This window comes from Bradyrhizobium sp. AC87j1 (assembly GCF_002936975.1).
In the GTDB taxonomy this organism is placed as follows: domain Bacteria; phylum Pseudomonadota; class Alphaproteobacteria; order Rhizobiales; family Xanthobacteraceae; genus Bradyrhizobium; species Bradyrhizobium shewense.
The window spans coordinates 1-106,191 of the sequence record NZ_PTFE01000013.1; the positions used below are offsets into that span (position 1 = coordinate 1).

108 protein-coding genes, 1 tRNA gene and 1 pseudogene are annotated in these 106,191 nt (G+C 65.2%); 53 read left to right on the forward strand and 57 right to left on the reverse strand.

Features of this window, described 5'->3' with window-relative positions; genetic code table 11:
* Positions 1-247 precede the first annotated feature (247 nt).
* Positions 248-514 (forward strand): hypothetical protein, encoded by a 267-nt coding sequence (locus CV770_RS09745; RefSeq protein ID WP_091957198.1) that lies wholly within the window; start codon positions 248-250, stop codon positions 512-514.
* A gap of 31 nt (positions 515-545) precedes the next feature.
* Here CV770_RS09745 and CV770_RS09750 read toward each other — a convergent pair whose 3' ends face one another.
* From CV770_RS09750 to CV770_RS09765, 4 genes are read right to left on the reverse strand one after another with little or no spacing between them, the layout of a single operon-like run.
* Complete coding sequence (locus CV770_RS09750) at positions 546-1,766, reverse strand: ABC transporter substrate-binding protein (RefSeq protein WP_104462166.1); 1,221 nt, start codon at positions 1,764-1,766, stop codon at positions 546-548.
* A 19-nt stretch (positions 1,767-1,785) separates the two neighbouring features.
* Positions 1,786-2,772 carry a Bug family tripartite tricarboxylate transporter substrate binding protein gene (locus CV770_RS09755; protein ID WP_104462167.1) on the reverse strand — a complete coding sequence of 329 codons (987 nt, stop codon included), beginning with the start codon at positions 2,770-2,772 and terminating at the stop codon, positions 1,786-1,788.
* Between the two features lie 42 nt (positions 2,773-2,814).
* Positions 2,815-4,011 (reverse strand): CaiB/BaiF CoA transferase family protein, encoded by a 1,197-nt coding sequence (locus tag CV770_RS09760; protein WP_104462168.1) that lies wholly within the window; start codon positions 4,009-4,011, stop codon positions 2,815-2,817.
* A 1-nt stretch (position 4,012) separates the two neighbouring features.
* On the reverse strand, positions 4,013-4,897 hold the full coding sequence (locus tag CV770_RS09765; protein WP_104462169.1) for an IclR family transcriptional regulator: 885 nt from the start codon (positions 4,895-4,897) through the stop codon (positions 4,013-4,015).
* Between the two features lie 213 nt (positions 4,898-5,110).
* Between CV770_RS09765 and CV770_RS09770 the strand changes: the two genes are divergently transcribed.
* Positions 5,111-5,953 carry a hypothetical protein gene (locus CV770_RS09770; protein ID WP_091957185.1) on the forward strand — a complete coding sequence of 281 codons (843 nt, stop codon included), beginning with the start codon at positions 5,111-5,113 and terminating at the stop codon, positions 5,951-5,953.
* A gap of 4 nt (positions 5,954-5,957) precedes the next feature.
* Here the strand turns inward: CV770_RS09770 and CV770_RS09775 are convergent, their stop codons facing one another.
* Both CV770_RS09775 and CV770_RS09780 read right to left on the reverse strand, forming a co-directional pair.
* The gene (locus CV770_RS09775) at positions 5,958-6,620 is read right to left on the reverse strand and encodes a response regulator (RefSeq protein ID WP_028140919.1); all 663 of its coding nucleotides are present in this window, start codon (positions 6,618-6,620) and stop codon (positions 5,958-5,960) included.
* Entirely contained in the window at positions 6,617-7,999 is a 1,383-nt protein-coding gene (locus tag CV770_RS09780; protein WP_104462170.1) for a sensor histidine kinase, read from the reverse strand. The genes CV770_RS09775 and CV770_RS09780 overlap by 4 nt, the downstream gene beginning before the upstream one ends.
* A 191-nt stretch (positions 8,000-8,190) precedes the next feature.
* Here CV770_RS09780 and CV770_RS09785 point away from each other — a divergent pair, with 191 nt between their 5' ends.
* Positions 8,191-9,105, forward strand: coding sequence for a DUF3280 domain-containing protein (locus CV770_RS09785; RefSeq protein ID WP_201759782.1), 915 nt, complete (start codon positions 8,191-8,193; stop codon positions 9,103-9,105).
* Here the strand turns inward: CV770_RS09785 and CV770_RS09790 are convergent.
* The 3 genes from CV770_RS09790 to CV770_RS09800 are packed head-to-tail and all read right to left on the reverse strand — an operon-like array spanning position 9,095 to position 12,132.
* Positions 9,095-10,126: an L-idonate 5-dehydrogenase gene (locus CV770_RS09790; protein ID WP_104462236.1), complete on the reverse strand. Its 1,032-nt coding sequence runs from the start codon at positions 10,124-10,126 to the stop codon at positions 9,095-9,097. The genes CV770_RS09785 and CV770_RS09790 overlap by 11 nt on opposite strands.
* 26 nt (positions 10,127-10,152) lie before the next feature.
* A complete protein-coding gene (locus CV770_RS09795) occupies positions 10,153-10,920 on the reverse strand; it encodes a glucose 1-dehydrogenase (RefSeq protein ID WP_104462172.1) in 768 nt (255 codons plus the stop codon).
* Between the two features lie 12 nt (positions 10,921-10,932).
* Positions 10,933-12,132: a mandelate racemase/muconate lactonizing enzyme family protein gene (locus tag CV770_RS09800; RefSeq protein ID WP_104462173.1), complete on the reverse strand. Its 1,200-nt coding sequence runs from the start codon at positions 12,130-12,132 to the stop codon at positions 10,933-10,935.
* A 182-nt stretch (positions 12,133-12,314) separates the two neighbouring features.
* Here CV770_RS09800 and CV770_RS09805 point away from each other — a divergent pair, with 182 nt between their 5' ends.
* Both CV770_RS09805 and CV770_RS09810 read left to right on the forward strand, forming a co-directional pair.
* The gene (locus tag CV770_RS09805) at positions 12,315-13,082 is read left to right on the forward strand and encodes a GntR family transcriptional regulator (RefSeq protein ID WP_018320647.1); all 768 of its coding nucleotides are present in this window, start codon (positions 12,315-12,317) and stop codon (positions 13,080-13,082) included.
* A gap of 24 nt (positions 13,083-13,106) precedes the next feature.
* Complete coding sequence (locus tag CV770_RS09810; RefSeq protein ID WP_091957171.1) at positions 13,107-14,471, forward strand: MFS transporter; 1,365 nt, start codon at positions 13,107-13,109, stop codon at positions 14,469-14,471.
* 68 nt (positions 14,472-14,539) lie between these two features.
* On the opposite strand, the gene CV770_RS09815 is transcribed toward CV770_RS09810, so the two are convergent.
* The 3 genes from CV770_RS09815 to CV770_RS09825 form a co-directional block, all read right to left on the reverse strand.
* A complete protein-coding gene (locus CV770_RS09815) occupies positions 14,540-14,776 on the reverse strand; it encodes a hypothetical protein (protein ID WP_104462174.1) in 237 nt (78 codons plus the stop codon).
* Between the two features lie 114 nt (positions 14,777-14,890).
* Complete coding sequence (locus CV770_RS09820; RefSeq protein WP_104462237.1) at positions 14,891-16,141, reverse strand: arsenic transporter; 1,251 nt, start codon at positions 16,139-16,141, stop codon at positions 14,891-14,893.
* A gap of 81 nt (positions 16,142-16,222) precedes the next feature.
* Positions 16,223-18,700 carry a hybrid sensor histidine kinase/response regulator gene (locus tag CV770_RS09825; protein WP_104462175.1) on the reverse strand — a complete coding sequence of 826 codons (2,478 nt, stop codon included), beginning with the start codon at positions 18,698-18,700 and terminating at the stop codon, positions 16,223-16,225.
* Between the two features lie 214 nt (positions 18,701-18,914).
* Here CV770_RS09825 and CV770_RS09830 point away from each other — a divergent pair, with 214 nt between their 5' ends.
* The 4 genes from CV770_RS09830 (at position 18,915) to CV770_RS09845 (ending at position 23,508) form a co-directional block, all read left to right on the forward strand.
* On the forward strand, positions 18,915-19,997 hold the full coding sequence (locus CV770_RS09830; protein ID WP_091957165.1) for a zinc-binding metallopeptidase family protein: 1,083 nt from the start codon (positions 18,915-18,917) through the stop codon (positions 19,995-19,997).
* Between the two features lie 175 nt (positions 19,998-20,172).
* Complete coding sequence (locus CV770_RS09835) at positions 20,173-22,188, forward strand: acetyl-CoA carboxylase biotin carboxylase subunit (RefSeq protein WP_104462176.1); 2,016 nt, start codon at positions 20,173-20,175, stop codon at positions 22,186-22,188.
* Positions 22,189-22,345: 157 nt separating this feature from the next.
* On the forward strand, positions 22,346-23,212 hold the full coding sequence (locus CV770_RS09840) for an isocitrate lyase/PEP mutase family protein (RefSeq protein ID WP_104462177.1): 867 nt from the start codon (positions 22,346-22,348) through the stop codon (positions 23,210-23,212).
* Complete coding sequence (locus CV770_RS09845) at positions 23,209-23,508, forward strand: acylphosphatase (protein ID WP_018320639.1); 300 nt, start codon at positions 23,209-23,211, stop codon at positions 23,506-23,508. The genes CV770_RS09840 and CV770_RS09845 overlap by 4 nt, the downstream gene beginning before the upstream one ends.
* Positions 23,509-23,576: 68 nt before the next feature.
* On the opposite strand, the gene CV770_RS09850 is transcribed toward CV770_RS09845, so the two are convergent.
* Positions 23,577-25,097, reverse strand: a complete 1,521-nt coding sequence (locus tag CV770_RS09850) for a PAS domain-containing hybrid sensor histidine kinase/response regulator family protein (protein WP_091957155.1) — start codon at positions 25,095-25,097, stop codon at positions 23,577-23,579.
* Positions 25,098-25,241: 144 nt separating this feature from the next.
* Between CV770_RS09850 and CV770_RS09855 the strand changes: the two genes are divergently transcribed.
* The 3 genes from CV770_RS09855 to CV770_RS09865 are packed head-to-tail and all read left to right on the forward strand — an operon-like array spanning position 25,242 to position 27,914.
* Complete coding sequence (locus tag CV770_RS09855; RefSeq protein WP_104462178.1) at positions 25,242-25,799, forward strand: GbsR/MarR family transcriptional regulator; 558 nt, start codon at positions 25,242-25,244, stop codon at positions 25,797-25,799.
* 16 nt (positions 25,800-25,815) lie between these two features.
* A complete protein-coding gene (locus CV770_RS09860) occupies positions 25,816-26,481 on the forward strand; it encodes a DUF4166 domain-containing protein (protein ID WP_104462179.1) in 666 nt (221 codons plus the stop codon).
* Positions 26,478-27,914: a TIGR01777 family oxidoreductase gene (locus tag CV770_RS09865; protein ID WP_104462180.1), complete on the forward strand. Its 1,437-nt coding sequence runs from the start codon at positions 26,478-26,480 to the stop codon at positions 27,912-27,914. The genes CV770_RS09860 and CV770_RS09865 overlap by 4 nt, the downstream gene beginning before the upstream one ends.
* Positions 27,915-27,918: 4 nt before the next feature.
* On the opposite strand, the gene CV770_RS09870 is transcribed toward CV770_RS09865, so the two are convergent.
* Positions 27,919-28,773, reverse strand: a complete 855-nt coding sequence (locus CV770_RS09870) for a LysR family transcriptional regulator (protein ID WP_104462181.1) — start codon at positions 28,771-28,773, stop codon at positions 27,919-27,921.
* Positions 28,774-28,886: 113 nt separating this feature from the next.
* On the opposite strand from CV770_RS09870, the gene CV770_RS09875 reads away from it, so the two are divergent.
* On the forward strand, positions 28,887-29,309 hold the full coding sequence (locus CV770_RS09875) for a tautomerase family protein (RefSeq protein WP_104462182.1): 423 nt from the start codon (positions 28,887-28,889) through the stop codon (positions 29,307-29,309).
* A gap of 43 nt (positions 29,310-29,352) precedes the next feature.
* On the opposite strand, the gene CV770_RS09880 is transcribed toward CV770_RS09875, so the two are convergent.
* Positions 29,353-30,066, reverse strand: a complete 714-nt coding sequence (locus CV770_RS09880; protein ID WP_146101264.1) for a DNA helicase — start codon at positions 30,064-30,066, stop codon at positions 29,353-29,355.
* A 197-nt stretch (positions 30,067-30,263) separates the two neighbouring features.
* Positions 30,264-31,001, reverse strand: a complete 738-nt coding sequence (gene lipB / locus CV770_RS09885) for a lipoyl(octanoyl) transferase LipB (protein WP_104462183.1) — start codon at positions 30,999-31,001, stop codon at positions 30,264-30,266.
* A 95-nt stretch (positions 31,002-31,096) separates the two neighbouring features.
* Between lipB and CV770_RS09890 the strand changes: the two genes are divergently transcribed.
* A complete protein-coding gene (locus CV770_RS09890) occupies positions 31,097-31,339 on the forward strand; it encodes a FliM/FliN family flagellar motor switch protein (protein WP_011088012.1) in 243 nt (80 codons plus the stop codon).
* 216 nt (positions 31,340-31,555) lie between these two features.
* Positions 31,556-31,640, forward strand: a tRNA-Leu gene (locus tag CV770_RS09895).
* Between the two features lie 3 nt (positions 31,641-31,643).
* Here CV770_RS09895 and CV770_RS09900 read toward each other — a convergent pair.
* From CV770_RS09900 to CV770_RS09975, 16 genes are all read right to left on the reverse strand, one after another.
* The gene (locus CV770_RS09900) at positions 31,644-31,832 is read right to left on the reverse strand and encodes a hypothetical protein (protein ID WP_104462184.1); all 189 of its coding nucleotides are present in this window, start codon (positions 31,830-31,832) and stop codon (positions 31,644-31,646) included.
* Entirely contained in the window at positions 31,829-33,043 is a 1,215-nt protein-coding gene (gene zigA / locus CV770_RS09905; protein WP_104462185.1) for a zinc metallochaperone GTPase ZigA, read from the reverse strand. Before zigA ends, CV770_RS09900 begins: the two co-directional genes overlap by 4 nt.
* Before the next feature lie 238 nt (positions 33,044-33,281).
* A complete protein-coding gene (locus CV770_RS09910; RefSeq protein ID WP_104462186.1) occupies positions 33,282-34,103 on the reverse strand; it encodes a DUF2182 domain-containing protein in 822 nt (273 codons plus the stop codon).
* Between the two features lie 51 nt (positions 34,104-34,154).
* On the reverse strand, positions 34,155-34,784 hold the full coding sequence (locus CV770_RS09915; RefSeq protein WP_091957125.1) for a DUF1326 domain-containing protein: 630 nt from the start codon (positions 34,782-34,784) through the stop codon (positions 34,155-34,157).
* Positions 34,785-35,018: 234 nt separating this feature from the next.
* A complete protein-coding gene (locus CV770_RS09920) occupies positions 35,019-35,993 on the reverse strand; it encodes a tripartite tricarboxylate transporter substrate-binding protein (protein WP_104462187.1) in 975 nt (324 codons plus the stop codon).
* A 24-nt stretch (positions 35,994-36,017) separates the two neighbouring features.
* Positions 36,018-36,734: a GntR family transcriptional regulator gene (locus CV770_RS09925; protein ID WP_091957119.1), complete on the reverse strand. Its 717-nt coding sequence runs from the start codon at positions 36,732-36,734 to the stop codon at positions 36,018-36,020.
* A 23-nt stretch (positions 36,735-36,757) separates the two neighbouring features.
* The gene (locus CV770_RS09930; protein ID WP_104462188.1) at positions 36,758-37,498 is read right to left on the reverse strand and encodes an SDR family oxidoreductase; all 741 of its coding nucleotides are present in this window, start codon (positions 37,496-37,498) and stop codon (positions 36,758-36,760) included.
* Between the two features lie 22 nt (positions 37,499-37,520).
* Positions 37,521-38,291: an SDR family oxidoreductase gene (locus CV770_RS09935; protein WP_104462189.1), complete on the reverse strand. Its 771-nt coding sequence runs from the start codon at positions 38,289-38,291 to the stop codon at positions 37,521-37,523.
* 15 nt (positions 38,292-38,306) lie between these two features.
* The gene (locus CV770_RS09940) at positions 38,307-38,687 is read right to left on the reverse strand and encodes a carboxymuconolactone decarboxylase family protein (RefSeq protein WP_104462190.1); all 381 of its coding nucleotides are present in this window, start codon (positions 38,685-38,687) and stop codon (positions 38,307-38,309) included.
* A 29-nt stretch (positions 38,688-38,716) separates the two neighbouring features.
* Positions 38,717-39,955: an ABC transporter substrate-binding protein gene (locus tag CV770_RS09945; protein WP_104462191.1), complete on the reverse strand. Its 1,239-nt coding sequence runs from the start codon at positions 39,953-39,955 to the stop codon at positions 38,717-38,719.
* 34 nt (positions 39,956-39,989) lie between these two features.
* On the reverse strand, positions 39,990-41,225 hold the full coding sequence (locus CV770_RS09950; protein WP_104462192.1) for an ABC transporter substrate-binding protein: 1,236 nt from the start codon (positions 41,223-41,225) through the stop codon (positions 39,990-39,992).
* A 34-nt stretch (positions 41,226-41,259) separates the two neighbouring features.
* The gene (locus CV770_RS09955) at positions 41,260-41,967 is read right to left on the reverse strand and encodes an ABC transporter ATP-binding protein (RefSeq protein WP_028140567.1); all 708 of its coding nucleotides are present in this window, start codon (positions 41,965-41,967) and stop codon (positions 41,260-41,262) included.
* A complete protein-coding gene (locus tag CV770_RS09960) occupies positions 41,954-43,726 on the reverse strand; it encodes a branched-chain amino acid ABC transporter ATP-binding protein/permease (RefSeq protein ID WP_201759784.1) in 1,773 nt (590 codons plus the stop codon). Before CV770_RS09960 ends, CV770_RS09955 begins: the two co-directional genes overlap by 14 nt.
* Before the next feature lie 2 nt (positions 43,727-43,728).
* Positions 43,729-44,664, reverse strand: coding sequence for a branched-chain amino acid ABC transporter permease (locus CV770_RS09965; RefSeq protein WP_028140565.1), 936 nt, complete (start codon positions 44,662-44,664; stop codon positions 43,729-43,731).
* A 79-nt stretch (positions 44,665-44,743) separates the two neighbouring features.
* Positions 44,744-46,138, reverse strand: coding sequence for an MmgE/PrpD family protein (locus CV770_RS09970; RefSeq protein WP_104462194.1), 1,395 nt, complete (start codon positions 46,136-46,138; stop codon positions 44,744-44,746).
* Positions 46,139-46,167: 29 nt separating this feature from the next.
* Positions 46,168-47,181, reverse strand: coding sequence for an NAD(P)-dependent oxidoreductase (locus CV770_RS09975; RefSeq protein WP_283811292.1), 1,014 nt, complete (start codon positions 47,179-47,181; stop codon positions 46,168-46,170).
* A gap of 108 nt (positions 47,182-47,289) precedes the next feature.
* Here CV770_RS09975 and CV770_RS09980 point away from each other — a divergent pair, with 108 nt between their 5' ends.
* From CV770_RS09980 to CV770_RS09995, 4 genes are all read left to right on the forward strand, one after another.
* On the forward strand, positions 47,290-48,645 hold the full coding sequence (locus CV770_RS09980) for an MmgE/PrpD family protein (protein WP_104462196.1): 1,356 nt from the start codon (positions 47,290-47,292) through the stop codon (positions 48,643-48,645).
* Positions 48,646-48,688: 43 nt separating this feature from the next.
* Positions 48,689-49,078, forward strand: coding sequence for a carboxymuconolactone decarboxylase family protein (locus tag CV770_RS09985; protein ID WP_091957089.1), 390 nt, complete (start codon positions 48,689-48,691; stop codon positions 49,076-49,078).
* 9 nt (positions 49,079-49,087) lie between these two features.
* Positions 49,088-49,894 carry an N-acyl homoserine lactonase family protein gene (locus tag CV770_RS09990; RefSeq protein ID WP_091957086.1) on the forward strand — a complete coding sequence of 269 codons (807 nt, stop codon included), beginning with the start codon at positions 49,088-49,090 and terminating at the stop codon, positions 49,892-49,894.
* 107 nt (positions 49,895-50,001) lie between these two features.
* The gene (locus CV770_RS09995) at positions 50,002-50,610 is read left to right on the forward strand and encodes a cysteine hydrolase family protein (protein ID WP_091957084.1); all 609 of its coding nucleotides are present in this window, start codon (positions 50,002-50,004) and stop codon (positions 50,608-50,610) included.
* Between the two features lie 7 nt (positions 50,611-50,617).
* On the opposite strand, the gene CV770_RS10000 is transcribed toward CV770_RS09995, so the two are convergent.
* The 5 genes from CV770_RS10000 to CV770_RS10020 form a co-directional block, all read right to left on the reverse strand.
* Complete coding sequence (locus CV770_RS10000; RefSeq protein WP_104462197.1) at positions 50,618-51,793, reverse strand: DUF305 domain-containing protein; 1,176 nt, start codon at positions 51,791-51,793, stop codon at positions 50,618-50,620.
* Positions 51,790-51,969: a CsbD family protein gene (locus CV770_RS10005; protein ID WP_091957079.1), complete on the reverse strand. Its 180-nt coding sequence runs from the start codon at positions 51,967-51,969 to the stop codon at positions 51,790-51,792. The genes CV770_RS10000 and CV770_RS10005 overlap by 4 nt, the downstream gene beginning before the upstream one ends.
* 179 nt (positions 51,970-52,148) lie before the next feature.
* Entirely contained in the window at positions 52,149-53,753 is a 1,605-nt protein-coding gene (locus CV770_RS10010; protein WP_104462198.1) for an alpha-amylase family glycosyl hydrolase, read from the reverse strand.
* Positions 53,734-54,300, reverse strand: coding sequence for a hypothetical protein (locus CV770_RS10015; RefSeq protein ID WP_104462199.1), 567 nt, complete (start codon positions 54,298-54,300; stop codon positions 53,734-53,736). The genes CV770_RS10010 and CV770_RS10015 overlap by 20 nt, the downstream gene beginning before the upstream one ends.
* Before the next feature lie 11 nt (positions 54,301-54,311).
* Positions 54,312-55,487 carry a zinc-dependent alcohol dehydrogenase gene (locus tag CV770_RS10020; RefSeq protein WP_028140556.1) on the reverse strand — a complete coding sequence of 392 codons (1,176 nt, stop codon included), beginning with the start codon at positions 55,485-55,487 and terminating at the stop codon, positions 54,312-54,314.
* Between the two features lie 174 nt (positions 55,488-55,661).
* Here CV770_RS10020 and CV770_RS10025 point away from each other — a divergent pair, with 174 nt between their 5' ends.
* Entirely contained in the window at positions 55,662-56,444 is a 783-nt protein-coding gene (locus CV770_RS10025; RefSeq protein ID WP_104462200.1) for an SDR family NAD(P)-dependent oxidoreductase, read from the forward strand.
* A 353-nt stretch (positions 56,445-56,797) separates the two neighbouring features.
* On the opposite strand, the gene CV770_RS10030 is transcribed toward CV770_RS10025, so the two are convergent.
* Positions 56,798-57,244, reverse strand: coding sequence for a response regulator (locus CV770_RS10030; protein WP_104462201.1), 447 nt, complete (start codon positions 57,242-57,244; stop codon positions 56,798-56,800).
* Between the two features lie 162 nt (positions 57,245-57,406).
* On the opposite strand from CV770_RS10030, the pseudogene CV770_RS10035 reads away from it, so the two are divergent.
* The 3 genes and pseudogenes from CV770_RS10035 to CV770_RS10045 all read left to right on the forward strand — a co-directional run.
* Positions 57,407-58,647 (forward strand): annotated as a pseudogene (locus CV770_RS10035) (sensor histidine kinase); the annotation flags it as partial.
* Positions 58,647-59,393: a Crp/Fnr family transcriptional regulator gene (locus CV770_RS10040; protein WP_091957066.1), complete on the forward strand. Its 747-nt coding sequence runs from the start codon at positions 58,647-58,649 to the stop codon at positions 59,391-59,393. The pseudogene CV770_RS10035 and the gene CV770_RS10040, both read left to right, overlap by 1 nt.
* 432 nt (positions 59,394-59,825) lie before the next feature.
* Complete coding sequence (locus tag CV770_RS10045) at positions 59,826-60,023, forward strand: hypothetical protein (protein WP_104462202.1); 198 nt, start codon at positions 59,826-59,828, stop codon at positions 60,021-60,023.
* 183 nt (positions 60,024-60,206) lie between these two features.
* Here CV770_RS10045 and CV770_RS10050 read toward each other — a convergent pair whose 3' ends face one another.
* A complete protein-coding gene (locus tag CV770_RS10050; RefSeq protein WP_091957065.1) occupies positions 60,207-60,491 on the reverse strand; it encodes a hypothetical protein in 285 nt (94 codons plus the stop codon).
* 254 nt (positions 60,492-60,745) lie between these two features.
* Between CV770_RS10050 and CV770_RS10055 the strand changes: the two genes are divergently transcribed.
* From CV770_RS10055 to CV770_RS10075, 5 genes are all read left to right on the forward strand, one after another.
* A complete protein-coding gene (locus CV770_RS10055) occupies positions 60,746-60,952 on the forward strand; it encodes a hypothetical protein (protein WP_091957062.1) in 207 nt (68 codons plus the stop codon).
* Between the two features lie 2 nt (positions 60,953-60,954).
* Positions 60,955-61,155 (forward strand): hypothetical protein, encoded by a 201-nt coding sequence (locus tag CV770_RS10060; protein ID WP_091957771.1) that lies wholly within the window; start codon positions 60,955-60,957, stop codon positions 61,153-61,155.
* Positions 61,156-61,219: 64 nt separating this feature from the next.
* Entirely contained in the window at positions 61,220-62,296 is a 1,077-nt protein-coding gene (locus CV770_RS10065) for a flavodoxin family protein (protein WP_104462203.1), read from the forward strand.
* Positions 62,293-63,192 carry an NAD(P)/FAD-dependent oxidoreductase gene (locus CV770_RS10070; RefSeq protein ID WP_104462204.1) on the forward strand — a complete coding sequence of 300 codons (900 nt, stop codon included), beginning with the start codon at positions 62,293-62,295 and terminating at the stop codon, positions 63,190-63,192. The genes CV770_RS10065 and CV770_RS10070 overlap by 4 nt, the downstream gene beginning before the upstream one ends.
* A gap of 83 nt (positions 63,193-63,275) precedes the next feature.
* Complete coding sequence (locus CV770_RS10075) at positions 63,276-63,464, forward strand: hypothetical protein (protein ID WP_104462205.1); 189 nt, start codon at positions 63,276-63,278, stop codon at positions 63,462-63,464.
* A 17-nt stretch (positions 63,465-63,481) separates the two neighbouring features.
* On the opposite strand, the gene CV770_RS10080 is transcribed toward CV770_RS10075, so the two are convergent.
* Positions 63,482-64,420, reverse strand: a complete 939-nt coding sequence (locus CV770_RS10080; protein ID WP_104462206.1) for a GlxA family transcriptional regulator — start codon at positions 64,418-64,420, stop codon at positions 63,482-63,484.
* A 91-nt stretch (positions 64,421-64,511) separates the two neighbouring features.
* Here CV770_RS10080 and CV770_RS10085 point away from each other — a divergent pair, with 91 nt between their 5' ends.
* Positions 64,512-65,198 carry a DJ-1/PfpI family protein gene (locus CV770_RS10085; protein WP_104462207.1) on the forward strand — a complete coding sequence of 229 codons (687 nt, stop codon included), beginning with the start codon at positions 64,512-64,514 and terminating at the stop codon, positions 65,196-65,198.
* A 116-nt stretch (positions 65,199-65,314) separates the two neighbouring features.
* A complete protein-coding gene (locus CV770_RS10090) occupies positions 65,315-66,583 on the forward strand; it encodes an ABC transporter substrate-binding protein (RefSeq protein WP_245323349.1) in 1,269 nt (422 codons plus the stop codon).
* Between the two features lie 30 nt (positions 66,584-66,613).
* On the opposite strand, the gene CV770_RS42525 is transcribed toward CV770_RS10090, so the two are convergent.
* Positions 66,614-66,871: a hypothetical protein gene (locus CV770_RS42525; RefSeq protein WP_028140543.1), complete on the reverse strand. Its 258-nt coding sequence runs from the start codon at positions 66,869-66,871 to the stop codon at positions 66,614-66,616.
* A gap of 273 nt (positions 66,872-67,144) precedes the next feature.
* Between CV770_RS42525 and CV770_RS10100 the strand changes: the two genes are divergently transcribed.
* Positions 67,145-67,519: a hypothetical protein gene (locus CV770_RS10100; protein WP_091957046.1), complete on the forward strand. Its 375-nt coding sequence runs from the start codon at positions 67,145-67,147 to the stop codon at positions 67,517-67,519.
* A gap of 7 nt (positions 67,520-67,526) precedes the next feature.
* On the opposite strand, the gene CV770_RS10105 is transcribed toward CV770_RS10100, so the two are convergent.
* Together CV770_RS10105 and CV770_RS10110 are read right to left on the reverse strand one after the other, a co-directional pair.
* Entirely contained in the window at positions 67,527-68,804 is a 1,278-nt protein-coding gene (locus CV770_RS10105; RefSeq protein WP_104462208.1) for a polysaccharide deacetylase family protein, read from the reverse strand.
* A 179-nt stretch (positions 68,805-68,983) separates the two neighbouring features.
* Positions 68,984-69,790, reverse strand: coding sequence for a polysaccharide deacetylase family protein (locus CV770_RS10110; RefSeq protein ID WP_091957043.1), 807 nt, complete (start codon positions 69,788-69,790; stop codon positions 68,984-68,986).
* 82 nt (positions 69,791-69,872) lie between these two features.
* Between CV770_RS10110 and mgtE the strand changes: the two genes are divergently transcribed.
* The 4 genes from mgtE (at position 69,873) to tolA (ending at position 73,857) form a co-directional block, all read left to right on the forward strand.
* The gene (mgtE, locus tag CV770_RS10115; protein ID WP_104462209.1) at positions 69,873-71,294 is read left to right on the forward strand and encodes a magnesium transporter; all 1,422 of its coding nucleotides are present in this window, start codon (positions 69,873-69,875) and stop codon (positions 71,292-71,294) included.
* Positions 71,295-71,519: 225 nt separating this feature from the next.
* On the forward strand, positions 71,520-71,837 hold the full coding sequence (locus tag CV770_RS10120) for a helix-turn-helix domain-containing protein (protein WP_104462210.1): 318 nt from the start codon (positions 71,520-71,522) through the stop codon (positions 71,835-71,837).
* Positions 71,838-72,017: 180 nt separating this feature from the next.
* Positions 72,018-72,836 (forward strand): aldo/keto reductase, encoded by an 819-nt coding sequence (locus tag CV770_RS10125; protein ID WP_104462211.1) that lies wholly within the window; start codon positions 72,018-72,020, stop codon positions 72,834-72,836.
* Between the two features lie 49 nt (positions 72,837-72,885).
* On the forward strand, positions 72,886-73,857 hold the full coding sequence (gene tolA, locus CV770_RS10130) for a cell envelope integrity protein TolA (RefSeq protein WP_104462212.1): 972 nt from the start codon (positions 72,886-72,888) through the stop codon (positions 73,855-73,857).
* Positions 73,858-73,928: 71 nt separating this feature from the next.
* Here tolA and CV770_RS10135 read toward each other — a convergent pair whose 3' ends face one another.
* Both CV770_RS10135 and CV770_RS10140 read right to left on the reverse strand, forming a co-directional pair.
* Entirely contained in the window at positions 73,929-74,222 is a 294-nt protein-coding gene (locus tag CV770_RS10135; protein ID WP_104462213.1) for a DUF1330 domain-containing protein, read from the reverse strand.
* A 72-nt stretch (positions 74,223-74,294) separates the two neighbouring features.
* The gene (locus tag CV770_RS10140) at positions 74,295-75,293 is read right to left on the reverse strand and encodes a zinc-dependent alcohol dehydrogenase family protein (RefSeq protein ID WP_091957037.1); all 999 of its coding nucleotides are present in this window, start codon (positions 75,291-75,293) and stop codon (positions 74,295-74,297) included.
* Between the two features lie 46 nt (positions 75,294-75,339).
* Between CV770_RS10140 and CV770_RS10145 the strand changes: the two genes are divergently transcribed.
* Positions 75,340-76,359, forward strand: coding sequence for an AraC family transcriptional regulator (locus CV770_RS10145; RefSeq protein WP_245453714.1), 1,020 nt, complete (start codon positions 75,340-75,342; stop codon positions 76,357-76,359).
* 1,110 nt (positions 76,360-77,469) lie between these two features.
* Here the strand turns inward: CV770_RS10145 and CV770_RS10160 are convergent.
* Complete coding sequence (locus tag CV770_RS10160; protein WP_104462215.1) at positions 77,470-78,186, reverse strand: DUF599 domain-containing protein; 717 nt, start codon at positions 78,184-78,186, stop codon at positions 77,470-77,472.
* A 135-nt stretch (positions 78,187-78,321) separates the two neighbouring features.
* Between CV770_RS10160 and CV770_RS10165 the strand changes: the two genes are divergently transcribed.
* The 4 genes from CV770_RS10165 to CV770_RS10180 all read left to right on the forward strand — a co-directional run bounded on the left by CV770_RS10165 (position 78,322) and on the right by CV770_RS10180 (position 81,123).
* Positions 78,322-78,984: a glutathione S-transferase family protein gene (locus CV770_RS10165; protein WP_104462216.1), complete on the forward strand. Its 663-nt coding sequence runs from the start codon at positions 78,322-78,324 to the stop codon at positions 78,982-78,984.
* A 305-nt stretch (positions 78,985-79,289) separates the two neighbouring features.
* A complete protein-coding gene (locus tag CV770_RS10170) occupies positions 79,290-79,493 on the forward strand; it encodes a hypothetical protein (protein WP_018321158.1) in 204 nt (67 codons plus the stop codon).
* A gap of 157 nt (positions 79,494-79,650) precedes the next feature.
* Positions 79,651-80,640 carry a hypothetical protein gene (locus CV770_RS10175; protein ID WP_104462217.1) on the forward strand — a complete coding sequence of 330 codons (990 nt, stop codon included), beginning with the start codon at positions 79,651-79,653 and terminating at the stop codon, positions 80,638-80,640.
* A gap of 42 nt (positions 80,641-80,682) precedes the next feature.
* Positions 80,683-81,123: a DUF1489 family protein gene (locus CV770_RS10180; protein ID WP_104462218.1), complete on the forward strand. Its 441-nt coding sequence runs from the start codon at positions 80,683-80,685 to the stop codon at positions 81,121-81,123.
* Here the strand turns inward: CV770_RS10180 and panC are convergent.
* The gene (panC, locus tag CV770_RS10185; RefSeq protein WP_104462219.1) at positions 81,120-81,971 is read right to left on the reverse strand and encodes a pantoate--beta-alanine ligase; all 852 of its coding nucleotides are present in this window, start codon (positions 81,969-81,971) and stop codon (positions 81,120-81,122) included. The two genes, CV770_RS10180 and panC, sit on opposite strands and share 4 nt — an antisense overlap.
* A gap of 283 nt (positions 81,972-82,254) precedes the next feature.
* On the opposite strand from panC, the gene CV770_RS10190 reads away from it, so the two are divergent.
* The 4 genes from CV770_RS10190 (at position 82,255) to CV770_RS10205 (ending at position 86,066) form a co-directional block, all read left to right on the forward strand.
* Positions 82,255-83,178: a division plane positioning ATPase MipZ gene (locus CV770_RS10190; RefSeq protein WP_091957019.1), complete on the forward strand. Its 924-nt coding sequence runs from the start codon at positions 82,255-82,257 to the stop codon at positions 83,176-83,178.
* A 350-nt stretch (positions 83,179-83,528) separates the two neighbouring features.
* The gene (locus CV770_RS10195) at positions 83,529-84,389 is read left to right on the forward strand and encodes an alpha/beta fold hydrolase (RefSeq protein WP_091957017.1); all 861 of its coding nucleotides are present in this window, start codon (positions 83,529-83,531) and stop codon (positions 84,387-84,389) included.
* 134 nt (positions 84,390-84,523) lie between these two features.
* A complete protein-coding gene (locus tag CV770_RS10200) occupies positions 84,524-85,273 on the forward strand; it encodes a vWA domain-containing protein (RefSeq protein ID WP_104462220.1) in 750 nt (249 codons plus the stop codon).
* Positions 85,274-85,337: 64 nt separating this feature from the next.
* Complete coding sequence (locus CV770_RS10205; RefSeq protein WP_104462221.1) at positions 85,338-86,066, forward strand: DnaJ domain-containing protein; 729 nt, start codon at positions 85,338-85,340, stop codon at positions 86,064-86,066.
* 219 nt (positions 86,067-86,285) lie between these two features.
* Here CV770_RS10205 and CV770_RS10210 read toward each other — a convergent pair whose 3' ends face one another.
* Entirely contained in the window at positions 86,286-88,124 is a 1,839-nt protein-coding gene (locus CV770_RS10210) for a D-alanyl-D-alanine carboxypeptidase (protein ID WP_091957014.1), read from the reverse strand.
* A 389-nt stretch (positions 88,125-88,513) separates the two neighbouring features.
* Here CV770_RS10210 and CV770_RS10215 point away from each other — a divergent pair, with 389 nt between their 5' ends.
* Positions 88,514-88,852 carry a phasin family protein gene (locus CV770_RS10215; RefSeq protein WP_091957013.1) on the forward strand — a complete coding sequence of 113 codons (339 nt, stop codon included), beginning with the start codon at positions 88,514-88,516 and terminating at the stop codon, positions 88,850-88,852.
* A gap of 74 nt (positions 88,853-88,926) precedes the next feature.
* On the opposite strand, the gene CV770_RS10220 is transcribed toward CV770_RS10215, so the two are convergent.
* Complete coding sequence (locus CV770_RS10220; RefSeq protein ID WP_104462222.1) at positions 88,927-90,279, reverse strand: TadE/TadG family type IV pilus assembly protein; 1,353 nt, start codon at positions 90,277-90,279, stop codon at positions 88,927-88,929.
* Between the two features lie 482 nt (positions 90,280-90,761).
* Between CV770_RS10220 and clpS the strand changes: the two genes are divergently transcribed.
* Together clpS and clpA are read left to right on the forward strand one after the other, a co-directional pair.
* Positions 90,762-91,094 (forward strand): ATP-dependent Clp protease adapter ClpS, encoded by a 333-nt coding sequence (gene clpS, locus CV770_RS10225; RefSeq protein WP_026202494.1) that lies wholly within the window; start codon positions 90,762-90,764, stop codon positions 91,092-91,094.
* Positions 91,095-91,376: 282 nt separating this feature from the next.
* Complete coding sequence (gene clpA, locus CV770_RS10230) at positions 91,377-93,785, forward strand: ATP-dependent Clp protease ATP-binding subunit ClpA (protein WP_104462224.1); 2,409 nt, start codon at positions 91,377-91,379, stop codon at positions 93,783-93,785.
* Positions 93,786-93,856: 71 nt separating this feature from the next.
* Here clpA and CV770_RS10235 read toward each other — a convergent pair whose 3' ends face one another.
* The 5 genes from CV770_RS10235 to CV770_RS10255 all read right to left on the reverse strand — a co-directional run bounded on the left by CV770_RS10235 (position 93,857) and on the right by CV770_RS10255 (position 98,426).
* On the reverse strand, positions 93,857-94,312 hold the full coding sequence (locus CV770_RS10235; protein ID WP_104462225.1) for a PEGA domain-containing protein: 456 nt from the start codon (positions 94,310-94,312) through the stop codon (positions 93,857-93,859).
* Positions 94,313-94,441: 129 nt separating this feature from the next.
* Positions 94,442-95,863, reverse strand: coding sequence for an MFS transporter (locus tag CV770_RS10240; RefSeq protein ID WP_104462226.1), 1,422 nt, complete (start codon positions 95,861-95,863; stop codon positions 94,442-94,444).
* Positions 95,864-96,001: 138 nt separating this feature from the next.
* A complete protein-coding gene (locus CV770_RS10245) occupies positions 96,002-97,027 on the reverse strand; it encodes an aldo/keto reductase (RefSeq protein WP_201759783.1) in 1,026 nt (341 codons plus the stop codon).
* 113 nt (positions 97,028-97,140) lie between these two features.
* Positions 97,141-97,341 carry a hypothetical protein gene (locus CV770_RS10250; RefSeq protein ID WP_245453715.1) on the reverse strand — a complete coding sequence of 67 codons (201 nt, stop codon included), beginning with the start codon at positions 97,339-97,341 and terminating at the stop codon, positions 97,141-97,143.
* 128 nt (positions 97,342-97,469) lie between these two features.
* Entirely contained in the window at positions 97,470-98,426 is a 957-nt protein-coding gene (locus CV770_RS10255; protein ID WP_104462229.1) for an AraC-like ligand-binding domain-containing protein, read from the reverse strand.
* A gap of 196 nt (positions 98,427-98,622) precedes the next feature.
* On the opposite strand from CV770_RS10255, the gene CV770_RS10260 reads away from it, so the two are divergent.
* Positions 98,623-99,639, forward strand: a complete 1,017-nt coding sequence (locus CV770_RS10260) for a carbon-nitrogen hydrolase family protein (RefSeq protein WP_104462238.1) — start codon at positions 98,623-98,625, stop codon at positions 99,637-99,639.
* 28 nt (positions 99,640-99,667) lie between these two features.
* Positions 99,668-100,708 (forward strand): phenylacetaldoxime dehydratase family protein, encoded by a 1,041-nt coding sequence (locus CV770_RS10265; protein WP_104462230.1) that lies wholly within the window; start codon positions 99,668-99,670, stop codon positions 100,706-100,708.
* Here CV770_RS10265 and CV770_RS10270 read toward each other — a convergent pair.
* Positions 100,705-101,343: an HAD family hydrolase gene (locus CV770_RS10270; protein ID WP_104462231.1), complete on the reverse strand. Its 639-nt coding sequence runs from the start codon at positions 101,341-101,343 to the stop codon at positions 100,705-100,707. The two genes, CV770_RS10265 and CV770_RS10270, sit on opposite strands and share 4 nt — an antisense overlap.
* Before the next feature lie 76 nt (positions 101,344-101,419).
* Between CV770_RS10270 and CV770_RS10275 the strand changes: the two genes are divergently transcribed.
* The 4 genes from CV770_RS10275 to tsaA all read left to right on the forward strand — a co-directional run bounded on the left by CV770_RS10275 (position 101,420) and on the right by tsaA (position 104,099).
* Positions 101,420-102,385 (forward strand): lytic transglycosylase domain-containing protein, encoded by a 966-nt coding sequence (locus tag CV770_RS10275; protein WP_104462232.1) that lies wholly within the window; start codon positions 101,420-101,422, stop codon positions 102,383-102,385.
* 104 nt (positions 102,386-102,489) lie between these two features.
* Positions 102,490-103,230 (forward strand): AzlC family ABC transporter permease, encoded by a 741-nt coding sequence (locus tag CV770_RS10280; protein ID WP_104462233.1) that lies wholly within the window; start codon positions 102,490-102,492, stop codon positions 103,228-103,230.
* Entirely contained in the window at positions 103,227-103,577 is a 351-nt protein-coding gene (locus tag CV770_RS10285; RefSeq protein WP_104462234.1) for an AzlD domain-containing protein, read from the forward strand. The genes CV770_RS10280 and CV770_RS10285 overlap by 4 nt, the downstream gene beginning before the upstream one ends.
* Before the next feature lie 30 nt (positions 103,578-103,607).
* Positions 103,608-104,099, forward strand: a complete 492-nt coding sequence (tsaA, locus tag CV770_RS10290; protein ID WP_091957000.1) for a tRNA (N6-threonylcarbamoyladenosine(37)-N6)-methyltransferase TrmO — start codon at positions 103,608-103,610, stop codon at positions 104,097-104,099.
* A 112-nt stretch (positions 104,100-104,211) separates the two neighbouring features.
* On the opposite strand, the gene CV770_RS10295 is transcribed toward tsaA, so the two are convergent.
* Positions 104,212-104,637, reverse strand: coding sequence for an HIT domain-containing protein (locus CV770_RS10295; RefSeq protein WP_091956999.1), 426 nt, complete (start codon positions 104,635-104,637; stop codon positions 104,212-104,214).
* Positions 104,638-104,687: 50 nt separating this feature from the next.
* Positions 104,688-105,926: a GNAT family N-acetyltransferase gene (locus tag CV770_RS10300; RefSeq protein WP_104462235.1), complete on the reverse strand. Its 1,239-nt coding sequence runs from the start codon at positions 105,924-105,926 to the stop codon at positions 104,688-104,690.
* Between the last annotated feature and the right edge of the window lie 265 nt (positions 105,927-106,191).

Below are 106,191 nucleotides of genomic sequence, written 5' to 3' on the forward strand. Positions count from 1 at the left end.
GTCTTACGCATGTTGCGTCTCCTGTTGCACATGACGGACCAATCACGCGCGACAGCAACCGTTCCTGCGCACGACGTTCCGGGTGCATCGAACTGGAGGCCTACGACCCAGCGTCGGAACGTGTCTGCCAGCGCAAGTGCATTTCGTTCCAGAGACCGGACATCCATCGGGGACTCATGCAGCCCGTGATAAGGGGGAGGTAGGAAGGGACCACAGGAACGATCGCCCGCCTGCGGCTTTGCCGGTGATGACGCACATTATCTTCAGCGACTACCGCAACCCCGCCGCCGAGCAGGCCTATGAGATCGCCTGGAACTTTCTCACGCGGACGGGCGCCATCGGCGACGAGTTCGAGGCCTGCGTGTTCCTGGCACAGCGCATCACCATGATGGTCGAGGAGGGGCAGACGAACCGGATCCGGATGGCCAACCGCGCGATCTCCGAATATCAGCGCCATGTCGGCCAACGCGACGATGTCATCCGCAGCGGCAGCCGCCTTGCTGGAGGGCAATGAGCGCCGCAACGGCATTACGCTTCTCGCCGCCTCACTCCTTCGCTTCGTCCGTCACGATGTCGCCGAGCTTCTGCCAGCGCTGGCCGTCGAACTGCACCATCTGGAACTGCTTGTTGACGCGATAGTCGGTCGGCGTGGTCGTGACCGAGATCCCCGGCAGCGTCAGGTCGAGCTCGACGTTCTTGAGACTGGCGGCCTGCCGCATCACGTTGTCGCGAGTGAGGTCGTCGCCGCATTGCTTCAGCACCTGAACCAGCAGCTGGGCCGTGATGTACCCATAGACGTTCAGGTTCGAATCCTTGTCGCCGTCGGGATAGTATTTTGCCATGAAGGCGAGGTAGCGCTTCATGCCGGGATCGTCCTTCCATTCGGGATCGGCGGCATCCTTGACGTAACCGACGCTGACGACGCCCTTGGAATTATCCAGACCCGCCGGCTTCAGCACGGCGCTGAGCGAGGAGGCGTTGATGTCGATGATGTGCAGCGGCTTCCAACCGATCTCGGCGACCTTCTTGATCGCCTGCGCCGCCTGTTTCGGCGTCGTGGCGCTGAACAGCACGTCGGCGCCGGCATCCTTCAGCCGCAGGATCTGCGAGTCGATCGTCGGCTCGGTGATCTCGTAGGATGTCTCGGCCACGATCATCTTCGCCTGGTCGCCGAGGCCGGCTTTGAGGCCGGCGAGATAATCCTTGCCGAGGTCGTCGTTCTGGTAGAGCACGCCGATCTTCGCGTTCGGGTGGTTCTTCAGCAAATATTGCGCGTAGATGCGGCCTTCGACCAGGTAGGAGGGGTTGAATCCCATGGTCCAGGGAAAGTTCTTGGGATCGGTGAAGCGCGCAGCGCCGGTCGCGGCAAACAGCTGAGGGATTTTCTTGGCGTTGAGATATTTCTGCACGGCGACGTTCGGCGCGGTGCCGATGATCTGGAACGTCAGCAGCACCTCGTCGCTTTCGACCAGCCTGCGGGTCTGCTCCACGGTTTTCGGCGGCGAATAGGCATCGTCATACTGGATCAACTCGACCTTGCGGCCGTTCACGCCGCCCTGGTCGTTGATCATCCTCATATAGGCGGCCTGGGTCTTGCCGATCACGGCATAGGCCGAGGCCGGGCCGCTGAGCGGCACGGTCTGGCCGACCCTGATCGCCGTGTCGGACGCGCCGGAATCGTATTTCTTCTGCGCCTGCACTGCCGCGCTCGATAGCGCGAGAAGCAGTGCGGAGGCCGCGATGTGTTTGAGCAGTGTGCTTGTCATGTCCGGTCCTTCCCGATTGCTATTCGCCCTTGAGACCGGCGTCGCGGATCAGCTTGGTCCATTTCTGGGTCTCGGCGTCGATGAACTGGCCGAACTCGGCCGCAGTGCCGGCGCGCACTTCGAGGCCCTGAGCGGTCAGCTTGTCCTTGATCCCGGGTTCGGCGAGCGCGCGCAGAACTTCGGCCTGAAACATGTCGACGATCGCGCGCGGCGTCGTGGCGGGCGCCATGAAGCCGTACCAGCCTGCGGCTGCGACGTTGGGAAAGCCCTGCTCGCGCAGTGTCAGTGCCTGCGGGTAGAGCGCGCTGCGCTCGGGCGAGGCGACGCCGAGCACGATGAACTTGCCGCTCTGGATGTAGGGCAGGGCGGTCGGCAGCGCTGTCAGCGTAGCATCGACGCGGCCGGCGAGCAGCTCGGTGTAGGAGGCGGCATCGCCCCGGAACGGAATGTTCAGGCCCTTGACGCCGGCGTCGCGAAACAGGAGCTCTCCGGCGAGGTGCGGCTGCGAGCCGGCGCCGGGAGACGCGAAGGTCAGCCCATCCGGTTTCGACTTGCCGTAGGCGATCAGCTCGGGGAGCGTCTTAAACGGCGCGTCGGCGCTGATGATGAGGAAGAGCGGCGCGACCACGACCATCGCCACCGGCTGCAGATCCTTGCGGTCATAGGTTAGCTTGCCGAACAGCGCCTCGGCGGTCGCGTAGGGGGCCGCGACATAGAGAAGGGTGTAGCCGTCGCCCGGGGCATGGGCGACCATGTCATTGGCGATGCGGGTGCCGGCACCGGGCTTGTTCTCGACGATGAACTGCTGATGCAGGCTGCGGCCGAACTCTTCGGCCAGCAGGCGCAACGAGATGTCGTTGGAGCCACCGGGCCCGTAGGGCGAGATCAGCCGCACCATGCGCGAGGGCCATGCATCCTCGGCCTGTGCCGTCAGGCCCGAGCCGGCGGCGAGGCCGCCCGCGAGCGTGCCCAGCAGGGTTCGGCGTGTGACCTTGAATGATGTCACTGTTTTCTTCCTCCCTTTTTATTGTTGGTCTTCTTGTTAATTTCAGATCACCTTTCGCGCGGTGAGCCTTTCGATCTCCTGGTCCGAAAGGCCGAGCCAATTTCGAAACACCTCGTCATTGTCCTCGCCGACGTCGCCGGCGGCGTGACGCAATCGCGCGGGATCATTGGTGAAGCGCGGAACGACATTGGTCATGGCGACCGTGCCGAAATCCTTGTCGACAACGCGGGTGATCACCTCGCGCGCCTTCACTTGCGGGTCGTCGGCGATCTGGTCGATCGAATAGATCGGGGCGAGCGTTCCCTGTGCGGCATTGAATTTCGCGAGGACCTCGTCGAGGGGATGGGCGGCACACCAGCCGGCAAAGATGTCGTTGAGCTCGGCGGCGTGCCTGACGCGCCGGTCGTTGCTGGCGAAGCGCGGATCGTCGATGAGATCGGGGCGTTCGATCGCCCGGCAGTTCGCCGCAAACAGGGCGTTGGTCGAACCTGCCAGCGTCACCCAATGATCGTCGCTGGTACGAAACACGGCGGCCGGCGCCGAATAGCCGTTGGCATTGCCGATCCGGCTGCGAACGGTGCCGAGCTGATCGTGCTCGATGGCGAGGACGTCGAGCAGGCGGAAGGTTGCCTCAGTCAGCGAAAGATCGATTTCTTCGCCGGGCGCATCGCGGTCGCGCGCCCGTTTCCACAGCGCCGCGAGCACGCCGACGGCGCCGAACAGCCCGCCGATCGAATCCCCGATCGGGTATCCCGGATGGGTCGGTTCGCCGTCGCTCTCGCCCGTGATGTAGGTGAGCCCGCCCATGGCCTCGAAGATGCGGGCAAAGCCGGGTCGCTCGCGATAGGGTCCATCCTGCCCGAAGGCGGTGGCGCGCAGGATCACGAGGCGCGGCTGGATCGACCACAGCACCTCCTTAGGCAAGCCCCATCGATCGAGCGTACCCGGGCGAAAATTCTCGATCAGCACGTCGAAGCGCGGAAGCAGCTGCTTGAACAGCGCAAGTCCTTCCCCAGTGCGCAGATCGAGCGTGGCAAACTTCTTGTTGCGATTGGCGGCCTTCCACCACAGCGGCTTGCCGTCCTTGAACGGCGGAAACGACCTTACGCCGTCACCGTGTCCGGGCATCTCGATCTTGAGCACCTCGGCGCCGTAGTCGGCCAGCAGCGTGGCGGAGAACGGCGCTGCAATGATCGTCGCGATGTCGAGAACCTTCAGTCCCCCGAGCGGTCCAGCCATGTCATTTTCCGGCGCTTGTGATTTTCTTGGTCTTGCGCGGCGGCGCGAGCTCGGTCTGCCCGACGATGGCGCGGATGCTGTCGGCAAGCGCCGCGATGCGCGGGCCGATCTCGCCTTCCAGCTGGCCCGGCTGGAGCCGGAAGGCGGGGATGCCGCAATTGATCGAGAACGACTGCCTCGATTCGCTGGCGTGAAACAGCGGCGCGGCGACGGCATGGATGGAGGCCATGTACTCGCCCCAGCAGGTGCAGAAGCCCCGGCTTTTGCATTGCGCGATCCCGGCCCGGTATCTGTCGCGAAAGGCCGACCACAGCTCGGGGTCTTCAGCACCGATGTTCCGCTCGAGCCGGTCTGCATCGGCCGGCGGCAAGGTCGCCGCCGCGGCGCGTCCCATGGCGGTCATCACCACGGGAATCGGCATGCCGATGTCCGGCGCGTGCGGTCCGACATCGCCGGAGCGCGCGGTCTCGACATAGATCATCGACGTCGCATCGAGCAGGCCGATCGAGACCGTGCCGCGGACGCTGAGCGCCAGCTCCTGCATCATGGGCCGCGCCATCTGGCGGAATTGCATCCCGGCAAGCAGAGGATGCGCGATCCGCAGTGCCCGCGCAGCGACGCGGTACTTGGCGCGCTCGGCGTCGTAGCGGAGGTAGCCGAGCTCGGCGAGCGTGTGCGTCAACCGCGCCACCGTCGGCCGCGGGATGCCCGTCAGCGCCGACAGCTCCATGTTACCCAGCAGCGTGCTCCCGGCCTTGAACGCCTCGAGCACGACGAGTCCCTTTGCCAGTGTCGTCGCGAAGGCGGCGTCATCGACACTCTCGGCCAGCACTGCGGCGGCGGAGGAGAGCGGATGTCGCGGTTTGGATGAATCTCTCGGGGCCATCCCCGAATATCAGACGGTCAAATCGCTTCTGTCCAATAAATTCGACAAAATCGGCGAAATTGTCCGATATGTGGACACTGATATCGCGTCGACGTTTTCGTTGAAGGACGCGCCGGACCGGGCCGCACACACAGATTTTTGTCGTGATTGCATGTCGTGTTGTGACAGGATTATTACGACGACATGTCAGATCGATAATTTGCGGAGCGGTTCATGTTGCAGTGGCAGGCGCGGTCAAATCCCCTCGCGTGGTGGTGGGGATCCCTCACGCTCGTGAGCGGCGCCAATATCCTGGTGTGGTTCATGCTCTACCGCGAATTCTACCCGACGCCTGCGGGTAGCCTCAGTGGCGGCTCGGACATCGGGCTGATGTTGCTGCTGTGCGCCGGCTATGTGTTCGGCTGCGCGTTCCGCTCGTTCCTGCCGCGGGCCGACGTGCAGCGCATCTGCCTGTTCGACACCTGGCTATCGAGCGTCGTCGTTGGCCGAACGGTCGCGACCGTGGCCGAGCTCTGCTTCGTCGCGCAATGGGCCATCATCCTGCATCAGCTCGGCAAGATGACGGGCGCCGAGACCGCGGTGAACATCGCGCTCGTCATCGTGCCGATCATCATCATCGCGGAGTGCTTCTCCTGGTACGCTGTGGTGACGACCAACTTCCTCTACAACGCGATCGAGAACTCGTTGTGGGCGGTGACCTTCTTCCTCGCCGGCATCGCGCTGTGCCGCCTGATGCCGGAATTCCAGGGCGTGGTGCGCTGGGCGCTGATGTCAGGCATCGTCGGCATCGCCTGCTTCCTCGCCTTCCTCGTCACCGTCGACGTACCGATGTATCTCAGCCGCTGGCGGGCCGGGCACGCCGAGGGCGGCAGGTTCCTGGGCTTCCTCGAAGGCCTGCATGACGTCTCGACGCGCTGGGTGGTGACCCACGACATCGCGCATTGGAAGGGCGAGCTGACCTGGATGTTCCTGTATTTCAGCGCCGCGGTGTGGTCGAGCCTGGCACTCTGCGCGCTCTATGCGATGGAAGGCTATCTGGCGCGGTATCTGGCCTGAACGATCAGGCCTCGCCGAGATCGGGCTCGGTCAACAGTCCCTGGCGCAAGGCCAGGCGGACCAGTTCGATGTCGGAGCCGACGCCGAGCTTGTCCTTGATCAGGGAATGCAGGTTCGCCACCGTCTTCGGGCTGACATGCAGCGTTTCTGCGATCTCCTCCGTCGTCCGCTCCGCGAGCAGCAGCCGCATCACCTCGAACTCGCGCGCGGTGAGGACGTCGGCGGCCGAGCTTTCGCCGCCGAGCCGGCTCAGCGCCAGCTCGTGGTCGATGTCGGGGCTGATGGCGATCTTGCCGGCGAGCACGTCCATCACGGCCCGCACCAGCGTTTCCGGCGGGCTGGTCTTGGTGACGTAACCCCTGGCGCCGGCGCGGATCGCCTGCACGGCGAAGCCCGCATTCTGATGCATGGTGAAGATGAGGATCCTGGCGCCCTTGTCCCATTGCCTGATCCGCCTGACCGCTTCGATGCCGCCGATGCCGGGCATGCTCAGATCCATGATGACGAGGTCGGGCGCCTCGGATTTGTACAGCCGGTAGGCCTCCGCGCCGTCGGCCGCCTCGGCGATGACGCGAAGGCCCGGCTGCTTCTGGAGCACGGAGCGATAGCCCTCGCGGACGACGGAATGGTCGTCGACCAGCAGGATGGAGGCATCGGCCGCGCTCATGCCGCATGCTCCAGCGCCTGCCGCTCGGCGGCGGTGAGCGGAATGACGACGCGCAGGGCCGAGCCGCCGTTGGCACCGACTTCGAAGCTCATCCGGCCGCGCAAAGCCGCAACGCGCTCGCGCATGCCGAGCAGGCCCATGCCGGATTTGACCGACGCATCGCTCGGCCGGCCATCGTCGTCGATGGCAAGCGCGATCTCGTCTGCCGTCATCGTCAAATGCAGGTCCACCTTGGTGGCGCCGGCGTGCTTGGCGGCGTTGGTGAGCGCCTCCTGCACGATGCGGTAGAGGTTGGCGCTGATCGCGGCGGGCAGGGTCTCGAACGCGCCGTCGAAATGGATCGAAAAGCGCGTCTCGCCGCGGCTGCGTCCGTTCCAGCCCGCGACGAGGCCTTCCAGGCTCGCCACCAGCCCGAGCTCCTCGACGTCGGGCGGGCGCAGCCGGAACAGCGCACCGCGCAGCGTCTCCATCATGCTGGTCGCGGTCCGCGCGATACCGTCGCATTCGCCGAGCAAAGCGGGGCAGTCCTGCGCGGCGGTCTGGCGGGCGGAGGAGGCGAGCGCGCGGATGGCGGCTAGCGACTGGCCGAACTCGTCATGCAGCTCGCGCGCGAGATGGCGGCGCTCGTCGTCCTGGAGCGCGATCAGCTTGCGCGTCAGCTCGCTGCGCTCGGCGAGCGCATTGTCGAGGCTTTCGGCGAGATGATTGAAGCCGTCGCGGATCGCGGAGAGTTCGGCCAGATCGAACGGCGGCAGTCGCGCCGAGAGGTCGTTGGCGGCGATCCGCTCGAGGCCGGTGCGGATCAGGCGGGTCGGGCGCAGCGCGCGCGCCAGCGCGGCGTAGACCAGCAAGCACAGCAGCGGCAGCGCGATCGCAAGCGCAATCATCAGGCGGCCGGCCTCGTGCCAGGCCTCCGCCGTCTGCACGGCCGGATCGACCGAGACCACGGTCTCGCCGAGCTTGGCGCCGCGCACGATCACAGGCCGTGCCGCTTCGCGGCCGGGGTCGAACAGGCTGCGATAGAAGGCCGCGAAGATTTGCGGCGACGGGCTCGCCGGGGCAGGCGCGCCGCTGCAGAATCGCTGCAGCATCTCGCCGCTCGGGCCACGGAAAGCCAGACACAGGCCGGGCGTCATCACATAGGCCGCGACGGGATCGAGGTTCGGAAAGTCGCGCGGGCCGGCCACCCACTGGATCTTGCCCTGTTGCAGCTCGAGCGACTTCGCCACGATCGCGGCGATGCCGTCGATGCGCGCGTGCACCGCGCGGTCGGCCGCGATCAGGAAATAGGCGGAGATTGCGGCGAAGCAGGCGGCCGTTATGGCGGCCACGCGCAACGTCAGACGGACCTTGAGATCGAATCTCGGGCGGTTCCACATCGGGCAGCACCTAGTGCGAACGGGCTTGTCGGCTCCGCATTAAACGGCAGAACGCCAGCCGCGCAAAGCGCTGCGCGTTACCGCAGTGCAACGACGTGAAATTTTCCCGGCGCTCGCCGGGACGGGCCCCGTTGCAGGGCGTCGGGCTGCCCCCGAGATTTGCTGATCGCTCCATCTGCGAGGCCACGCTCATGTACCTCTCCCGGTTGATCCTCCCGGCTTTTCTCCTTGCTGTCCTCGTGGGTGTCCGGCCTGCCGGCGCGGGCACCGAGGCGGCCGCCGCAGCACCGGCCGGTGTGTCGATCGAGGATTTCCAGTACCTGGATACGTCCGGCGAGCCGGTAGATCAGACCGCCGCCCACGAGAAGCGGCTGAGCGGGTTCATGGCCGCGCTGCGGCGGGATGTCGGGGCGGACAAGCGCTATCAGCTCATGCCCGCCGGGCAAGCCGATGCAAAATTCAAGGTCGTCGGCGGCGTCCAGAAGACGAGCACGCTGGTGCAATGGGCGCGGGTCGCCGTGATCGATACCGCGGCCAAGAAGGTCCTGTTCGAGAAGCTCTACACGTTCCGCGGCGACAATGACGAGGCCTGGGACCGTGCCGAGGCGTTCCTCGCCCGCGAGGTCATAGCGGCGCTCGGTACGCCTGCGCCGGTCGCGCTCGCCGTGTTCGATTTCGAGCTCGAGGACGTGACGGCCGCACCAGGAAGCACCTTGGCCGGTTCAGACGTATCGTACCTCGCCGAGACCACCGGCGGCGTGCGTGACGTGCTCGGCCAGTCCGGCCGCTACCGCATCGTCGACGTCGGCAGCGCGAGCGGCGAGGCGGCGAAGGCGCGCGCGTTACGCGACTGCGGTGGCTGCGAGGTCGCGATTGCGAAGGAGCTCGGCGCGGATCAATCGCTGATCGGCGTGGTGCGGCGGGTCAGCCGCACCGAATACACGCTCGGCTTCCAGCTGCGTGATGCCCGCACCGGCGCGGTGCTGGCGCGCGGCGACAGCGGCCTGCGCCTCGGCGCAGACTATTCGTGGAAACGGGGCGCCGTGCGGCTGATCAGCGACCGGCTGATCGAGAGCCAGCAGGCCGAGGGCGCCGCTAAAAGGTAAGCTGCACCTTCATCGACTGCGAGCGGTCGCTGGCCAGCTCGAAGGCGGCGACCGCGTTCTCGAACGGCATGGTGGCCGTGATCAGCGGCTTCACGTCGATCAGGCCTTCGCCCATCAGGCGCACAGCGAGCTCGAATTCGGGATCGAAGCGGAAGGTGCCGCGGAGCTGCAATTCCTTGGCGACGATGGAATTGATCGGCAGCGTCATCTCGCCGCCGAGGCCGAGTTGCACCAGCGTCGCGCCGGGCCTCAGCACGTCGAGCGCGGTGCGCAGCGCCGCCTGATTGCCGGAGGCTTCGAACAGCGTGTCGAACACGCCCTTGCCGGCGCGCCAGGGATCGAGCGCGCTGGCATTGGCTGCGACATTGATGGCGTGCGTCGCGCCGAGTTTTCTCGCGACTGCGAGCGGCGCCTCGGCCACGTCGGTCACCACGATCTCCGCCGCGCCGCCGAAGCGCGACACCAGGATCATCAGCGCCCCGATTGGGCCGCAGCCCGTGATCAGCACGCGCTTGCCGAGCAGGGGGCCGGCCTGCTTGCCGGCATGCAGGCACACCGCCAGCGGTTCGGCGACCGCGGCTTCCGCCAGCGACAGCTTGTCCGCGATCGGCACCGCCTGCGTGGCATCGACCGTGATGAACTCGCGAAAGCCGCCCTGAACATGAGGAAAGCGCATCGCGCTGCCGAGGAAACGCATGTCGAGGCACTGGTTGCGCATGCCCTCCTGGCAATGCGGGCACTGGCCGCACGGCTTGCTCGGATTGACCGCAACGCGCGTGCCTGCTTTCACGCTGGTGACGCCGTCGCCAACGGCGGCGACCACGCCGGCGATCTCATGCCCCAGTGCCATCGGCTGCTGGATGCGGACGACGCCGAAACCGCCGTGATGGTAGTAGTGCAAATCAGAGCCGCAGATGCCGCCATTGGCGATCTTGACGCGAACCTCGCCCGGGCCGGGCGCCGGATCCGGGTAGGTGTCGATCCGCAGATCTTTCGGGGCGTGGATGACGACGGCGCGCATGGCTTGCTCCTTCGTTGTCTTCGCGATCACATCGCGGCGATCATGCCGCCATCGACATAGATGATCTGGCCGTTGACATAGGTCGAGGCGTCGGACGCGAGGAAGATCGCCGCGCCCACCAGCTCGTCCGGCTTGCCCCAGCGCTTGGAGGGGATGCGGCTCATCAGCCAGTTGTTGAAATCGGTGTTGTTGACCAGCGCCTCGTTCATGTCGGTCAGCATGTAGCCGGGTCCGATCGCGTTGGCCTGGATGCCGTGCTGGGCCCATTCCACCGCCATCGAGCGGGTAAGGTTCTTGATGCCACCCTTGGCCGCGGTGTAGGGCGCGATGGTGGGGCGGGCGAGCTCGCTGCCGAGCGAGCCGATATTGATGATCTTGCCGTGCTTGCGCGGGATCATGCGCTTGGCCGCCTCGCGGCCGATCACGAAGGCGCTGGTCAGGTTGGTCTCGATCACCTTGCGCCATTCGTCGGTGGTGAACTCCACCAGCGGCTTGCGGTGCTGGATGCCGGCATTGTTGACGACGATGTCGACGGCGATGTTCTTCTTGTCGAAGTCGTTGAACGCCGCGACGATCGCTGGCTCGTCGGTGACGTTGAAGGCCGCGCCTTCGGCCTGATGCCCGGCGGCGCGAAACTCGGCGACGGCCTGCTCGACTCGCTTGGGATCGACGCCGTTGACGATGATCTTCGCGCCGGCCTTGGCCATGCCCTCGGCGATGGCGCGGCCGAGGCCGCGGGAGGAGCCGGTCACGAGCGCGGTGCGGCCGGAGAGATCGAAGAGGGAGGTGCTCATCTCAAGAATTCCTCAGACGTTGGAGCGGCGCACGGTGAGATCGGTGCGCTCGAAGACGGCGGGCAGGAGGTCGACGCCGAGACCGGGGCCTTCCATCGGATAGACAAAACCGTCCTTGATCACGGGCATCGTGGTGACGAGCTCATTGTACCAGCCTTTGTAGAAGGCGCGCACCGATTCCTGGATCAGCGTGTTGGGCTGGCTGAACGACATGTGGATGGCGGCGATGAAGCCGATCGGGCCGATGCAATCGTGCGGCGCGAAGGGCCGGTGATAGGTCTCGGCCATCGCCGCGATCTTGCGGCCCTCGGTGAGGCCGCCGGTCCAGCATAGATCCGCCATCACCACATGCATGGCGTCGCGGTCGAGCATGTCCTTGTAGGGGAAGCGCGAGCCCAGCGTCTCGCTGGCGCAGACCCAGACGTCGGTTGAGCGCGCGTATTCGGCCAGCGCCTGCGGCGAGTTCATCCGGATCGGGTCCTCGTACCAGGTCGGCTTGTACGGCTCGAGCGCGCGCGCGATCTGCTTGGCGGTCGGCAGGTTCCACAGCGAGTGGAGCTCGACCATGATCTCCATCTTGTCGCCGACGGCCTTGCGGATCTTCTCGAACGGCTCGATCGCCTGCTTCATCTGCGCGGCGGTGATGTAGAGGCCCTTGTTCTCCTGCGCCGCCGGATCGAACGGCCAGATCTTCATCGCGGAGATGCCGCTTTCAAGCAGGCTTTCGGCCAGCGCATCGGCGCGGTTCATGAAGCCGTCGAGATCTTCATAGGGGCTCTTGGAGGCGCCGAGATTCCAGTTGGAGACCGGGCTGATATTGGTCGAGCGGACATATTGCGTGCCGGCGCAGGTGTTGTAGATGCGCTGCTTGTCGCGGCAGAGGCCGCCGAGCATCTGGTGCACCGGCTGATTGCAGACTTTGCCGAACAGGTCCCACAGCGCGATGTCGATCGCGGATGCCGCGCGATACTCGACGCCGGTGGAGGACTGCGCCATCGGCAGGTTCAGCATGTCGCGGTGGATCGCCTCGATGTGCAGAGGATTGCGGCCGAGCAGGCGGCCGGCAAAAGTGTCGTGGATCTGCGCCTCGACCGCGCCCGCGCCGTAGAAGGTCTCGCCGAGCCCGATCACGCCGGTGTCGGTGTGGATTCGCACCCAGATGACGTTGGAGAATTCCTCGGTGCGCAGGGTCTCGATCGAAGTGATCTTCACTGCAACAGTCCTCCCATGATAAGGCGCCTCGCGCCCGTCTTGTTCTTCGTGTCTATGCCGGTCAAAAGCGGCGATCTCGGCAGGCAGTCATACGCCCGCTTGTAATATATCACAACATGTTTTAAGGATATCACAAATAAGCCGCCGCTCGGCAGCGCGAGCAGGGTGGCAGGGAGGACAACATGGCACGGCGCAAGCGCGCGCTCGAAGTGGTGAGAAGCGACGATGACGGCGAGGGAAGGCCCTCCCGGCGCAACCGCCTCAACTTCTTCGAGCTGGCCTATCAGAGGATCGAGGAACTCCTCGTTCATTGCGAGCTCAAGCCCGGTCAGTTCATGACCATGCTGGAATTGCAGCAGATCACCGGCTTCGGGCGCACGCCGGTGCACCATGCCGTCAATCGTCTCTCCGCCGATACGCTCATCATCATCCGTCCGCGCCACGGCCTGCACATTGCCCCGATCGATCTTGCGCGCGAACGCATGCTGCTGGCCTTGCGCCGCGACATGGAGCGTTTCGTGATCCGCCTTGCGGCCGATCGCGCCAGCCTTTCGCATCGCAATCAGGCGCTGCACATCGAACGTCTCCTGCGCGAGCGCCGCGCCAGCCTCACTCTCGACGAATTCAACAGCATCGACCGCCGCATCGACGCGCTGGTGCTGGAAGCCGCCGGCGAGCCGTTCCTGGTGCACACGCTGCGGCCGCTGCACACGCTGTACCGGCGCATCGGCTACATCCACCACCGCTTCATGCCGGGGCAGGCCGATCTGTCGGGCACGATCGATTGTCATCTCGCCATTCTCGCCGCGGTGGCCTCCCGCCGCGTCGATGACGCAGTGAAGGCGAGCGATGCACTGATCGACTACATGGGCGAGATATTCACGGGCATGGAAGCGGGGATCGATCCGCGCCTGCTCGATTGCAGCATCGAGCCGCTGCTCGGCACGTAGCGAGTTTTGAAAAGAGGACCAAGCATGACAACGATGGCGATGCCACAACCGACCGCGAGCGAAGCCGCGGTCCGCTACCTCATCACGAACTACAGTCCCAAGGGCAACAAGGTCGGCTGGCTGATGATGGCCTCGATCCTGGTCGAAGCCTGGGACCTCTATTCGATCGCCTTCGTGCTGATCTTCATCAAGGAGCAGTACAATCCCACGGCGCTGATGCTGGGCCTTGCCGCGGCGGGCACGCAGGGCGGTGCCCTGATCGGCGCGCTGCTGGGCGGCTGGCTGTCCGACAAGATCGGCCGCCGCGTCATGTTCCTGGTGACGATGGTGATGTTCATCGTGCTGGCGCTGGCGCAGGCCTTCGTGCCTGACGTCACTTGGCTCATCGTGATCCGATTCCTGCTTGGCATCCCGCTCGGCTCGGACATCTCGACCGGCTACACCTACATCATGGAATCCATGGCCAAGGGCGAGCGCGAGGTCATGGGCAATCGCTGGCAATTCATGTTCGCGGTCGGCGAGGTCCTGACCATCGGCGTCATCGTGATCTTTCTCTTGATCGACATGCAGCACGAGATGCTGTGGCGCGTGACGCTCGGCCTCGGCGCGGTGCCGGCGCTGATCATCCTTCTCATGCGCCACGACGTGCCGGAGACGGCGGTGTGGCTGGTGCAGAAGGGGCGCTATCGCGAGGCCAAGCGGGTCGCGCGCGAGATGTTCAACGACAATCTCGACATGCTGCCGGATCGGGATGTGGTTGTTCCGAAGACCAGCACGCGTGCGTTCCTCGCCGACCTCAAGAAGGATCCGATCCGCTGGCGCGCCACGGTCTACGGCTGGATCGCCTGCTTCACCCAGGCGAGCGAGTTCTCGACCTTCGCGTTCTATTTGCCGGTGCTGTTCGTGATGGTCGGCGTGTCGAGCGTGCTCGGCATCAACCTGGTGACGATGGCGCTGTTCTCCTTCGCCGCTCTGTCCGGCTGGGTCGGGCCGCTGCTGACGCCGAAGATCGGCCACCGCGGCATCGCGATCGCCGGCTTCTCGATCGTGTTCGCCTCGCTGCTGGTCGCCGCCTTCGCGCTCTACACCGACAACAAGATCCTGCTGCCGTTCGCGGCCGCCGCGATGCTGTGGGGCCATTATTGGGACGCGTCGAACTGCATGACGATCCCGACCATGGTCGCCAAGCCGAAATATCGCGGCACCGCCAGCGGCTTCGCCTACATGTTCGTGAAGCTGCCGTCGTTCCTGGCGATCTTCCTGTTCCCGACGGTGTTCGCCGCGATCGGGCAGGCGAATGCCACGCTGATGGTCGCGATCTTCCCGCTGATCGGATTGCTCGCCGCGATCTTCATCCTGCCGGAAGTCTACGGCTACGAGAACGACTGACGATGCGCTTCCCGGTCGCGGCGTCGTCGCCGCGATCGGGACTGACTTCGGAACGCTGCGGCCGGCGACTACGGGCTCAAGAAGACCGGATCGATTCCCATCCCATGGCCGAGCAGGCCGAGGGCCTGAAGCTGGGCGGAGTGGAGGTCGACCTCCACGATGACGAACAGTGTGAACAACGCCACTGCGGAGACGACCAGCAGGGGATGAGCCGTCTCGGCGCTGCTCTCGCCCGCTGCGAAGAGGTTCCGAATCGCACGACGCAGAAAAGAGCTCTGCGGCAACGCCTTCGATTGGATCTGCATGATGAACCTTCCTTGCCGCGTGACTGCGCGACATCGGATTCTAGCCGCAGCGTGGCTGCCGGCATTGACGCACCGCAAATAGCTTGCACTTAATTTCGAAGGCCGGAGCCTGCGTTACCTGATTGCCGCCGCCAGTGCGGCGATCAGGGCGGGCGGCGTCACCAGCAGGCCGAGCTTCAGGAAGGGCCAGGCGCCGACCTCGATCTTCTCCCGCCGGAGCGCGACCAGCCAGAGGATGGTGGCGAGCGAGCCCGTCACCGACAAATTGGGGCCGAGGTCGACGCCGATCAGGATGGCGCTGACGACCGGGGCGGGCAAATGATCGCTGGCGGCGACCGAGCCGGCGACGAGGCCGACCGGCAGGTTGTTGGCGATGTTGTCGGCGAGCGCGGTTGCAATGCCGACGCTCCAGGCCGCCTTCGGGACCGATTGAGCCACCGCCTGGTGCAGCAACGCGCTGAGCTGCGCGATCACTCCGGTCTTGATCAGCGCCTCCACCATGACGAAGAGCCCGCCGACCAGCGGCAGCACGCTCCAGGACACGCCGCGCAGCACGGGCAATGGCGATTGCCGACTGAGCAGCAGCACGATGGCGGCCGTCACGCCGCCGCAGATGAAGGTCGGCAGGCCCAGTTGCTTGTCCAGCGCCGACGCCGTGACCAGCACGGCGCCGATCGCGACGATGCCGATCGCTGTCAGCTTGCCGCCGCGGCCGAGTTTTGGATGCGGCACGCGGCGCGCAATCGTCTCCTCCTTCAGGGCCCGGTGCTGGGTCAGGCGCAGCACGATGTAGGTCAGCAGGATGGAGGCCGCCGAGGGCAGGGCGAACAGGCGCAGCCATTCCGTCAGGTGCGGCATGCGTGCGCCGAAGACGACGAGATTGGCGGGATTGGAGATCGGCAGCACGAAGCTCGCGGCATTCGCGATGAAGGCGCAGACGAAGAGATAGGGCAGTGGCTTGGCGCCGGCTGCGCGCGTCGCGGCATAGACGGCGGGCGTCAGCACGATCGCGGTGGCATCGTTGGAGAGCAGCACCGTCACGAGCGTGCCGACGAGATAGATCAGCAGGAACAGCCGCTGCGGCGAGCCGGCCGCGTATTCGACCGCGAGCGCGGCGAGATAGTCGAACAGGCCTTCGAGGCGTGCGAGCTCGGCGATCAGCATCATGCCGATCAGGAAGAGGTAGACGTCGAGGCCTTTTTCGATGCCGGCAAGCGCGTCTTGCCACGGCAGCAAGCCTGATAGCACCAGGGCGCTCGCGCCGATCACGGCCCAGACCGCCTCGGGCAGGCGAAAGGGACGGATGATGACGCCTGCTGTCGCGACGACGATGATGCTCCAGGCCCAGATGGCGTCAGACGGCACGGTCGGCAAGTTGATCTCCGGAAAACCGCTCCTGACTACCGTGCCCCGGATCGATCCGCCAGCCTCAAATCTCGGCTCACGTCACCTTGCCACCGACAGCTTCTCCGTGATCGCCTTGCGCAGGATGCGTGAGAGCGATTCCACCGAATACGGCTTCTGGATCAATTCGAAACCGCGATGGGCGTTTTCTGCGAGCACGTTGCTGTAGCCGGAGGTGAGCACCACGGGCAGGCCCGGATAGCGCTCGCGGATGATGCCGGCGAGCTCGACGCCGTTCATGCCGGGCATGATGACGTCGGAGAACACGAGGTCGACGGCAAATTCGTTCTCGCCGAGGATCGCCAGCGCGGCGTTGGCGTTGGCGACGCGGCGAACGACGTAGCCGAGATCTTCCAGAAGCTCGGTCGAGAAGCGGCCGACTTCGTCGTCGTCCTCGACCACGAGCACGCGATAGCCGCGCCCGGTGGCCGCGGCCTCATGGGTCAGTGCCGCGGCTTCCTTGTCGGTCGCGGGGCTTTGTGCCTGCGGCAGATAGATGGTGAAGGTCGCGCCCTTGCCCTGGGTGCTCGTCACCGCGACGTCACCCTCGGACTGCTTGGCGAAACCAAAAGCCTGGCTGAGGCCGAGGCCGGTGCCCTTGCCGACCTCCTTGGTGGTGAAAAACGGCTCGAAGATCGAGTCGAGATGTTCCGGCGCGATGCCGCTGCCGGTGTCGGTGACGGAGATGGCGACGTAGTCGCCGCCGCGCGCCGATTGCGCGCGCAGGCTGGGAATCCCGGAGACCTTGCGCACGGCGATGATGAGGCGGCCTTCGCCGTTCATGGCATCTCGGGCGTTGATGGCGAGGTTGATCAGCGCGGCCTCGAACTGGGCGATGTCGGCGACGGTAAAGCAGTCGGCATCGTGAATCTCCACCGCGATGTCGATGCGGCCGCCGACCAGCGGCCGGACCAGCTGCGCGACGCCCTCGACCTGGCTGCCGACGTTGAAGATCTGCGGCTTCAGCGGCTGCCGGCGCGCGAACGCCAGAAGCTGGGCGGTCAATTTGGAGGCACGCTCGACGGTCTCGGAGATGGCATCGACATAGCGGCGGCGGCGCTCTTCCGGCAACTCGCGGCGGCGCAGGAAATCGGTAGCCGAGCGGATGATGGTGAGGAGATTGTTGAAGTCGTGGGCGACGCCGCCGGTGAGCTGGCCGATCGCCTCCATCTTCTGCGACTGCCGCAGTGCTTCCTCGCCGCGGCGGCGCTCGGTGATGTCGACGGCCTCGGGCACGGCGCCGGTGATGTTGCCGTGACGGTCGAGCACGGGGCGCATGCCGAAGTCGAAATCGCGCTCGCCGATGGGAAGGCGCAGGCGCATCTCCAGCCGCACGGCTTCGCCCTTGAGCACGGTGTGGAAGGCCTCGCGCACCAGCGCGCTCATGCCCTCCGTTGCGCTGAACCAGGGCGTCTCCCACAACGGCTTTCCGATAACATCCGACGAGTTCGCCCCGATGCCATCGAGTGCGGTGTTGTTGGCGTAAAGCAGCTCGCCCCTGAGATTGACCAGGCCTTGATACTGGTTGCTGGTCTCCAGGATCGCGCGCAGCCGCGCCTCGTTGGATTCGAGCTGGGCGGTGCGCTCGGCGATGCGCTCTTCCAGCGTCTCGTTGAGCTGCCGCAGCTCGATCTCGGCCTGCTTGGCGACGGTGATGTCGTGGGCGACGCCGATGAACCCGATATGCTTGCCGGTCGGATCCCAGCGCGGCTGCGATTCCGAGCGCAGCCAGCGCCATTCGCCGCCGGCGTTCTTGTAACGCGCTTCCAGCACGAAGGGCTTGAGCGACGCTTCACCCTGGACCGATTGCTGCAGCACATGCGGCAGGTCGTCGGGGTGCAGCACCTTGCGCCAGTCGAAGTCGATGGCCTGATCGTAGGGCAGGCCGACGAAGTCGACATAGGCCTGGTTGGCGAAGGAGCGCTTGCGATCGAGCTTGGTCACCCAGATCGGCACGGGCGCGCTGTCGGCGATCAGCCGGAAGCGCTCCTCGCTCTCGCGCAGCGTCTCGCGCGCGAGCGCCTGGTCGGTCATGTCGATATGGGCGCCGACGAGGCGGATGGCGCGGCCCTCCTTGTCGCGCTCGATCTTGGCGACGACCCGGATCCAGCGGGTTTCGCCGTCATTGGGGCGGACGATGCGGTACTCGGCGCTGTAGTCTTCGCTCGTACCGGCGAGTGCATCGATGAAGTGCTTGACGGTGGCGTCGCGGTCGTCGGGATGGATGCGATTGACCCAATCCTCGTGCGATTCCTCCGCAGCCTCCGGCGGCAGGCCATGGATCATGAGGTATTCGGGCGAGCGGCGGTTCTTGAAGCCTTGGCGAAAATCGACCTCGACGCCGCCGACCTTGCCGATGCGCTGGATACGCGCCAGCTCGGCCTCGCGCTCCTGGAGCGCGCGATAGGCGTTGTCGCGCTCGCGCGCGACGTCTTCGAGGTGTTGACGCAGCCTTTCGGCGGCGATGGTCTCGGGCAAGGGATCGTTCAAGGCATCGGCCGTTGTCATGCGGGAGCGCACGTGCCGGACCGATATTCACACAGACGGAGCGTGATGGCCATTGTTTAGAGGAATTAGGCTGGGAAAGGCGCGATTAAACGGATGGCGGTGCACATAAACGAAACGCCGGGTCTGGCAATTTGTTCCGGAGACTGGAACGATCGGCCGGCGGACGCGTCTTCGCGAGGCGTCGCGAATGTCTTTGATAAGGCTCCCTTTCCGAAGAGGATAAATCTTGAAGCTCTTTGTCTGCCAGGCCTGCGGCAACGTTCTCTATTTCGAGAACCGTGCCTGCGAACGCTGCGGCCATCGGGTCGCCTTCCTGCCGGAGAAGGAGACGATGTCGGCGATCGAGCCCGACGGAGAGGCCTGGCGGATCCTGGCCGACAAGGGCGAAAGCCGGATGCTGTGCCGGAATGCCGAGTACGATGCCTGCAACTGGCTGACGGATACGGGCGAGGGCAACGGCTATTGCCGCGCCTGCCGCCACAACGGCATCGTGCCGGATTTGTCCGACCCTGCCCAGCTTGCCGGCTGGCGCGAGCTGGAGGTGGCGAAACACCGTCTGTTCTATTCCCTGATCCGCTGGAAGCTGCCGCTCCAGGCCCGGCAAGACGATCCCGAGCATGGTCTGATCTTCAATTTCCTCGCCGACGATCCGAACAGCGCAGAGAAGGTCATGACCGGCCACGACAACGGCCTGATCACGATTGCGCTCACCGAGACCGACGACATCGAGCGCGAGCGGCGCAGGCTCGAGATGGGCGAACCCTATCGTACGCTGCTCGGGCATTTCCGGCACGAGGTCGGGCACTATTTCTGGGATGTGCTGGTGCAGGGCGGCGGCAAGCTCGAGGAATGCCGCGCGGTATTCGGTGACGATTCCACCGATTACGGCCAGGCCCTGCAGCGTCACTATGCCGAAGGCGCGCCGCCGGACTGGCAGCAGAACTACGTCTCGGCCTATGCCACGATGCACCCCTGGGAAGATTTCGCCGAGACCTGGGCGCATTATCTTCACATCGTCGACACCCTGGAGATGGCCGCCGAGTTCGGCATGGAGGTTCGCCCCAAGGTCGATCGCGACGGGGAGTTGACGGCGCGCATCCGCTTCAACCCCTACGAGGCGAGGGACGTCGAGGCGCTGGTCAACGCATGGCTGCCCTTCACCTTCGCCATGAACAGCGTCAACCGCGCCATGGGCCTGCGCGACCTCTATCCCTTCATCCTGTCGCCCGCGGTGGTCGGCAAGCTGGGTTTTGTTCATGGCCTGGTCCGGGACGTCGCCAAGTCCGTGTCGAGGCCCGGCAAGCCGTAGGTCGTCCGAGGGCTCGTCAGGTCGGTTTCGGTCTTGCGCTGGTACGCCAGATGGCCCGGATTTAGACCGTTGCCTCCGGCCGATTTTGATGTACCACGGGAGCCACACGGCCCGTCCCCCATAGGCCCCAACGGCCAGGGAAGGGTCCCGCCCAAGGTCGAGACTCAAGAAAAGCATGTTCAAACGCATTCTGATCGCCAATCGCGGCGAAATCGCCTGCCGGGTCATCAAGACTGCCCGCAAGATGGGAATCGAGACGGTTGCCGTCTATTCCGAAGCCGACCGCGATGCCCTCCATGTCGAGATGGCCGACGAGGCCGTGCTGATCGGCCCGCCGGCGGCAGCCGAGAGCTATCTGCTGATCGAGAAGATCGTCGAGGCCTGCCGCAAGACGGGCGCCGAGGCCGTGCATCCCGGTTACGGCTTCCTGTCCGAGCGAGAGGCGTTTCCGCGCGCGCTGGAGGCCGCCGGCATCGTCTTCATCGGCCCGAACCCGGGCGCGATCGCGGCGATGGGCGACAAGATCGAGTCGAAGAAGGCGGCCGCCAAGGCCAAGGTCTCGACCGTGCCCGGCTATCTCGGCGTCATCGAGGACGACAGGCACGCGGTCAAGATCGCCGACGAGATCGGCTATCCCGTGATGATCAAGGCGTCCGCCGGCGGCGGCGGCAAGGGCATGCGCATCGCGCATTCGACCTCCGAGGTTGCGGAAGGTTTCAACCTCGCCAAGGCCGAGGCCAAGGCCTCGTTCGGTGATGATCGCGTCTTCGTCGAAAAGTTCATCGTCGATCCCCGCCACATCGAGATCCAGGTGCTGGGCGACAAGCACGGCAACGTCATCTATCTCGGCGAGCGCGAATGCTCGATCCAGCGCCGCAACCAGAAGGTCATCGAGGAGGCGCCGTCGCCGCTGCTCGACGAGGCCACGCGCCGCAAGATGGGCGAGCAGGCCGTCGCGCTGGCCAAGGCCGTGAATTACGACTCCGCCGGCACCGTCGAGTTCGTCGCGGGGCAGGACAAGAGCTTCTACTTCCTGGAGATGAACACACGTCTCCAGGTCGAACATCCCGTCACCGAGCTCGTCACCGGCATCGACCTCGTCGAGCAGATGATCCGCGTTGCCGCCGGCGAGAAGCTCGGCATCGCGCAGAAGGACGTCACGCTGACGGGCTGGGCGGTGGAATCGCGCCTCTACGCCGAAGACCCGTTCCGCAACTTTCTGCCCTCGATCGGGCGGCTCGTGAAGTATCGTCCGCCGTCGGAAGCCAGCAAGGACGGCATCACCATCCGCAACGACACCGGCGTGCAGGAGGGCGGCGAGATCTCGATCCATTACGATCCGATGATCGCCAAACTCGTCACGCATGCGCCCTCGCGCGCGGCCGCGATCGAGGCGCAGGCGACCGCGCTGGATTCGTTCTATGTCGACGGCATCAGGCACAACATCCCGTTCCTGTCGGCGTTGATGCATCATCCGCGCTGGCGCGAGGGGCGGCTCTCGACCGGCTTCATCGCCGAGGAATTCCCCAAGGGCTTTGCGGTGCGCGTGCCCGAAGGCGAGGTCGCCCGGCGCATCGCCGCGGTCGGCGCCGCCATCGATCACGTGCTGGGTGAGCGCAAGCGCCAGATCTCGGGGCAGATGGGCGGCCGCGTCGTGCAGCGCGAGCGGCGCCGCGCGGTCTGGCTCGACCGCCAGGAGATCCAGCTCGAGGTCGGACGCGAAGGCGAGGCGATCGCGGTGCGCTTCATCGACGCCGAGGGCAAGGCCGGCAATTCGCACCTGCTGGCCTCGCCGTGGAAGCCGGGCGATCCGGTCTGGCAGGGCACCATCGACGGCCACTTCGTTGCGGTGCAGGCGCGGCCGATCCCGAACGGCATCCGCCTCGCGCATCAAGGCGTCGAGGTCCCGGTCTATGTCTGGACCGAAGCGGAAGCGACCTCGGCGCGGCTGATGCCGGTGACGACGGCCTCCGACACGGGCAAGAAGCTGCTGTGCCCGATGCCCGGGCTCGTGGTCTCGATCGCGGTGACCGAGGGGCAGGAGGTCAAGGCCGGCGAGACGCTCGCGGTGGTCGAAGCCATGAAGATGCAGAACGTGCTGCGCGCCGAGCAGGACGGCACCGTGAAGAAGGTTCACGCCAGCGCGGGCGCAACGCTCGCGGTGGACGCGCTGATCATGGAGTTTGCGTAAGTGTGAGTGGGCCCGGTGGGGCCACAAACGCCGTCATTGCGAGGAGCGTAGCGACGAAGCAATCCAGACTGCTTCCGCGGATGCATTTCTGGATTGCTTCGCTTCGCTCGCAATGACGGAGTATGCTGCGGCTCCGTGACCTAACCGAGACAGCAACATGGCCTTTCGTTCCCGCCGCGAGAAACTGCGCCTCATCCTGTCGGGCTCGGCCTGCATCCATCCCGGCTCGGTCTACGATGCGATCTCGATCCGCATCGCCGAGGATCTCGGCTTTCCGCTCGGCATGTTCGGCGGCTCGGTCGCCTCGCTCGCGGTGCTCGGCGACCCTGACGTCACGCTGATCACGCTCACCGAGCTTGCCGAGCAGATGCGGCGGATGTCGCGCGCCGCAGTGCTGCCGGTGCTGGTCGATGCCGATCACGGCTATGGCAATGCGCTCAACGTGCGCCGCACGGTGCAGGAGCTGGAGACCGCTGGCGCCGCAGGCCTCACCATCGAGGACACGCTGCTGCCGGCCGCCTTCGGTGAGGCGAAGACGCAGCTGATCTCGCTCGAGGAAGGCGTCGGCAAGATGAAGGCGGCGCTCGATGGCCGCAGCGATCCTTCGCTGGTCATCATGGGCCGCACCGGAGCTGCCTCGATCACCTCGATCGAGGACGCGATCCGCCGTGCGCAGGCGTATGAGGCTGCCGGGGTCGATGCGCTGTTCTTCACCGGCATCAAGTCGCGCGCGGAGCTCGAGGCCGTCGCAGCCGCCACGCGCCTGCCGATCGTGCTCGGCGGCGCGCCGGAGGAGCTGAGCGCGCTCGACTATCTCGCCAGCCAGAGCGTGCGTATCGCGCTTCAGGGCCACGCGCCGATCGCCGCTGCGACGCAAGCCGTGTATGAAACCCAGAAAGCGCTGCGCGAGGGCACGGCGCCGAAGGCGCTGAGAGGTCTGGCATCATCGGACCTGACCAACCGCGTCATGCGCGAGGCCGACGTCAAGGCGCGCAGTGCCGACTTTCTCGGGCTGAAAAAATGAGCCGGGCGATCCTCCAGGTGATGATCCGCGGCCGCGTCCAGGGCGTCGGCTACCGGGCCTGGGTCGAGTACCAGGCAACTGCGAGCGGCCTCGAAGGCTGGGTCCGCAATCGCCGCGACGGCTGCGTCGAGGCGCTGTTCGCGGGCGCGCCGAAGCACGTCGCCGACATGGTCGCGCTATGCCGCCACGGCCCGCCGTCCTCCCGCGTGGACAGCGTGACGAGCGAGACCGCCAGCGCCGATGAGTTGAACCTGCGCAGGGCAGGGGAAGCGTTCTCGGTGTTGCCGACGGTGTAGGTAGTTTCTCGCTCCGCAGACGGTGCGCTCCCCGCCCCGTTCTTACGGGGAGAGGTGAAGACGAAGCCTCACCTTGGCAGCTTGGCGATCGCCTCGCTCAGCTCGTGGATTTCGTAGGGCTTGCGCAGGATCGGGAAATCGCCGCGCACGCCGGCGGCGACGTCGCTGTAGCCGGTGGCGAGCAGGATCGGCAGGCCAGGGCGGATCTGACGGAGGCGATGGGCGAGGCTGAGCCCGTCCATCTTGCCGGGCATGACGATGTCCGAGAACACGAAGTCGACGCCGTTTTTCTCGATCTCGCGCAAGGCGGCTTCGGCGTCGGCGACCCGGCGGACGTGGTAGCCCAGCTGCTCCAGAAGACCGATGCTGACGAGCGCAACGTCGGGATTGTCCTCGACCAGCAGCACCGTGCCGCTGCCTTGGAAGGATGGTCCTCCAGCCGCCTCTCGCGGTGGCGTGTCTTCTCCGCGCGGCAGCAGGATGGTGAACGTCGTGCCCTTGCCGAGCGCACTCGCGACCTTCACCGTGCCGCCGGCCTGGTGGGCAAAGCCGTGCACCTGGGACAGGCCGAGGCCGGTGCCCTTTCCGATCGGCTTGGTGGTGAAGAACGGCTCGAAGATCTTGTCGAGAACGTCGGAGGGAATGCCGAGCCCGGTATCGGTGACGTCGATTGCGACGAAGTCGCCGGCGAGGGGCGCCTCGTCCAGCACGACATTGTGCGCGCCGATCGTCACCGTGCCGCCGTCGGGCATTGCGTCGCGGGCATTGATGACGAGGTTGAGCAGCGCGGTCTCGAGCTCGGAGGCGTCGGTCTTGACCGGCCAGACGTCGGGGCCGATGTCGAAGGCCAGGCGTACGGAACTGCCGACGCCGGCATCGAGCACCTCGCGGATCGCCGCGATGCGTTCGGCGAAATCGATCGCCTGCGGATTGACGCTCTGCCGCCGCGCGAAGGTGAGGAGCTGGTTGGTCAGCGCCGCGCCGCGCTTGGTGGCGGTCTCGATCGCCGAGATCGCGCGCTGAACCTTGGCCGCGTCGTTGGGGCCCCGCTTCAGCATATGCAGGCTGCCGCTGATGATCATCAGGAGGTTGTTGAAGTCGTGCGCCACCCCGCCGGTGAGCTGCCCCAGCGCATCGAACTTCTGGGACTCGGCGAGCTGTTTCTGCATCGCCTCGAGCTTGAGCTGCGTATTGCGGCGTTCTGTGATGTCGCGCGTGATCTTGGCGAAGCCGACCAGCTCGCCGTCCTCGTAGATCGGGTCGATCACGACGCTTGCCCAGAAGAAGGTGCCGTCCTTGCGGACGCGCCAGCCTTCCTCCTCATAGCGGCCCTTTTCCCGCGCGATGCCGAGCGCGCGGGCCGGCTTGCCGTTGGCACGGTCGGTCTCGGTGTAGAAGCGGGAGAAATGCTGGCCGAGGATCTCCCCGGGCGAATAGCCCTTGATGCGCTCGCCGCCGATATTCCAGCTGGTGATGATCCCCCTGGGATCGAGCATGTAGAGCGCGTAGTCCGCAACTCCCTCAACCAACAGCCGGAAACTGCGCTCGCTCTCGAACAAGTCTCGCTGTTGACTGAACTTTCCGATCATTCCGGGACCCTGCCTCGACGGGAGCAAACGCCACAGAAAGCGGATGGTTCCCTGAAGTTGGGACATTTTTAGGCAGATATCCCGCACCCGTATACGGGACCAAGCCCGCTTGACAAGGGGACGTTATCGTCAGATATTTCTGTAATGACAGAAATAACCGAAAAGAAGAAACTCCCAGCCGCCGTCGAGCGCTTCATCCTGCATTGGGGCGACATGGGGGACGAGTGGGGCGTCAATCGCTCGGTCAGCCAGATTCACGGGCTGCTCTATCTCGCCGAGGGGCCGATGACGGCGGAGGACATTGCCGACACGCTCGGCATGGCGCGCTCGAACGTCTCTAACTCGCTCAAGGAGCTGCTCGCCTGGAACCTGATCCGGCGGGTGCCGATCCTCGGTGACCGCCGCGACCATTACGAGGCCGAGACCGACATCTGGGAGGTCGCCGCCAGAATAGCGGCGCGGCGCAAGGAGCGGGAGCTCGATCCGGCGATCACGGCGCTCAGGGCCTGCGTGTCCGATGCCGCCGGCGATCCCACCATCAATCCGGTCGCAGCCAAGCGGCTGAAGGAGATGCTCGCCTTCACCGAGCTCGCCGATCACTGGTTCATGCAGATGCTGAAGGTGCCGCGGCCGCGGCTGGTTGCCTTGATGCGGCTTGGCGAGAAGATCGTCAGCTTGTTGCCGTTGGGCAAGGCCAAATAGCGCTGAGGAGGGTGCGATGACGTCGGCTCGATTATCAGGCTCCAACGCATCGACCTCCGCTCACACCAAACTGCTCGACGACCGCCGCTTCCGCGCGCTGCTGTCGGACGAGGATTGGGGCCGCCTGCCGCTCGCGACCTGGCGGCGTTTCTCCAAGCGCGTCGCGGACGGCGAGAGCGTCGTCTATGTCGGCGTGGTCGACGAGATATTCTTCAGCGAGATCGGCTGGTGGTTCGCCCAAGCTGCGTGCCTGATTGGTGGCCCGCTGCCGACCGGCCGCGACGCCGGTGTTCCCATGATCGTCACCGTGACCGAGGACGGCACGACCGGCGGTCAGACCTGGACCCGCATCTGCGCGCGCAAGCGCGGCTTTCCGCACGTGATCCATTCCGCCAAGCGTTTTGCCGGCCCGACGGGGCTCGAGGAATATGTCGGCTTCGGCGTCTCGATGGCGCTCCGCACCGCGGTCGAGGACCAGACACTGACCTTCCGCAGCGCCGGTTATGGGCTCCAGCTCGGACGCCTGTGGATCCCCTTGCCGGGCTGGCTCACGCCGGGCGATCTCACGGTGACGCACCGCGACCTCGGCGACGGCGCATTCCGCTTCACCCTCGATGTCATCCATCCACGTTACGGCGCGCTGATCCACCAGTCCGCCACCTTCAGGGAGGCCGTATCATGACGCCGCTGTTGTGGACGCTCATCGCCATCCAGATCGTGATGGGCGTGTTCGACACCTTCTATCACCACGAATTCACCGAGCGCCTGGCCTGGCGGGTGTCGCAGCGCTTCGAACTCAAGCTGCATGGCATCCGCAACATGCTCTATGCGCTCTTATTTCTGCTGCTCGGCTGGCTCGAGGTCTATGGCGTGCTCGCAATGCTGGTCGTCGCGATCCTGGTCGCCGAGATCGTCATCACGCTGATGGATTTCGTCGAGGAGGATCTGAGCCGGAAACTGCCGCCGAGCGAGCGCATCAACCACACGCTGCTCGCGATCAATTACGGCGCCATTCTCGTGCTGCTGTTGCCGGTGCTGACCGATTGGGCGATGCAGCCCTTCGGCGTGAGCGTCATGAACCAGGGCCTGCTCAGCATCGCCGCGACCGCCTGCGCGGTTGGCGCCGCGCTCTGCGGCCTCAGGGATTTTGCCGCAATGCGCCGGCTCGGCCGGATGCGCAGCGTTCCCGCCGAGGGGCTTGTCGAAAAGCTCCCGGGCCGCAAGACCGTGCTGATAACAGGTGCCACCGGCTTCATCGGCAGTCGCCTCGCGGCGAGCCTTGGCGGGGCAGGGCATCACGTCATCGCGCTGATCCGCAATCCAGCGAAGGCGGAGATGCTGCCGCCACCGGTCACGCTGATCACCAGCCTCGATCAGCTCGCTTCGGACACGCCGATCGACGCCATCGTCAATCTCGCCGGCGAGCCTATCGGCAATGGCTTGTGGACCGAGGCGAAGCGCGCGAAGATTCTTGGTTCGCGCATCGACATGACCGCGGAGGTCGTGAGGCTGATCGCACGGCTCGAGCGCAAGCCCGAGGTGCTGGTCAGCGGCTCCGCGATCGGCTGGTACGGATTGTGGGCCGACCAGGTGCTGACGGAGTCAGCCAAGTCGCACGCCTGTTTCAGCCACGAGCTCTGCGCGGCCTGGGAGAAGGCGGCGCGGCCGGCGGAGGAGCTCGGCGTGCGCGTGGTCTGTTTGCGCATCGGCCTCGTGCTCGGCACCGAAGGCGGCTTCGTCACGCGCATGCTGACGCCGTTCGAGTTCGGCCTCGGTGGTCCCATCGGCACCGGGCGGCAGTGGATGTCCTGGATCGAGCGCGACGATTTGATCCGGCTGATCGCCTATGTAATGGCAACGCCTGATCTGTCGGGGCCTGTCAACGCCACCGCGCCGATCCCCGTCACCAATGCAAAATTCACCGAGGAGCTCGGCCGCCGCCTGCATCGGCCCGCGATCTTCCGCATTCCCGGCGGCCTCTTGCGCCGGATCGGCGGTGGCTTTGCCGACGAGCTCCTGCTCGGCGGTCAGCGCGTGCTGCCCAACAAGGCGCTGAGCCGAGGTTTTGTGTTCCGCCACGAGACGCTGCGCAGTGCGTTCGACGCGATCTTGTGAGACATCAGGTGGCCGCCGCACTCCGGAACGTTGCCGCCACCGCGCGCAGCGCCGCGAGCTTGGCGGGATCGCTGACCTTCGAATGCAGCATCACCTTCGAGCTGCCGAGTGTTGGAAGCTTGTGCGCGGGCCCGATATCGACCAGCCCGGGCGGCGCGATCCGCCGCGCCAGTGGCGCAATCGCAAGTCCCGCGAGCGCAGCTGCGACCACCGCGGTGACGCCGCCGCCGACAAAGCGCTCGCGCCAGGCGAGGCCGGCCTTGTCGAGCGCGCGCACGGCGATGGCGCGGACGCCGCAGGGCGGGGCGAGGGTCGCAAGCGGCAGCGCTTCGCCCTTCGGCAGGGTGAAGCGTCGTGCGGCGAACCAGCCGAACTCGTCCTCGGTCAGCTTCTCGCCGCCGCGGCGGCTGCCTTCCTGGCGGACGATCACAGCGTCCAGCTCGCCGGCGTCATAGGCGTCCTGCATCTCGCGCGAGAAGCCGATGGTGACGGCGAGGGTGAGATTCGCCGACATCGCGTGCAGGCGTTCCAGCAGCGGCACCAGCTCGGGGCCGGCGGCGTGATCGGAGATGCCGAGCGAGAGCGATTGCGCAGCCGGGGCCTCGCCCGACAGCGCGCGGTCATGCGCCACCATCAGCGCGCGGGCGCGATCGAGGAAGCTGGCGCCGTCGGCGGTGAGCCGGACCGCGCGCGGCGAGCGCTCGACGAGGCGTTTTGCCAGCAATGTCTCCAGCCGCTGCAGCTTCAGGCTGACGGCGGCCTGCGTCGTGCCTAGCGCCTCCGCAGCGCGGGTGAAGCTCTGGAGGTCGGCGACCAGCAGGAAGGCCTGGATCGTGGCGATGTCGAGGGTGGCTGTCATTATCGATCGTTATCACTGGTATCAATAGAGATAAGATACCAAAATGACGGGGGGAGGTCTAGCTTCTCACCAACGCCGCGCAAATTCCGCGCTGCATCTTGAGGAGAGCCACCATGCCGCTGATCACCGTGTCCTACACCTCGTCCCGCCAGTTGCCCTCGCTGAAGGCCGAGATCGCCAACGCCGTGTCCGAGCTCACCGCAAAGATCCTGCACAAGGATCCCAAGGTGACTGCCATCATCGTGAAGTCGGTCGAGGCCGGCGACTGGTTCGCCGGCGGCAAGTCGCTCGCCGAGCAGAAGCTCGCCAGCTACTGGATCGACATCCACGTCACCGAAGGCACCAACACCAAGGACGAGAAGGCCGCTTATCTTGCCGCCATGTTCAAGCGCATGGCCGAGATTCTGGGACCGCTGCATCCCGAGACCTATCTGCATGTCGACGAGGTCAAGGGCGATGCCTACGGTTTCGGCGGCCTCACCCAGGAACGCCGCTACATCGCCGGCAAGCTCGACGTGTCGCTGCGGGCGGCGTGAGGCTGCAAGCCGCGGGTGAGCCGTCTCACCCGCGGCCTGATCGTCAGCTTGCTGCCCGGAACTGAACTTCGGAATTGTTCAGGAAGCACGTCTTGTCGAACAGCTTCAGGTCCAGCGGATTTGGCAAACGGACATCGCCGAGGTCGGGGCAGGGCTTGACTGCGGGATCGTAGGACCGGTCGATCTGCGAGATGAAGACGACGATCAGTCCCTTGTCGCGTGCGAACGATTTCAGTGCGCGAACCTGAACGGAGAGGTCGGGGTTTTCGCGCCTCTGGTCGAGCAATTGCAGATAGTCGATCACCACGAACGTGCCGCGTGGTGCCGCGGCCATCTCCTTGACGACGTAATCGGCACTGATGGCGTCGGAGCAGTCGACCGCGAAGAGCTCGCGGAATTGCGCCGGGTTCGCGCCGATCGCCTGGAAGCGCTCCAGAACGTCCTTCTCGGTGTATTCGAGCGAGAAGAACGCAGCGCGATGGCCCGACCGCATGGCTTCCACGGCAAGTTCGAGGCTCATCAGAGTCTTGCCCTGGCCGGGGCGCGCGCCGACCAGCACCAGATCGCCGGGCCGGAATTGCGGAAACAGCCTGTTGGCCGGCGTGATGGCCGCGGCTTTCGCTGCGAGCATGCTCCAGGCGGAAAACCCTTCCGTCGTCGCGATGCGATCAAGAGCATCGTGCAGCGGAATGCCTTCCTCGCGGGACAGGCGCTTCGCCTTGCGCTTCAGATGATAGATCGGTGCAGACAATCTCATCGTCAAAACCTCCCATTGCGAGCAGAATGCGCAATCCCTCCTTATGCCTGGCGCTCGAACAGTCGGCAGATGATCAACTTGCCCGGCATGAAGTCTGCTTTCCCGGCGGAGGGGGGAGGCGTGGGCGACACCTGACGCGAGCATAGCCGATTCCGCGACGAGCTGGGACCGGGCGCGGTTGGGCGCCACAAAAAATGCTAGGCGGTCGCTTCCGGCACCAACGCTTTGGTCGGCCCGAACAGCTCCTCGAACGCCTGCCGAAGCGCGATGTCGACGTCAGCCATGGTCACGAGCTGGCCGAGATCGACCAGCGAGGTGACGCCGTAGCGGGGATCGAGCACGCCGCACGGCACGATGCCGGCGAAATGCGACAGCTCCGGCTCGACATTGATGGCGATGCCGTGGAACGAGACCCAGCGCTTCAGCCTCACGCCGATGGCCGCGATCTTGTCCTCGTGGTCCACGCCCTTGTCGGGCCGCCTGACCCAGACGCCGACCCGGTCCTCGCGCCGCTCGCCGCGGACGTTGAAGGCCGCGAGCGTGCGCAGAATCAGCTCCTCCAGGCTCGCGACATAGGCCCGGACGTCCGGCCGGCGGCGCTTGAGGTCGAGCATGACATAGGCCACCCGCTGGCCCGGCCCGTGATAGGTGAGCTGCCCGCCGCGCCCGGTGGCGAAGATCGGGAATCGGGGATCGAGCAGGTCGGCTTCCTTGCCTGAGGTTCCGGAGGTGTAGAGCGGGGGGTGTTCGAGCAGCCAGACCAGCTCCGCGGCCTCGCCCGCTGCAATCGCGGCGACCCGGGCTTCCATGGCGGCTACCGCCTCCGGATAGGGCACCGGCGCGTTCGAGATTCGCCACTCTACGGGCTGGCCGTGGGACGCCGAAAACGACGTCAAATCCAGCTCTTGGCGCGGGTTTTGGGGCAAATTAACCATTGGCTAACCATAACGTGGTGATCATTGCAGGCGCAAATGCCAAGGCCTTGTTCTAAGTCCTTGGTCCTTAGTCCCTGGTTGCGGCGGTCCCGACAGTGCCCACTCTCGATAAAGTCACCGTGGATCTCATGGTCGTCCTCGGGACGACCACGATGCCGATTCATCAAGTATTACGTCTTTCCCGCGGCGCCATCATCGAGCTGGACGCAACCGAGGCCGATGAGGTCAAGGTTTTGGCCAATAATCTGCCGGTCGCCTCCGGCGTCGTGCTGGTCGACCGCAACCGGATCGCGGTCGAGGTCAAGCAGATGCTGCCGCGCACGCCGGGGACCCGTTAGGGCCCGGGCACCCGGTAGCGGCCCGGGCACGGGCGCCGTCCCGAGCACAGTAGCGGCCGGGACTGCGGAAAGGCCCGATTCGGGGGAAGGCCCGGAACTTTCCTGCAAAGCTGTGGAATTCAGGGCCCTTGCAGGCTTGTACCCCTCTGATGGATTTGTTAGATCGGCGCCGTTGATCCGGCTGGCCCCTTCAGGCCTCAAGCCGGCATCCCCAAAGCGCTCGTGGCGGAATTGGTAGACGCGCTGCCTTGAGGTGGCAGTGAGTAAAATCGTGGGGGTTCGAGTCCCTCCGAGCGCACCACCTTCATCTCTCATTGTTGTTCCGGATTTCGGCAGTCGCCTCGTGCGCCGCCCATTGATCTGACGGATCATGCGCGCAGCCGCCGGCGGGGACGTACGGCGGGAAGATGCTGTCGTAGATCGCACGCGCCTCGCGGATGAGGCGCTGCCGCTCGAGTTCGGATTTCGAGGCGAAGCGGACGATTTTGGTCATTCGCGTTCCAAAACTTCGTTCACGCGTCGCCAGACCGGAAACGGGTCTGCGAGCTTCGCCCATTCCGTGACGTTCATGGCCGGCTTGCCCGGGACAAGGCAGGCGTCCAGGCGTGCGCGGAGCGCGCTCTCGTCCATGCCCGCGCCGATGAACACGATTTCCTGGCGACGATCGCCATAGACGTCGTTCCAGTTCGCGCGCAACCGCTTGCGCCAGAACGGGTCGTCCGGCCAACGTTCCGCTGGCACGCTCGCCCACCAGAATCCAAGAGCCTCGGTGCGCGTGATCGCGCCGGCCTGGCTGATCTCGCCAAGCCATTGCGGGCGCGTCGCCAGCCAGAAATGTCCCTTGGCGCGAATGACGCCGGGCCAGGGCTCTCGCACGAACTTGTCGAACTTTTCGGGATCGAACGGCCGACGCGCGCGATAGACGAAGCTGCTCACGCCGTATTCCTCCGTCTCCGGCACGTGATCGGCAAAACCGTAGAGTTCCTTGAACCAGAGCGGATGCGCTTGCGCCTTTTCGAAGTCGAACCGGCCGGTGTCGAGAATGCGATCGAAGGCGACCCGGCTGTGGTTGGCTTCGATCAGTTCTGCTTCCGGATTGAGCGCGCGGATGATCTTTCGCGCTGCTTCGCGTTGTGCCGGCGAGGCGTCATCGACCTTATTGAGCACGATCACGTCGGCAAATTCGATCTGCTCGACGAGGAGATCGACCAGCGTGCGCTTGTCGTTCGCCAGCGCTTCGCCGCGCTGCTCCAGGAAATCCGTCGATGAATAATCCCTCAGCAGATTCACCGCGTCGACCACGGTGACCATGGTGTCGAGGCGTGCCACGTCGGAGAGGCTTTCGCCGTCCTCTGAACGGAAGTCGAAGGTCGCAGCAACCGGCAGCGGCTCGGAGATGCCGGTGGATTCGATCAGCAGATAATCGAACCGGTCGTTTTCGGCGAGGGCGCGCACCTCCTTCAGGAGGTCGTCGCGCAGCGTGCAGCAGATGCACCCATTGGTCATCTCGACGAGCTTCTCGTCAGTCCTGGACAGGTTCGCACCGCCACCACGGACCAAATCCGCATCGATGTTCACCTCGCTCATGTCGTTGACGATCACCGCCACTTTCAGGCCGTGCCGGTTGTCCAGGACGTGGTTCAGCAAAGTGGTCTTTCCAGCCCCGAGGAAGCCGGACAAGACGGTGACGGGGAGTTTTTGCATGGAGATCGAACAGTCTTTTCAAGGGGATAGAGTGACGAGCGGGCATGGGACCGACTATGTAATGTTATAACATTACATTCATGGTCGGCGTCCTCGTCAAGCCGTTTTGCGGTTCAGCTGAAGTTACGAACGTTCAACTGATTGTTCTTTGCCCCGTGGGAGCGGTCGGGGCAGGCAAAATGCCGGACAGCGGTGCGCCCGAAGAACGGGCGGCGTAGAAATCGAACTGAACGGCACATCACTGCGGCAAGAACACCAGCAGCCAGGCGCCCGCGGCCACACATGCGATGCCGGCAGCGCGCGCGATCCATCGTCCGACCGGCGTAACTTTCTCCAGGAGGACAAGCAGCGCTAAAATCGCAATCCGGAGCACGTTCATCACTCCGCCCACGAACAACAGCGCCATCAAACCCCAGCAGCAGCCGACACAATAGCCTCCGTGCCGAAGTCCCAGCAGCAGGCAGCCGCGCAGGTCGCTGCGAAAGCCGCCATGGCGCATCAGGAACAGAAACGGCGACTGGCATTGGGCGAGACAGACGTCCTTCAGCGGTGTCCATTGATAGACACCTGCCGCGACCAGCACGATGGCGCCGAGCAAGTTGCTTGCGAGCGCCATCCGGGAGTCCAGCAAGGTGGCCCGCTCGACCGCCCATTGAAGAAAGGTGGCTGCCAGCGAAAAGCCGCACCAGGCGAGGAGATAACCGGCCGCAAACCAGCCGGTCGCGGCGAACGGCTTGCCCTGTGCTTTGCCCTGTCGGCCTACGCGGGCGTACATCAGGATCATTGGCGCGGCTGAGGGGGCCATCATTCCGATCATCATCACCGCCCACATCAACAGCACGTAGGCGAACTCGAACGTTCGCCACGGCTCGCTCGTCGGCAGCATGATTCCGATCCCGGCCGGGATCATGGGGAATCCGGTCATGTCCATGCCGCCCATGTCCATGTCGTTGGCGAGCCAGAGCACATAGCTCCATGCCAGTGCGACCATGACGCCGATCGCGCCGCCAACGATCCAGCGATCGCGACGCAGCACGGTTTCCAGTGGGCTGTCCTTCATTTGCGATCGAAATTGCCCGGCCCTGACGCCGGCCGGTATCGGAAGTTTACATCACGCCTGGTTCGACCAGCGGATCGGCGCATAGAGGCCGTTCCTGCCGGAATTATCCCAGCGCATGCCATGATCGCTGAAGGTATTGCCGGGCGCGCCGACGGCCATCACCATGGCATCGGGGCTGACCGGATGGCCGATGTTCGTCCACATCTCCCCGCTCGGATGCATGGTTGGTAGGGGATCGACGGACATGTGCAGGATGCCGGGGATTTCTGCGGACCGCGTCTTGCCGTCGATCCGGAACGTGATCGGGACCTTGCGCACCCCAAGGTTCTTGCTGATCAGCGGCGCGAACGCGGCCATCGGACCGCCGGCACCGCCGGTGAAGATCGCAGCCAGGGCCTCGGTCTGCTCATCGCTGGCGCGCTGATCGATATAGGCAGCCACCGACCAATCTCCGTCTGCCATGACCCCAGGTGCGTGGAGGACGACAAGCACATTCAGCCCATCGAGCGCGATATCGCCATAGCGGCCGCTCTCGATGTGGAAGATCAGCGGTACGTTGCAGAAGCCCTCGGTCGGTCGCGCGGTCAACGGGGGCGCCGCCGACACCAGGCAGGGACACACGATGCTGCAACTGCAATTCTCGAAATAGTCACCGGAAAGGTGCCATGGGACATCCGCCATCGCTTGCTCCCGCTTGGCCGAACCCGATAGATGCTTTCGAATGAGCTACGTAGAGTTGAAAGTTACGCCTCGCGACGAAGTCCCGCAATGGGGCTCGGCCGACCTACGGAAAAGTGCACCGATCAGCTGGAACTGCACCTGAACTCTCAACGCGACCACCACTCGAGTGCCCCAAAGTCAATCTTCCCTTTGAAATCACGGATATTCTGGACGTGATCAGAACATGGCGCGAACCTACTGCGGCTCGATTCCGGCCGCTTTGATGATCCGCCCCCATTTGCCGATCTCCGCTTTCAGGAAAGCTTCGAGGGCTTCCGGCGTCGCGCGCTCGGGCTCGACCGGCGCCATGCTGAGCTCGGCAAAGCGGCTGATCAGCGCGGGATCCTTCAGCGCCGTCTGCAGCGCGCCGACGAGATGGTCGACGACGGGCTTGGGCGTGCCACGCGGTGCGTAGAGGCCGTACCAGGTCGTGACATTGAACTCGGGAACGCCGGCTTCAGTCGAGGTCGGCACTTCAGGCAGCGTCGCGACACGCGTCTTGCTGGTGATGGCATAGCCCTTGATCGTCTTCGACTGGATGTACGGCGTCGGCCCTGTCGCGGGATCGCAATAGACGTCGATATGGCCGGCGATGACGTCGTTCAGCGCCGGCCCGCCGCCCTTGTAGTAGATCGGGGTGAGCTTGGTATCCGTGGCGCTCATGAACATCAGGCCGCAGAGCTGCGAGGCCGAGCCGAGACCGACATTGCCGAAAGTGACCTTGTCACCGGCATTGCGGATATGCGCGACCAGCTCGCTGAGATCCTTGGCGGGAAAGTTCGGTCGCGCCACCAGGATCATCGGGACGTCGGTGACCAGCCCGATCGGAGCGAAATCGCCGACCGGATCGAACGGCAGCTTGGCGTAGAGGGCAGGGGCAGTCGCCTGGCCGACATGCATCAGCAGCAGCGTGTAGCCATCCGCAGCCGCCTTGGCGACGCGGTTGGTGCCCAGCGTGCCGCCGGCACCGACGACATTCTCGATGACGATGGACTGTTTCAGTGTCGCGCTCATGGCGCTGCCGAGGATACGCGCGATGACGTCGCCGGGACCGCCGGCGGAGAACGGCACGATGACCGTGACCGGGCGGGAGGGGTACTCGTCCGCGATCGCCGCGTCCCGAGGGCAGAGCAGGAGGAACAGGATCAGCGATCGTACGAGAAACTTCATCGAACACTCCCTGGCGGCATTGTTCTAGTCGTCGGAAGGCGCCGCCTCCTTGGCCGCCGACGATTTTTCGATCATGTCGAGCGCGGCCACCGCGGCCGCATTGATGTGGTCGACGCAGCAACGTTCGGCGAGATCCGGATCGCCGTTCTGGATCGCACGCCAGATCGCGGTGACCTCGCGAAGGCTCTTGTTGATCCGCTTCGGCTGCGACATCGATGTGATCCGCAGCAGCTGGATGCGATCGTGCAGCGGCTTGAGCATGCGCTGGATAAACGCATTGCGGCAGCCGCCGATCAGCGCTGCGTAGAAATCGGTCTTGGCTTCGAGGCATCCGACGAGGTCTTGCTTGGCGGCGGCCGCCTTCAACCGTGTCAGGGCGTCGCCGATCCGGCGCGCCACCTCGGGGTCGTGAAGCCTTGCGCATTCGCGGCCGGCGAATCCTTCGAGCACCGCGCGCGCGGCGTAGAGCTGCCGGGCCTCTTCGAGGCTGATCGTGGACACCACGGGGCCGCGGTGCGGGACCATATTGACCAGCCCGTCGGCCTCGAGCGCACGCAGCGCTTCGCGGATCGAGGGGCGGCTGACGCCCATCATCTCGCAGAGCTCGCGCTCGACCAGGCGCTGGCCCGGCTTCAGCGTTCCCGACATGATCGCCTCACGCAGCTTCTGCGCCACCATCGCCCGGACGGTCGGGACGTCTTCGATGCGGAGTGTTGACTGCAATTCGTTGCGTCTTTCCATGTCCGGGTCCTGTTCGGGAAAACTCAGTACCGGTTTACAGGCAGAATCATCATTTCGGCAATTTGAACGTGGGCGGGCTGGTCGAGCGCGAAGACGATCGAACGGGCGATATCGGCCGGATCGAGTGCCATCCTGAACTGGTCGAAATAGTCCTTTTCCTTCTGCGTATCGCCGCGATAGCGGGTCAGGATGATATTGGTCCGGGTCAGGCCGGGCTGCAGCTCGGTGACCCGGATCGCGGTTTCCGCCAGTTCGCCCCGGAGGGTCTCGGTGAACATGTGCACGCCCGCCTTGCTGGTGCTGTACGCCGCCATGTCAGGCACGATCCGCACCGCGTTGATGGAGCTGATGTTGACGATGTGGCCGGCGTTGCGCTGGACCATGCCGGGGATAATCGCGCGCGTGACGCGCATCAGGCCGATCAGATTGGTCTGGATGATGTTGGACCAATCGTCTGCAGAACCGATGTCGAAGCGCGTCCGGCCGCCGATGTCGTGGCCGGCATTGTTGATGAGAACGTCGACCGGCCTAAAATGACCGGGAATGGCATCGGGCAGGCGATCGACGGCCTTTGCATCGCTGACGTCGAGCTGGATCGGAAACACCGCATCGCCCACCGTCGCCGCCAGCTCCTGAAGCGCCTTGGCGTCGCGATCGACCAGCACGACGCGGCGGCCGCTGTCGAGCAGCGCCTTGGTGATGGCTCGTCCCATGCCGCCGGCGGCACCCGTCAGCACGACGGTCTGGCCTGATTGTTCAGTCATCGCAACACTCCCGTTCCAGTTCTCATGCCACCGACCAGCCGCCGTCGATCGGCAGGCTGGCGCCGGTGATGTCGTTTGCGGCGGTGCCGCAGAGGAAGACGACCATGGCGGCGACGGCATTCATTTCGACGAAGCGCTGCGTCGGCTGGCGCTCGCCGAGATAGTCGCGCGTCACGTCCTCGACCGGACGATCGCTGTTCGATGCCATCGTCGCGATCTTGTTCAGGATGGCCGGCGTCGGCAGCGTGCCTGGGCAGAGCGTGTTGCAGGTGACGCCGCTGCGCGCTGTCTCGATGGCGACGGCGCGGGTCATGCCTGCGATCGCCGTTTTGGTGGTGACGTAGTCGATGCGGTCCTCGACCGCGCGGCTCGAATAGATCGAACCCATGTTGATGATCCGGCCCCAGCCGCGCTGCTTCATCGCCGGCAGCGCCAGGCGAATGAGGTGGAACGGCGCCGACAGGTTGACGGCCAGCGCCTCGTCCCAGCGATCGGGCGGAAACTGTTCGATGGCAGAGAAGTGCCGCACCACGGCATTGTTGACGAGGATGTCGATGGCACCGCAGCGATCGAGCAGGTCCGCCATCATGGTCTCGATCGCCTCGCGCCGGGACAGATCGACGCCGGCGGCGACGACCTCCACGCCGAAGCGGGCGCGCAGATCATCCGCGGCCCGCTTCGGCGTGACGAGATCGTGAAGGACGATATTGGCGCCCGCGCCGGCAAGGCCTTCCGCCACGGCGAGGCCGAGGCCCGCGGTCGCGCCGGTCACGAGTGCCCATTTGCCCTTCATCGCAGCCACCCTCCGCTACGTCTTGTCGAGCTCGACGAAGACTTCCTTCGCGTTGCGGAATGCGTCCACACCGGCCGGTACGCCGCAATAGATCGCGACCTGCATGAAGACCTCGCGGATTTCCTCCTTGGTCGCGCCATTGGCGAGCGCGCCACGGACATGCGTCTTCAGCTCGTGCGGGCGATTAAGCGCGCAGAGCATTGCGAGGTTGAGGAAGCTGCGCGTCTTGCGGGTGAGGCCTTCGCGGCCCCAGACGTAACCCCAGCAATATTCCGTGGTGAGGTCCTGCATCGGCCGGTTGAACTCGTCCGCGGATGCGATCGCCTTGTCGACGAATTCGTTGCCGAGCACGCTCTTGCGGATTTCGAGGCCGCGGTCGTAGGTCGCCTTGTCCATTGTGGTCTCCGTTTCTTGTTCGCCCGTTATCAGCTCTTCGGCCAGAACGGTTTTGCCAGGGCGAGTTCGGGCGGGAACACCGTTACTGGAATGCCGGCTTGCCACTGCACGATGGTCATGCCCGCGCCAACGCGGCGGCCTTTCTCGTCGAACTTGATCTCGCCCAACGGGTAATATTTGGAGGGGCCGCCATCCATGGTGCGCAGCGCTTCGCCGACGGCGACGCGATCGGCCTTGCCGGCTTTTTCCAGAGCGTCCTTGATCACCCACATGTCGCCATAGGTGGAGATCGCGTTCTGCGTCATCCACGGCTCCTTGTAGCGGGTCTTCAATTCGGCGATCAGCGCCTCATGCCCCTTGGCGCCCCAACTGGCGACGCAGGTCAAGACGCCCTGGAGCAGCTCGGGGCTGACGGTCTGCAGCATGTCCGGCTCGGCGATCGCGATGCCGAACGAGATCGTCGGCACCTTGCCCTGGCCGAGGCCGAACTCGTTCATCTTCTCGAGCAGCAGTTTTGCGTCCGAGATCACGGTCGGCAGGAAGAACAGCAGATCGGGCTTGGCCGAACGGATCTTCTGCACCAGGGACGTCGCATCCGCCAGCGGCGGCGTGAAGGTCTCGTCGACGATCAGCTGCAACTGGTTCTCTGCCAGCAGGCCTTCGCGCATCGCCTTGGCGGAAGCAATCGAGGCCCCCGTGTTGTCGGTGAGGATCGCGACCGTCTTCGGCCGCTTGCCCGAGGCCGTCTCCGCCAGCTTGATGAGCTGGGGCAACGCTTGCCGTGCCTGCGACCCCGCGGTGGCCGCGGTCTGGAACACGTATTTGAATCCGCGCTCGGTGATCAGGTCGGAGTAGGAGAGGGTAAGCATGGGCAGGTTGGCGCGCTCGGTCACTTCAGTCACGGCGAGCGTGAACGAGGACAGATAGGCGCCGCTGGCCGCAACCAGGTCGGTCTCTTGCGCCACCATGCGCTGTGCCGCGTTCTTGGCCTTCTCGGTGGTGTCGCCGGAATCGAGCACGACGAGCTTCAGCTTGGCGCCGCCGAGCGCCTTGACGCCGCCTTGCGCGTTGATGTGGTCGATCGCCATCTCGGCGCCTTCGCGCATCACCGTTCCCGGACGGGCATAGAGCCCCGAGATCGGCACCAGCAGGCCGACCTTCACCTCCGATGGTTGCTGCGCCCAGCCGGCCCGGGACGCGATCAGCGTGCCGGAGGCGCCGGCCAGCAGCGTTCGCCGCGATATCGTGATCTTGCTCTTGGCAGTCATGACAATCTCCTCCCTGAAAAATTGCGCGACGTTGTCAGGATTTCTTCGGCCAGAACGGCTGCGCCTGCGCGAGCTCGGGCGGATAAACGGTGACAGGCACGCCCGATTGCCATTGCACGATGACGACGCCGGCGCCGACCCGGCGGCCCTTCTCGTCGAATTTGAGCTGACCGCCCGGATAATATTTCGACGGGCCGGCATCCATGGTGCGGAAGGCCTGCGCGACCGCATTGCGGTCGGCCTTGCCGGCCTTCTCCAGCGCTTCCTTCATCAGCCACATGTCGCCATAGGTCGAGATGACGTTCTGCGTCATCCAGGGCTCCTTGTATTTCGCCTTGAGCTCGGCGATCAGCGCCTCGTGGCCCTTCGAGCCCCAATTGGCGACGATGGTCATGATGCCTTGCACGGTCTCCGGGCTGACGCTCTGCAGCATGTCGGGCTCGGCGATGGTGATGCTGAAGGACACGGTCGGGATCTTGCCCTGGCCGAGGCCGAACTCACTGATCTTCTCGAGACCAAGCTTGGCGTCCGACACCGCATTCGGCATGAACAGCAGCAGATCGGGCTTGGCCGAGCGGACCTTCTGGATCAGCGGTGTGGCATCCGACAGCGGCGGGGTCCAGACTTCCTCGACCACCAGCTGGAGGCCCTCCTGCGCGAACAGCCTCTCCTTGAGCGCCTTGGCGGTGGCCACCGACGTCGCGGTGTTGTCCATCAACATCGCCACGGTCTTCGGCTTCTTGCCCGAGGCGTTCTCGGCGAGCTTCATCAGCGTCGGCAGGCCGAGCTCGGACTGGCGGCTCGCGGTCGCCGCGGTCTGGAAGATGTACTTGAAGCCGCGGTCCGTCAGCAGGTCCGAATAGGACAGCGTCAGCACCGGCAGTTCGGCGCGCTCGGTCACCTCGGTGACTGCCAACGTGAAGGAGGAGAGATAGGAGCCGGTGGCGGCGACCAGGTCAGGCTCCTGCGCCACCATGCGTTGCGCCGCGTTCTTGGCCTTCTCGGTGGTGTCGCCGCAGTCGATCACGACCAGCTTCAGCTTGGCGCCGCCGAGCGCCTTGATGCCGCCCTGCGCGTTGATGTGCTCGATGCCCATCTCGGCGCCCATCTTCATCACCTGGCCGGGGCGGGTGTAGATGCCCGACAGTGGCACGATCAGTCCGACCTTGATCTCGCCAGGTGCCTGCGCGCGCGCAACGCCCGCGAGGCCGACGGCGGCGGCGCCGGAGAGCACGGTGCGGCGACTCAGTCCTTTTGAAGTCTTGTCCATTTTGTTTCTCCCTGGTCCCTGTTTTTTATGGTCGTCACATGCCCAGATAGGCTTTGCGCACGCGGTCGTCGGCGCGCAGCGTGGCGTTGTTGCCTTCGAGCACGACGTGTCCGGCTTCGAGGACATAGCCGTGGTCGGCGGATTCCAGCGCTTCCGCGACGCGCTGCTCGACCAGCAGCATGGTCAGCCCGGACTGGCGCCGGATCTCGATCAGGCGCTCGAAGATGAAGTCCGCGGTCGAGGGGGCGAGCCCCATCGAGGGCTCGTCGAGCATCAGAAGCTTTGGCGAAGAGGCGAGGCCGCGGCCGATCGCGAGCATCTGCTGCTGGCCGCCGGACATCGTGCCCGCGAATTGATCGCGGCGCTCCTTCAGCACCGGCAGCCATTCGAAGATGCGCTCGATGTTGGCTTGCCAGTCCCGCCGGCCGCTTTCGGTCATCGCGCCCATTTCCAGATTCTCCATCACCGTCAGCGACGGGAAGACTTGTCGTCCCTCCGGGACGTGGGCGATGCCGAGATGGGCGCGCTGTGGCGGCGGCACCGCGAGCAGGTCGACGCCGTCGAACGTGATCGCGCCGCCACTCGGCTTGACGATGCCGGAGATCGTCTTAAACAGCGTGGTCTTGCCGGCGCCGTTGGGGCCGACGATCGCGACGAACTGGCCCGCGCCGACATTGATCGAGACGTCGTTCAGGACGGGCTTGGCCGAATAGCCGGCGCTCAATCCCTCAATTCGCAGCATGGCCCACCCACTTTTTGCCGAGATAGGCCTCGATCACGCGGTTGTCGCGCGTCACCACTTCCGGCAGGCCTTCGGTGATGACGGCGCCGTGGTCGAGCACGAGGAATCTGTCGACTAGCCGGACCATCGCTTGCATGGTGTGCTCGATGATCGCGATGGTCATGCCGTCGCGCGCGAGTTGCTGGATCACCGCAACGACCTCGTCGGCCTCGCCATGGCCGAGGCCCGCGAGCGTCTCGTCGAGCAGCAGGATGCGCGGCTGGCCGGCGATCGCGCGGGCCAGCTCCATCAGCCGTAGTTCCTTGGTGGAGAGCTCGCCGGCGACACGGTCAGCCACCGCAGACAGCCCGACGCGGGCGACCGCGTCGGCGGCGAGTTTGCGGGCCTCGTCATCGGAGCGCGCGCGCACATAGGCGCCCACCACGACATTGTCGAGGATCGACATGCGCAGGAACGGCCGCATCACCTGGAAGGTGCGGCCGATGCCGGCCTCGCAGATCACGTGCGGCCGCTGGCCCGACATGTTGCGGCCGTCGATCAGCACCTCGCCCTGGCTCGGTTTGAGGAAGCCGTTGAGGAGATTGAACAGCGTGGTCTTGCCGGCGCCGTTGGGGCCGATGATGCCGAGGATCTCGTTCTTGTGCAGCTTGAAGCTGACGTCCTGCACGGCCTTGAGGCCGCCGAAGGATCGCGAGAGGTTCTTCACTTCGAGCACGACCTCGCCGGTGGTGGCACGCTGCCGGGGGGCGGGCTTCAAGGCCGTCACGTTGGCAGCTGCCGCTTCCGGGGTTTCACTGACCGCCGCCTTCGATGTGGTGCGCTTGCGCAGGAGATCGCGCAGCTTCCAGAACAGGCCCTCCGGCGCGAGGAGAATGACGCAGACTATGGCGATGCCGAAGATGACGCCCTGGATGCCGGGGATGCGCGCGCCGGCTTCGGCGTGCAGGATCTCGGCGAGCGGGATCAGGATCACCGAGCCGATCACCGGGCCCCAGACCGTACCGACGCCGCCGAACATCGCGACCGTCAGCGCCTGCGCGGACACCAGCATGCCGAACACCGATGCCGGGGTCACGACCAGCAGCACCTGCGCGTAAAACCCGCCGATGGCGGCGGCAATCGCCCCGCTCAGCGTGATCGCGCGCAGCTTCCAGGCGAGCGTGTTGATGCCGGCGGCTTCGGCCGCAGCCTCGTTCTGCTTGATCGCGAGCAGCGCCATGCCGAAGCGCGATCGCTCGATCATTTGCGTCAGAACGATGGTGGCGAGCATGAGCGCGAGCCCGAGCAGCGTGTAGAGGTGCGGATCGGAGAACTGCATGTAGGCGATCGGCGCCTCGCGCTTGATCGGAAGCGTCACCTCCTGGAAGCCGAGCCACTCGAACACGTAGAGAATGGCGAGCGGGTAGGCGAGCATTGCGAGGGCGAAGTAGTGGCCCTGCAGACGAAAGGTCGGAAAGCCGATCAGCAGCCCGGCGATGCCGCCGAGCATGGCAGCGACCGGGATCAGCAGCCAGGGCGAGATGTCGAAATAGATCTGGCCGAGCGCGGTCGCGTAGGCGCCGATCCCGAAGAAGGCGGCATGGCCGAACGAGATCAGGCCGGTATAGCCGCTGAGCAGATTCCACGACAGCCCGAACACCGCCCACACCGGCACCAGCGTCAGGATGAGCTGATAGTAGGAGTTGGTGACGCCGAGCGATACGACCGCATAGGCGAGCGTGAAGAGCAGGGGAGGCAGAAAGGAGCGCATCCGGAGCATGGTCACGTCCTCTCGACCATGCGCCCGAAGAAGCCCTGCGGACGGAAGAAGATGATGAGGAGGAAGACGGCGAAGATTGCCGCGTTCTGCAATTGCGTCGGCAGGATCAGCGTCGACATCTGCTGCACGAGGCCGATCGTCATGCCGCCCCAGAAGGCGCCGATGATGCTGCCCATGCCGCCGAGCACGACGCCGGCATACATGACGATGACGTATTCAAGACCGACGAAGGGGTGGAACGGGTAGTTGGTGGCGAGCAGGCCGCCGGCAATCGCGGTGATGCCGCAGCCGAGTGCGAAGGCGGTGCGATGCGCGCGGTCGACGTCGATGCCCATATAGGTCGCAGCCGTCGGATTGTCCGCGGCGGCGCGGAGCGACTTGCCGATCCGCGTGCGCGTGATCAGCAGCGAGAGCAGGATCATGATTGCCAGCGAGACGATCATATCGATGCTGCGGGCCTTGTTCAGGAAGATGCTCATGTCGAAGAAGGGCCCGAGCTCCCAGGCCGAGCTCGACAGCGGCGTGCGGATCGAGGCCAGCACGGAGCCGAACACGATGAGGCCGCCGTTCTGCAGGATCAGCGCGATGCCGAGCGTGAGGATGAGCTGGGCGTAATGGCCTTCGCCTTCGAGCGAAGCAGTGCGTGTCCCGGAGACGTGCGAAATCAGAGCCAGATGCACGAAATAGCCGAACACGGCGAGCACGGGCCCGGCCAGCAGGATGGCGACGAACGGCCCCACGGCATTGCCGAACAGCGTCTGGATGCCGGCGGCGGTGAAGAGATAGAAGGCGGTGTACATGCCGAGCATCATGAAATCGCCATGGGCGAAGTTGATGACACGCATGACGCCGAAGATCAGGCCGAGCCCGACGCACATCAGGCCGTAGACGGCGCCGATCAAAAGCCCCGCGGCGAGCGCTTGCAGAAAGCCTTCCATCAGCCCCGCCTCCGCGCCGCTGACAATTCCAAGCTGGTCTCCAGATCGACCATGTTTCCCCCGTACTTTCCGGCAATTCTCATGATGCCGATCGTAAAACCCGTTCCGTTGCGTTCAGGCGGCACTGCGCGGCGATGTCGCCTGCATTGCCGAGCTGCTCGCAGCCGTCGATGAGTTGCTCGAGCCGATGCGCGCGGTCCTCGCCGAGGACTCCGGCTGCCGAGCTGCGAAAGCGTGCGCGAATATCCGCAGGTGTTGCGGCAATGACGTCGGGCAGAGCGTGCCGGATGGTCCGGCCGTCGCGCAGCTGCACGGTCACCTCCGCACCCTGCTTGCCGGGGAAGGCGGCGGTGAAGCCTGCGTCTGCCTTGAGCTCGGTGATCGCGACCAGGCGGATGATGTCGGCATCATCGAGCCCCGCGTAGTTCTCTTCCTCGATCTCGCCCCGCGCCAGCGTCGCGGCGACGCTGAACGGAATGCTCATCTTGGCCTGGAGCGCATTGCGGTAGGGACCCATGGAGTCGCAGCCGGGATAGCGAACGGCGGCATCCGGCGCACGGATGACGACGCGGTCGATCTCCTCAGTGCTGGCGAGTTCGTGCGAAACGCGCAGCGCCGCTTGAACGGCGGTCTGCGCGAAATTGCAGGCCGGCACCGGCTTGTTGTAGACGGCCATGATCTCGCACTCGCCATTGGGGAAGAGCGCGATGCTGTCGGGCGCGGCCTGGCGGCGATAGGCGGCGAACAGGCCGGCTTCGCCTTCTAGTATGGTTTCCGAGCCGAACGCGCCGGCCCCGGCAAGGCCGACCGCCTTGATCGCATTGCTGGCGGCAAAGCCGGGATGGAAATACATGTCGGAGCCGCCGGCATGCGGCCACTCGTTGAGACCGCTAGAAGTATTGGCCGCGATCGCGACGGCGCTGGTGGCCTGGTCCTCGGAAAGCCCGAGCGCAAAACTTCCCGCCAGCGCTGCGCCCAAGGGGGCGACGAGGCCTGTCGGGCGATAGAGGCGTGCGAGGTCCGAGGTCAACAGCGCGCGGCCGATCCGCGCGCCCGTTTCATAGCCGATAATGGCGGCCGCCAGCAGCTTCGCGCCGTGCAGCGGCGTCTGTTCGGACAGCGCCAGCAGGGCCGGCCAGATCACCACGCCGTGGTGCGCGATGCTGGCCGCATGCATGTCTTCGCGCACGAGACCGTGCCCCATCACCGCATTGGCGAAAGCTGCGTCGGCTGGCGAGGAGAGCTGCGACGTCCCGATGATCGTTGCGCTGCCGCCGGCTTGCGCGATCGCAATCACCTGGCGGCTCCAGGGATGATGGCCCGCCTCGAAGGCGCAGGACAGGAAGTCGAGCAGGCAGAGCTTTGCCTTGGCCACGACTTCCGGCCCGAAATCACCAATATCCAGCGTAAGCACGCTCCGCGCCATCTGGCGCGAGAGCGGGACCTTGCCTGATACGGTCGGGCCGATCGTCATCGCGGGTCGCTCTCCCCTGGCTCGCGCGATCAGCCGCGCATCTCGACCCCGGCCCACTCTTCGAGCACCTTGGCGATCGAGGTGAAGTCGGATGAGGCGCCGTATTTGGCGTTGGTGATCGCGAGCATCTGCCGCACCACCGCGCCGCAGACCATCGGCACGCCCATGGCCTCGGCCTCGTCCACGCAAAGACGGACGTCCTTGTAGGAGAGGCCGGTGGCGAAGCCGAAATCGAAGGTGCCGGGCAGCACCGCGCGGGGGAATTTGTCTTCGGAGGCGCTGTTGCGACCGCTGCTGGCGTTGATGATGTCGATCAGCACCTTGGCGTTGACGCCGCCCTTGACGCCCATCGCGACGGCTTCCGAGGTGATCACGAGGGCTGCGGCCGCCATCAGGTTGTTGGCGAGCTTGGCGGTCTGCGCCACGCCGGGCTTGTCGCCGGTGTAGAACAGCTTGCCAAAGTTCTTCAGGATCGGCTGCACGGTGTCGTAAGTTGCCTGCGGGCACGAGACCATCACCGCCAGCGAGCCGTTGACGGCGCCCTTGATGCCGCCGCTCACGGGCGCATCGACCAGTGTCATACCTTTCGCTTTGAGGCCTTCCGCGACGAACTTCGCCGCGCCTGGACCCGAGGTCGAGAGATCGATGACGATCTTCGCACGGTTGCCGCTGCTGATGCCGTCCTGGCCGAGCGCAACGGCCTTGACGATGTCGGGCGTCGGCAGGCTGGCGAGCACGATGTCGGAGCGTGAGGCGACGTCGGCCGGCGAACTGGCGAGGAGCGCGCCGCGCTTAACCAGCGGCTGAGTCGCCTCGGCCTGTGTGTCATAGACGACGAGCGAATAGCCCGCGTCCATCAATCGTCCCGCCATCGGACCGCCCATGCGGCCCGTGCCGATTACGCCGAGAATCTCTCCCGCCATCGTCTGCTCCCTGTCGCGCGATCCCGTGACGGGCGCGCCTTCTTCATCTCGTTGGTCGAACGCGTTCGCCGGCCGGCCGTCTCGGCCACCGTCGTCGTGGCAGCGGGGATCCCGCGCCAACGGGCCGGATTGTTATGATTGTCAGACAAGCTGTCAAGCATAACATTTGGGGTCGACAGTTTGCCGCGGATCGGCATAAGGTTCGGGAAAACGAGGAAGACACTCCGCGTGCCGCAAGTCCCAATTCCGAGTGTGAGCAAGACGCTCGCCGATTTCGTCGCTGCTTCGTCCTGGGCGGAGGTGGAGGCGCAGAGCCTTGAGGCGCGACGATCGATCCTCAATTTCTTCGCGACGGCGCTCGGCTCCGCACGCGATCCTGTCGTCATCGCGGCGATGCGAACGCTGTCGCCGTTCAGCGGGACCGCGACATCGACGGTCATTGGTCACTCGCAGCCGATGGATGCGCTGTGCGCGTCATTTCTCAATGCCATCTCGGCTAATCTGCTCGACTTCGACGACACCCATCCCGAGACAATCATTCATCCCGCCGCGCCGGTTGCCGCGCCCATATTGGCGCTTTCGGGGATGCGCAAACTGTCGGGGCGGGAGGTATTGACCGCGTTCATTCTCGGCGTGGATGTGGAGTGCCGCATCGGCAATGCAGTCTCGCCACGCCACTACGCGCGCGGCTGGCACATCACCTCGACCTGCGGGATTTTTGGCGCGGCGGCGGCGTGCGCGAAACTACTAGGCCTGCCCGCTGAGGGGATCGCAAACGCGATCGGACTTGCGGCCAGCCAGTCGTCGGGCAATGTCGAGAACCTGCCCAGTGCCGCCAAGAATGTCAGCGTCGGCAACGCGGCTCGGAACGGATTGTTCGCCGCGCTACTCGCGCAGCAGGGCTTTGAGGCGGCGCCCCGCGCCATCGAAGGCCCGCTCGGATGGGCGCGCACCATGGGAGACGAGCCCGATATTGCTCGCCTGCTCGACGGTCTCGGCAAGACCTGGGAGATTGCGAAGAACACCTACAAGCCTTACCCCGCCGGCATCGTCTTTCACGCGGTGATCGACGCCTGTCTCTCACTGCGCGAGCGCATCGCTGGACGCGGCGATCAGATCGAGTTGGTGACGGTGCAGGGCTCGGCGCTGCTGCTCGCCCGCGGCGATCGCCCGGTCAACAACGAGCGCGATGCGCGCGTCAGCATCCATCATTGCGTGGCGTGCGGATTATTGCTCGGCACGGCCGGGGTGGCCGAATTCGCGCATGAGACGGTGGTCCGGACCGACATCGCGCAGCTGCGGCAGAAGGTGAGGGCGAAGCTGGATAGCGAGATGCCCGATGGCGCGGCGCGCGTGACATTGCGCTTGTCGTCCGGTGAGGTCCTCACCGAGACCGTGATCGCGCCGCGTGGCAGTCTTGCCGCGCCGCTCACAGATTACGACCTCGAGGCCAAGCTGCGCGAGGCCGTGCGGACCGGCCGAAGCGACTGGGACGCGGACCGCGCCATCGATGCAATCTGGCGGCTCGATACTGTCGACGACGTCGGCAATCTCCTGCAATCGCTGCGACCGCCATCGCGCTAATCAACTTCCAACTCAACTCTCTCAAGACCTGAAAGGGACGATCATGAGCAAGACCGAACTGTTCGAAAAGGGCCTCAAGGTTCGTAAAGAGGTGCTCGGCGAGGACTACGTCAACAAGTCGATTGCCGGGGCCGACGAGTTCACGCGCACGATGGCGGAATGGTCGACCGAATTTTGCTGGGGTGCCTTGTGGACGCGGCCCGGCGTCGACCGGCGCACGCGCTCGATCGTCAATCTGGCGATGCTCGGCGCGCTGAACCGGCCGCATGAGCTGAAGCTGCACATCAAAGGCGCCCTGAAGAACGGGCTGACCAAGGAGGAGATCAAGGAGATCCTGCTCCAGGTCGCGGTCTATTGCGGCGTGCCCGCCGGCATCGACGCCTTCCGCAATGCGCGCGAGGCCTTCAACGAGGTCGACGCGGCGGGTTCCTGAACAACTCCCATGGCTGACCCGGATTACGAGCTCTTTGCGATCCGCTACGCAACGCGGGAGGCGCAGCGGAGCGAGCACTTCATCGGCGGCGACCCGCATGACGGGCCGATGCCGATGGACTATTTCATGTGGCTGGCGCGGGGAGGCGGGCGCAGCTTCGTCATCGACACCGGCTTCAACGCGGAAGTGGCCAGGCAGCGCAGGCGGAATTTCCTGCGCTGCCCGGTGGAGACGCTTGCCGCGTTCGATATCGACCCCGCCGACGTCAAGGACGTGATCCTCACCCATCTGCACTACGACCATGTCGGTAATTTCGACCGGCTTCCCAATGCGCGATTTCATCTCCAGGAACGCGAGCTCGCCTATGCCACCGGGCGCTATATGCAATATCCGCGGCTGTCGCATTCGTTCGAGGTCGAGGACGTCTGCGGGATCGTGCGGCTGAATTACGCGCGCCGGGTGCTGTTCTACGATGGCGATGCAGAGATTGCGCCCGGTCTGACGGTGCATGCGGCCGGCGGCCACTCGGCCGGTCTTCAATTCGTCCGCGTCAACACACGCCGCGGCCCTGTCGTGCTCGCCTCCGACGTCAGTCATTTCTACGAGAACATGACCAGCGAGCGACCGTTCACGACGGCGTTTCATGTCGGCGACATGCTGGTGGGCTTCGACAAGCTGCGCGCCACGGCGCCTAGCGCGGAGCACATCGTCCCCGGCCATGATCCGCTCGTCATGAAGCTCTACCCGGCGCCAAGCCCGGAGCTGAATGGGATTGCGGTTCGCCTCGACGTGGCGCCGACCGCAACGCCGGCGTAACCGCGCGTCGCGGGTTCCAAGTCCACCTCTGCACCGCGGCGGTTCGGAACCAAAACCGTCGCCTTCGCATTCGCAATTGATCGCCGAATGCTTGACGGTGGAGGACGATGAGGGACAGCACGTCGGAAGTGGCCGAGATCAGGGAGGCCGTTCACCTCTGCATCGATATGCAGAACATTTTCGCCCCCGGCGGTCTGTGGGCGACGCCGTGGATGGAGCGGGTCTTGCCGGCGATCGTCTCGATCGTTGCGCGCCACCAGGCCAGAACCATCTTCACGCGCTTCATCACGCCGCAGAATCCGGAAGATCGGCCCGGCCAGTGGCAGAGCTATTTTCATCGCTGGAGCCAGGCCACGCGCAAGCATCTGCCGCCATCCGCACTCGAGCTGGTGCCCGCGCTGAGCAAGTTCGTTCCGCCGGCTGCCATCATCGACAAGCCGGCCTATTCCGCGTTCAGCAATCCCGCCCTTGCGGGCCGGCTGATCGACAAGAACGTCGGCACGGTTGTGATCTCGGGCGCCGAGACCGACGTCTGCGTGCTCTCGACGGTCCTGAGCGCGGTCGATCTCGGCTTCAGGGTCGTGATCGTCGAGGACGCCTTGTGCAGCTCGTCCGACGTCGGGCACGACGCGCTCATGACGATGTACCGCACCCGCTTTCACGGCCAGGTCGACCTGGTGACCGCGGAGGAGCTTGCGGAGTTCTGGCGCGAGTAGGGGCGCCCTAGTTGACGTTGTCGCCGAGCATGTTGCGGACGGCCGTGGCGACCGCCGAAATGCCGCTCGCATCGTGCATCAGCGCGATCTCGCCCTGCTGGGCGTGACGAATGGCATGCGCCATGATGCGCAGCCGTGGGTCTCCGCTACTCCGCCACATCCGGTCGGCCATCCTGACCGCGCCCATGTGATGCTTGCTCATGGTCTCCACGAACACCGCGTCGAACCGGTCCGCCGGCGCGGCCTTGACCTGTCGCATCTCGGCCTGAGTCAGGAAACCCGGCATGGCGGCACGCTCTTCGGTGCTGCAGTCGGGCATCTCCGTGTCGAACCAGCTCAGCCACCAGTTCTCGAAGATCCGGCTCTCGCCGGCCTGGCTCGCGACCATCAGCATCGCGAGCTTGCGCAGATGCGGGTCCTGGGCGCGCTCCACGGCGATCCGGGCCAGCTCGATACCCTGGGCATGATGCGCCGTCATGTGACGGATGTAGGTCTGGTCCGCATCCCTGTCGCGGCCCATCCACGGCGGCTCGTAGCCGTGGCTGCCGAACAACGCGATCGCGCCTAACAGCGCCATCACAGCCAGCGCACCGGTGATCCAGGCGTTGGTGAAGCGGATGTCGCGCTCGGCTGCAGCGCCGCGCCTCCAGCGCAACCGGGCGAACAGAGGATACATCAGGGCCGAGGTGCCATGAACGAGCAGGCCGATCCAATAGGGCTGCTGCAGCGTGAACAGCGGCTGCCAGAACGGAAACAGCGGCACCAGCACGAACCATTCCGTGGCTGACGAGAACACCGCCCAGGGCAGCGCGAGCAGCAGGATGGTCGCCGGCCGCAAGTCGGCGGTCCAGCGTCCGAGCACACCGAAGAACACCAGCGCCCAGGAAAAATCCGCCCATTGATGGAAGGCGATCCCGGTCAGGACCGCAGTCCAGGACGGCTCCGCGCTGATCGCCCAGTCGCGCGCGGGAATGGCGGCGACCGTCATCCAGTCGACTGCGGCATCGCGGCCGATCCGGGCGGCGAAGAGCTGGCTGACGATGGTCGAGAAGGTGCTGCTGATCAGGCCGAGCTCGGCGGCGGCAATCCAGCGCGAACGTCGTCGTCTCCCCGTGACCGGCGACAGGCCTTTGTCAGTGCGCCGCGCTGCATTGGTAAGTGCTGGTCGCGGCTCTGCGTTCACGTCAGCTGCTTGAGCTTCTTCAGCGGGTTGAGCTTGCTCGGCTTGTCCTGTTCGTCACGGCCGCGCTGGGCCTCGGCCTTGCCGTCATCGTGCAGATCCTGGTCGCCGATGATCTCGCCGACGGCTTGCCTGGTCTTGCCGACGATGCGTTGCTGAAGTCCCTTTGTCTTGCCCATGGATGTCTCCAAATGGCTTGTCTCCAAGGTGACCTGCCTCCCAGACCCACGCCGCTAACCCCGGCGCCTGAAGGGGCGGTGAGCGCCGGGGTTGCGGTTTCGTGCAGTCTGCCTCCGGCAGGGGGGACGTCGGAGGCGTTGATCAGACTCTCTGCCGAGCGGATGGTTCCTCGCGGCCTTCAGCGCGGATCGAGCGCGATGATCACGCCTTCATTGCCCCGCAGCAGGATGGACGCGTCCGGCAACGGCTCCGGCGGCCGGTCGAGATGCGTCGACATCAGCAGGCGGCCGCGGCCCAGCCAGTGCCATTTGCGCGGCTCGGCGGCGATGTTGAGCGCGACCAGAAATTCGTTGCGGCCGTCGGTCCGCTTGTAGGCGAGAACGTCGTTCTGCGCGCGCAGCGGCTCGTGACCGCCGTGATGCAGCCCCGCATGCTCGCGCCGCAGCGCGATCAGCGCGCGAAACAGCGCCAGGATCGAACGCTCGTCGCGCCGCTGCCCGGCAACGTTGGCTGCGCCATCGGGAGGCTCCAGCGGCAGCCACGGACGGCCCGTGGTGAAGCCGCCGTCGGGGCTGTCATCCCATCGCATCGGTGCGCGCTCGGGATCGCGGCAGAGGCCATATCCCGGCACCAGCCTCTCGAAGGGATCGTGAACGCGGTCGGGCGGAATGGGCACGCGCTTGCGGCCGATCTCGTCGCCCATGAAGAGGAACGGCGTTCCCCGCAGCGTCATCAGCAGCATCGCCAGCACGCGCATCTGCGCCTCACCGATCTTGCTCGCGACCCGCTGCTTGTCGTGGCCGCCGACGATCCAGACCGGCCAGGCGTGCTCGGGGATGGCGTTGAAATACGCATCGATCGCTGCCTGCAGCGACAATGCGTCCCATTGCGAGTCGAGCAGGGCGAAATTGAGCGGCAGATGCAGGCGCGGCCTGTCGTTGCCGTAGAAGTGGCCGATGCGGTCGGTCTTGCCCTGGACTTCGCCGCAGAGCATGCGCCCCCGATAGCCGTCGATCACCTCGCGGATGAATTCGATGCAATCCATCGTCTCCGGCCGGTCGTCGGTGAAGACGGGCGTCTGGCGCTGCGGCGGCGGCTTGCCCTTGGCCGCCGGATTCGGCGGATTGTCGCGAAGGAATTCGTCCTTGATCAGGACCGCGCTGGCATCGACGCGAAAGCCGTCGACACCGCGGTCGAGCCAGAAGCGCATCACGTCCGCGATCGCGGCGCGCACCTGCGGATTGCGCCAGTTGAGGTCGGGCTGCTCCACCAGGAAGGAATGATAATAGTATTGCCGCCGCGCCTCGCACCATTCCCAGCCGCTGCCGCCGAAGCGGCTCAGCCAGTTGTTGGGCGGGCCGCCGTTCTCGGCCGCATCGGCCCAGATGTACCAGTCGGCCTTGGCGCTGGCGGGCGAGCTGGAGCTCTCGACGAACCATTCGTGATCATTGGCGGTGTGATTGGGGACGAGATCGAGGATGAGGCGGATGCCTTCGGCGTGCAGGGCTTCGAGCAGCCGGTCGAAATCCTCGAGGCTGCCGAAGGCAGGATCGATCGCGCAATAGTCGGAGATGTCGTAGCCGAGGTCGCGAGCCGGGCTTTTGTAGATCGGCGTCAGCCAGACTGCGTCGATACCGAGCCATTTCAGGTAGTCGATCCGCAACAGCAAGCCGGCGAGATCGCCCTTGCCGTCGCCGTTGGAGTCCTGGAAGGAGATCGGTGCGATCTCGTAGATGACGGCGGATTCCCACCACGCAGCTTTATCACGGGACTCGACGCTCATCGCCTTGCTTCACCTCATTACCGGCGGGCGCTGCAATCTGCTTGGCCGCGTTTCGCGCGCCCTCGATGCCCTTGGGGAAACCGCTGCGGTTCGGATACAGCTTGCGCCGTGCCTCGCGCGGCGGGCGCCTTGGCTTGGTGTCCTGCGCGGCGCGGTAGTCGAGCATGGCGATGCCGCCGACCATCAAGAGCGCCAGCGCGATGTTGCCCTTCTTGGGATTGTCGGCTGTCAGCCCCGACAGCAGCGCGGCGGCATCGAGACCGTCGCCGCCGACGCGGGCCCACAGGCCGGCGTTCTTGTCGACCGACAGCGACATGATCCCGGCCAGGATCTCGCGCACGCCGAAGGCGCGGACCATGGTCTCATGGCCTTCCATGCCCAGCGTTTCCGTGACGCGTCTCGGCGCGAAGAACTCGACGACACCAAGACCGATGCTGAACCAGCCGAGCGCGCGGGCGAGCTGATCTTCCGGCCGCTTCAGGCTCGGCCCGCCCTCGACGATTTTCGGATCGCCCTTGGTGCGGACGATGTTGGAGAAATGAAACATGGCTTGCTCCTTCAGGGCCTCAGCACGACCTTGACGCAGGAGTCGCGCTTGTCGCGAAACACCTGGTACATCTCCGGTCCTTGTTCGAGCGGGACGGTGTGGGTGATGACGAAGGAGGGATCGATCTCGCCCTCCTCGATGCGGCGGAGCAGATCGTCGGTCCAGCGGTTGACGTGGGTCTGGCCGGTCCGCATCGTCAGGCCCTTGTTCATGAAGGCGCCCATCGGAAGCATGTCGGACAGGCCGCTGTACACGCCCGGCACCGAGATGATGCCGCCGGGCCGGCAGACATAGATCATCTCGCGCAGCACGTGGGGCCGGTCGCTTTCCGCCATCACCATCTGCTTGGCGCGGTCGAGCAGCGTGTCGGGCAGGGAGGCCATCACATGCGATTCCATGCCGACGCAATCGATGCACTTTTCCGGTCCCCTGCCGTCGGTGAGATCGTTCAGCCGTTCCACCACGCTCTCGGTCTCGAAGTTGATGGTGGTGGCGCCGCCGGCTTCCGCCATGCTGAGCCGTTCGGGCAGGCAGTCGATCGCGATCACCTGGTTCGCGCCGAGCAGGATGGCGCTGCGGATCGCCATCTGCCCCACGGGACCGCAGCCCCAGATCGCGACGGTGTCGGTCGGCTCGATGTCGCATTGCACGGCGGCCTGCCAGCCGGTCGGGAAGATGTCGCTGAGGAACAACAGCTGCTCGTCGGGAATGCCCGGTGGCACCTTGATGTGGGTCGCATCGGCATAGGGCACGCGGAGATATTCGGCCTGGCCGCCTGGATAGCCGCCGGTCAGATGCGTGTATCCGAACAGGCCCGCCGTAGTGTGCCCGAATACCTTGTCGGCCAGATGGCGCTTGCGGTTGGTCGTCTCGCACACGGAAAAATTGCCGCGCTTGCACTGGTCGCATTCGCCGCAGATGATTGTGAAGGGCACGACGATGCGATCGCCCTTCTTCAACTTGCCGTCGACGCCGGAGCCGACCTCGACCACTTCGCCCATGGTCTCGTGGCCCATGATGTCACCGGGCAGCATGCCCGGGATGAAATTGTGGAAGAGGTGCAGGTCGGAGCCGCAGATCGCGCAGCTCGTGACCTTGATGATGGCATCGCGCGGGTCCTGGATCTCCGGGTCGGTGACGGTGTCGCAGCGGATGTCCTCCTTGCCGTGCCAAACCAGCGCCTTCATCCTTCGTCCTCCCGACTGAACCAGTTGGCCATCTAAGTCGAGGCGTGAACGATGGTTGCTAACGCCGCGCGCAAATTCTTCGCACTGCACCGGCTCGCGCAAATCGCGACGCGGATAGGAACGAGAGCGCAGGGCAGTGATTGGGCGTGATCAACCTCAAGCGAGGACACGCTCATGCCCGCCAATCAACTCGCAATCGTCACCGGCGCTTCCACCGGTATCGGCCTGGAACTCGCAAGATGCTGTGCCCAGGCGGGTTTCAACCTCGTCATCGCGGCTGATGAGCCGATGATCGAGCGGGTGGCGGTCGATCTGCGCAGGCTCGGCGTCAGCGTGGAGGCCATTGAAGCCGATCTCGCCACCACCGAGGGCGTCGACAAGCTCTGTGCCGCGGTCGGCGACCGGCCGATCGATGCGCTCTTGGCCAACGCCGGAATCGGCCTCGGCAAGGCGTTCCTCGATCAGGACTTCGCCAGGATCAAGCATCTCGTCGACACCAACATCACCGGGACGCTCTATCTGATCCATCGCGCCGGCAACGAGATGCTGCGGCGCAAGTCCGGGCGCATCCTGATCACGGGCTCGATCGCGGGCTTCACGCCCGGCAGTTTCCAGGCGGCCTATAACGCCAGCAAGGCGTTTCTGGACTCATTCTCCTTCGCGCTACGCGAGGAATTGCGCGACAGCGGCGTTACCGTCACCTGCTTGATGCCGGGCGCCACCGAAACCGAGTTTTTCCGCCGTGCCGACATGATGGACACCAAGGTCGGCACCGAGAAGAAGGACGGCGCCTACGACGTCGCCAAGGCGGGGTTCGATGCGATGCTGCGCGGCGAGGCCGATGTCGTCACCGGGCTGAAGAACAAGATCCAGACCACGGTCGCCAACGTCACGCCGAACGAGATGCTGGCCAGGCAGCATCGCAAGATGGCCGAGCCGGGAACGGCGAAGTCGTAGGGCGATGTCGTCGCAATTTCCGCGGCGCTGCCCGGCTGAACCGGCGGACTGACAAAAGGAGGAAAGCCGATTCACATAGCCTAATGCGCGGCGGCCCCGAAGCGGTCACATTGCGTGGGCTGGAAAGGGGCTGCGATGGCGATGGATCGCATCGAACAGGCCTTTGTCGCGACCGCGATCACGGGTTTTCTCGTGATGGTGGCGGCATTTACCTGGATGATGATGAGCTGACGCGGAAAGGCTTGCCGTCTTGCGCGTCGCGCTACCTTACGGCGCGTTGTGTTGTGCCTGGCGGTGACCGCCTGGCTCGCCTTCGCGCATCTGTTTTGATCCGGGTTTGGTTGCGGGCTCGCTCATCCCGCAGGCGCAGCCCTTTCAGGCGATGATTGCTGCGGCGATGACGGTTGACCGTCGACGAGGCTCGCCAGATTCCGCACCATGGCCACGATGTCGATCGGCTTCTCCCAGATCGGCACGTCCTGGAATTCCGGCTCGATGCTGATCCTGTCGTAGCCCGTGGTGAACACGAAGGGCACTTGGCGTGCCCTAAGCTCCCGGGCGACGGGAAAGATCGGCTGGGCGCGGATGTTCACGTCGAGCACGGCTGCATCCAGAACGCCGCCATCGTGCAGTATCTCGACGGCATCCTCGATGTGGCCGACGGGACCGGCGATCTCCGCGCCGAGCGCGCGCAGCGCCTTGCCGATGTCATCGGCGAGAAAATATTCATCCTCGACCACGAGGATACGGCGACCCGCTAGTGGCGAGCTTGGCCTAGGCGGGGCGGTGGATACAGACATGATCCCTCCAGCAAGCCTGCCGGACCGATGGGAACATAGGGTCGGAGGCCGGTTTGCTCCCAACGATGGAAGCCAAGGTGGGTTCCATGGCCAAACGCGACTCCATCATCATTTGCCTTTGATCCGTTGGGAGAATGTCGATTTTTGCTATGGTAGGGGCCAGTGCACGCCGGGCATGTCGAGCGTCCCGGGAGCGAGCTGCGCGCCACAGGCGAGCGCCTCCAGGCCACATTCGAGGAGTTCGAGAGCAACCCTGAAGAGCATCCCTGAGTAGCCGATACCGTCCACGAGGATACCAGTCTCTCAACGAGGAGTTACATTTGGCCCACGAGGAGCCCGGAGCTTCGCCCGAGGAGTTGCAGTTGGTCAACGAGGAGCTGACCATCATCAACGGCGAGCTGACGCACCGTGTCGAGGAATTGACGCGCGCCACCCGCGATCTCAAGAGTTTCCTGGAGAGCACGCGCATCGCGACCGTCTTTCTCGACAATGAGCTGCGCGTGATGAACTTCACACCGGCGATTACCCAGGTCCTGCATCTCGTGGAGACCGACACGGGCAGGCCGATCGCTCACATCAAGGCGCGCATCCCGATCGAGGAGCTCTATGACGACATTCGCCGCGTGCTGCGTACGCTTGCGAGCACCGAGCGTGAGCTGAGCGCGCTGGACGGCGGCACGCGCTACATCGTGCGCATCCAGCCTTATCGCAGCATCGACGATGCCATCGCCGGCGTCGTCGTCACTTTCATCGATGTTCCGGCGATCACCCGCGCCGAGGAGCGGCAGCGCCTGCTTTTGGCCGAGCTGCAGCACCGCGTTCGCAATACGCTTGGCGTGGTGCGCTCCATCGCCCGCCGTTCGGCCGACTCCGCCACCACTGTCGAGGAATATGCATCCCATCTCGACGGACGGCTCAACGCATTTGCCCGCACCCAGGCGCTGGTGACACGCGATCCCGAGGGCGGTGTCGACCTGGAATATCTCGTGGTCGAGGAGCTTCTCGCCTATAATGCGCGCGAGGGCGAGCAGATGCAGGTCTCAGGTCCCAAGGTGCGCTTCCAGCCCAAGGCCGCCGAAACGTTCGCGCTCGCGATCCACGAGCTTGCGACGAACGCGCTGAAATATGGCGCCTTGAGCCAGCCGAGCGGACGTGTTGAAATCTCCTGGCGCCTCGATGAAGGCGCCCAGCCCGCGGAGCTCGTGTTCAAATGGCGCGAGCACGGAGGGCCACAGGTCAAGCCGCCGCTCCGAAAGGGTTTTGGCACGGAGCTTCTGGAGCGGACGCTGGCGTTCGAGTTCAAGGGGGAGACCACCCTGGCATTCGACCCCGCGGGGTTACAATGCACCATCGCCATTCCGCGGAGCAAGCGCGCGTTCCACACACCGGCGGTGGCTGATTGATGTCCTTGTCGACCTCCGATCGCAGCCTGGTGGAGCTGGTCATTCGCCGGCTGAATGTGCTGCGGCCGTTGTCGACGGAGGCCCGTGCATCGCTCGAATATGCGTTGCTCGAAGGTCTCGAGCACGCGGGGGCGGGTGAAGACCTGATTTCGGAGGGCGATCCCGTCGATAGCGTCCGGGTTGTGCTATCGGGCTGGCTCTGCCGCTACAAGTCGCTCGAGGACGGCCGGCGCCAGATCGTCAATTTCATCTTTCCCGGCGAGAGCTGCGACTCGCACGCGTTCTTGCTCCCCGTGATGGACCATTCCATCGCGACAATGACGCCGGTGGTCTACGCCGAGATCAAGCGCGCGCGTTTCGAGAGTTTGACGAGGGACGCTCGCTCGCTCGCCGAGGCGTTCTGGTGCGAGACCCTCGTCAACAACGCCATCCAGCGCGAATGGGCCATCAACCTTGGTCGCCGCACCGCCCTGGAGCGCGTGGCGCATCTGTTTTGCGAGATATTCGAGCGGCTTCGCCCCGTCGGGATGGTCGACGCAAATTCCTGCGTCATGCCGGTCACGCAGATGGACCTCGCCGATGCCACCGGCCTGTCGGTCGTCCATCTCAATCGGACGGTGCAGGAGCTGCGTGCGTCCGGCCTGATCGTGCTGCGCGATCGCATCCTGACCATCAACGATCTCGACGCGCTCAAGGACACCGCGCTGTACTCGCCGAGCTATCTGCAGCTCTATCGGCGTAGTTGATCAAGATCGGGGACGGCTGGTTCGGCCGAGACCTTCAGTGCGTTCGGGATTGGCTGGCTCGGACCCATGAAGCGCCTTGTATTCGGCTCGCGCGCGATACTCCTCCGCCATTTCTAGTAGCGCAGTTCGCGCTGCGGGCGAGGAGCTGAGAGCGGCCTGGCTCTCGCAGGTTTTCTGCAGTCGGCGATAGTTGTTCATTTGCGCCAATCCCAGGCGGTCATCCGACGTTCCTAAATTAGCAAATTTGGCCACCGACTAATTTAACCCATGTTACGCAAGCGCGCTTGTTTCGCAGAGTCCCTGTCGTGCTTCCGACCCCGGCACGCAACCGTTCCGCTTCTGGAACGTTATGGGAGCGTCGCCTGCGGGCGATGACCTCAATCTGTGAGAACGCAACGGAGCGCTCCGACCCAGTGATCAGGGAGAACGCCCATGTTGACGCGGCGTCGAATGAAGCAAACGGATCCGCTGATACGTCTGACCGCCGAAGCGGAGCGGCTGCGCGAAGAAGCCAAGTTGCTTCCGCCCGGAGTGGCTCGCGACGAGATGTTGCGCAAGGCGCGCCAGGCAGAGACCGGGTCTCAGATGAGCGAGTGGCTGCGCTCGCCGGGCTTGCAGCCGCCGGATTGACGGCGGCTTGCCCTGTCCGTGTGAAGGGGGCGAAGTGTGGAGCAATCAGGAGGCTGCACGCGCCGGGAACGGGTTAGATGTCGGCGCGTACCGATGCGCTGGTGTCGTGGGCAGAAACCGGAAAAATGAGCGCCACGTCCATCGTCCCCGTTGTGTCCGGTTGTCACCCGGCGGTGCCTTCCGTCAACGCCGCTTCGCGGCTTTGGTTCGCCGGTTGTAGGGTGAGCGGTTGGCCGGACGCAGCGAAATCCCTTCGCGATGGGCCTTGCTGCGAATGGCCGCGACCGGGCGCTGCAGCTTGATGCTCATCACGCCGGTCGGCGTGTTTCCCTTCGCGAGCTGCTTCAGCTTGCTCACATCCGCGGGCGTCCACGGTTGGCGCGCGCGGCGCTTGTACGCGGGATTGGCCTTGCGCGGTCCCTTGCGGCCGATCGGTGAGCCCGGCCGTTTCCATGCTGCTTTTGCCATGATGATCCTCCTTCAAGTCCTTCATGAACAAGCGAATCAGTAATTCGGTTCCGGCGCAGTCGATTGTCGTGACGAGCGGCACGCGAGCACGAGGGACCATGCCGCCGTCCTCGCGCAAAATCGCGCAGCTTTAACTTTTTGAAATGCCGGAACCCGCCGTTGCGACGGAAGCTGAATGACAAGAGAACCTCGACCCCGGCACCCGATCCCGGCCGGGGCCGATTTCCGTCCAACCGAAATCACCGCGAAGAACAATGACCGCCAAACGCAACCGCAGGAAACAGACCCAATCGCTCCAGGAGCGATTGGCCGCATTTGCCGAAAACGCCCGCGAGCGCGCACTCAGCCTGCCGCCGGGCAAGGAGCGTGAGCTGCTGCTGCAGCGCGCCAAGCAGAACGACGTGACCTCGAACCTGACGGACTGGCTGAGCGCGCCGGTCTACCCAAGACGCGGAGGATGATCATGCGAAGTATCAAGCATTACCGCGCGTTCCAGATCGATCCGGACGGGCATGTGTTCGGATGCATCAATCTCGTCTGCGATAATGACGAGCAGGCCAAGCGCGAGGCCGCCTCGCTCGTGCTGGCCCATCGCATCGAGCTGTGGCGGCTGGACCAGCGTATCGCGAAATTCGATACGCCGCAGGACGTGGCGCGCCAGTAGCGGCAAGGAACCGGGTGCTGCCCGCCGGGTTGGTCGGATGATACCGCCTTCGCCGGGAGCCAGCATGACGGACGCCGAAATTCGCAAGGGGATGCCGCCCGTCAAGCTGTCGCGCGAGGAGTTCGAGCGGCGCTACAAGCGTCAGTTCGTCGATCCCGCCTTTGCCCCGCTGCAGCGCGAGCTCGATGCCGTCGTCGGTGCCGCCTGGGACGCCTATAGCCATTCGCGCAAGGCACCGCTGACGCGCAAGGCGGGCGCAGGTTTCTCCGACCCCGATTACGACATTGCCGTCGATTGGCTCGATGCGCGCGCGAAGATCCTGGCAGCGCAGCGTCGGCATGACGATGCGCAGGGGACGCCGCGCATTCTCGTCATCAACGGCTCGGCCCGCAGCGAGCACAGCTGTCCCGGCGAGATGTCCAAGACCTGGCGTCTGGTCAAGCTGGCCGAGCCCGTCTTCGTCGAGATGGGGTTTGCCGTGGACATCCTCGATCTGTCGCGCCTCGCCTCGGAATTCGGCAAGACCATTCATCCCTGCAAATCCTGCGTCTCGACCGCGATGCCGCTCTGTCACTGGCCGTGCAGCTGCTATCCGAACTATTCGCTGGGGCAGACCGGCGACTGGATGAACGAGATCTATCCGCTGTGGGTCGCGGCCCACGGCATCCTGATCGTGACGCCGGTGAATTGGTACCACGTGCCTTCCGGGCTGAAGGCGATGATGGACCGCATGGTCTGCGCCGACGGCGGCAATCCCGATCCGACCTCGACGCATGGCAAGAAGGCCGACGAGGCCAAGGCGATGGAGCTGAAGGGCTGGCCCTATCCGCGCCATCTCGCCGGCCGTCATTTCGGCGTGGTCGTTCATGGTGATGCCGTCGGTGCCGAGGGCGTGCGCCGCGCCTTGTCGGACTGGCTGACCGACATGCAGCTGATCTCGGCGGGGCGCTTTGCCGAGCTCGACGGCTATGTCGGTTACATGGAGCCATATGCCACCTCGCATCGCGAGCTCGATGACGACGGGGAATTCCAGCAGGAGGTGCAGAACGCGGCGCGCGCGCTCGGCAACGCAGTCCGGCTGGCACGAAGTGGGCATCTGCAGGAGCCCGGCGCCGGTCTGCAGGACCCGAACCCCAAATGACGGGCGCGCGGTTTGATTGCCTGGTCGTCGGCGGCGGCCCTGCCGGGCTGATGGCCGCGATCTATCTGGCACGCTTCCGCCGCAGCGCCTGCGTCGTGGACACTGGCGCCAGCCGGGCCGCGTTGATCCCCCGCAGCCACAATGTTCCCGGCTTCGTCCACGGTCTCTCCGGCGCGGACCTGATCGCGCGCATGTCGGCGCAGTTGGGCGAGCTCGCCGTCGAGCGCGTGGAGGCCGAGGTCACCGCCTTGCAGCCGCGCGACGACGGCTTTCAGGCGATCTGGAACGGCGGCGCGCTTGAGGCCACCACCGTCATCCTCGCCAGCGGCATCGTCGACAGCCATCCGCCGTTCGAGCAATGGCGCGCCGCGGTTGCGGACGGGCTGCTGCGCTATTGTCCTGTCTGCGACGCCTTCGAGGTGATCGGCCGACGCATCGGCGTCGTCGGCCCGCTTGGCCGGGCCGCCGGCAAGGCACTGTTCCTGCGCGGCTACTCGCGCGAGGTGACGCTGCTCGCGACCGGACAGGATGAGGAGGAGAGCGTGACATCGGAGCTGGCCGAGGCCGGCGTCGACATCGTGTTCGCGCCCGGCCTGCGTTTGCGGCGGAGGGTGGGGGGCCTCGAGGCCGTCCTGGCCGATGGCCGCACGATGCAGTTCGACACGGTCTATCCGGCGATGGGTGCCGAGGTGCGTTCGCAACTCGCGGTCTCGCTGGGCGCCGAGCACACCGGGGAGGGCTATCTGAAGGTCGACGACCATCAGCGCACCTCGGTTGACGGCCTTTACGGCATCGGCGACGTCGTCACCGACCTGCACCAGATCTCGGTCGCATTCGGCCACGCCGCGCTTGCCGCCTGCACCATCCACCACAGCCTGCCGCGGCGCCTGGCATGACCCGGGAACGAAGGGCGCGGCTTCGCCTTGGTTGAGCGGGACGCGCGACATCGACGCGCGATGGCAGCCTGAAGGAAGAGCCCATGCTGGAAGAGAAACTGAAGGACGCCATCATCGGCGAGCTGCAGCGGCAGGCCGCCGACCGGCCGCAATCGCTCAAGGTCCAGGGCGCGGGAGAGGTGAGAAGCTCGGAGGAGCTGACCGTCAACGGCAAGATCGATCTTGGCGCCCTCGTTATGGTGATCGCGGGATCGGTCGCCGGCGGGCCTTAGGTTCGGCCGGCCGCTTCTCATGCGCTTCGTGCCGCGCGTCGCAGCGACTGCGGCGGCTGACCGAATGCGCGGATGAAGGCTCTGCGCATCCGCTCGGGGTCGCGAAAGCCGGTGGATTGAGCGACGCGCTCGATGGCCTCCCCGGAGGACTGCACCCGCTCGCGCGCCACCTCGACCCGCAAGCGCTCGACCGCCTTGGTCGGCGTGGATCCGGTCTCGGCGGTGAAGGAACGGACGAAATGCCGGGCGCTCAATCCGGCGCGTTCGGCGAGCGCCTCGACTGTGAGATGCGCATCCAAATTCTCGCGCACCCATGACAACAGGCTGCCGAAGCGGCCGTTCGGCGTCTTGAGCTCGAGCAAGCTCGAGAACTGCGATTGTCCGCCGCTGCGGCGATGATAGAGCACCAGCTGCCGCGCGGTCGCTTGCGAGATCTCCTCGCCATGGTCCTGCGCGATCATGGCGAGCGCCAGATCAATCCCGGCCGTGATGCCGGCCGACGTCCACACCCGATCGTCGCGGATGAAGATCTGGTCCGGTTCGAGCCTCACCTTCGGGTAGCGTCCGATGAAGTCGCGGGTGCAGGACCAGTGCGTGGTCGCGCAGCGGCCATCCAGCAGTCCCGCCTGCGCGAGAAGATAGGCGCCGTTGCAAACGCTTGCGATGCGCACGCCGCGGCTCGCCAGTCGCTGAATGAAGGCGATCGTCGTCTTGCAGTGCGCTGCCGCTTCCACGCCCTCTCCACCGGCGACGAACAGCGTCGTGACCGAGCTTGCCGATCGCAGATTGCGCGCCAGCATCTCGATGCCTGACGAGCTGCGCACGGCGCCCGCCTTCGTTGCGACCGTGATCACGCGCGGCGCATTCGGCGTGTGACGCCTGGCGATCTCGAACACCGAGATCGGACCGGCCGCGTCCAGCAACTGGAATTCGGGAAAGATCAGGAAGCCGATCATGGGCGTGTCCAGAATTGAGGGAATTAAGCCATTTCGACCGCAAGGCCAACATGGCAGGCTGCAACCGTCAAGCGCGTTGTCGAGGTTGGACATGTCGGGCCCGTTGCAGATCGGTCTTCTGGTTTTTCCGCGCGTCACCCAGCTCGATCTCACCGGTCCCGCCCAGGTCTTCTCCAGCCTGCCCGACGTGACGGTGCATCTGGTCTGGAAACGCATCGAGCCCGTGCCGAGCGATTCCGTCATCGCGCTGACGCCGACCGTCACGTTCGCCGATTGCCCGCAGCTCGACGTGATCTGCGTTCCCGGCGGCTACGGCACCGACGAGCTGATGCTGGACGAGGACGTTCTCGCCTTTCTGCGGCAGCAGGAGAGGCGCGCGCAATACGTGACGTCGGTCTGCACCGGCTCGCTCGTGCTTGGTGCCGCCGGTCTGTTGAAGGGATATCGCGCGGCCACGCACTGGACGGCGAGGGATGCATTGCCGTTGTTCGGAGCCGAGCTGTCGCTGGAGAGGGTCTGCGTCGACCGCAATCGCATGACGGGTGGCGGCATCACCGCCGGCATCGACTTCGCGCTCACCCTGGTGTCGATGTTGCGAGGCCGCGCCGCGGCGGAGATGATCCAGCTGCGCATGGAGTACAATCCCGCACCGCCCTTTGCGGCCGGCTCGCCGGATACGGCGCCGGCGGCGATCGTCGCTGCCATGAAGGAACGGGTTGCGCCGGCGCAGGCGCGGCGGCTGGAGTTCGTCAGGAAGGCCGTCGAGCGGCAGGGATAGCGAGGCAGCTTCGACCGGCCGTGCGCCGCGTGGATCGGCGCACGGTGCGCGGTGGGCGAGGGGACATCGATCGATCATCGCCGACATGCCGTCGCGATGCTGAAGCGGAGGGGGCAATGGCGCCTTGTCGTGTTGGAGAATTGCTATCGCGGCGCAGCCGGCTTTGCCGTTTGACCTTCGGCCTCATCCTGGCGCTCGGTCCGGCAGCGCTCGCCGAACGGAGCGCGGCCGCCGATTTCTCCGGTGGCGTGGTCAGGATCGGCATCATCAATGACCAGACCGGACCGTTGTCGGACTTGGCCGGACCCGGCTCCGTCGTTGCCGCGCGGATGGCCGTGGACGATTTTCAACGCGCAACGCCGGGGCTGAAGGCCGAGATCGTCGTCGCCGACCATCAGAACAAGCCGGATATCGGCGCCCAGATCGTCCGCAAATGGTTCGACGTGGATGGCGTCGACATGGTGGCCGACGTCGGAAACTCCGCGGTGGCGCTCGCCATCCAGTCGATCGCGCGCGACAAGAACAGGATCGTGATCTATTCGGCGGTCGGCACCACCGAGATCGGCGGCAAGCAATGCTCGCGCACCGGCCTGATGTGGCTGCACGACAATTACAATCTGGTCGCCGGATCGGTCCGAAAGCTGGTGTCGCAAGGCTACGACAGCTGGTTCTTCATCGCGTCCGACTACGCGTTCGGACGCAACATGGTGGAGGTGTCCCAGCGCGTGCTGGCGGCGGCGGGCGCCAAGTCGCTGGGCGCGGTCTTTCATCCGCTGGGAAATGCCGATTACGGCTCCTTCCTGCTGCAGGCCCAGGCTTCGAAAGCCAAGGTGGTTGCGTTCGCCAATGCCGGCGAGCAGCTCGTGACCTCGATGAAGCAATGGAACGAGTTCGGAATGAACGCGGGGCCGCAGAAGGCGGTCGCCGAGCTGATGTTCCTGACCGACGTGCACGCCATGGGGGCCGAAACGGCCAAGGGGCTGACGACCGTCACTGCCTGGTATTGGGCGCTCAACGAGGAAACGCGCGCGTTCGCCCAGAGGTTCTACAAGCTTCACAACGCCATGCCGACCGCGCCGCAGGCCGCCGTCTACTCCGCCGTGTCGCAATATCTGAAGGCCGCGTCTGCGGCCGGAACGGACGAGACCAACGCTGTTCTGGAGCAGATGCGCGCGATGCCGGTCGACGATTTCTACGCGCGCGGCGCGCGGCTGCGCGCCGACAACAAGCTGGTGCACGATTTCTATCTCGTCGAGGTCAAGAAGCCCTCGGACGTGAAGACGCCCTGGGACTATTACAACGTCGTCGAGAAGATACCTGCCGAGGACGCCTTTCTGCCGCTGAGCGACAGCGAATGCCCCTTGCTCAAGACGTCACGAAACTAGCGCTTCTCGTCGAGACAGGCGACGGCCGTCTCAGCCATATTCCTCGCCGATGCCGTATTCCCGGTAGATCTCCAGCGGATCGAGGTCGGGAAACAGGCGGCATTTGGCCTGGGCGAGGTGCAGGCTCACCGCCGCCGGCTCCTTGCCGTTCGCCAGAATCTTGCGGATGTCGTCCATATGCGCGTTCGGCTGGTGCTTTGGTTCGAGCTGCTCCAGCGCGACCAGGGCGGTCGCGAGGGCCTCGGTCAGAACCCAGTCGTCGTGGCCGGTGATTCCCTTCTTCGGCATCGGCAGACCCCAGATGTGGCGACAGCGTCCAGTCTAACGCGTCTTCCGCCAAATCGCCATTGAGCCATAGCGGGTGCGCTGCGTCAGGGCAGGCACCACCGCCATGGTCCGGCTTGCATTATGGCGGCGTGTGGCTAAAAGGCGGCGACTTACAGTATCTTTGTTGAAACAAAGTTGGCGTAGACGGGCCGTCACAACCCAGCTCCCGGTCTGGGTCCCGATCGCGAATTCGCAGCACGATCCGGCTGCGCACCCCTCAAGGCTCGAGCCAGCATGGTTTTTCTCAGCTTCGTCTACCGCTTCATCACCAACTTCGCGTTCATGGCGGTGGTCTATTTCAGCCTGAACTTCATGGAGAAATATCCGAACCGGGCGATCCTGGCGATCCTGGTGCTGGTCTATGCGTCGATGCGTGCGGTCTCGACGCTGCGCGCGTTCTACTTCTTCCAGAAGATCGAGAAGCTGGAAGCCGAGACAAGGCGCCTTCAGGGCCCGATCAATGACGGCTCCGGAGGAACGAACGCGCGCAAGCAGGTGGTCGCCGACGTAGCCCGGCTGCGCCGCGACGGCGAGCTCAAGTCCTATATGGACCTGTTCTTCCTGGCGCTGATCGTGCTGCTCTGCGTCGCCGCCATCATGCGGCAATAGGTAGGGATTAAGCGCGCTTCTTTAGACTGGCGATGCGGGTCGAGCGCGGCGTCGCGCTCTTGGCCTGCGGGGCAGGCTTCGGTGCGGCCGGTGCCGCATGCGCGGTATGCCGAGCCTGGGACTTGGCCGTCTTACCCTTGGCAGCCTTGCCCCTGGCCGTATGAGGCGTCTCGGCCGCCATTGCCAGCCGCGTTGCGGCACGCCGCGACAATGTCGTCGACAGCAGCACCTCGACCGAGCCTTCCGGAATCGCGAACAGCGCGCGGCCGGGCACGGGCAGGGCGGAGGCGATGTCCATCTGACCCTTGGTCCGGCGCGGCAGCAGCGGCTGATGCTCGGTCTGCGCATTGAGGTCGGCGAGCGAAGGCGCCGGCAGCGTCCTGGTCTGCGTGAACACGAAGCTCGGAACGGAAGGCCAGCGCGCGATCGGCACGGTCTCGGTCGGCGGATGCAGCAGCCATTCCACTGGCGTGGTCGGCGTTGCCGGCCGCTCGGCGGTCGCCGGCACCACATGCACGATGCGATAGCCGCGCGCCTTGAGGTCGCGGATGATTTTTGGCAGCGCCGCCACCGTCCGCGCCTGGATGTCGTGCAGCAACAAAATGCCCTTGCCCTTGGCCTCCAGCCGCTGGATCGCGAGCTGATAGACGCGGTCGGACGACACATGGCGCCAGTCGTCGGCGGGGAAGTCGGCGCTCCACACCTGGATGCCGCGCGAGATCAGATGATGCTCGACGCCTTCGGCGCGCATCAGGCCGGGAATGCGGAAGAACGGCGCCAGCTTGGACGGATCGGTCATCGCGGCCGAGGTCCATTCGATGCCGCCGTTGATCTCGGCCTCGGCCTTCTCGATCGGCATCCGGTCGAAGGTCAGCGGATGGTTCATGCTGTGGGTGCCGACCGTGTGGCCCGCCGCCACCAGCTTGCGCACGCCTTCGGGGTTCGCCTTGGCCTGGCTGCCGATGATGAAGAAGGTCGCCTTGATGCACTCGTCGTCGAGCATCTTGAGGACCTGGTTGGAATATTTCGGCAGCGGACCGTCGTCGAAGGTCAGGACGACCTCATGATCCCTGAGCGGCAGCGTCTCGCGGTACTGCATGGTGCCGATCAGCGGATGCTCGCGCGGATCGACCACGAGGGTGCGGGACGTCCCGAGCGCGTCGGGATGGCCCGGGCAGTCGGCGGCAAGCGCCGCCGGCGATCCGATGGTCGAACATCCAAGGAATCCGCCGAGGCAAAGGACGATCCACGATCGCGTCCGCAAGACAACGCTACTTCCGATCATGAACCCTGTCTGCCCTCATGTGCGATTGCCGCCATAGTAGGTCGGAGACATCAGGAAACGGTTCAGGCCCAAAGAACCTTTCCCGTCACAAAGTCCCCATCCATTTGCATGGGGTATCATGAACAGAGTGTTAATAGGCCCCAAATCACCCCATTTTGCGCCGGCGTGACATTCCGGCATCAGCGCGCATCGGCGCTCTTCTGCGGCGGGCCGGCCGGCACGATGTGGACCACGCGAAAACCGTTCTCCCTCAGATACCGCAGGAAGGCCGGCATGATCGCGGCGGTGCGCGCCTTGGGGTCGTGGAAGAGGACGATGCCCTTGCCGCTAGCTGCGAGGCGCTCCGTGACCAGCTTCAATTCCTGCTCCGGCGTCATCTCGTTCCAGTCGCTGGCCCAGAGGTCAGCGCCGAACACGACGATGCCGCGTGATTGCAACAGATCGAGCTCGGCCTGCGTGGCCTCGAAATAGGGGAAACGGAAGAACGGCGTCGAAGGCGTCGTGGTCGAGGCGCCGTGCAGCGCCATCTCGACGGCCGCGATGCCGCGGTCGACCTCGCTCTTGGCCTTGTCGAACGGGATCCGCGCCATGAACGGATGCGAGAAGGTGTGGTGGCCGATGCTGTGGCCCTCGCGCGCGATGCGCTTGACCATGTCGGGATGCTGGCTGGCGTGCAGGCCGATCAGGAAGAAGGTCGCGCGCACGCATTCCTGCGCCAGCGCCGCCAGCACCTTCGACGTCGTCGGCGGGTTCGGCCCGTCGTCGAAGGTCAGCACGACCTCGTGATCGGCCAGCGCAAGCGTCTGCGGAAAGCTCTTCAGGCCCACGCGCGGCGTGCTCCTGGCATCGACACTCAGCACGCGCGAGGTGCCGAGCGCGTCCTTGCGCGGACACTCGGCGGCCACGGCCGAAGCGATGCCGATCAGGGCAGCGAGGGCCGCGCCTGATGACATCGAGGTCCACCGCAGTCGAAGCATCTTTGTCATTGCGCTCGGTGTTGCCTTGTGGGTATTGCCTGACCGTCAGCCCAGACCATTCGTTCCAACCTGTCAAACGGCGAGGCGCGCCATGGATGAACATATGGACGTTGCCCGATCCGCCGCGGATTCGGTACTCGACCACGTGCCGATGCGCAATGAAGACGGCGATATCAGGCACGAATTCGTCGAGGAAATCGCTCATGCGATCGAGGCCGGCGACAGCGCCTCGCTGCGCGCCTGCGTCGCCGAGCTGCACGAGGCCGATCTCGGCGATCTCATCGGCGCTCTGGAGCCCAACGACCGCGTCCGCCTGGTCGAGCTGACCGGCCGCGATTTCGACTTCTCCGCGCTGAACGAGCTCGACGAGGGCGTGCGCGAGGAGATCCTCGAGGAACTGCCGCCGGAGACCGTCGCGGAAGGTGTTCGCGAGCTCGAATCCGACGACGCCGTCGAACTGCTCGAGACCCTCGACCAGGCCGAGCAGGAGGAGATCCTCGAAAAGCTGCCGCTCAAGGAGCGCGTCGCGCTCGAACGCAGCCTGCTGTACCCCGAGAATTCCGCGGGCCGCCGGATGCAGACCGAGTTCATCGCGGTGCCCCAGGATTTCACCGTGGGGCAGGCGATCGACTACATGCGCGAGACGCCGGATCTGCCCGACCGCTTCTACGAGATCTACGTCGTCGACAAGGACCAGCACTGGCAGGGCGCAGTCCCCCTCGACGTGCTGCTGCGCGCGCGCCGGCCAGTGCCGCTCACCGAGCTCACCGACGAGGACCGCCGCCGCGTCTCCGTTCTGGAGGACCAGGAAGAGGTCGCGCGCATGTTCGGCAAGTACAATCTCGTCGCAGCTCCCGTGCTCGACACCCAGGACCGCCTGGTCGGCGTCATCACCGTCGATGACGTCGTCGACGTCATCGAGGAGGAGGCGGACGAGGATCTCAAGGCGCTCGGCGGCGTCACCAGCGACGAAGAGCTGTCGGACACCTTCCTGACGATTGCGCGCGCGCGGTTCAACTGGCTGCTGGTCAATCTCGCCACCGCCTTCCTGGCATCCTCGGTGCTCGGCCTGTTCGAGGGCCAGCTGGAGAAGATGGTCGCGCTCGCTGTGCTGGCGCCGATCGTGGCGAGCCAGGGCGGGAACGCCGCGACCCAGACCATGACGGTGGCGGTGCGGGCGCTGGCGACGCGCGAGCTCGGTTCTTCCAACGCCTGGCGCGTGGTGATGCGCGAGGCGCTGGTCGGTCTCGTCAACGGGCTCGCCTTCGCCGTGATCACGGGGATTGCGGCGGTGGCCTGGTTCAAGATCCCCGGCCTCGGCATCGTCATCGGGCTGGCGATGGTCTGCAACCTCATCGCCGGCGCGCTCGGCGGCATCCTGATCCCGATGGCGCTCGAACGCGTCAGGGCCGACCCCGCGGTGGCGTCGGGCACCTTCGTCACCACGGTAACGGATGTGGTCGGCTTCTTCTCGTTCCTCGGCATTGCGACGCTCTGGTTCGGGCTGAGGTAGGGGGCGGCGCTCTCGCTCTCGTGTCCCGGGCGCGCTGCGGCGCGTAGCGCTGCTGCGCAGAACCGGGACCCAGAAGGCGGCAGTGTAGGTCGCCGTGAGATGGGCCCCGACTCAGCAGCGCACCACGCCGCGAACGCGGCGCGCTGCGCTGCGTCCGGGGCACGAGACCTCGTATCTTTAATCCGAACTTAAGCGACCTGCCGCATCATCGCCTCGCTTGGGGGAATGAGCATGCGGTTGCGGCTGAAGGCGGACGGACGGGTCGTTGAGTTGCGGGATGGACAGGAATTTCCGGCCCAGCCGTCTCCGGTCGAGCCCACGGCCAATGCCGCGCCGGCCGACGCCAACCCGCTCGCGGTGCGCGATTTGCGTCGCCGCGCCTGCCTGACCCAGATGGAGTTCGCCGCCAAGCTCGGTGTTCCCGTCGAGACCATCCGCAACTGGGAGCAGGGCAAGCGCGCCCCGCGGGGACCGGCCCGCGCGCTGCTCGCTGTGATCGCGCATGCGCCGGATACGGTGTTCCAGGCGCTCGCCAAAGCCTGAGCTAAGGCCTCAAGGCCTGACGTCAAAGGCCTGACATCAAGGCCTGGCGCGAACCTCCCGTTAGCATTGCGCTGAAGATCCGGCCCGACCGCCGGCGTCGTCCGTTGGCACCGTGACGGGCCGGGTCCATAATGACACCTGGATGATGATTTGGGGCGACCGCGACAGAGAGGATTCCTCATGCTGTTCGTCGAGACAAATGGCGCAAGGATCCCGGCGATCGGGCTCGGGACCTGGGAGCTGAGCGGAAGGCCTGCCGCGCGCGTGGTCGAGCAGGCGCTGCGGTTCGGCTATCGCCACATCGACACCGCGCAGGTCTACGAGAATGAACGCGAGGTCGGCGACGGCTTGCGCGCCTCCGGCGTGCGCCGGGACGAGATCTTCCTCACCACCAAGGTCTGGACCAACCATTTCGCGCCCCACGATCTCGAGCGCTCGGTCAAGGAGAGCCTGGTCCGCATGCGGCTTCCCTCCGTCGATTTGTTGCTGCTGCACTGGCCGAATTCGCACGTGCCGTTGGCGGAGACGCTCGGCGCGCTGTCGCATGCGAAGGCCATGGGCCTGACCCGCCACATCGGCGTCTCCAATTTCACGGTGGCGCTGATCGAGCAGGCGGTCGCGCTCTCGCCGGAGCCGCTGGTCTGCAACCAGGTCGAATACCACCCTTATCTCGACCAGGCGAAGGTGAGGGCGGCCTGCGACCAGCATGGCCTTGCGCTCGTCGCCTACAGCCCGATCGCCAAGGGACGCATCAAGTCCGACCAGAGGTTGGCCGAGATCGGACGCGCCCACCGCAAGTCGCCGGCGCAGGTCTGCCTGCGCTGGCTGGTGCAACAGAATGTCGCTGCGATCCCGCGCACCTCGCGCATCGAACGCCTGTCTGAAAACATCGAGATCTTCGATTTCGAGCTGTCGGAGGACGAGATGAGCCGGATCGCCGCACTCGCCAGTCCGAAGGGTCGGCTGACCGACTTCGGCTTCGCCCCGAAATGGGATTGAGAGGGGGCTGGGGTATGCTAGGACCGCGACGGCAACCCAAGATCGGTCGATGGAACTGCGGAAGATCATACGGACGGACATTGCGGCGTCAGCAATCGCGCATCTGACGCTGGTGGCGCTGATCATCGTGATCAGCGAGGTCCATCCGTTTCGCAGCCAGCCGCCGGAGACCGTGACCGTCGACATCGTCACGCCGGAGCAGGTGAAGGAAGAGATCAAGGAGCAGGAGACGAAGGAGGCGGCCAAAGAGAAGCCGCCGGAGCCGACGCCCGATCTGAAATTGCCGAAGCTCGATTTCACCGACAAGTCTGAAGCGGCGGACAAGCCCGCGGCCAAGCAGCAGGCCGCGGCACCGTCGCCGCAGCAGACGCCACCTGAACCGCAGCAGAAGCAGCCGCAACCCTCGCCGGCGCCGAAGCAGCGTGAGGCCAACGTGCAGTCGCAGCCTCAACAGCCACAGCCGTCGCAACAGCCGCCGCCGCAAGCGCAGCAACAACCGCCGCCCCAGGCGATGCCGCAGCCACCGATGCAGCCGCCGCCGCAAGCGATGCAGCAGCCGGAGGCCGCGCCGCCGCCGGCCTATCAGGCTCCGCAGCCTGACGTCACCGTCAAGTACGGCGTCATGTTGGGCCTGCCGCCGGAATTGCCGCCGGAGCTGCCGAAAGACGCCCCCAAGGACGATGGCGGCGATGCCAAGGATTCAATCGCAGCCAAGCTGCCGCAGGAAGTCATCGCCGCGCTTCGTCGCCATTTGCGCAGCTGTGCGAAATTGCCGGCCGGACTCAGCCCCACCGACGCCGTTCACATCAAGCTGCGCACGGTGTTCGCGACCGACGGCACGCTGGCGCGCGAGCCGATCCTGATCGAGGCTCCGCCGTCCGCGAAAGGCGTGGCACTCGTGAAGTCCGCCATGAGCGCGCTCCAGAACTGCCAACCCTACAAGATGCTGCCGGCAAATCTGTACGGGGAATGGAAGATCATGGACCTGCCGTTTAGCCCACGGGATTTCGGCGGTTCCTGATCGGGGCGAGTTCAAGACGACCCCCTCTCTCCACCCATGCATCCATCGTGATGACGACCTTGCCGAACAGGTTAGTCGTCGATCCCCTGAACGAGGATGGATCGATAGTCTGCGCCCAGAAAGCGGTGTTGGACGGCGGCGCGGTATTCGGCGCTATCATAGAATGCGCGTCCGGCTTCGATAGTCGGGAATCTGACGATCACCACGCCCTCGGGAGAAGGTCCTTCAAGAACGTCCTGAGGGCCGTAGGCGGCGAGAATGGTCGCTTCCGTGATGTTGAGAAGGGGGGAGACCATGTCTGCATAGGTCCGCAGTTCACCCGGATTGCGGGTACGTTCGCGAATGAAGATGGCATAGGCGCTCATGGGTAAGAAGCTCCGTAGGGTTTGCTCTCAGAGTGTTGGTGCAGTCGGCCGGAAGAGACTGCTTCGCACCGATCACGCGCCGTTGGTGATGACGACCTTGCCGAACACATTGCGCTTGCCGAAGTGCTCGAACGCAGCCTTGCCGTCGGCGAACGTGAAGCGGCTGTCGATCACTGGACGGGTGCCGTTCTGCGCGACGGCCGCAATCACGTCCTCGAGGTCCTGGCGGTTACCAGTCGCGATCGTCTGGAACCGAGCGAAGGTGAGAAACATGTCGAGGTAGCCGGGCATCTCACCTTGTGCGAGCACGCCGACCATCGACACCTGGCCGCTCAGCGCGACCGCTTTCAGCGACTGGGCGAAGGTGCCGGGTCCGCCAACCTCGACCACGCGGTCGACGCCGCGCCCGCCGGTGAGTGCTTTGGCCTGCTCGCCCCAGTTGGGATTCTCGGCATAGTTGATGACATGATCGGCGCCCAAGGCGCGCAGCCGCTCCGCCTTCTCGTTCGACGAGGTCGTCGCGATGACCTCGGCGCCGCGCGCCTTGGCGAATTGAAGCGCGAACAGCGACACACCACCGGTCCCCTGCGTCAGCACGCGGTGCTGCGGACCAACGCCGGCGACCGCATTCCAACCAGTGACCGCGGCGCATGGCAGAGTCGCGGCGTCGGCGAAGCTGATGGAGGCGGGAATGGCAACCAGTTCGTGCTGATCGACAACGCGATACTCGGCCATCCAGCCATCGATCTGGCTGCCGTATTGCGGCGCGAACTCACGGAAGGGCCCCGCATACCAGCCCGGCATGAAATTGTTCGCCACCCGGTCGCCGACCGCGAAGCGGGTGACCCCCGAGCCGACGGCCTCGACCACCCCGGCGGCGTCGGACACCTGCGCGCGGCCTTCCTCCAGGGGAAACGGCGACCAGCCATTGACGATCGTGAGGTCGCGAAAATTGAGTGAGATCGCCTTGATGTTGACCAGGACTTCGCCCCGACCGGGCTGCGGCTTGGGCTCCTCGCACAATTCCAGGCCGTCGATCGAGCCGATCTTCCGCAGACGATAGATCTTCATGCAAGTTACTCCGGTTCTGGGAGGCATGTAGGTCGGACTTGACCAGATGATCCATTACCTGGAGTGTAGGTTTCCTAACCCATCGTCCAAAGGTCCCATGCACCCCTTCGATTCCGTCCTGAGCGCGATGCAGCTTGAGAGCTCGCTCTTCGTCCGCTTGCGCGGGCATGCACCCTGGGCGATTTCGTTCGACAGCGGGGGACAGGCGCGGCTGGTAGTCGTGGCAAAGGGGCAGGGCTGGTTCACCCAGGTCGGGCACCCGCCCGTCGTCGTCCAGGCTGGGCACTGCCTCATCATCAAGCAGGGGGTTAAGGGAATATTAGGCGACACGTCCGATCGCGCCGCGATCCCCTGTTGGCAGGTGGCCGATCACGTGACGGGAGAACTGGTCGCCTTCGGCGGCGACGGCGAGCCGTGCGAGTTCTTCTCGACGCTGTTCACCTTCGATCATGCCGCGGGCGAGCCGTTGTCGGCGCTGCTGCCCGACGTCGTCCATGTCACGATGGCCGACCGCGACGCAGGGCAGATGATCTCGATCCTCGAACAGATTGGAGCGGAGGAAGCACAGGGGTCGCTGGGCGGTTCTTACGTTGTCGGCCGCCTGCTCGACGTGCTCTTCATTCAGGCGATCCGGACTTGGGCCTCGTCCGAGGGCAACGTGTCCGATGGCTGGCTCGCGGGCCTGACCCATCGCCAGCTTGCCCGAACCTTAAGCCTGATCCATGCCGATCTTGCCCGCCCATGGACGCTGGAGCAGCTTGCCCGCCACGCCGCGATGTCGCGCTCATCGTTCGCGGCGCTCTTCAAATCGGTCGTCGGCGTGCCGCCGCTGACCTATATCGCCACGTGGCGCATCTACCGGGCCAAGCTTTTGCTCGCAGCGGGCCACTCGATCGCGGCGGCAGCCGAGCAAACCGGCTATGGCACAGACGTCGCGCTCAGCCGGGCCTTCAAGGCGACGACTGGAATGTCGCCTGGGCAATGGCGGCGCGAGCGTCGTGCCGTCGCCGGGCCGCGAGCTCCTGTCTCGGACGCACGGGCTGCGCGCCGTGCGGCGGTCTATTGAGCACTCTCTTATTTCACTTGGCGCCAGTCGTCTCCGCCAACAGGCTCGCGATAGAGCGCGTAATCGCCATTGTCGAATAAGGTGCGTTCGGTTACCCGACGGGCAAAACACCCAGGATGCTGTCAATCGATCTTCACAAAAATATTCCACTTTACCGAAATTCGGTTTCGGCGTATGTGTTGCGCATCCCGGCTCACCAAGAGGGGCGACTATGTGTCGTCACTGTCGCGAGCCGGGCTTGCGGTGGACGCGGCAGCGTCGGCACGAGAGGTGCGGGCAGGGCGGGTAGTCCCTGTGAGCCCGTAACCGCGTGTAGATGAGCGGCGCTGTCAGGTTCGTCTCGTCTGTAAGTTTCCGGCTCCGTCGACAGGGCTGGAAAAACTGCGGCGAAATGGCGGGCCGCGCGTACGGCAAAACCGTGTGGTCCTGGCCGTCGTTGCTACGGTCAAGCTGTTCGAAGATGCGCGCGAGCCCAACCGGGCAGACGGCATCGTCAATTCGAGCGGCGAGGGAGGCCAGAGGGAACTCGGCTCCCGGGAGATCACGGCATAAGCCGTCCAACCACCGCGCAGGGAAGGCCGAGTGATCGGCACCACCTGTATGCTGCTGTGCGGTTCTTTCTGCGTGTGCTTTTCGCGCAGCGGACCGCGGGTGCGAGCCAGCACCCGGCCTTCCCTGCGCCCTCTTGGATTAGAGGGTGGAGCGATCAAGCAAAGCTCGGGCGAAATGCGCCGCGAGGACGCGAAGGCGTGTCTGCGACTTGAGCTGCGTGCCACAAACTCGATCTCGTAGGGTGGGCAAAGCGCAGCGTGCCCACGCCTTGTTGCTTATGGACGGAGATCGTGGGCACGGCGCTCTGCGCCTTTGCCCACCCTACGGCAGCGCCGCTGGGATGTGCACTGGAGCATCGCTATCATGTGGAGAGCGCGCGCGACACACTCCGCTCTCGTGCCCCGGACGCAGCGCAGCGTCCCCGGCGATGCGAACCATCGGCCGGTGCGGTGTGCTGCAGAGCCGGGGCCCATCCATCCGCATCGCGCCATGTTGCCATCTGGGTCCCGGCTTTGCGAAGCAACGCTCGCGCGTTGCAGCTTGTCCGGGACACGTGCCTCAATGACCGCGCTTCATCCTCTCCTCGCCATCCACCACCTCCGGTGCCATCGCCGCCCATGCGCTCGACGCGAATTGTCGGCGCCAGGTCACGACCACCACGGCCGCCGTGGTCACGAACAGCAGCCAGGGGCTGACGAACCAGCCGAGATAGCCGAGCGCGAAGAAGAAGGCGCGCTGGCCGCGGTTGAAGTGGCGGCCCGCGGATTCGAACAGGCGCGTGGTGCGGATGACATGGGCCTCCGCCTCCGGCGTGTCGCGCCGCTCGGCCGGCGGCATGCCGCCGAACAGGATCGCGACATAGTTGAACAGGCGATAGGACCAGGCGAATTTGAAGAAGGCGTAGACGCAGATCAGCACGAGGCCGACGCATTTCAGCTCCCACATCGCCGGCGACGTGCTGAGGTCGATCGGCAGCTTGCTCAAAATCGTGATCGCGTCGTTGGTGGCGTGCAGCAGCGCCAGCGCGCCGCCGAGCGCGATCAGGCTGGTCGAGGCGAAGAAAGCGGTTCCGTTCTGCAGCGAGGCCATGATCTGCATGTCGACCATGCGCGTCTCACGGTCGAGCAGCCGGCGCACCCAGACCTCGCGATAGCGGTTCATGCGCGCCGACAAGCTGTCGCGGCCGTAGGCCGAATGCTCCAGCGTCAGGGCATAGACCAGCCATTCGATGATGAAGAAGCCGACCGCGGTGATGTCGACCCAATGCCTGCTCATGTCTGTCTCTTGTCCGTCTCTTGGCGAGGACCGCAACGATTGCCACGCATGACGGGGCGCAGCAACGATTGATTGGCGGCAGGGGATGGCGTTAAAAGCGGCTCGCTTCAAAGCGTCTCGGGAAGGACTGATGACATGGCTGCGCTGAAACTCGCGATCGGTAACAAGAACTACTCGTCATGGTCGATGCGGCCATGGCTCGCGCTTCGCGCCAACGACATCCCGTTCGTGGAGACGCTGATCCCGCTCTACACCGACAATCCCGCGGACAAGGAGCAGATCCTGTCCTTCAGCCGTGCCGGCAAGGTACCTGTGCTGGTCGACGGCGATGTCACAGTGTGGGATTCGCTCGCCATCATCGAATACATCGCCGAGCGCTATCCTGAAGTGAAGCTGTGGCCCGACGACGTCGCCGCGCGCGCGCATTCCCGATCGGTGTGCGCCGAGATGCATTCCGGCTTCGTGCCCCTGCGCAACGAATGCGGCATGAACCTGCACCGGCCGGTCCGGCCCTTGGCGCTGTCGGCCGACGCCAAGGCCAACGTCGCGCGCATCGAGGAGATCTGGCGCGAGTGCCGCACGCGCTATGGTGCCAAGGGTCCGTTCCTGTTCGGCCGCTTCGGTGCGGCCGATGCGATGTACGCGCCGGTGGTGCATCGCCTGCGCACCTACGCGATCGACGTCGCGCCGGACACCAAGGCCTACATGGAGACGATGATGGCGCTGCCGGCGTTCCAGGAATGGACCCGCGACGGGCTGGCCGAAACCCTGGTCATCGAGAAGTTCGAGGACGCCTGACCGGTCGGTCCGAACGAGGCCGCTGGCTGTGTGCCGGTCGGCGGCGCTCACGTTCCGGACATTGACCGGGGCCATATGCCAATCGGGCTGCGACCGGCCCTGCGACATGCCGCCTGAACATGCGGCCCCGGCGGTATCATCGGCCCGCCGGTTCCATCCCTATCATTCTGAAAAGACTGTAAGATTTACCCATTCGCCATGGTGGCATGGCGCTGGCCAAATCGGCTGGCCGCGTGCTATACAGCGCTGGGTTTCTGGCCGGCCGTCGCAGTGGGACCATGGGCGAGGCAGGCGTTGTTTGAGTGATGGAGAGGGTGTTGAAGCACAAATTCCCGATTGGAACGCGCGTATTGTTCACGGCCAGCAACGTCGCGCGCCCTGCTGCCAGCGGCTCGTACGAGGTCATCCGCCTGCTGCCGACCGACGGCGACGACTGCCAGTACCGGATCAAGAGCTCGACCGAAGCCTTCGAACGCGTCGCCAAGGAAAGCCAGCTCGCGCTCTCCTGAAGACCGACGCTCCCCGCGCATTCGCGCCTCTGCGGAATTGTGTCCTGTCGCCGTCAAAAGGCCCGCTTCACCTTCCCAAGGTGGGCTTGGGGGCAGTTGCCGACTCGCGGTGCTCGCTTGACCATTCGCTCTCTGCTCGCGTGAGGGTACGTCGCGCATGAACTGGGCCTGGGCCACTTCGCTCGACCAAATCTGGCGCTCGCCGGCCTTTCCGATGTGGATGACGCTGGCGGCTGCCGGATTCTTCGGATTGATCCTGCTGATCACGCTGCTGCGCGCCGACAGGTCGGTCGCCAACGGCGCGCTGACCGTGATCACGCTGCTGTCCATCGCGATCGCTGGAGCTGCCACCGTGCGCGTCTATGGACCGGCGGGGCAGGACGCTCCGACTGAAGCGCGCGCGCAAGGTGCCGTCATCGCGAGCCTGCCGGCGCTGTCCTGTCTCGACGATCTCGCCGGCGATGCGGTCGCCATCGGCTGCGAGAAGGCGCTGTTCGGCTCGCCGGATGCCGCGGCTGCCGCCGTCTCCTACACCGCGGCCCGAATCGACCGGCTGACCGCGCTCGGTGATGCCGCGATCGCCGAGAAGAGCCTGACGACCGACATGAAGGTGCTGCGCAAGGCGCTGGAGCACGATCGCTACGGCCTCGTGGCGCAGGTGCTGGTCGTGCGCGACGGCTGCACGCAGTTCGACTGCGCCACGTTCCGCTCGCTGACCGATCAGCAGCGTGTTGCCGCCAACATGGACGCCCATCTCTACGACATGCTGGTCGCGCGCTACGCCCCAACCTGGAACGCGCCTGCAACGGCGTCGGCGATGCCGGCCACGGCCGCGCTTGCCGGGCTGCCGCCCGCGATGCCGACGGGCAAGCCGACCAGCGCTGAGTTCCCGAGCGCCTCGTCGACGCCGCCAGTGAGCATCATGAATCCGGAGCCCACGGCGACGACGCGTCAGGCGGCGCCCGCGGCCGCGAACGCAGCGCCGGCACCGCGCGCGCCCGCCGCGACGTCGGCGCAGGCCGCCGCACCACCGGCCGCGAAGAAGCCGCCGGCCCCAAAGGCGGCGCGTGCTCCCGCGGCAGCACCGGTTCCGCTCGCTCCGCCGCCAGCCTCGGCGGCCGCGCCCGCGGCTGCGGATAACGAGTAGATCGGCATTCCAAATGCGGTGCTGCCCGGCTAATGCTTGGGCATGCCGCTACATCTGATCAAGCTCGCCGTCGGTTGCGACTCCGTCAAGGAATTGAAGGAGTGGATCGCCGAACGGATGCAGACCGCCAAGAAGAAGGGCCTGCCGCAACATCACATCCACATCACCCGCATGGTCCCCAAGCGCGATGCCGAAATCCTCGCCGGCGGGTCGCTCTATTGGGTGATCAAGGGCGAGATCGCCGCGCGGGAAAAGATCATCGGCATCGAGCCGTTCCGCGACAAGGACGGTATCGGCCGCTGCCGGATCGTGATGCAGCCGAAAGTGGTCTCGGTGTCGCCGCGGCCGATGCGCCCATTCCAGGGCTGGCGCTATCTCGCCGACGAATCCGTGCCGCCCGATCTCGGCAAGTCCGCCGCCGGCTCGATCGCGGCGATGCCGGAGCCGATGCGGCGCGAATTGCGCGATCTCGGGTTGCTCTAAACCGCGATATTGTCGATCAGCCGGGTGTTGCCGAGCTTGGCCGCGACCAGGATCCGCAACGGGCCGTCCTTGCGCGAGGTGAGGGGCGCCAGCGTCTCGGCATGGCGCGCCTCGAAATAGTCGAGCGCAAAGCCGGCCGCCTCGATCGTTGCGGCGCCACGCTTCATGGCCGACGCGATGGCTTCGCCGGCACGGATGCGGCCGGCGCTGTCCTTCATGGCGCGGTAGAGGACGGGGGCGGTCTGCCGCTCCTCGGGCGACAGATAGACGTTGCGCGAGGACATCGCGAGCCCGTCGCGCTCGCGCACGGTGCGGGACCCCACGACCTTGACGCCGAGATCGAGATCCCGCGCCATTTGCGTCACCACCCGCAACTGCTGAAAGTCCTTTTCGCCGAAGATGGCAAAGTCCGGCCGGCACTGCGTGAACAGCTTGCCGACGACGGTGGTGACGCCGCCGAAGAAATGCGGGCGGAAGCGGTCCTCGAGGCCGGCAATCGCCGGTCCCTCCGGCACGATGCGGGTGGCAAAGCCGTCCGGATACATCGCCTCGACGCCTGGGTGCCAGACGATATCGACATCCTCGGCTGCGAGCTTGGCGATGTCGGCCTTCCAGGTGCGCGGATAGGCGCCGAAATCCTCGGTCGGGGCGAACTGGGTCGGGTTGACGAAGATCGAGACCATGACGCGGCTGGCGCGCCGCTTGGCAAGGCGGACGAGAGACACATGGCCGTCATGGAGGGCCCCCATGGTCGGGACCAGCGCGATCGTGGCCTTTCGCTTGCGGAGATTGTCGACGGCGCGGCGCAAGGTTGGGACCGTGCGGGCGATCAAAGGGCTTGCTGACATCAGGACTCGACAGGGTTGGGAATCGGCGCGGCATGACCTGGCGCCAGGGGCGACTAACCTTAACAAGCGGCGATCGTGGACGCCATGCATCCGGATGCGGCACAGCATCCCGCGCAAGGTCGCGCGCGATGTCGCGACATTGTGGCTGGATCACAGACAGAAAGACGGCGCCGCGATTCACGAGAAGCAGGGCGCGCTGCGATTTGCATTACCTGTCACGCATTTCACTTGACCGCAGACGCGGTCAACTCGAAGATATTCATCAGGGGTGTTGAGGATCGCCATGCTTGTGCAGGCTAGCCAAGGCCAATCCGGCTCGGCGCATGTGGTCGTGCTCGGCAACGAGAAGGGCGGTTCCGGCAAGTCGACCACCGCCTTGCACATCGCGGTTGCGCTCCTGAAGGCCGGCCAGCGCGTCGCCACCATCGACCTCGACTGTCGTCAGCAGAGCTTCACCCGCTACATCGGCAACCGCGCTGCCTGGGCACGCCGCACCAAGCTCGACCTCGAACTGCCGGTGCATCGTTGCATCAAGCTCGGCGAGACCATGCAGATCGCCGAGAACGAGAATTCCGAGTTCCAGCAGTTCATGGAGGCGGTCTCGGCGGTCGAGAGCAGCTTCGACTTCATCGTCATCGATACGCCGGGCACCGACAGTTATCTGATGCGGCTGGCGCACTCGATGGCCGACACGCTGGTCACGCCGATCAACGACAGCTTCCTCGATTTCGACGTGCTCGGCACCGTCGATCCCGCCAACTACGCGGTGACGGGCGAGAGCCACTACGCCGAGATGGTGCGCGACGTCAGGCGCAAGCGCCGCCAGCTCGACGGCTCGACCACCGACTGGATCGTCGTGCGCAATCGCCTGTCGATGCTCGGCTCGCGCAACAAGCAGCTCGTCGCCGAGGGGCTGAAGGATCTGTCGCTGCGGCTCGGCTTCCGCTACGTCGACGGCTTCGCCGAACGCGTCGTCTATCGCGAATTTTTCCCGCGCGGCCTGACGGCCCTCGACGAGATCGACGAGGCCACGCTCGGCATGCGGCCCAATCTCGGCCATCTGACCGCACGGGAGGAGGTGACGGGCCTGCTCCGCCAGCTCAAGCTGCCGCTGGACGAGCGCGGCCGTCGCCGCGCCGCAAACCGGGCCGAGTGGTTCAATCAGGTCGACAAGCCGCTCGAGGTTCACGACATCCTCGGCGCCTGAGCCGGCGGTATATCGCTACTTCCGATCGATCTGATTGATCTGTGGGGCCGGTTCCGGGAACTGTGGCCGCGTTCCGCCGTTTTCACCTTACGTTGACCGTGAAATTGAACCCAATTGAGACCGGTTGCGTCGGATGGTGAAGTGCATCCTGACGTAGCTTGGCGAGGACGGGATGCCCATAAAACGTGTGCGGCGCACAATGAAAGGGCTGCCGGCTCACAATATTTGGCCTTCCTGTCACGCGCCTGTGACATATATTAGCGAATAGGCGACAAGGGGCCGAAGAGCCCCGGAAGAACACGATTTTCAACAGGGATTCAGGCCGCAAGAGCCTGAGGCTGAGGACGAAAATGAAGCGTGGAATTGCCGTTCTGGTTTCGGTCAGTGCTCTCTGCGGCATCGCCTATTTCACGGCGAGCAAGTGGGCGATCAAGCACGAGACCATTACCTTCTACGACGCCTCGCGCGACAATCGCCCGGTGCCCGTCGACATCGCGGTGCGTCGCGACAAGGAAATGCAGGCCAATGCTGGCATGATCACGCTGCCGGTCGCAGTGATCAATCACGGCAACACCGTCAAGAACACCGAGTACGGCTTCCTCGCCAACATCTTCGCTGCGCGCGGCTACATGGTCCTGAGCCCGCAGCATGACTTGCCGACCGATCCTCCGATGGTGACCAAGCCCGGCGAGCTCTATGTCGGCCGGCTGCCGCAGATCCTGCGCGGTGTCGCCAACATCCATCTCGCCGTGCAGGAAATGAGGAAGCTTCAGCCGAACGCCGACTACGACAAGGTCACCATGGTCGGCCATTCCATGGGCGGCGACATCACGATGTATTTCGCCAAACAGTATCCGGATGAGGTCAAAAAGGTCGTCACGCTCGACAATTTGCGCGTGCCCTTCGTCACCGCCGGCAAGTTCAAGATCCTGTCGTTCCGCTCCACCGATCCGCAGTTCAAGGCCGATGTGGGCGTGATCCCGACGGACGAGGAATGCGAGAAGGCGGGTATCCAGGTCGTGAAGACCGAATTCCAGCACAACGACATGCGCGACACCGGTCCGGATGTCGCCAAGAACTCGATCCAGGGCATGCTCGACAAATTCCTGAGCGCGACCGACAGCGAGATCGCGCCGGTCGACACGCAATCCTCGCCGCCCAATATCCTCGAGCCCGGTCCGGTCGCCTTGATGGGGCCTGCCAAGAGCTGACGTCTTCGCCCTGACGGCGCACACATCGTCAGTCACGATCTGCAAAGCCCCCGCCGGCCTCTGCCGGCGGGGGCTTTGCACATTGACCGGGCTGCTTGCGCTAACCACATTAGCCGCCCACGCAGGGTCAAGGCATGTCGGGCGAACCCATCAAACCGCGCAGCGGCGATGCCGTCTCGGCGCAAGCAAGCGGTGCGGTGCCGCAGGCCGGAACATCGACTGCGGAAGACATCGCCGCCTTCGTCGCCAAGGCGCAGGCGATGTCACCGCATGCGCCGGGCGCGAAGGGGCGGCTGATCTTCGCGCTGGATGCGACGATGAGCCGGCAGCCGACCTGGGACATGGCCTGCGCGCTCCAGGCCGACATGTTTCGCGAGACCGCCGCGCTCGGCAGTCTCGACATCCGGCTGGTCTATTATCGCGGCTTCAACGAGTGCCGCACCACGGGGTGGATCTCCGACAGCACCAGGCTTGCGGCCCTGATGAGCAAGATCGATTGCCGCGGCGGCGACACCCAGATCGGCAAGGTGCTGACCGAGGCGCGGCGCGAAGCGGTCGCATCGGGCGTCCGTGCCGTCGTCTTCGTCGGCGATGCCATGGAGGAGAAGGTCGACGAGCTCTGCGCCAAGGCCGGCGAGCTCGGCATGCTCAAAGTGCCCGTGTTCGTGTTTCAGGAAGGTCATGACGCCGTCGCCGAGCAGGCCTTTCGCGAGATCGCGCGCCTGACGGGTGGCGCCTGGTGCCGGTTCGATCCGGGCGCGGCGGCGCAGTTGCGCGAGCTGCTGCGGGCCGCTGCGGCCTATGCCGCCGGCGGTCGCGAGGCGCTGTTGAAACTGGCGAAGACTGCGAGCGGCGCGGCCCGGCTGATCGGCCAAATGAAGTAGCGGTCAGGCGTCGCGGCGAGGCGTATGCCATGCATTTTGCCGCGAGGGCGACTATATTCCGCTCATGACCCTGATCGCCGGCGCTGTCGCAATTATCACGCTTTATCTGCTGCTCCAGATGTTTCGCGCTGCCAATCCGGCGGTGCTGGCGAGGGCCATCAGGTTCGGCGGCGGCGTGGTGGCGCTGGCGGTCGCAGCCTTCACGGGCTTGCGGGGCGAGCTGGTGGTGGCGATCCCGCTCGGGATTTTCGGCGCTGGGCTGCTGGGCTGGACACCGCTGGCAAATGCCGGCTTCGGCAATCTCGGTGGGCTGTTTGGCGGCGGCGGTGCTGCGCCCGCGTCGGGGCAGTCCTCACGCGTGCGTTCGCAATTCCTGGATATGCGGCTCGACCACGGCTCTGGCCAGCTCGGTGGGCAGATCGTCGCCGGGCCTCACGCCGGGCGCGATCTCGGCGAGTTCGATCTCGCTAGCCTGCTGGCCATGGTCCCGACATTCGACGCCGAGAGCGTGGCCTTACTTGAAAGCTATCTGGACCGCCGGTTTCCCGCCTGGCGTCAGAACGCGCAGGGCGATGCGGCAGGGGGGCAGCGCCGCACGGCGGCGAGCGGCAAAATGACGGCGGAGGAGGCCTATCAGATCCTTGGCTTGCAGCCGGGGGCGGGGCGTGACGACATCAGCCGGGCCCACAAGACCCTGATGAAGAAACTCCATCCCGACCAAGGGGGCTCGAACTATCTCGCTGCCCGTGTAAACGAGGCCAAGGATACTCTGCTTCATACGCATAACGGCTAACTCCGGCACCACGCTACAAACGCCCGTACCGCGTGAGCTCCGCTTGCTCTGTCTGCCGTCGCCCTGACACCCGCCATTGTCGGCGTGGTTGATCTCTTCAGTAAAGTTTTAACCGTAAATCCTTGACGAGAAGTTGTCGCGGAACTGGTATCGGGACCCGCCAAAAACAAAATGCCCGCGCAAGGCGCGGGCATTTTTTGATCGGAAGGTCGCGAAAGATCAGTTGCGGACGGTGATGCAGGAGATGTCGGCGCGCTTCAGGGTACGGCAGACGGCTTCGGCCTGGTCGCGCTCGAGCCCGGCGAAGCGGGCGCGATAGAGCTTGCGATTGTCCTTGGCGACGACCTCGGTGAACGGATCGGCCTTGCTGAGCAGGCCGCGGGCGGAGCTGCGCGCGGCGTCAATGCGCTGCTGGGCCTCGTTCTCGCTCTCGAGCGCGCCGACCTGGACGATCCAGCCGCTGTGGGTGACCATCGGCTTGGTGGTGGCGCTCATCTGGATCGGCATCGGGTCGGCGGAGGCCAGCTTCGGAGCGGCCGGGGCGGGCGCAGCAGCCGTTGCGGCCGGCAGTACCCCGAGGAGGCCGTTGCCGGTGCCGAAGCCCGCGGGCTGGCGCGGCAGCTCGGTGCGGGCGATCTCGGCCTTCGGCGCTTCCGGCTGGCTGACCACCTCGGGCTTGTTGATGAGATCGGCCCGGGCGACGACGGCGGTGGAGGTTTCCGCGACGTCGGAACGGGACGAAATGGTGTTGGTAACCGGCGGTGGGACCTGGGCGGGGGCGGCGGAAGCGACCTTCACGGCGCCGGCCTTGACCTGAACCGTCTTGACCCGGACCGGCTTCATCGGCTCGGACGAGCCGGGGATGATGGAGAGCGGCTGGCTCGAGATCACGCCATTGGTGAGCGGCGCCGGCTCGATCTTGGATTCCGTCGGTCGAACTTCAGGCTTGGCTTCGGATCTGGGCTGGGCCGGCGGCACCGCGGCAGTCGCAGCCGCGAGCGTCGACAGGCGTGCGGCCAGACGCGACGGAGCGGCTTCAGGAGCAGGGGCAGAAGCGGCCTGAACCTGCGGAACGGCGCGGGCCGGGGTAGGCGAGGCGTCGGCGACCTCGGTGCTGGCGTCCGCGCCGTTGCGCTCCGTGACCGCGGCGACGGTGTGGGTGGTCGCACCCTTCTCGAGATTCTCCGCGAGCAGGTTGCGCATGATGGCATCGCGCGAGCCGCCGCTGCGGCCGCCGAGCACGACACCGATCAGATGACGGTTGCCGCGGCGCATCGAGGTCACGAGATTGAAGCCGGAGGCGCGGGTGTAGCCGGTCTTGATGCCGTCAACGCCCTCGACATTGCCGAGCAGGTGATTGTGGTTGCGGATCGACTGTCCGCGCCAGTTGAAGGTCGCGGTCGCGAAATAGCGATAGTAGCGCGGGAAGCGCTCCTGGATGGCGCGGCCGAGCGTGGCCTGGTCGCGCGCGGTCGTGACCTGCTCGTCGTTGGGAAGGCCGTTGGCGTTGCGGTACACCGTCTTGGACATGCCGAGCGAGCGCGCCTTGCGCGTCATCATCTGGGCGAAGTCGTCCTCGTCGCCGCCGATCGCTTCCGCGATCACCACGGCTGCGTCGTTGGCGGAGCGGGTGACGAGGCCCTTGATCGCGTCCTCGACGCGAATGGTCTGGCCGGCGCGCAAATTCAGCTTGGTGGGATCCTGATCGGCGGCGTGCTGGGACACCGGCATCTCGGTGTCGAGCTTCATCTTGCCGGACTCGAGACGCTCGAACAGCAGATAGAGCGTCATGATCTTGGTGAGCGAGGCGGGGTGGCGGATGCCGTCCGGGGCGTTCGACTGAAGCACCGCGCCGGAATTGCCGTCGACGATGATGGACGCGAATTTCGGGCTGGAGCTCTCGGACACATCGCGCTGCACCCGGTGGTGCGCGTAATGGCGCCGATGACGCCGCGCCTCGGCGGCATCGGTGGTGAAGATGACCGCGGTGGTGACCGTAAGAAGCCCGAAAACGCCAACCCGCGCCAAGCGCGAGGAAGACAAGTTTTTACGAAGCATGGAACCCCGTCCCCGTTTCTCAACTGATCACCGGCTCGTGAGGCGAAATTGTGCCCAATGGACCCGGGATCATTACCTGCTCAGGCTGTCCCTCCGCTGGTGTTCGCCGCGGGGGACGTTGGGCCTGAACCGCTATTCTGGCTAAGGTGATGGTCTCAAACGGCTTTTGACCGTCTGCGGAAGTTGAACACGTCCAGGGAATCAGGGTAGGGGCCCGCGGTTTCCAAATGCTTAAAGAACCCTTGCGGGAAACCCCGGGAATTTCCGCGAAGTGAGTCCAATTTTGTGCGTCGCACAAAGATTCTTGACTTTTTTGTGCGTTGCACTAATTGTGGGCAGAGTCAGGGAGCCGGGGCTTCCCGACGAGAGCCAGGGAAAAGGATTCCGAAATGTTCAAGGTTGAAGACTTTCAGAACTACGGGAAAGACCACTTCGAGCAGTACGTCGCCTCCGCGACCTCGGTGCAGCACGGCCTCCAGGCGATCGCCAGCGCCTATGGCGACTATACGAAGAAGTCGTTCGAAGACACCAAGTCCTTCGTCGAGAAGCTTTCCGGCGTGAAGTCGCTGGACAAGGCCATGGAAGCGCAGACCGACTTCGCGCGTTCCTCCTACGAGACCTTCGTTGCGGAATCGCAGAAGATCGCCGGCCTCTACAGCGACCTCGCCAAGCAGGCGTTCAAGCCGGTCGAGACCATCGTGTCGAAGTTCACCCCGGCTGCTCAGTAAATTTTTCAGGACGTCCTGGAATCGAAGAGCCCGGCTGAACCAGCCGGGCTTTTTGTTTGCACGCGGTCGATCCGTCAGCGCGCCACGCGCAGCTTCGACAGCGAGGTGCCGATGTCCTTGAACACCGAAACGGTCTGACTGGCCGACGTGACGAGATAGAACTTGTCGGAGCTGCTGGCGCAATATTGCAGCACGCTCGAGGTCGGATCGCTGCCGGTGTTCACCTGCACGGTGTAGATCGTGATATTGTTGGGCTGGGCCTTGGCGTTGTCGCAGAGCTTCTTCTGCCTTGCGTCGATCTGCGAGGCGTCGCTGTACCAGCGGTTCTGCGTGTTGAGACCGTCGGAAAGAAGCACGATCGCGTCCTTGTAGGTGTAGTTGGTGTCCTTCGCCGGCGCGTCCATGGGATCCCCGCCCGATAGCGTCATCCAACCCCAGGCCAGGCCGATGCCCTGGTTGGTGTTGCCGGTGGGCTTCATGGCGTCGATCCGGTCCTTGAGCGAGCTCCAGTCGTAGCTCAGCGGCATGATCGGCTGCAGATAGGATGAGCTGCCCGTGTTGCAGTAGGAGTATTGCTCGGCCGGGAAGAGCGTCCCCACATTGCCGCTGGTCGGCGTCGTGTTCTTGGTGTCGTAATCCTGGTCGCGGTCGGTGACGCAACCGGTCCAGGTGTTCTGGTTGGCCGGCGTCCATTTCCAGTTGTTGCAGTTCCAGTTGTTGCCGGAGGTGCAGCTCCAGCTGCCGTTCGCGGCTTCCCAATCGCTGAAATCGACCCAGTACTTGTTGTAGTTGCTGGCGCCGACATTGACGTCCTTCGCGAAGGGAACGATCGAGATGTAGACGTCGCCGGTATTCTTGGCGAGCGTGCTGAGCTGATCGACCAGGTTCTTCGCGGCCGTCTGCATCGCCGCCATCTTGCCGTCGCTGGCCATCGACCCGGTGTTGTCGAGCACAAGGGCCACGCGCATGCGCGTCAAGCCCCAGGCGCTGGTGGAGGAGGTGTCGATGCCGAGTGTCGGGAAGCCGGCGATCTTCATGAAGCTGGTCGTGTAGGTGCCGGTTCCGGTGAGCTGGATTGTCGAGCCAAGGCTGGTGCTCGCGTTGTAGGTGGCCCCAACGGTGACCGATGGCAGGGTCGTGGTGTCGGTGAACAGGGCATTGAAATAGGTTTGCGCCTTGCTGCTGATCTGCGACGTCGTGATCGTGCTGGATGACAGGTCCCTGGAGAGCATCAGCGCGGTTGAGTCGAGGGCTGACTGCATGGAGGCGCGGGCCTGGGCGGCGCGGCTATAATCGATCGCGGCACCGACGAAGCTCAGCACCGGGACCAGCGCGATGGCGAAGATCACGGCGATATTGCCTTGCTCGGCCACTGCAAAGCGGGCGAATTGCCGACCAAGGCGGCTGACGAGCGGCAGGCGAGACATGACGATCCCCGAAATCGGTGTTTTGCCCGATTTCGCGCCACGCCATTGAACGGCAGGTAAATTGGACCGTAGAAAACCGGAGCCACCGCGTGAAACGGTCGCAGCCGGGTTAACAGCCGGGGTTCCTGGTCAACATGTTCTAAACGTGCGGGGGCGAAATTTTTGTCAAATCGGTCCGGATTGTTTAACCTTGCTCCTGACCGCCCGGACCGGGAATCGGGACTGCCGTGGCCGCATCGGCCGGACCTTTGCCCGCTTGCGGCGGGCCGGGGGCAGGCCCATATTGCTGGCGAACGATCCGGCTTGGACCGGATTGTCGGGAGCGGCGATCCAACAAGGCGGCGCGCCTGCGCCAGGCTCCGAAGGGCGGGGTCGCGCGGCGACCGCCATTCGCTTCCATGGGGAATTTGAACGCCTGAGCCATGCCGCAATTGACTTCCAGACTCGAACTGTCCGCGCCAGCCGCTGCCTACGCTCCTCGCATGAGCAATGACGAGAACCGTTCGGGCAACCCCTCGGGTCCGAACACTTCGGTCATCACCAAGGTCAAGCCCAAGACCAAACGGCCGAACCTCTACCGCGTGCTGATCCTGAACGACGACTACACGCCGATGGAGTTCGTCGTCCACGTGCTGGAGAAGTTCTTCAACAAGGACATCGAGGCCGCGACCAAGATCATGTTGCACGTCCATCATCATGGCATCGGGGAGTGCGGCGTGTTCACTTACGAGATCGCCGAGACCAAGGTGACGCAGGTGATGGATTTCGCCCGCAAGCACCAGCATCCGCTGCAATGCGTGATGGAAAAGAAGTAGTCGCCGGTCCCGTTCTTTAGAGTGGTTCTGCTCGTGTGGTGTGTGATGGCAGCGCATCCTGCTGCATGATCCGGTGAACTTCGGCGCCGGCGTCAACCCTGCCCAAATGGGTAGTCTGCCCAAATCGGAACGGGTTTTGCATCGAAAATACCGCGGGTGTGTCGCCGCCAGAGTCGCGGAACCGGTCTTTCGCCGCGGTCTTGTATAACTATATGTGACAAAGGTTGTTGTTGCCTGACCGGGCGATCACGACCATGATGGTGGGGGCCATAGAGGACGCGAATGCCGACTTTTTCCCAAAGCCTTGAACAATCCCTGCATCGTGCACTGGCGATCGCAAACGAGCGTCATCACCAATACGCGACGCTCGAGCATCTGTTGCTCTCCCTGATCGACGACTCCGATGCAGCCGCCGTGATGCGCGCCTGTAGTGTCGATCTCGACAAGCTCCGCACGAGCCTGGTTAATTATCTTGAGACCGAGTTCGAGAATCTGGTCACCGATGGCGCCGACGACGCCAAGCCGACCGCCGGCTTCCAGCGCGTGATCCAGCGCGCCGTGATTCACGTACAATCCTCCGGTCGTGAAGAGGTGACCGGTGCCAACGTGCTGATCGCGATCTTCGCCGAGCGCGAGAGCCACGCCGCGTATTTCCTGCAGGAGCAGGACATGACGCGCTATGACGCGGTCAACTATATCAGTCACGGCATTGCCAAGCGGCCTGGCGTCTCCGAGGCGCGGCCGGTGCGCGGCGTCGACGAGGAGACCGAGACCAAGGGCGCCGAGGACGCCAAGAAGAAGGGCGAGGCGCTCGAGACCTATTGCGTCAACCTCAACAAGAAGGCGCGCGACGGCAAGATCGATCCGGTGATCGGACGCAATTCCGAAATCAACCGTGCGATCCAGGTGCTGTGCCGCCGGCAGAAAAACAACCCGCTGTTCGTCGGCGAAGCCGGCGTCGGCAAGACCGCGATCGCGGAGGGCCTCGCCAAACGCATCGTCGACAGCGAGGTGCCGGAAGTTCTGGCGGCTGCCACGGTGTTCTCGCTCGACATGGGCACACTGCTCGCAGGCACGCGCTATCGCGGCGACTTCGAAGAGCGCCTGAAGCAAGTGCTGAAGGAGCTCGAGGCGCATCCCAACGCCATCCTGTTCATCGACGAGATCCACACCGTGATCGGTGCGGGCGCGACGTCGGGCGGGGCGATGGATGCCTCGAACCTGCTCAAGCCGGCGCTGGCCTCGGGCACCATCCGCTGCATGGGCTCGACCACCTACAAGGAATACCGTCAGCACTTCGAGAAGGACCGCGCGCTGGTGCGGCGCTTCCAGAAGATCGACATCAACGAGCCGACGGTCGAGGACGCCATTGCGATCCTCAAGGGTCTCAAGCCGTACTTCGAGGACTACCACCGGCTGAAGTACACCAACGAGGCGATCGAGGCCGCGGTTCAGCTCTCCTCACGCTACATCCACGACCGCAAGCTGCCGGACAAAGCGATCGACGTGATCGACGAGTCCGGTGCGGCGCAGATGCTGGTCGCCGAGAACAAGCGCAAGAAGACCATCGGCATCAAGGAGATCGAGACCACGATCGCCTCGATGGCGCGGATCCCGCCGAAGAGCGTGTCGAAGGATGATGCCGAGGTGCTCAAGCATCTCGAGCAGACGCTAAAGCGCACCGTGTTCGGTCAGGACAAGGCGATCGAGTCGCTTGCGGCATCGATCAAGCTGGCGCGCGCAGGCTTGCGTGAGCCGGAGAAGCCGATCGGCTGCTACCTATTCTCGGGTCCGACCGGCGTCGGCAAGACCGAGGTTGCAAAGCAGCTCGCGGCAAGCCTCGGCGTCGAGCTGTTACGCTTCGACATGTCCGAATACATGGAGCGGCACACCGTATCTCGCCTGATCGGCGCGCCTCCCGGCTATGTCGGCTTCGACCAGGGCGGCCTGCTCACCGACGGCGTCGACCAGCATCCGCATTGCGTGGTGCTGCTCGACGAAATCGAGAAGGCGCATCCCGATCTCTACAACGTGCTGCTGCAGATCATGGATCACGGCCGGCTCACCGACCACAACGGCAAGCAGGTCAATTTCCGCAACGTGATCCTGATCATGACCACGAACGCGGGTGCTTCCGATCTCGCCAAGCAGGCGTTCGGCTTCACGCGCTCCAAGCGGGAAGGCGACGACCACGAGGCGATCAACCGGCAGTTCGCGCCGGAATTCCGCAACCGTCTCGATGCCATCGTCTCGTTCGGCCATCTCAGCGTCGAGGTGATCGGCACCGTGGTCGAGAAGTTCGTGCTTCAGCTCGAAGCCCAGCTCGGCGACCGCGACGTCACCATCGAGCTGTCCGAGCCCGCCAAGGCCTGGCTGGTCCAGCACGGTTACGACGAGCAGATGGGCGCACGTCCCATGGCCCGCGTGATCCAGGAGCACATCAAGAAGCCGTTGGCTGACGAGGTGCTGTTCGGCAAGCTGAAGGGCGGCGGCCACGTCCGCGTCATCCTGGTCAAGGACGAGGCTGACGAGACCAAGGACAAGATCGGCTTCGAATTCGTCGAGGGGCCGGTCACGCCGAAGCAGGAGAAGCTCCCGGGCACCCGCAAGCGCCCGCCGGGCAAGTCCAAGCCGGGCGGCCCCGGCGGCTCGAAGGGGCCGACCTCCAAGGGCCCGCTGGTCAAGGCTTGATCGGCACGCCATGAATTGAAAAGGCCGGCTGAAAAGCCGGCCTTTTTGTTTGTGAGGTTGTGCGTGACCCGTTACGTCCCTGCTTCAGGCGCGGGCGCCGCCACAGGAGGCCGTGGCTTCTTCGGCGCGGCCGGCCGCGCGCGGACCGACGGCTGCATCGTGACGATGACCGGATTGGGCTTGTGATCGGTGGCCGCCCCCGTTGCGGCGTCGACTCCCATCCCGACGACGCCGCCGAGCAAGAGGTTGCCGGCGAAGCCGGTGGCCCCGGTGCCTGAAACTTCCTTGGTGAGCTGCACCGTCTGGGATTGATAGCCTTCCTTCTCGAAGGTGATCGTGATGTCGGCGTTACGCTTGGCGACGATGGCGCAGGGTGTGGTGCAGGTGGTGGGCACTTCGAGCCCGGAGACCATGGCTTCCACGCCTGACGGTGTCGATGAGATGCTGATATTTTCGGTCGTGCCGCGTGTCACAGACGCGCAACCGCCCAGCATGACGCTGAGCGCCACAATTCCCACTAAACGCATGAAATGCCCCTTATTCCCCACGCCAATGAAGCGCAACCGGAGCGCGAGGGCAATAGGTCATTGGTCCTGATAGTTAAGCCACGCAGGGGTTGTGCACGGGAATGGCCCGTACCTGCACGTGGGGCTCTGTCAGTCGCCCCGCAGGCGCTGATCGTCCTGCACGCGGACCTGTTCGGCGCCGCGCGCGCCAACCGGAGACAGCCGCAACATGCTCAGCACCGCGCCGCAGAGTGCAAACCCGACGCCCACGAGCAGTGCCAGCCTGGTCCCCTCAACCGGATACCGTCCGAGCAACAGCGCCACCAGCGCGGCGCCAGTGGTCTGGCCGAGCAGGCGCGCCGTGCCCAGCATGCCGCTGGCGCCGCCGGCGCGCTCGCGCGGGGCGGCTGCGATCATGGTGCGGTTGTTGGGGGTCTGGAACAGGCCGAACCCGGCGCCGGCCAGCGCCATGCGCCAGATCACGTCGAGCGCCGTAGGCGCTGCCGGCAGGAAGGCGAGCGCGGCGAGGCCGCAGGCGAACAGCGTGAGGCCGATGCCGCCGAGCAGGCCGGCCGGATAACGCTCGACCAGGCGGCCGGCGAGGGGCGCCGCGAAGGCCACTGCGATCGGCCATGGCGTGATCAGGAGGCCCATATGCACCGCCGAATAGCCGAAGCGGCTCTGGAGGTAGAAGGGGATCGCGACGAAGGCCAGCATCTGCCCGCAGAACGAGGCGATCGAGGTCGCAATGGACAGCGCGAACACGGGGATACGCAACAGGTCGAGCGGCAGCAGCGGCGAGGTCATGTGGGTTTCGCGCCAGATCAGCAGCGCGCCTGCGACGAGAGCGATGGCGAACTGGATCAGGCAGGTGACCGCGGCCTCGCCATGACCGACGCTGTCGACGGCCGCGATCCCGACGCCGAAGGTGATCGCCGAAAGCCCCGCGCTCTGCCAGTCGAACGAATGGCTGGCGGGCTTTGTGTGCGGCAGGCTGCGCAGGCCCAGCACCAGCGTCACCGCGCCGAGCGGCACGTTGATGGCGAACAGCCACGGCCAGCTTCCGACCGCCAGGATGCCTGCGGCGAGCGTCGGGCCGATGGCAGCCGAGAAGGCGACGACGAGCGCGTTGAGCCCGATGCCGCGGCCGAGCTGGCTGCGCGGGTAGGTGAAGCGCACCAGCGCCGCGTTGACGCTCATGATGCCGGCCGCGCCAAAGCCCTGGAGGATGCGCGCGAGCGTGAGCAGCGGCAGCGTATGCGCCAGCGCGCAGAAGGCGGATGCCAGCGTGAACAGCACCAGCCCGACCAGATAGACGCGGCGATAGCCGACGATCTCGCCGAGCGAAGCCAGCGGCAGCAGCGAGATCGTGATCGCGAGCTGGTAGCCGTTGACGATCCAGATCGAGAAGGCTGGACTTGCGTCGAGGTCGGCCGCGATCGTCGGCAGCGCGACATTGGCGATGGCGCTGTCGACCACCGCCATGATGATGCCCAGCGCAATGGTCAGCACAGCCTGGTTGCGCTGCGGCTGCGGCAGGCCGTCGGCGTGCTCGATGGGGGCGGACGACATGATGGAGGCGCGCTTGATTCGAGCCGTGTTTCATCTCCGGATTAGGAAATTGCCGGATTGACGGCAACCCGTCAGGCTTTCCGCAGTTCCCCCAACGGAAGCACTCGTGGCGGCTCGGCACACACAAAGATTCTTGCGCTACACCGCCGGCGGATTGCGGTCGGTAAAGGTCGTGCGCTGGTGCCAATAGGGGTATGGCAGCGTCACCTTGCTCGCGGCGTCGAGCTTGGCGATCTGGTCCTTGGTCAAGGACCAGCCGACCGCGCCGAGATTTTCACGCAGCTGCGTCTCGTTGCGCGCGCCGATGATCAGCGTCGATACGGTCGGGCGCTGCAGCAGCCAGTTCAGCGCGATCTGCGAGACGCTCTTGCCGGTTTCCTTCGCGACCTCGTCGATGGCATCGATGACACGATAGACATGCTCGTCCGGCACCGGCGGTCCGAACTCGGCGGTCTTGGGCAGGCGGCTCACCTCGGGCTTCGGCTGACCTCGGCGAAGCTTGCCGGTGAGGCGTCCCCATCCGAGCGGCGACCAGACCACGGCACCCAACCCCTGGTCGAGGCCGAGCGGCATCAACTCCCATTCGTAATCGCGCCCGATCAGCGAATAATAGGTCTGGTTGGCGACGTAGCGCGGAAAACCGTGCTTGTCGGCGACGGCGAGCGACTTCATCAGGTGCCAGCCCGAGAAATTCGAAACGCCGACATAGCGGATCTTGCCGGCGCGCACGAGCGTATCGAGGGTCGCGAGCACCTCCTCGGGCGGGGTGAAGGCGTCGAAGCCGTGGAGCTGGAACAGGTCGATGTAGTCGGTGCCGAGCCGGCTCAGCGAACCCTCGATGGCTGCGAGCAGATGCTGACGTGACGAGCCGATGTCGTTGGGGCCATCGCCGAAGCGAAACGTGGCCTTGGTCGAGACCAGCACCTTGTCGCGGCGACCCTTGATGGCTTCGCCGAGAACGCGCTCGGACTCGCCGAGCGAATAGACGTCCGCGGTGTCGAACATCGACACGCCGGCCTCGAGGCAGATATCCAGCAGGCGCCGCGCCTCGGTCGCGTCGGTCGTGCCCCACGCGGCAAGGCGGCCGACGCCGCCGAAGGTGCCGGTGCCAAGGCTCAAAGCGGGCACCATGAGGCCTGACCGGCCCAAGCGTCGGTATTCCATCGATATGCTCCTCGGCTGGCCGCTGATTGATCGTTGTCGCCGTGGCACTGAGGTTAGCGCAAGCGGACGCCTTGTCCTATCACGCGCTCACATACCGGCCTTGCTCGGACGCCCTAATCGTGCCGAAGCATGTCATCGAACGCGGTATCAACGATGCGCGGGCCGACGATCTTCGCCGATAGTTTCGCCTCGTCCTTTGCCTGGGATGGGGTAGCGCAGCCGAACTCACGATTGCGCGTCTGCTGCGGCAGGAGAGTCAAACCCCATCCCACCACGACCAGCACGGCGAGACGGATCGCGATGACGCTCAGCAACAGCTCCGTTCCGCTTATCGTGGCCTGAGTCCTCATGCGTGGCAGCCTGATCCACGCCGCAACGCAAGACAATCTGGAATTGGCGAGCGTTGCCTTCGGCCAGGACGAAGGCTTACGAAGATGGCTGCTCAGTGCCGCAGCTGGCTCTGCCTGAAATCGCGCGGCGACATCCCGAAGTGCTCGCGGAAGACCCGGCCGAAATGCGAGAGGTCGTTGAAACCCCAGGCGAAGGCGATCTCGCTGATGTGGCGATGGACGAGCATGGGCGAGACGAGGTCGCGCCGGCACTGCGCAAGGCGCTCGGCGAGGACGTAACGCTGGAACGAGGTCTCCTCGTCGGCGAGAAGGTCGTTCACGTAGCGCGGCGAAATGCCGAGCGCGGCCGCGGTCTCCGACAATGAAAGGTCGGGGTCGGCGAGGTGCGCGCGGACGTGCGCCTTGAGCCGGTAGATCAGCGCGGAGCGGTGGGTCGAGGATGGCAGCGACGTCTTGCCGAGCCCCTCGCTCAGCGCCATCGCGAGCAGATCGACGGCCTGTTCCGACAGAACAGCGGCGTTGCCAGGGGCGAGCCGGTCGGCGCTCTGGCAAAGCCGGAAGATGAAATCATAGGCGAGCCGCTCGAGCGGTGCCTCAGTGCCGAACGACATCGCGGTCAGCGTCTCCGTGCCGCCGAGCCGGCGCTGCAACATTTCGCGCGGTACCTTGAAGATGGTCTGCGTGAAAGCGTCGTTGAACTTCAGCTCATAGGGGCGGGTGGTGTCGTAGAGCGCGAATTCGCCGGGATGAACCACGGTCTCGCGGCCGTCCTGCACCACGCCGCCGTCGCCCCGATGACCGAGCGCCACCAGGACGAAATCCTGATCCGAGCGCGCGATGCGGGAGGGCGTGCGGAACACATGCTGGCGATCGGAGCAGACCTCGGAGCACACCGCCTTGCCGAGCGCGGCTTGCGTCACCGAGCCGCGAAAGGCGCTGCCGAGATCGGACTTGCAGTCGAGCCCGACGAAGACGTCGCAGACGATGTCCTGCCAGAGGGCGAGCCGCCGGTAGCCCGGGCTGCCGTCCGTCGTGAACTGGATTGGCATCGGCAGGCCTCCCTTTCACATCCAGCGAAATCGCATGTTGGCGCAGATCCAAGCCGATCCGAGGCAAATCCCGTACCGGGCCGAAATCCCGGCCGGTCGAGTTTTTGTTCCGCCGCGGTCGAGCGGCCGGTTGCCCGCTTTGGCCCAATAGACTGCATCGGAGATGGCTTCCGATCAACCGGCAATGGAGGCGGCAATGGGCATCGAACATCCGAAATACAAGGTGGCGGTGGTGCAGGCGGCGCCGGCCTGGCTCGATCTCGACGCCTCGATCGACAAGTCGATCGCGCTGATCAGGGAGGCCGCGGAAAAGGGCGCCAGGCTGATCGCCTTTCCCGAGGCCTTCATCCCCGGCTACCCCTGGCACATCTGGATGGACTCGCCGGCCTGGGCGATCGGCCGCGGCTTCGTGCAGCGCTATTTCGACAATTCGCTGTCCTATGACAGCCCGCAGGCCGAGCGGCTGCGCGACGAAGTGCGGAAAGCCAGGCTCACCGCCGTGATCGGCCTGTCCGAACGCGACGGCGGCAGTCTCTATCTGGCGCAATGGCTGATCGGGCCCGATGGCGAGACCATCGCCAAGCGCCGCAAGCTGCGGCCGACCCATGCCGAGCGTACCGTCTACGGCGAGGGCGACGGCAGCGATCTCGCCGTGCATGCGAGGGCCGACATCGGCCGTCTCGGCGCGCTGTGCTGCTGGGAGCATCTCCAGCCGCTGTCCAAATACGCGATGTACGCCCAGAACGAGCAGGTGCACGTCGCGGCCTGGCCGAGCTTCTCGCTCTACGATCCCTTCGCGCCGGCGCTTGGCGCCGAGGTCAACAACGCCGCCTCGCGTGTCTATGCGGTGGAGGGCTCCTGCTTCGTGCTGGCGCCTTGCGCGACGGTCTCGCAAGCGATGATCGATGAGCTCTGTGACCGGCCGGACAAGCACGCGCTGCTGCATGCCGGCGGCGGCTTTGCCGCGATCTACGGTCCCGACGGCAGCCAGATCGGCGAGAAGCTCGCGCCGGATCAGGAGGGGCTATTGATCGCCGAGATCGATCTCGGCGCCATCGGTGTTGCCAAGAACGCGGCAGATCCGGCCGGGCATTATTCGCGGCCCGACGTGACGCGGCTGCTGCTCAACAAGAAGCGGTACCAACGCGTCGAGCAATTTGCGTTGCCGGTGGACACCGTCGAGCCCGCCGACATTGCCGCGGCGGCGAGCTGATCACCGAGATCGAGGGGAGGGTACGATCATGGAATCTGCAATTCCTCAGCATCTCGAGACTCAGCGCACGCGCCACAAGCGCGTGCCTGATGATTACCAGCCGCCATATCCGTCGTTCGTGGCGCGCTACAGGCCCGGCGTGAGCCGCGTCGTGATGGCTTATTTCGGCGTGCAGTTTCGTGGCGCGGCGCCGGCGGCCGCAACGGAGGCGTTCCTTGAGATCGCGGAGCGTTTTTCGGCCGAAAGCGGGCCTTTGCATTGGGATCGCGCGCGCTATATCGACCAGGCCGGCTATGAGACCATCGTCTCGGTCGCCTATTGGGACGACATTGTACGCTTCGACGCCTGGCTCGAACCGGCACGCGCGGCATGGACCGGGAGACAGCGCGAGGGCGTCGGCACCTTCATCGAGGTGCTGCGTCCCATTGTGGCGCGACACGAGACGCTGTTCTCCTCGCCCGATCGGACCGAAGGTGTCGCGGCCATCGCCGGCGGCATGAGCGGCGAGGTGCAGGAGCACGCTTATTGGGGCGGCATGCGCGACCGTATCCCGCTGTCGCAAACCGACGCGATGACGCCCGGCGGCGCGCCGGAACTGGTCCGCGACGGCGCGCGGCGACGCGTGAGGGCGCACGATAATCTCTGCCTGATCCGTTCCGGGCACGACTGGAGCGATACCGAGGCATCCGAGCGAAAGCTCTATCTCGGCGACGTCGAGCCGGTGTTGCGCGAAGGCATGGATTTCCTGCGCGACGAGGGTCTTGCGATCGGCTGCTATGCCAACCGCTACATGCAGGTGCTCCAGGCCGATGGCAGCGTGAGCGAAAAGTCCTACGGCCAGAGCTGGTGGAAGAGTCTGGCGGCGCTCGAACGCTGGGCGGAGTCGCATCCGACCCATGTCCGGATCTTTGGTGCCGCGATGAAGTATCTGTCGACGCTCGGCCCGTCAGCCAAGCTGCGGCTCTATCACGAGGTCACGGTGGCAGCTGCGGACGAGCAGTTCTTCGAATATCTGAACTGCCATCCCAAGACCGGCATGTTGACGGCGGTGGAGGCCGTCAGCGCCTAGCCCACGCAATGACCAAGCAGCTCGGGATGCGCGGCGCAGATGTGATGCGCGCCGGCGTCCCTGAGCTCGGTCTCGCTGCCATAGCCATAGAGCACGCCGATCGCGGTCATGCCGTTGGTGCGGGCGCCGATCACATCGTGGCTGCGGTCGCCGATCATGATTGCGCTGCCGGCATCGACCTTGGTCTCGTCGAGCGCGTAGCGCAGCAGATCGCGCTTGTCGACGCGGGTGCCGTCGAGCTCGGAGCCGAACACGCGCTCGAAGTACGGCTTCAGGCCGAAATGATCGACGATGCGGGTAGCGTAGACCGCGGGCTTGCTGGTCGCCACGAACATGCGCGGCGTCGTTGCGGCCACCGCGGCGAGCGTGTCGTGGATGCCCTGATAGAGCGCATTCTCGAACAGGCCGACCTCGGAAAACCGCTCGCGGTAGAGTAGCAGCGCCCGGTCAGCAAGTTCGTCGGTTCCGACGAGCCTCTTCAGGCTGGCATGCAGCGGCGGCCCAATGCACCAGGTCAGCTCGTCCTGGCTCGGGACCGGCTGGTCGAGTTTTTTCAGGGCATACTGGATCGAACCGGTGATCCCGGGCTTTGGATCGGTGAGTGTGCCGTCGAGATCAAAATAGATTGTCCGCATTTTGGCCGAGCTCAGCGTTGATTATTCCGGCCGTTGCTAGTTGGCTTGGGGCCCGAGTTCAAGGGCTTGGAGCGAAATGCAGCTTGGTGGGGTCCAGAAGCTGATCTGGCAGTTGCTCGTGGCAGCGTTCGTCTGCACATCGGCGCTGGCCGAGGACGCACCGGTTCCTCCCACGCAGCTCGGCCCCGAAGCCCCCGCAAAACCGTCGCCATCGCCCGATTCGGCGCGCGAGAGTGACACGCGGGAGTCGATCTGCCTGATCATCGAGGCCGCCGCGCGCGATGCCAATCTCCCGCTGGAATTTTTCGCCCGGGTGATCTGGCAGGAAAGCCGCTTCCAGGCCGATGCGGTAGGCCCCACCACACGCAGTGGCGAGCACGCTCAGGGGATCGCGCAGTTCATGCCGGGCACCGCAAGCGAGCGCGGGCTGCTCAATCCGTTCAACCCGGTGCAGGCATTGCCGAAGTCGGCGGAATTCCTCAACGAGCTGCGCAATCAGTTCGGCAATCTCGGCCTTGCGGCCGCTGCCTACAACGCAGGTCCGCGGCGCGTGCAGGAATGGCTCGCCGGCACCGGCGGCATGCCGGAGCAGACCCGCAACTATGTCTTGGCTATCACCGGCACGAGCGTCGATGCCTGGGCCAAGGCAGGAGCGACCGGCAAGGGCCCGCCGAGCGCGCCGCCGACGAGCTGTCGCGACCTGATGGCGCTGCTGAAGCGCGCGCCGAATGCTTTCGTCGCCGAGCTCGAGCAGCATGTCGAGCTTGCGGCGGCAAAGGCCTGGGGCGTGCAGCTCGCCGCCGGCTTCGACCGTAACAGGGCGCTGGCGATGTACTCCCGCGCCGCCACGCGGCTCGGTGCCGCGATCGGCGAGCGTGATCCGAGCCTGCTGTCATCGGTGATGCGCAGCCGCGGCACCCGCGCGTTCTACCAGGTACGCATCGGCGCCGACACGCGCAGCGAGGCGGATGATCTCTGTAACCGGATCAGGAAGGCAGGCGGCGCGTGCTTCGTGCTGAAGAACAGGGGTGTGAGCGGGTAGGGGGCCTCGTCGGCGCGCATGCCAGCCCCGCCACGTGTTTCCTTGACGCGAGCCGCCGCGTCACCCGTTATGCGGGCACGATTCCGCAACCCGGCCAAAACTCCGTGGCGCTTCCTCCGCTCGATTCACCGCAATGGAATAGTCCCTGGCGTGCCTTCGGCTGGGGGCTGCGCTCGATCACGCAGACGATCCTCACCATCGTGCTGTTCGTGACCTATCTCGGCATCGGCGCGCTGGCTCATGACACCCATTTCAGCCTGGTCTGGGCGCTCGCCTCGACGCTGTTCGTGTGGGCAGGGCCGGCACAGATCATCCTGATCACCACACTCGGCTCCGGCGCCACCGTCATCCAGTCGGCGATTGCAGTCACCGTCAGCGCCATCAGGCTGTTCCCGATGGTGGTCTCGGTGCTGCCGCTGATGCGCACGCCGATGACCAAACGGCGTGAGCTGGTCTTTGCCGCGCATCTCACCGCGGTGACGCTGTGGGTCGAGTGCCACCGTTTCCTGCCGCAGGTGCCGCGTGAGCGGCGCATCGCCTTCGTTCACGGGCTCGGCTGTGGCCTCGTCTCGGTGTGCCTGGTCGCCAACACGGTGGGCTATTTCCTCGCCGCCAACCTGACGCAAACGCTCGGAGCGGCGATCCTGCTGCTGACGCCGCTGTCCTTCCTGTTCTCGACTGCGCGCAACAGCCGCGAGGTCGCCGACGTCGTCGCGCTGGTGCTGGGCATCTTGCTGTATCCGCTGGCCGCGAAGATGAACTCCGGCGTCGATATCCTGGTCAGCGGGGTGGTGGCCGGCACGATCGCCTATGGCGTGCATTGGTGGCGCGAGGTGCGCGCATGAGTTTTGCGCAGGCCATCGGCGACTGGCATGCGCTGGCGGTGCTGTTCGTCGCCGGCGTCGTTCCCAACCAGATCTGGCGCATGCTGGGCCTGTGGTTCGGCGGCGGCATCGACGAAGGCTCCGAGCTGCTGGTCTGGGTGCGGGCGGTCGCGACCGCGATCCTCGCCGGTGTCATCGCGCAGATCGTGGTCGAGCCGCCGGGCGCGCTCGCCAGCGTGCCTGATACCTTGCGCTACGGCGCGGTGGCCGCCGGCCTCGTCGTGTTCCTGCTGACCCGCCGCTCGATCTTTGCGGGCGTCGTGACCGGCGAAGTCTTCATGCTGGCCGGCACCTGGTGGTTGGGCTAAAACGCTGCCCGACAGCAAGGAACTGGAAATATGGTTCGCAAAAACGAGCTCCGTGAGGGCGAGGTCGCCATCGACCTGCCGCCCGCGCAGGATGCCGGCCTGGTCTTCATCGGCCGCATCCGCACGCCCTGGACCTCGCGGATGGAGACACCGCGGCAGGGACGTCAGGATGGCCCGATCTGCCGGCTCGAGATCTTCGAGCCGTTCGTGCCGGCCATCAAGGGCGTTGATTTCTACAGCAATCTCGAAGTGCTTTACTGGCTCGACCAATCGCGCCGCGACATCATCCTGCAGAGCCCGAAGAACAACGAGAAGACCCGCGGCACCTTCTCGCTGCGCTCGCCGGTGCGTCCCAATCCGATCGGCACGTCGATCGTGAAGCTGGTCGGCATCGAGGGTAATGCGATCCTGGTGCGCGGCCTCGATTGCCTCGACAACACGCCGCTGATCGACATCAAGCCAGATCGGTGCGAGTTCACGCCATTGGCGGCGCCCCAGCCAGGGGATTTCGAGACGGAGTAATCTGTCATTCCGGGGCGCGCCGAAGGCGCGAGCCCGGAATCCATCAGGCGTCAGAGTCGGTGGTGAAATGGATTCCGGGCTCGCACCAAGGGGACACGCCCCGGAATGACAATCAGCTCTTCAGCGCCGCGATCAGCTTCGCCGCATGCTCTTCCAGCACCTTGGCCTCTTCCTTGCGGCTGGCGGGCGGCAGCATCGCCACGCCGTCGTGGCGCGGCATCACGTGCATATGCAGGTGAAACACCACTTGTCCGCCGGCGGGCTCGTTGAACTGCTGGATGGTGATGCCGTCGGCCTTGAAGGCCTTCATTGCGGCGGCTGCGATCTTGTGCGCGCCACGGGCGACATGGGCGTAATCGTCGGGTTTGATGTCGAGGATGTTGCGGGCAGGGGACTTCGGGATCACCAGCGTGTGGCCAGGCACGCGCGGCATGATGTCGAGGAACGCGAAGACGTGCTCGTCCTCGTAGACCTTGGAGCAGGGCAGCTCGCTGCGCAGGATCTTCGCGAAGATGTTGTTGGTGTCGTAGGCGGTCATGACGGCTCCCTAGAGATTTTGCGCTTACTGTCACCAGCCGCGGCAAACCGTCAAGGCGCCTCGTCGGCGCCTTTCCGGAACGGGCCGAGCTCGGCAAGCTCCCGTCCGGCCTCGGCGACATAGGCGCGCTCGCGCTTGAGGTAATCATCGATCGCGCGGCGCAGGCCGGGATCGGCGATGAAGTGCGCGGAATGGGTGGTGCGTGGCAGGTAGCCGCGCGCGATCTTGTGCTCGCCTTGCGCGCCGGCCTCGACATGCGTGAGGCCGCGTTTGATGGCGAAGTCGATCGCCTGGTAATAGCAGACCTCGAAATGCAGGAACGGATGATGCTCGACCGCGCCCCAGTTGCGGCCGAACAGCGTGTCCGAGCCGATGAAGTTGATCGCGCCCGCAATCCAGCGATTGTTGCGGCGGACCATCACCAACAGCACGTCCTCGCTCATGGTCTCGCCGATCAGCGAGAAGAACTCGCGCGTCAGATAGGGACGGCCCCATTTGCGCGAGCCGGTCTCCATGTAGAATGCGAAGAAGGCGTCCCAGGCATCCTCGGTGATGTCCTTGCCCGTCAGCCAGTGGATGGTGATGCCGGCGGGCAGCGCATCGCGCCGCTCGCGCTTGATCGATTTGCGGTGGCGCGAGTTCAGGGTACTGAGGAAATCGTCGAAGTTCGCAAAGCCCTCATTGTGCCAATGGAACTGCTGGTCGGTGCGCTGCAGGAAGCCGTGCTCGGCGAGCAGCTTCCATTCCGCCTCGCGCGCGAAGGTGACATGCACCGAGGAGGCCTTGCTGACGCCGCACAGCGCCACCAGCCCGCTCGCCAGTGCGTCCATGATGCGCTCGTGATCGACGCCGTCGCGGACCAGTAGCCGCGGGCCTGTGGCAGGGGTGAAGGGAACCGAGACCTGGAGCTTCGGATAGTAGCGCCCGCCGGCGCGCTCATAGGCGTCCGCCCAGCCGCGGTCGAAGACGTACTCGCCCTGCGAATGCGATTTCAGATAGCAGGGCACGACACCGGCGACGCGGCCGTCGACCTTGGCCACGAGATGCCGCGGTCCCCAGCCGGTGCGGATTGTCGCCGAACCCGATTTCTCAACGGCCGAGAGAAAGGCGTGTGAGACGAACGGGTTATAGGCAGGTTTTGAGAGGCCGAGGGAATCGCCTGGAAGTCGGGATGAGGTTCCCGTGCCAAGCCCGCTGCATTTGCCGGGATTGGCACAGGCGTCCCAGTCCTCCGGGGATACCTCGCCAATCGAAGGTACGGCCTCGAGCGTGATTTCGGATGATGCCATCGTTGCCCAAGATCGTGCATTGCAGCAGTGACTTCAAGGGGGCGGGGAACGCGCTCTCGTGCCCCGGACGCAGCGCAGCGCCCTTCAGCGACGCGCTGCCGAGCCGCGGCCCAACTCGCTGCGTCGCGTGCCGCCTTCTGGGTCCCTGTGTCTTGGAAGTCTGTCAGGATGGGGTTGGGCGGGAAGCCGTTGGGTCCTTGGCGCTTGACGCCGTGAGCCGGCTCGGTCTCCCGCCCGTTCCATTACCAACCTGAACAGTTGCACG

Bases quoted from the DNA above. Each gene is read 5' to 3' on its own strand.
- CV770_RS09745 (WP_091957198.1), top strand. From the start codon at position 248: ATGACGCACATTATCTTCAGCGACTACCGCAACCCCGCCGCCGAGCAG.
- CV770_RS09750 (WP_104462166.1), bottom strand. From the start codon at position 1,766: ATGACAAGCACACTGCTCAAACACATCGCGGCCTCCGCACTGCTTCTC.
- CV770_RS09760 (WP_104462168.1), bottom strand. From the start codon at position 4,011: ATGGCTGGACCGCTCGGGGGACTGAAGGTTCTCGACATCGCGACGATC.
- CV770_RS09765 (WP_104462169.1), bottom strand. From the start codon at position 4,897: ATGGCCCCGAGAGATTCATCCAAACCGCGACATCCGCTCTCCTCCGCC.
- CV770_RS09770 (WP_091957185.1), top strand. From the start codon at position 5,111: ATGTTGCAGTGGCAGGCGCGGTCAAATCCCCTCGCGTGGTGGTGGGGA.
- CV770_RS09775 (WP_028140919.1), bottom strand. From the start codon at position 6,620: ATGAGCGCGGCCGATGCCTCCATCCTGCTGGTCGACGACCATTCCGTC.
- CV770_RS09780 (WP_104462170.1), bottom strand. From the start codon at position 7,999: ATGTGGAACCGCCCGAGATTCGATCTCAAGGTCCGTCTGACGTTGCGC.
- CV770_RS09785 (WP_201759782.1), top strand. From the start codon at position 8,191: ATGTACCTCTCCCGGTTGATCCTCCCGGCTTTTCTCCTTGCTGTCCTC.
- CV770_RS09790 (WP_104462236.1), bottom strand. From the start codon at position 10,126: ATGCGCGCCGTCGTCATCCACGCCCCGAAAGATCTGCGGATCGACACC.
- CV770_RS09795 (WP_104462172.1), bottom strand. From the start codon at position 10,920: ATGAGCACCTCCCTCTTCGATCTCTCCGGCCGCACCGCGCTCGTGACC.
- CV770_RS09805 (WP_018320647.1), top strand. From the start codon at position 12,315: ATGGCACGGCGCAAGCGCGCGCTCGAAGTGGTGAGAAGCGACGATGAC.
- CV770_RS09810 (WP_091957171.1), top strand. From the start codon at position 13,107: ATGACAACGATGGCGATGCCACAACCGACCGCGAGCGAAGCCGCGGTC.
- CV770_RS09815 (WP_104462174.1), bottom strand. From the start codon at position 14,776: ATGCAGATCCAATCGAAGGCGTTGCCGCAGAGCTCTTTTCTGCGTCGT.
- CV770_RS09835 (WP_104462176.1), top strand. From the start codon at position 20,173: ATGTTCAAACGCATTCTGATCGCCAATCGCGGCGAAATCGCCTGCCGG.
- CV770_RS09840 (WP_104462177.1), top strand. From the start codon at position 22,346: ATGGCCTTTCGTTCCCGCCGCGAGAAACTGCGCCTCATCCTGTCGGGC.
- CV770_RS09845 (WP_018320639.1), top strand. From the start codon at position 23,209: ATGAGCCGGGCGATCCTCCAGGTGATGATCCGCGGCCGCGTCCAGGGC.
- CV770_RS09850 (WP_091957155.1), bottom strand. From the start codon at position 25,097: ATGATCGGAAAGTTCAGTCAACAGCGAGACTTGTTCGAGAGCGAGCGC.
- CV770_RS09855 (WP_104462178.1), top strand. From the start codon at position 25,242: ATGACAGAAATAACCGAAAAGAAGAAACTCCCAGCCGCCGTCGAGCGC.
- CV770_RS09860 (WP_104462179.1), top strand. From the start codon at position 25,816: ATGACGTCGGCTCGATTATCAGGCTCCAACGCATCGACCTCCGCTCAC.
- CV770_RS09865 (WP_104462180.1), top strand. From the start codon at position 26,478: ATGACGCCGCTGTTGTGGACGCTCATCGCCATCCAGATCGTGATGGGC.
- CV770_RS09870 (WP_104462181.1), bottom strand. From the start codon at position 28,773: ATGACAGCCACCCTCGACATCGCCACGATCCAGGCCTTCCTGCTGGTC.
- CV770_RS09875 (WP_104462182.1), top strand. From the start codon at position 28,887: ATGCCGCTGATCACCGTGTCCTACACCTCGTCCCGCCAGTTGCCCTCG.
- CV770_RS09880 (WP_146101264.1), bottom strand. From the start codon at position 30,066: ATGAGATTGTCTGCACCGATCTATCATCTGAAGCGCAAGGCGAAGCGC.
- lipB (WP_104462183.1), bottom strand. From the start codon at position 31,001: ATGGTTAATTTGCCCCAAAACCCGCGCCAAGAGCTGGATTTGACGTCG.
- CV770_RS09900 (WP_104462184.1), bottom strand. From the start codon at position 31,832: ATGACCAAAATCGTCCGCTTCGCCTCGAAATCCGAACTCGAGCGGCAG.
- zigA (WP_104462185.1), bottom strand. From the start codon at position 33,043: ATGCAAAAACTCCCCGTCACCGTCTTGTCCGGCTTCCTCGGGGCTGGA.
- CV770_RS09910 (WP_104462186.1), bottom strand. From the start codon at position 34,103: ATGAAGGACAGCCCACTGGAAACCGTGCTGCGTCGCGATCGCTGGATC.
- CV770_RS09915 (WP_091957125.1), bottom strand. From the start codon at position 34,784: ATGGCGGATGTCCCATGGCACCTTTCCGGTGACTATTTCGAGAATTGC.
- CV770_RS09920 (WP_104462187.1), bottom strand. From the start codon at position 35,993: ATGAAGTTTCTCGTACGATCGCTGATCCTGTTCCTCCTGCTCTGCCCT.
- CV770_RS09925 (WP_091957119.1), bottom strand. From the start codon at position 36,734: ATGGAAAGACGCAACGAATTGCAGTCAACACTCCGCATCGAAGACGTC.
- CV770_RS09930 (WP_104462188.1), bottom strand. From the start codon at position 37,498: ATGACTGAACAATCAGGCCAGACCGTCGTGCTGACGGGTGCCGCCGGC.
- CV770_RS09935 (WP_104462189.1), bottom strand. From the start codon at position 38,291: ATGAAGGGCAAATGGGCACTCGTGACCGGCGCGACCGCGGGCCTCGGC.
- CV770_RS09940 (WP_104462190.1), bottom strand. From the start codon at position 38,687: ATGGACAAGGCGACCTACGACCGCGGCCTCGAAATCCGCAAGAGCGTG.
- CV770_RS09945 (WP_104462191.1), bottom strand. From the start codon at position 39,955: ATGACTGCCAAGAGCAAGATCACGATATCGCGGCGAACGCTGCTGGCC.
- CV770_RS09950 (WP_104462192.1), bottom strand. From the start codon at position 41,225: ATGGACAAGACTTCAAAAGGACTGAGTCGCCGCACCGTGCTCTCCGGC.
- CV770_RS09955 (WP_028140567.1), bottom strand. From the start codon at position 41,967: ATGCTGCGAATTGAGGGATTGAGCGCCGGCTATTCGGCCAAGCCCGTC.
- CV770_RS09960 (WP_201759784.1), bottom strand. From the start codon at position 43,726: ATGCTCCGGATGCGCTCCTTTCTGCCTCCCCTGCTCTTCACGCTCGCC.
- CV770_RS09965 (WP_028140565.1), bottom strand. From the start codon at position 44,664: ATGGAAGGCTTTCTGCAAGCGCTCGCCGCGGGGCTTTTGATCGGCGCC.
- CV770_RS09970 (WP_104462194.1), bottom strand. From the start codon at position 46,138: ATGACGATCGGCCCGACCGTATCAGGCAAGGTCCCGCTCTCGCGCCAG.
- CV770_RS09985 (WP_091957089.1), top strand. From the start codon at position 48,689: ATGAGCAAGACCGAACTGTTCGAAAAGGGCCTCAAGGTTCGTAAAGAG.
- CV770_RS09990 (WP_091957086.1), top strand. From the start codon at position 49,088: ATGGCTGACCCGGATTACGAGCTCTTTGCGATCCGCTACGCAACGCGG.
- CV770_RS09995 (WP_091957084.1), top strand. From the start codon at position 50,002: ATGAGGGACAGCACGTCGGAAGTGGCCGAGATCAGGGAGGCCGTTCAC.
- CV770_RS10005 (WP_091957079.1), bottom strand. From the start codon at position 51,969: ATGGGCAAGACAAAGGGACTTCAGCAACGCATCGTCGGCAAGACCAGG.
- CV770_RS10010 (WP_104462198.1), bottom strand. From the start codon at position 53,753: ATGAGCGTCGAGTCCCGTGATAAAGCTGCGTGGTGGGAATCCGCCGTC.
- CV770_RS10015 (WP_104462199.1), bottom strand. From the start codon at position 54,300: ATGTTTCATTTCTCCAACATCGTCCGCACCAAGGGCGATCCGAAAATC.
- CV770_RS10020 (WP_028140556.1), bottom strand. From the start codon at position 55,487: ATGAAGGCGCTGGTTTGGCACGGCAAGGAGGACATCCGCTGCGACACC.
- CV770_RS10025 (WP_104462200.1), top strand. From the start codon at position 55,662: ATGCCCGCCAATCAACTCGCAATCGTCACCGGCGCTTCCACCGGTATC.
- CV770_RS10030 (WP_104462201.1), bottom strand. From the start codon at position 57,244: ATGTCTGTATCCACCGCCCCGCCTAGGCCAAGCTCGCCACTAGCGGGT.
- CV770_RS10040 (WP_091957066.1), top strand. From the start codon at position 58,647: ATGTCCTTGTCGACCTCCGATCGCAGCCTGGTGGAGCTGGTCATTCGC.
- CV770_RS10045 (WP_104462202.1), top strand. From the start codon at position 59,826: ATGTTGACGCGGCGTCGAATGAAGCAAACGGATCCGCTGATACGTCTG.
- CV770_RS10050 (WP_091957065.1), bottom strand. From the start codon at position 60,491: ATGGCAAAAGCAGCATGGAAACGGCCGGGCTCACCGATCGGCCGCAAG.
- CV770_RS10055 (WP_091957062.1), top strand. From the start codon at position 60,746: ATGACCGCCAAACGCAACCGCAGGAAACAGACCCAATCGCTCCAGGAG.
- CV770_RS10060 (WP_091957771.1), top strand. From the start codon at position 60,955: ATGCGAAGTATCAAGCATTACCGCGCGTTCCAGATCGATCCGGACGGG.
- CV770_RS10065 (WP_104462203.1), top strand. From the start codon at position 61,220: ATGACGGACGCCGAAATTCGCAAGGGGATGCCGCCCGTCAAGCTGTCG.
- CV770_RS10070 (WP_104462204.1), top strand. From the start codon at position 62,293: ATGACGGGCGCGCGGTTTGATTGCCTGGTCGTCGGCGGCGGCCCTGCC.
- CV770_RS10075 (WP_104462205.1), top strand. From the start codon at position 63,276: ATGCTGGAAGAGAAACTGAAGGACGCCATCATCGGCGAGCTGCAGCGG.
- CV770_RS10080 (WP_104462206.1), bottom strand. From the start codon at position 64,420: ATGATCGGCTTCCTGATCTTTCCCGAATTCCAGTTGCTGGACGCGGCC.
- CV770_RS10085 (WP_104462207.1), top strand. From the start codon at position 64,512: ATGTCGGGCCCGTTGCAGATCGGTCTTCTGGTTTTTCCGCGCGTCACC.
- CV770_RS10090 (WP_245323349.1), top strand. From the start codon at position 65,315: ATGGCGCCTTGTCGTGTTGGAGAATTGCTATCGCGGCGCAGCCGGCTT.
- CV770_RS42525 (WP_028140543.1), bottom strand. From the start codon at position 66,871: ATGCCGAAGAAGGGAATCACCGGCCACGACGACTGGGTTCTGACCGAG.
- CV770_RS10100 (WP_091957046.1), top strand. From the start codon at position 67,145: ATGGTTTTTCTCAGCTTCGTCTACCGCTTCATCACCAACTTCGCGTTC.
- CV770_RS10105 (WP_104462208.1), bottom strand. From the start codon at position 68,804: ATGATCGGAAGTAGCGTTGTCTTGCGGACGCGATCGTGGATCGTCCTT.
- CV770_RS10110 (WP_091957043.1), bottom strand. From the start codon at position 69,790: ATGACAAAGATGCTTCGACTGCGGTGGACCTCGATGTCATCAGGCGCG.
- mgtE (WP_104462209.1), top strand. From the start codon at position 69,873: ATGGATGAACATATGGACGTTGCCCGATCCGCCGCGGATTCGGTACTC.
- CV770_RS10120 (WP_104462210.1), top strand. From the start codon at position 71,520: ATGAGCATGCGGTTGCGGCTGAAGGCGGACGGACGGGTCGTTGAGTTG.
- CV770_RS10125 (WP_104462211.1), top strand. From the start codon at position 72,018: ATGCTGTTCGTCGAGACAAATGGCGCAAGGATCCCGGCGATCGGGCTC.
- tolA (WP_104462212.1), top strand. From the start codon at position 72,886: ATGGAACTGCGGAAGATCATACGGACGGACATTGCGGCGTCAGCAATC.
- CV770_RS10135 (WP_104462213.1), bottom strand. From the start codon at position 74,222: ATGAGCGCCTATGCCATCTTCATTCGCGAACGTACCCGCAATCCGGGT.
- CV770_RS10140 (WP_091957037.1), bottom strand. From the start codon at position 75,293: ATGAAGATCTATCGTCTGCGGAAGATCGGCTCGATCGACGGCCTGGAA.
- CV770_RS10145 (WP_245453714.1), top strand. From the start codon at position 75,340: ATGATCCATTACCTGGAGTGTAGGTTTCCTAACCCATCGTCCAAAGGT.
- CV770_RS10160 (WP_104462215.1), bottom strand. From the start codon at position 78,186: ATGAGCAGGCATTGGGTCGACATCACCGCGGTCGGCTTCTTCATCATC.
- CV770_RS10165 (WP_104462216.1), top strand. From the start codon at position 78,322: ATGGCTGCGCTGAAACTCGCGATCGGTAACAAGAACTACTCGTCATGG.
- CV770_RS10170 (WP_018321158.1), top strand. From the start codon at position 79,290: ATGGAGAGGGTGTTGAAGCACAAATTCCCGATTGGAACGCGCGTATTG.
- CV770_RS10175 (WP_104462217.1), top strand. From the start codon at position 79,651: ATGAACTGGGCCTGGGCCACTTCGCTCGACCAAATCTGGCGCTCGCCG.
- CV770_RS10180 (WP_104462218.1), top strand. From the start codon at position 80,683: ATGCCGCTACATCTGATCAAGCTCGCCGTCGGTTGCGACTCCGTCAAG.
- panC (WP_104462219.1), bottom strand. From the start codon at position 81,971: ATGTCAGCAAGCCCTTTGATCGCCCGCACGGTCCCAACCTTGCGCCGC.
- CV770_RS10190 (WP_091957019.1), top strand. From the start codon at position 82,255: ATGCTTGTGCAGGCTAGCCAAGGCCAATCCGGCTCGGCGCATGTGGTC.
- CV770_RS10195 (WP_091957017.1), top strand. From the start codon at position 83,529: ATGAAGCGTGGAATTGCCGTTCTGGTTTCGGTCAGTGCTCTCTGCGGC.
- CV770_RS10200 (WP_104462220.1), top strand. From the start codon at position 84,524: ATGTCGGGCGAACCCATCAAACCGCGCAGCGGCGATGCCGTCTCGGCG.
- CV770_RS10205 (WP_104462221.1), top strand. From the start codon at position 85,338: ATGACCCTGATCGCCGGCGCTGTCGCAATTATCACGCTTTATCTGCTG.
- CV770_RS10210 (WP_091957014.1), bottom strand. From the start codon at position 88,124: ATGCTTCGTAAAAACTTGTCTTCCTCGCGCTTGGCGCGGGTTGGCGTT.
- CV770_RS10215 (WP_091957013.1), top strand. From the start codon at position 88,514: ATGTTCAAGGTTGAAGACTTTCAGAACTACGGGAAAGACCACTTCGAG.
- CV770_RS10220 (WP_104462222.1), bottom strand. From the start codon at position 90,279: ATGTCTCGCCTGCCGCTCGTCAGCCGCCTTGGTCGGCAATTCGCCCGC.
- clpS (WP_026202494.1), top strand. From the start codon at position 90,762: ATGAGCAATGACGAGAACCGTTCGGGCAACCCCTCGGGTCCGAACACT.
- clpA (WP_104462224.1), top strand. From the start codon at position 91,377: ATGCCGACTTTTTCCCAAAGCCTTGAACAATCCCTGCATCGTGCACTG.
- CV770_RS10235 (WP_104462225.1), bottom strand. From the start codon at position 94,312: ATGCGTTTAGTGGGAATTGTGGCGCTCAGCGTCATGCTGGGCGGTTGC.
- CV770_RS10240 (WP_104462226.1), bottom strand. From the start codon at position 95,863: ATGTCGTCCGCCCCCATCGAGCACGCCGACGGCCTGCCGCAGCCGCAG.
- CV770_RS10245 (WP_201759783.1), bottom strand. From the start codon at position 97,027: ATGGAATACCGACGCTTGGGCCGGTCAGGCCTCATGGTGCCCGCTTTG.
- CV770_RS10255 (WP_104462229.1), bottom strand. From the start codon at position 98,426: ATGCCAATCCAGTTCACGACGGACGGCAGCCCGGGCTACCGGCGGCTC.
- CV770_RS10260 (WP_104462238.1), top strand. From the start codon at position 98,623: ATGGGCATCGAACATCCGAAATACAAGGTGGCGGTGGTGCAGGCGGCG.
- CV770_RS10265 (WP_104462230.1), top strand. From the start codon at position 99,668: ATGGAATCTGCAATTCCTCAGCATCTCGAGACTCAGCGCACGCGCCAC.
- CV770_RS10270 (WP_104462231.1), bottom strand. From the start codon at position 101,343: ATGCGGACAATCTATTTTGATCTCGACGGCACACTCACCGATCCAAAG.
- CV770_RS10275 (WP_104462232.1), top strand. From the start codon at position 101,420: ATGCAGCTTGGTGGGGTCCAGAAGCTGATCTGGCAGTTGCTCGTGGCA.
- CV770_RS10285 (WP_104462234.1), top strand. From the start codon at position 103,227: ATGAGTTTTGCGCAGGCCATCGGCGACTGGCATGCGCTGGCGGTGCTG.
- tsaA (WP_091957000.1), top strand. From the start codon at position 103,608: ATGGTTCGCAAAAACGAGCTCCGTGAGGGCGAGGTCGCCATCGACCTG.
- CV770_RS10295 (WP_091956999.1), bottom strand. From the start codon at position 104,637: ATGACCGCCTACGACACCAACAACATCTTCGCGAAGATCCTGCGCAGC.
- CV770_RS10300 (WP_104462235.1), bottom strand. From the start codon at position 105,926: ATGGCATCATCCGAAATCACGCTCGAGGCCGTACCTTCGATTGGCGAG.